General features: G+C 43.4%; 104 protein-coding genes, 1 other RNA gene and 1 pseudogene (1 of these 106 running past the window's edge). 56 read left to right on the plus strand and 50 right to left on the minus strand.

Translation table 11 applies throughout. The features are described from left to right. Positions 1-563 precede the first annotated feature (563 nt). Entirely contained in the window at positions 564-1,040 is a 477-nt protein-coding gene (locus tag BSHG_RS04860) for a hypothetical protein (RefSeq protein ID WP_008660752.1), read from the plus strand. Positions 1,041-2,098: 1,058 nt separating this feature from the next. Here the strand turns inward: BSHG_RS04860 and nagA are convergent. Further along, positions 2,099-3,250: an N-acetylglucosamine-6-phosphate deacetylase gene (nagA, locus tag BSHG_RS04855; protein WP_005788533.1), complete on the minus strand. Its 1,152-nt coding sequence runs from the start codon at positions 3,248-3,250 to the stop codon at positions 2,099-2,101. 156 nt (positions 3,251-3,406) lie between these two features. On the opposite strand from nagA, the gene BSHG_RS04850 reads away from it, so the two are divergent. The 4 genes from BSHG_RS04850 to BSHG_RS04835 all read left to right on the plus strand — a co-directional run bounded on the left by BSHG_RS04850 (position 3,407) and on the right by BSHG_RS04835 (position 7,011). Continuing rightward, positions 3,407-4,084, plus strand: coding sequence for a response regulator transcription factor (locus tag BSHG_RS04850; RefSeq protein ID WP_005788535.1), 678 nt, complete (start codon positions 3,407-3,409; stop codon positions 4,082-4,084). 17 nt (positions 4,085-4,101) lie between these two features. Then, the gene (locus tag BSHG_RS04845) at positions 4,102-5,400 is read left to right on the plus strand and encodes a sensor histidine kinase (RefSeq protein ID WP_005788537.1); all 1,299 of its coding nucleotides are present in this window, start codon (positions 4,102-4,104) and stop codon (positions 5,398-5,400) included. A gap of 318 nt (positions 5,401-5,718) precedes the next feature. After that, the gene (locus tag BSHG_RS04840) at positions 5,719-6,156 is read left to right on the plus strand and encodes a PepSY-like domain-containing protein (RefSeq protein WP_005788539.1); all 438 of its coding nucleotides are present in this window, start codon (positions 5,719-5,721) and stop codon (positions 6,154-6,156) included. Positions 6,157-6,171: 15 nt separating this feature from the next. Further along, the gene (locus tag BSHG_RS04835; RefSeq protein ID WP_008660760.1) at positions 6,172-7,011 is read left to right on the plus strand and encodes a PepSY-like domain-containing protein; all 840 of its coding nucleotides are present in this window, start codon (positions 6,172-6,174) and stop codon (positions 7,009-7,011) included. 54 nt (positions 7,012-7,065) lie between these two features. Here the strand turns inward: BSHG_RS04835 and BSHG_RS04830 are convergent, their stop codons facing one another. The 7 genes from BSHG_RS04830 to BSHG_RS04800 form a co-directional block, all read right to left on the minus strand. Continuing rightward, a complete protein-coding gene (locus tag BSHG_RS04830) occupies positions 7,066-8,247 on the minus strand; it encodes a fragipain (RefSeq protein ID WP_008660762.1) in 1,182 nt (393 codons plus the stop codon). Between the two features lie 90 nt (positions 8,248-8,337). Then, positions 8,338-8,739, minus strand: coding sequence for a hypothetical protein (locus tag BSHG_RS04825; RefSeq protein ID WP_005788549.1), 402 nt, complete (start codon positions 8,737-8,739; stop codon positions 8,338-8,340). A 100-nt stretch (positions 8,740-8,839) separates the two neighbouring features. Then, the gene (locus tag BSHG_RS04820; RefSeq protein ID WP_005779810.1) at positions 8,840-9,700 is read right to left on the minus strand and encodes an RNA polymerase sigma factor RpoD/SigA; all 861 of its coding nucleotides are present in this window, start codon (positions 9,698-9,700) and stop codon (positions 8,840-8,842) included. Between the two features lie 331 nt (positions 9,701-10,031). Then, entirely contained in the window at positions 10,032-11,579 is a 1,548-nt protein-coding gene (locus tag BSHG_RS04815; RefSeq protein WP_005788554.1) for a trypsin-like peptidase domain-containing protein, read from the minus strand. 305 nt (positions 11,580-11,884) lie between these two features. Then, on the minus strand, positions 11,885-13,219 hold the full coding sequence (locus tag BSHG_RS04810; protein ID WP_008660765.1) for a transglutaminase-like domain-containing protein: 1,335 nt from the start codon (positions 13,217-13,219) through the stop codon (positions 11,885-11,887). A gap of 31 nt (positions 13,220-13,250) precedes the next feature. Continuing rightward, positions 13,251-14,402: a dipeptide epimerase gene (locus tag BSHG_RS04805; RefSeq protein WP_008660766.1), complete on the minus strand. Its 1,152-nt coding sequence runs from the start codon at positions 14,400-14,402 to the stop codon at positions 13,251-13,253. Positions 14,403-14,415: 13 nt separating this feature from the next. Beyond that, the gene (locus BSHG_RS04800) at positions 14,416-15,618 is read right to left on the minus strand and encodes an NlpC/P60 family protein (protein ID WP_005798508.1); all 1,203 of its coding nucleotides are present in this window, start codon (positions 15,616-15,618) and stop codon (positions 14,416-14,418) included. Positions 15,619-15,975: 357 nt separating this feature from the next. On the opposite strand from BSHG_RS04800, the gene rnpB reads away from it, so the two are divergent. Both rnpB and BSHG_RS04795 read left to right on the plus strand, forming a co-directional pair. Next, an RNA gene (gene rnpB, locus BSHG_RS20920) (RNase P RNA component class A) lies at positions 15,976-16,338 on the plus strand. A gap of 28 nt (positions 16,339-16,366) precedes the next feature. After that, a complete protein-coding gene (locus BSHG_RS04795) occupies positions 16,367-17,686 on the plus strand; it encodes a YihY/virulence factor BrkB family protein (protein ID WP_005798509.1) in 1,320 nt (439 codons plus the stop codon). 244 nt (positions 17,687-17,930) lie between these two features. Here BSHG_RS04795 and BSHG_RS04790 read toward each other — a convergent pair whose 3' ends face one another. The 6 genes from BSHG_RS04790 to pstC all read right to left on the minus strand — a co-directional run bounded on the left by BSHG_RS04790 (position 17,931) and on the right by pstC (position 23,136). Further along, positions 17,931-18,470 carry a nitroreductase family protein gene (locus BSHG_RS04790; protein ID WP_005803247.1) on the minus strand — a complete coding sequence of 180 codons (540 nt, stop codon included), beginning with the start codon at positions 18,468-18,470 and terminating at the stop codon, positions 17,931-17,933. 30 nt (positions 18,471-18,500) lie between these two features. After that, the gene (locus BSHG_RS04785; protein ID WP_005788568.1) at positions 18,501-19,103 is read right to left on the minus strand and encodes a riboflavin synthase; all 603 of its coding nucleotides are present in this window, start codon (positions 19,101-19,103) and stop codon (positions 18,501-18,503) included. A 397-nt stretch (positions 19,104-19,500) separates the two neighbouring features. After that, positions 19,501-20,190 (minus strand): phosphate signaling complex protein PhoU, encoded by a 690-nt coding sequence (gene phoU, locus BSHG_RS04780; RefSeq protein ID WP_005788573.1) that lies wholly within the window; start codon positions 20,188-20,190, stop codon positions 19,501-19,503. A 75-nt stretch (positions 20,191-20,265) separates the two neighbouring features. After that, positions 20,266-21,027, minus strand: coding sequence for a phosphate ABC transporter ATP-binding protein PstB (gene pstB / locus BSHG_RS04775; RefSeq protein WP_005788575.1), 762 nt, complete (start codon positions 21,025-21,027; stop codon positions 20,266-20,268). 35 nt (positions 21,028-21,062) lie between these two features. Beyond that, the gene (pstA, locus tag BSHG_RS04770; protein ID WP_005788578.1) at positions 21,063-21,938 is read right to left on the minus strand and encodes a phosphate ABC transporter permease PstA; all 876 of its coding nucleotides are present in this window, start codon (positions 21,936-21,938) and stop codon (positions 21,063-21,065) included. A gap of 1 nt (position 21,939) precedes the next feature. Continuing rightward, positions 21,940-23,136, minus strand: coding sequence for a phosphate ABC transporter permease subunit PstC (gene pstC / locus BSHG_RS04765; protein ID WP_005788582.1), 1,197 nt, complete (start codon positions 23,134-23,136; stop codon positions 21,940-21,942). 304 nt (positions 23,137-23,440) lie between these two features. Between pstC and BSHG_RS04760 the strand changes: the two genes are divergently transcribed. The 5 genes from BSHG_RS04760 to BSHG_RS04740 all read left to right on the plus strand — a co-directional run bounded on the left by BSHG_RS04760 (position 23,441) and on the right by BSHG_RS04740 (position 29,352). Then, complete coding sequence (locus BSHG_RS04760) at positions 23,441-24,253, plus strand: PstS family phosphate ABC transporter substrate-binding protein (RefSeq protein ID WP_032497486.1); 813 nt, start codon at positions 23,441-23,443, stop codon at positions 24,251-24,253. 70 nt (positions 24,254-24,323) lie between these two features. Then, positions 24,324-26,063 carry a glutamine--tRNA ligase/YqeY domain fusion protein gene (locus BSHG_RS04755; protein ID WP_005798520.1) on the plus strand — a complete coding sequence of 580 codons (1,740 nt, stop codon included), beginning with the start codon at positions 24,324-24,326 and terminating at the stop codon, positions 26,061-26,063. 98 nt (positions 26,064-26,161) lie between these two features. Beyond that, positions 26,162-27,598: a tetratricopeptide repeat protein gene (locus tag BSHG_RS04750; RefSeq protein ID WP_005788591.1), complete on the plus strand. Its 1,437-nt coding sequence runs from the start codon at positions 26,162-26,164 to the stop codon at positions 27,596-27,598. Between the two features lie 132 nt (positions 27,599-27,730). Next, positions 27,731-28,372 carry a DedA family protein gene (locus BSHG_RS04745; protein ID WP_005788593.1) on the plus strand — a complete coding sequence of 214 codons (642 nt, stop codon included), beginning with the start codon at positions 27,731-27,733 and terminating at the stop codon, positions 28,370-28,372. A gap of 362 nt (positions 28,373-28,734) precedes the next feature. Continuing rightward, on the plus strand, positions 28,735-29,352 hold the full coding sequence (locus BSHG_RS04740; RefSeq protein ID WP_008660772.1) for a DUF4840 domain-containing protein: 618 nt from the start codon (positions 28,735-28,737) through the stop codon (positions 29,350-29,352). A 147-nt stretch (positions 29,353-29,499) separates the two neighbouring features. On the opposite strand, the gene tpx is transcribed toward BSHG_RS04740, so the two are convergent. Next, positions 29,500-30,000 carry a thiol peroxidase gene (gene tpx / locus BSHG_RS04735; RefSeq protein ID WP_005788597.1) on the minus strand — a complete coding sequence of 167 codons (501 nt, stop codon included), beginning with the start codon at positions 29,998-30,000 and terminating at the stop codon, positions 29,500-29,502. Between the two features lie 93 nt (positions 30,001-30,093). Here tpx and BSHG_RS04730 point away from each other — a divergent pair, with 93 nt between their 5' ends. Next, the gene (locus tag BSHG_RS04730; RefSeq protein WP_005788598.1) at positions 30,094-30,675 is read left to right on the plus strand and encodes an HdeD family acid-resistance protein; all 582 of its coding nucleotides are present in this window, start codon (positions 30,094-30,096) and stop codon (positions 30,673-30,675) included. A gap of 138 nt (positions 30,676-30,813) precedes the next feature. On the opposite strand, the gene mpi is transcribed toward BSHG_RS04730, so the two are convergent. Then, a complete protein-coding gene (mpi, locus tag BSHG_RS04725) occupies positions 30,814-31,407 on the minus strand; it encodes a serine-type multi-promoter DNA invertase Mpi (protein ID WP_005803229.1) in 594 nt (197 codons plus the stop codon). A gap of 234 nt (positions 31,408-31,641) precedes the next feature. Between mpi and BSHG_RS04720 the strand changes: the two genes are divergently transcribed. The 4 genes from BSHG_RS04720 to BSHG_RS04705 all read left to right on the plus strand — a co-directional run bounded on the left by BSHG_RS04720 (position 31,642) and on the right by BSHG_RS04705 (position 37,786). Beyond that, positions 31,642-32,562 (plus strand): Tsr19 family tyrosine-type DNA invertase, encoded by a 921-nt coding sequence (locus BSHG_RS04720; RefSeq protein WP_009293248.1) that lies wholly within the window; start codon positions 31,642-31,644, stop codon positions 32,560-32,562. A gap of 457 nt (positions 32,563-33,019) precedes the next feature. Then, positions 33,020-34,423 (plus strand): undecaprenyl-phosphate glucose phosphotransferase, encoded by a 1,404-nt coding sequence (locus BSHG_RS04715; protein WP_005788605.1) that lies wholly within the window; start codon positions 33,020-33,022, stop codon positions 34,421-34,423. A 155-nt stretch (positions 34,424-34,578) separates the two neighbouring features. Beyond that, positions 34,579-35,367: a polysaccharide biosynthesis/export family protein gene (locus BSHG_RS04710; protein WP_008660780.1), complete on the plus strand. Its 789-nt coding sequence runs from the start codon at positions 34,579-34,581 to the stop codon at positions 35,365-35,367. Between the two features lie 13 nt (positions 35,368-35,380). After that, a complete protein-coding gene (locus BSHG_RS04705) occupies positions 35,381-37,786 on the plus strand; it encodes a GumC family protein (RefSeq protein WP_008660782.1) in 2,406 nt (801 codons plus the stop codon). 129 nt (positions 37,787-37,915) lie between these two features. On the opposite strand, the gene BSHG_RS04700 is transcribed toward BSHG_RS04705, so the two are convergent. Together BSHG_RS04700 and BSHG_RS04695 are read right to left on the minus strand one after the other, a co-directional pair. Then, positions 37,916-38,365 carry an N-acetylmuramoyl-L-alanine amidase gene (locus tag BSHG_RS04700; RefSeq protein ID WP_005788614.1) on the minus strand — a complete coding sequence of 150 codons (450 nt, stop codon included), beginning with the start codon at positions 38,363-38,365 and terminating at the stop codon, positions 37,916-37,918. Between the two features lie 280 nt (positions 38,366-38,645). Then, positions 38,646-39,098 (minus strand): HU family DNA-binding protein, encoded by a 453-nt coding sequence (locus BSHG_RS04695; protein WP_005788616.1) that lies wholly within the window; start codon positions 39,096-39,098, stop codon positions 38,646-38,648. 191 nt (positions 39,099-39,289) lie between these two features. Here BSHG_RS04695 and BSHG_RS04690 point away from each other — a divergent pair, with 191 nt between their 5' ends. Continuing rightward, positions 39,290-39,538, plus strand: coding sequence for a DUF4248 domain-containing protein (locus BSHG_RS04690; protein WP_005788618.1), 249 nt, complete (start codon positions 39,290-39,292; stop codon positions 39,536-39,538). A 269-nt stretch (positions 39,539-39,807) separates the two neighbouring features. Here BSHG_RS04690 and BSHG_RS04685 read toward each other — a convergent pair whose 3' ends face one another. Then, a complete protein-coding gene (locus BSHG_RS04685) occupies positions 39,808-42,183 on the minus strand; it encodes a DUF3987 domain-containing protein (RefSeq protein WP_008660783.1) in 2,376 nt (791 codons plus the stop codon). A gap of 224 nt (positions 42,184-42,407) precedes the next feature. Further along, positions 42,408-42,560 (minus strand): hypothetical protein, encoded by a 153-nt coding sequence (locus BSHG_RS23350; protein WP_162837783.1) that lies wholly within the window; start codon positions 42,558-42,560, stop codon positions 42,408-42,410. 283 nt (positions 42,561-42,843) lie between these two features. On the opposite strand from BSHG_RS23350, the gene BSHG_RS04680 reads away from it, so the two are divergent. From BSHG_RS04680 to BSHG_RS04545, 28 genes are all read left to right on the plus strand, one after another. Continuing rightward, positions 42,844-43,362 (plus strand): UpxY family transcription antiterminator, encoded by a 519-nt coding sequence (locus tag BSHG_RS04680; RefSeq protein WP_005788621.1) that lies wholly within the window; start codon positions 42,844-42,846, stop codon positions 43,360-43,362. A 172-nt stretch (positions 43,363-43,534) separates the two neighbouring features. Next, positions 43,535-45,079: an MATE family efflux transporter gene (locus BSHG_RS04675; RefSeq protein ID WP_008660784.1), complete on the plus strand. Its 1,545-nt coding sequence runs from the start codon at positions 43,535-43,537 to the stop codon at positions 45,077-45,079. A gap of 1 nt (position 45,080) precedes the next feature. Then, on the plus strand, positions 45,081-46,118 hold the full coding sequence (locus BSHG_RS04670) for an acyltransferase family protein (RefSeq protein WP_008660785.1): 1,038 nt from the start codon (positions 45,081-45,083) through the stop codon (positions 46,116-46,118). 1 nt (position 46,119) lies between these two features. After that, a complete protein-coding gene (locus BSHG_RS04665) occupies positions 46,120-47,283 on the plus strand; it encodes a Coenzyme F420 hydrogenase/dehydrogenase, beta subunit C-terminal domain (protein ID WP_008660786.1) in 1,164 nt (387 codons plus the stop codon). Positions 47,284-47,327: 44 nt separating this feature from the next. Beyond that, the gene (locus BSHG_RS04660) at positions 47,328-48,374 is read left to right on the plus strand and encodes a polysaccharide pyruvyl transferase family protein (protein ID WP_229035257.1); all 1,047 of its coding nucleotides are present in this window, start codon (positions 47,328-47,330) and stop codon (positions 48,372-48,374) included. Between the two features lie 33 nt (positions 48,375-48,407). Further along, positions 48,408-49,490 carry a glycosyltransferase family 2 protein gene (locus BSHG_RS04655; RefSeq protein ID WP_008660789.1) on the plus strand — a complete coding sequence of 361 codons (1,083 nt, stop codon included), beginning with the start codon at positions 48,408-48,410 and terminating at the stop codon, positions 49,488-49,490. A gap of 5 nt (positions 49,491-49,495) precedes the next feature. Next, complete coding sequence (locus BSHG_RS04650; protein ID WP_005815316.1) at positions 49,496-50,485, plus strand: glycosyltransferase family 2 protein; 990 nt, start codon at positions 49,496-49,498, stop codon at positions 50,483-50,485. 9 nt (positions 50,486-50,494) lie between these two features. Further along, complete coding sequence (locus tag BSHG_RS04645) at positions 50,495-51,484, plus strand: glycosyltransferase family 2 protein (RefSeq protein ID WP_005815314.1); 990 nt, start codon at positions 50,495-50,497, stop codon at positions 51,482-51,484. Between the two features lie 13 nt (positions 51,485-51,497). After that, the gene (locus BSHG_RS04640) at positions 51,498-52,049 is read left to right on the plus strand and encodes a serine acetyltransferase (protein ID WP_005815310.1); all 552 of its coding nucleotides are present in this window, start codon (positions 51,498-51,500) and stop codon (positions 52,047-52,049) included. 263 nt (positions 52,050-52,312) lie between these two features. Further along, complete coding sequence (locus tag BSHG_RS04635) at positions 52,313-53,092, plus strand: glycosyltransferase (RefSeq protein ID WP_225550796.1); 780 nt, start codon at positions 52,313-52,315, stop codon at positions 53,090-53,092. Positions 53,093-53,175: 83 nt separating this feature from the next. Next, entirely contained in the window at positions 53,176-54,258 is a 1,083-nt protein-coding gene (locus BSHG_RS04630) for an EpsG family protein (protein ID WP_008769765.1), read from the plus strand. Positions 54,259-54,299: 41 nt separating this feature from the next. After that, positions 54,300-55,328, plus strand: coding sequence for a glycosyltransferase (locus tag BSHG_RS04625; RefSeq protein ID WP_008660793.1), 1,029 nt, complete (start codon positions 54,300-54,302; stop codon positions 55,326-55,328). A 4-nt stretch (positions 55,329-55,332) separates the two neighbouring features. After that, on the plus strand, positions 55,333-56,355 hold the full coding sequence (locus tag BSHG_RS04620; protein ID WP_008660795.1) for an acyltransferase family protein: 1,023 nt from the start codon (positions 55,333-55,335) through the stop codon (positions 56,353-56,355). Between the two features lie 12 nt (positions 56,356-56,367). Continuing rightward, positions 56,368-56,931, plus strand: a complete 564-nt coding sequence (locus tag BSHG_RS04615) for a serine acetyltransferase (protein WP_005815296.1) — start codon at positions 56,368-56,370, stop codon at positions 56,929-56,931. Between the two features lie 14 nt (positions 56,932-56,945). Further along, complete coding sequence (locus BSHG_RS04610; RefSeq protein ID WP_008660796.1) at positions 56,946-57,977, plus strand: glycosyltransferase family 4 protein; 1,032 nt, start codon at positions 56,946-56,948, stop codon at positions 57,975-57,977. Next, the gene (locus tag BSHG_RS04605; RefSeq protein ID WP_008660797.1) at positions 57,964-59,226 is read left to right on the plus strand and encodes a Coenzyme F420 hydrogenase/dehydrogenase, beta subunit C-terminal domain; all 1,263 of its coding nucleotides are present in this window, start codon (positions 57,964-57,966) and stop codon (positions 59,224-59,226) included. The genes BSHG_RS04610 and BSHG_RS04605 overlap by 14 nt, the downstream gene beginning before the upstream one ends. A 30-nt stretch (positions 59,227-59,256) precedes the next feature. Continuing rightward, on the plus strand, positions 59,257-60,420 hold the full coding sequence (locus tag BSHG_RS04600; RefSeq protein ID WP_008660799.1) for a polysaccharide pyruvyl transferase family protein: 1,164 nt from the start codon (positions 59,257-59,259) through the stop codon (positions 60,418-60,420). Beyond that, entirely contained in the window at positions 60,414-61,634 is a 1,221-nt protein-coding gene (locus tag BSHG_RS04595) for a glycosyltransferase family 4 protein (RefSeq protein ID WP_008660801.1), read from the plus strand. Before BSHG_RS04600 ends, BSHG_RS04595 begins: the two co-directional genes overlap by 7 nt. A gap of 177 nt (positions 61,635-61,811) precedes the next feature. After that, the gene (locus BSHG_RS04590) at positions 61,812-62,531 is read left to right on the plus strand and encodes a WecB/TagA/CpsF family glycosyltransferase (protein ID WP_008660803.1); all 720 of its coding nucleotides are present in this window, start codon (positions 61,812-61,814) and stop codon (positions 62,529-62,531) included. 45 nt (positions 62,532-62,576) lie between these two features. Beyond that, positions 62,577-63,245 (plus strand): YjbH domain-containing protein, encoded by a 669-nt coding sequence (locus BSHG_RS04585; RefSeq protein ID WP_005788653.1) that lies wholly within the window; start codon positions 62,577-62,579, stop codon positions 63,243-63,245. A gap of 5 nt (positions 63,246-63,250) precedes the next feature. Continuing rightward, positions 63,251-64,492 (plus strand): hypothetical protein, encoded by a 1,242-nt coding sequence (locus BSHG_RS04580; protein ID WP_008660804.1) that lies wholly within the window; start codon positions 63,251-63,253, stop codon positions 64,490-64,492. A 25-nt stretch (positions 64,493-64,517) separates the two neighbouring features. Further along, entirely contained in the window at positions 64,518-65,804 is a 1,287-nt protein-coding gene (locus BSHG_RS04575; protein WP_008660805.1) for a carboxypeptidase regulatory-like domain-containing protein, read from the plus strand. Between the two features lie 39 nt (positions 65,805-65,843). Further along, positions 65,844-66,419, plus strand: coding sequence for a hypothetical protein (locus tag BSHG_RS04570; protein ID WP_005803172.1), 576 nt, complete (start codon positions 65,844-65,846; stop codon positions 66,417-66,419). A gap of 106 nt (positions 66,420-66,525) precedes the next feature. After that, positions 66,526-67,038: a gliding motility protein GldL gene (gene gldL / locus BSHG_RS04565; protein ID WP_005788660.1), complete on the plus strand. Its 513-nt coding sequence runs from the start codon at positions 66,526-66,528 to the stop codon at positions 67,036-67,038. 11 nt (positions 67,039-67,049) lie between these two features. After that, positions 67,050-68,366, plus strand: a complete 1,317-nt coding sequence (locus tag BSHG_RS04560; RefSeq protein WP_008660807.1) for a GldM family protein — start codon at positions 67,050-67,052, stop codon at positions 68,364-68,366. A 7-nt stretch (positions 68,367-68,373) separates the two neighbouring features. After that, on the plus strand, positions 68,374-69,471 hold the full coding sequence (locus BSHG_RS04555; RefSeq protein WP_008660808.1) for an OmpA family protein: 1,098 nt from the start codon (positions 68,374-68,376) through the stop codon (positions 69,469-69,471). 27 nt (positions 69,472-69,498) lie between these two features. Then, entirely contained in the window at positions 69,499-69,927 is a 429-nt protein-coding gene (locus BSHG_RS04550; protein WP_005788667.1) for a BT0820 family HAD-type phosphatase, read from the plus strand. Positions 69,928-69,942: 15 nt separating this feature from the next. Next, positions 69,943-70,992 (plus strand): mannose-1-phosphate guanylyltransferase, encoded by a 1,050-nt coding sequence (locus tag BSHG_RS04545; protein WP_005798572.1) that lies wholly within the window; start codon positions 69,943-69,945, stop codon positions 70,990-70,992. Positions 70,993-71,419: 427 nt separating this feature from the next. Here the strand turns inward: BSHG_RS04545 and BSHG_RS04540 are convergent, their stop codons facing one another. The 5 genes from BSHG_RS04540 to BSHG_RS04520 all read right to left on the minus strand — a co-directional run bounded on the left by BSHG_RS04540 (position 71,420) and on the right by BSHG_RS04520 (position 78,152). Then, complete coding sequence (locus tag BSHG_RS04540) at positions 71,420-72,655, minus strand: sodium ion-translocating decarboxylase subunit beta (protein WP_005788673.1); 1,236 nt, start codon at positions 72,653-72,655, stop codon at positions 71,420-71,422. After that, a complete protein-coding gene (locus BSHG_RS04535) occupies positions 72,655-74,490 on the minus strand; it encodes a pyruvate carboxylase subunit B (RefSeq protein ID WP_005788675.1) in 1,836 nt (611 codons plus the stop codon). Before BSHG_RS04535 ends, BSHG_RS04540 begins: the two co-directional genes overlap by 1 nt. Before the next feature lie 34 nt (positions 74,491-74,524). Continuing rightward, a complete protein-coding gene (locus BSHG_RS04530) occupies positions 74,525-74,782 on the minus strand; it encodes an OadG family protein (RefSeq protein ID WP_005798575.1) in 258 nt (85 codons plus the stop codon). Positions 74,783-74,955: 173 nt separating this feature from the next. Then, positions 74,956-76,593, minus strand: coding sequence for a bifunctional metallophosphatase/5'-nucleotidase (locus tag BSHG_RS04525; RefSeq protein WP_008660811.1), 1,638 nt, complete (start codon positions 76,591-76,593; stop codon positions 74,956-74,958). Positions 76,594-77,501: 908 nt separating this feature from the next. Beyond that, entirely contained in the window at positions 77,502-78,152 is a 651-nt protein-coding gene (locus BSHG_RS04520; RefSeq protein ID WP_008660813.1) for a DUF4858 domain-containing protein, read from the minus strand. Positions 78,153-78,755: 603 nt separating this feature from the next. On the opposite strand from BSHG_RS04520, the gene BSHG_RS04515 reads away from it, so the two are divergent. From BSHG_RS04515 to BSHG_RS04510, 3 genes are all read left to right on the plus strand, one after another. Next, the gene (locus BSHG_RS04515; protein ID WP_008660817.1) at positions 78,756-81,668 is read left to right on the plus strand and encodes a TOTE conflict system archaeo-eukaryotic primase domain-containing protein; all 2,913 of its coding nucleotides are present in this window, start codon (positions 78,756-78,758) and stop codon (positions 81,666-81,668) included. 199 nt (positions 81,669-81,867) lie between these two features. Continuing rightward, a complete protein-coding gene (locus BSHG_RS0220650; protein WP_225550797.1) occupies positions 81,868-82,254 on the plus strand; it encodes a type II toxin-antitoxin system RelE/ParE family toxin in 387 nt (128 codons plus the stop codon). A gap of 5 nt (positions 82,255-82,259) precedes the next feature. Next, the gene (locus tag BSHG_RS04510; protein ID WP_005820814.1) at positions 82,260-82,574 is read left to right on the plus strand and encodes a helix-turn-helix domain-containing protein; all 315 of its coding nucleotides are present in this window, start codon (positions 82,260-82,262) and stop codon (positions 82,572-82,574) included. Between the two features lie 334 nt (positions 82,575-82,908). Here BSHG_RS04510 and BSHG_RS23355 read toward each other — a convergent pair. After that, a pseudogene (locus BSHG_RS23355) lies at positions 82,909-83,123 on the minus strand (hypothetical protein). Between the two features lie 337 nt (positions 83,124-83,460). Here BSHG_RS23355 and BSHG_RS04500 point away from each other — a divergent pair. The 3 genes from BSHG_RS04500 to BSHG_RS04490 all read left to right on the plus strand — a co-directional run bounded on the left by BSHG_RS04500 (position 83,461) and on the right by BSHG_RS04490 (position 85,770). Continuing rightward, positions 83,461-83,925: a DUF4494 domain-containing protein gene (locus BSHG_RS04500; RefSeq protein ID WP_005788684.1), complete on the plus strand. Its 465-nt coding sequence runs from the start codon at positions 83,461-83,463 to the stop codon at positions 83,923-83,925. Positions 83,926-84,071: 146 nt separating this feature from the next. Next, positions 84,072-84,740 carry a YggS family pyridoxal phosphate-dependent enzyme gene (locus tag BSHG_RS04495; protein WP_005788686.1) on the plus strand — a complete coding sequence of 223 codons (669 nt, stop codon included), beginning with the start codon at positions 84,072-84,074 and terminating at the stop codon, positions 84,738-84,740. 55 nt (positions 84,741-84,795) lie between these two features. After that, positions 84,796-85,770, plus strand: a complete 975-nt coding sequence (locus BSHG_RS04490) for a dihydroorotate dehydrogenase-like protein (RefSeq protein WP_005798580.1) — start codon at positions 84,796-84,798, stop codon at positions 85,768-85,770. A gap of 113 nt (positions 85,771-85,883) precedes the next feature. Here the strand turns inward: BSHG_RS04490 and BSHG_RS04485 are convergent, their stop codons facing one another. From BSHG_RS04485 to BSHG_RS04400, 18 genes are all read right to left on the minus strand, one after another. After that, the gene (locus BSHG_RS04485; RefSeq protein WP_008660828.1) at positions 85,884-86,678 is read right to left on the minus strand and encodes an N-acetylmuramidase domain-containing protein; all 795 of its coding nucleotides are present in this window, start codon (positions 86,676-86,678) and stop codon (positions 85,884-85,886) included. 21 nt (positions 86,679-86,699) lie between these two features. Next, positions 86,700-87,038, minus strand: a complete 339-nt coding sequence (locus BSHG_RS04480; protein WP_005788693.1) for a hypothetical protein — start codon at positions 87,036-87,038, stop codon at positions 86,700-86,702. 6 nt (positions 87,039-87,044) lie between these two features. Then, positions 87,045-87,551, minus strand: coding sequence for a hypothetical protein (locus BSHG_RS04475; RefSeq protein WP_005798581.1), 507 nt, complete (start codon positions 87,549-87,551; stop codon positions 87,045-87,047). Between the two features lie 11 nt (positions 87,552-87,562). Further along, positions 87,563-87,799, minus strand: a complete 237-nt coding sequence (locus tag BSHG_RS04470; RefSeq protein WP_005788695.1) for a hypothetical protein — start codon at positions 87,797-87,799, stop codon at positions 87,563-87,565. Then, positions 87,796-88,410, minus strand: coding sequence for a DUF2589 domain-containing protein (locus BSHG_RS04465; protein WP_005788696.1), 615 nt, complete (start codon positions 88,408-88,410; stop codon positions 87,796-87,798). The genes BSHG_RS04470 and BSHG_RS04465 overlap by 4 nt, the downstream gene beginning before the upstream one ends. 16 nt (positions 88,411-88,426) lie before the next feature. Next, on the minus strand, positions 88,427-89,239 hold the full coding sequence (locus BSHG_RS04460; RefSeq protein WP_005788697.1) for a hypothetical protein: 813 nt from the start codon (positions 89,237-89,239) through the stop codon (positions 88,427-88,429). Positions 89,240-89,267: 28 nt separating this feature from the next. Next, a complete protein-coding gene (locus BSHG_RS04455; RefSeq protein ID WP_005788700.1) occupies positions 89,268-90,140 on the minus strand; it encodes a DUF2589 domain-containing protein in 873 nt (290 codons plus the stop codon). Between the two features lie 133 nt (positions 90,141-90,273). Then, a complete protein-coding gene (locus BSHG_RS04450) occupies positions 90,274-90,675 on the minus strand; it encodes a LytR/AlgR family response regulator transcription factor (RefSeq protein WP_005788701.1) in 402 nt (133 codons plus the stop codon). Between the two features lie 40 nt (positions 90,676-90,715). Beyond that, positions 90,716-91,060, minus strand: a complete 345-nt coding sequence (locus BSHG_RS04445) for a DUF3876 domain-containing protein (RefSeq protein ID WP_005788703.1) — start codon at positions 91,058-91,060, stop codon at positions 90,716-90,718. Positions 91,061-91,290: 230 nt separating this feature from the next. After that, positions 91,291-92,184, minus strand: a complete 894-nt coding sequence (locus tag BSHG_RS04440; protein ID WP_008660835.1) for a hypothetical protein — start codon at positions 92,182-92,184, stop codon at positions 91,291-91,293. 4 nt (positions 92,185-92,188) lie between these two features. After that, positions 92,189-94,618, minus strand: coding sequence for an amino acid adenylation domain-containing protein (locus tag BSHG_RS04435; protein WP_008660837.1), 2,430 nt, complete (start codon positions 94,616-94,618; stop codon positions 92,189-92,191). A 12-nt stretch (positions 94,619-94,630) separates the two neighbouring features. Next, a complete protein-coding gene (locus BSHG_RS04430; protein WP_008660839.1) occupies positions 94,631-96,997 on the minus strand; it encodes a TonB-dependent receptor plug domain-containing protein in 2,367 nt (788 codons plus the stop codon). Further along, positions 96,994-97,830 carry a sensor histidine kinase gene (locus BSHG_RS04425; RefSeq protein WP_005798589.1) on the minus strand — a complete coding sequence of 279 codons (837 nt, stop codon included), beginning with the start codon at positions 97,828-97,830 and terminating at the stop codon, positions 96,994-96,996. Before BSHG_RS04425 ends, BSHG_RS04430 begins: the two co-directional genes overlap by 4 nt. 22 nt (positions 97,831-97,852) lie before the next feature. Further along, entirely contained in the window at positions 97,853-100,690 is a 2,838-nt protein-coding gene (locus BSHG_RS04420; RefSeq protein ID WP_008660842.1) for an ATP-binding protein, read from the minus strand. Further along, complete coding sequence (locus BSHG_RS04415) at positions 100,687-102,288, minus strand: hypothetical protein (protein ID WP_008660845.1); 1,602 nt, start codon at positions 102,286-102,288, stop codon at positions 100,687-100,689. The genes BSHG_RS04420 and BSHG_RS04415 overlap by 4 nt, the downstream gene beginning before the upstream one ends. Then, entirely contained in the window at positions 102,285-102,713 is a 429-nt protein-coding gene (locus tag BSHG_RS04410; protein WP_005788717.1) for an ATP-binding protein, read from the minus strand. Before BSHG_RS04410 ends, BSHG_RS04415 begins: the two co-directional genes overlap by 4 nt. 14 nt (positions 102,714-102,727) lie before the next feature. Next, positions 102,728-103,033, minus strand: a complete 306-nt coding sequence (locus BSHG_RS04405; RefSeq protein ID WP_005788720.1) for an STAS domain-containing protein — start codon at positions 103,031-103,033, stop codon at positions 102,728-102,730. A gap of 18 nt (positions 103,034-103,051) precedes the next feature. Next, positions 103,052-104,221: a PP2C family protein-serine/threonine phosphatase gene (locus BSHG_RS04400; RefSeq protein ID WP_005788722.1), complete on the minus strand. Its 1,170-nt coding sequence runs from the start codon at positions 104,219-104,221 to the stop codon at positions 103,052-103,054. Between the two features lie 347 nt (positions 104,222-104,568). On the opposite strand from BSHG_RS04400, the gene BSHG_RS04395 reads away from it, so the two are divergent. Genes BSHG_RS04395 through BSHG_RS04385 form a run of 3 tightly spaced genes read left to right on the plus strand, consistent with a single transcriptional unit; the run spans position 104,569 to position 106,078 of the window. Then, complete coding sequence (locus tag BSHG_RS04395) at positions 104,569-105,192, plus strand: hypothetical protein (RefSeq protein ID WP_005815252.1); 624 nt, start codon at positions 104,569-104,571, stop codon at positions 105,190-105,192. 35 nt (positions 105,193-105,227) lie between these two features. Next, positions 105,228-105,563 carry a hypothetical protein gene (locus BSHG_RS04390; protein ID WP_008660849.1) on the plus strand — a complete coding sequence of 112 codons (336 nt, stop codon included), beginning with the start codon at positions 105,228-105,230 and terminating at the stop codon, positions 105,561-105,563. Beyond that, entirely contained in the window at positions 105,545-106,078 is a 534-nt protein-coding gene (locus tag BSHG_RS04385) for a fascin domain-containing protein (protein WP_008660851.1), read from the plus strand. The genes BSHG_RS04390 and BSHG_RS04385 overlap by 19 nt, the downstream gene beginning before the upstream one ends. A gap of 90 nt (positions 106,079-106,168) precedes the next feature. Here BSHG_RS04385 and BSHG_RS04380 read toward each other — a convergent pair whose 3' ends face one another. Together BSHG_RS04380 and BSHG_RS04375 are read right to left on the minus strand one after the other, a co-directional pair. Next, positions 106,169-108,073 carry a polysaccharide biosynthesis protein gene (locus BSHG_RS04380; RefSeq protein ID WP_005788730.1) on the minus strand — a complete coding sequence of 635 codons (1,905 nt, stop codon included), beginning with the start codon at positions 108,071-108,073 and terminating at the stop codon, positions 106,169-106,171. 161 nt (positions 108,074-108,234) lie between these two features. Next, positions 108,235-109,560: a PhoH family protein gene (locus BSHG_RS04375; protein ID WP_005788731.1), complete on the minus strand. Its 1,326-nt coding sequence runs from the start codon at positions 109,558-109,560 to the stop codon at positions 108,235-108,237. A 129-nt stretch (positions 109,561-109,689) separates the two neighbouring features. Here BSHG_RS04375 and BSHG_RS04370 point away from each other — a divergent pair, with 129 nt between their 5' ends. Further along, positions 109,690-111,066 carry a bifunctional folylpolyglutamate synthase/dihydrofolate synthase gene (locus BSHG_RS04370; protein ID WP_008660856.1) on the plus strand — a complete coding sequence of 459 codons (1,377 nt, stop codon included), beginning with the start codon at positions 109,690-109,692 and terminating at the stop codon, positions 111,064-111,066. Here BSHG_RS04370 and BSHG_RS04365 read toward each other — a convergent pair. The 4 genes from BSHG_RS04365 to recN all read right to left on the minus strand — a co-directional run. Continuing rightward, positions 111,034-111,408, minus strand: coding sequence for a RidA family protein (locus BSHG_RS04365; RefSeq protein WP_005788735.1), 375 nt, complete (start codon positions 111,406-111,408; stop codon positions 111,034-111,036). The two genes, BSHG_RS04370 and BSHG_RS04365, sit on opposite strands and share 33 nt — an antisense overlap. Positions 111,409-111,705: 297 nt before the next feature. Further along, positions 111,706-113,412, minus strand: coding sequence for a tetratricopeptide repeat-containing serine protease family protein (locus BSHG_RS04360; protein ID WP_005788738.1), 1,707 nt, complete (start codon positions 113,410-113,412; stop codon positions 111,706-111,708). Between the two features lie 20 nt (positions 113,413-113,432). Next, positions 113,433-114,173 (minus strand): 23S rRNA (guanosine(2251)-2'-O)-methyltransferase RlmB, encoded by a 741-nt coding sequence (gene rlmB, locus BSHG_RS04355; protein WP_005788741.1) that lies wholly within the window; start codon positions 114,171-114,173, stop codon positions 113,433-113,435. A 60-nt stretch (positions 114,174-114,233) separates the two neighbouring features. Continuing rightward, positions 114,234-115,343 carry the 3' portion of a DNA repair protein RecN gene (gene recN / locus BSHG_RS04350; protein WP_008660862.1) on the minus strand. The gene runs 576 nt beyond the window's last position, so 1,110 of the gene's 1,686 nt are visible here — the last part of the coding sequence; the start codon falls outside the window, past its right edge — the gene reads right to left on this strand; the stop codon is at positions 114,234-114,236.

Below are 115,343 nucleotides of genomic sequence, written 5' to 3' on the forward strand. Positions count from 1 at the left end.
GTTATATATCCCATAAGGGATGATATTAGCTCTGTTCAGGATGTCGAAAATTTATTGACGGTCATTTTTATATACCTATATAATAAGTATTGACGGTTCTAAATTTGACTTGTACTACTTGTATTGTTTATCAATGTTTCAAAGAACTCTTCTTTTTTAAACTCTGCTTCGTTTCAAAAGCGGGTGCAAAGGTAAGGGGTTTATTTTAAACTGCCAAATGTTTTGGGAAGTTTTTTTTCAATGCCCGTCTTTTATTTCCAAGCCTCTCTGTGCGAAAGGGAAAGAAGTGTCGGACAAAGGCCCTCGCTCTGCGAATCGGACTGCAAAGATAACGACTTTTATAATAATGATCCAAATAAAAAGGAAATTATTTTTGTTATTCTTTAAGGCAAATCCTACGCCGTTGCAACATGTCAAAATCTAAAGACTTTCCGTCTCTTGGAAAGCGGATGCAAAAGTACGGGATTATATGATACGAGACAAATATAAAAGGGGATTTTTTTGAATAAATTTTGCATGGAAGCGTAAAGGGCTGAGGGAGAGGACGGTTCTGATAATTGATTATGGAAAAGGAAAAGGCCGGGGAAGAAAAGGTACACATTATTATATTATATAGGGGGAATTTATCGGGGAGAGGGAAAAGGGGGATTGTTGCGAAAGGGAGGGAAAGGAGATGCAGAAGGGAGGGGAATTTACCGAGAAAGGGAGGAAAAGGGGCATTTCGGGGAAGAGAAAGGGATGTTTCGGGGAAGGGAAAGAGGCGTTTCGGGGAGGAAAATCGCGGAGGGAATTGGGATCGGGAGAGAGATAAACTAAAAAGCAGGCGGAGAATTGAGGGAAGATGGACGGGAATTGAACGGAAATTGAGCAGGGATCAGACAGGAATCAAACGCAAATCAAACAAGAATGGAACGGAATCTTGCGTTAACATTGTTAATGCGATTGGAGAGACCTTTATTTCAGAGATGGAAAGGACAAAGCTTTTGCTTCTAAAAGACTTGTTCTTTGAAGACAAAAGACTTGTTTTAACAGTGCGTTAAATCAGGTAATGGGAAGAGAGGAAACAAGAGGTATAAAAGCATTGAGGATGAAGACGATAGAAAAGGAAGGAAGTGTTTGCCGAGAAAAAGGATAAGCGACGGGCCGAAAGGGATAGTTGCGATTATAGCAAGTATAATGCAATTAGAGTAAGTATAAATACGATGAAAGATAAGTATAAGATGCGATGAAAGCAAGTATAAATGCGATGAAAGCAAGCGCCGGGGCAATCCGGAAGAACACATTTACGATCCGGGAAGTTTCGTTGTACAGGATTTTCACAAGTGAAATTTGGGGCGAAAACGGGCGGATCCTACCTTTTAAACCAAAGAGGCTTACCTTTTAAACCAAGGAGGGCTAGCTTTTAAACCAAGCCCCCTTACCTTTTAAACCAAAGGGATGCTGGTTTAAAAGGTAAAAAGAGGGCCACACAGAGGGTTATGGGGCCGTTTTTCGAAAAAAAGAGAAATGGTCAGAGGAAAAGAAGAAATAAGGAAATGTACGAATTTGAGAAGAGATAAAGATGTGTCAACATTCGTATTCGACACAGAGATTACATAGGATTACACAGGTTTACACCCACGCATAGTATGGGCTGTCAGTGGATGACTCGTACTCAGGCGATGATACTTATCAGTATCCTCTTTTTTACAAATATACGTCTGTTCCCTTGAAAGACAAACGCTATACCCCAAAATCTTTGAGCTGAAGTGCAAGCTGAACCGAGCGGCTATTACTTGTATTACATGAAACGAAAATAGTGAAACTCCCATCGCCTTCGCAGTGTGCCCCTAGCGGGGCTAAACGATAACTTGGAATTTCACTATCTTGTTTGCGAACATCCGATTAATTATTCAAAAACCAATCGTTATGACGTTTATATTTCCTTTTCCAATGCATCTCTTGAATAGCTTCCGACATGGCCATAGCATATTCCCGTGAATGGATAAAGACCGCCAAATCGGTGCGACCGGAAGGTGCAAGGCGTCACGAAGATATGAATGAATTCGATGTGTACGAATATGATATATGGGTGCAGCCTCAATCCGCAGTGCACTATTTACGACTCTTTCACCAACTGCCCCATAGCCCATACCGCCTTGACGTTCAGATCACGATCCAGAATCAGAATATCCGCATCTTTATCCTTCTGGAGAGATCCTTTACGGTCATAAACTCCCATAATACGGGCAGGAGTCTCAGAAGCCATACGTATGGCATCTGCCAGGGGAATATCAGCCTTCACCATCGTACGTACCAACTGATCCATGGTAGCAATACTACCTGCCAAGGCCGAACGGTCGGCAAGCTTGCACACACCGTCTTCTATAATAATACGGGGATCGTCGATCGCCTTACCTTCAGCAGCCGCATATGAAAGCGCGTCGGTCACCAGACAAGTATGCTCCACACCCTTCAGCTTATAAGCCAGTTTCAAAATAGTGGAAGGCAAATGAATGCCGTCAGCAATCAGCTCGATAGTCATGCCATCGGTCAGGTAGACGCTCTCAACCGTTCCCTCGTATTTATATTCGCGACGCTTATGAAAGCCCGGCATTGCATTGTAGAAGTGCGCAGCATGTGTAAATCCCGCCTCGTATGCTTCCTTTATGCCATCATATTCGGCTTCCGTATGCGAAACAGCTCCTACAATTCCCTTCGACTTCAGATAACGTGCAAAGTCAAGTGCTCCGGGCAGTTCGGGAGAGGCATCCCAACGCTTGATGCAATCGGTGCTTTCAAGCAAAGAGGTGTATTCTGCCACATCGACTTCTTTCACTTGGTTTGCAAACTGTTCTCCCGCCATCTTACGGTTCAGGTAAGGGCCTTCCACATGTAAGCCGAGTATCGGGCTATCGGGTTCGGCCATCAGTTTTTCGCATATATCTACAGCTTTGCGTATTTCGGAGAACGGAGAAGAAGAAAGTGTCGGGAAAAAGCTGGTGGCACCGTGCTTCATGTGTGCAGCTATCGCCGTACGGAAAGCCTCTTCGGTACATTCTGTAAAATCGTGTCCTCCCCCACCATGGGCATGCATACAAACAAAGCCGGGAACAATATACATTCCTCTGGCATCCACCAGATTGGCACCGATCAGCGCCAGGTCGCAATTAGTTACTTCCAGAATTTTTCCATCTCTCATCAACACAGAACCTTCGTTCAACCAACCTTGCGGAGTAAATATGCGTCCATTGATAATTTGAGTCAACATGATAAATTATAGTATTAGAGATTCATACTCGTGTTATTTTTGTTTATTGGAAACAAAATTAGACACTTCTGTTGAGATAGAAAAATAAAATAGCTTTTCTTTTCAGTTTTATTTCAGAAATAAGCCTTTTCTTTGCAGGTAGAAATAAAAAGCCCTATGAAAATATTAATTATCGAAGACGAACCCTCACTGAGGGAACTTATCCAGCGTTCGCTCGAAAAAGAACGCTATGTAGTGGAAGCTGCCGCAGACTTCCAGTCGGGATTACGCAAGATAGAGGACTACGATTACGACTGTGTCTTGCTGGACATTATGTTGCCTGACGGCAATGGGCTGAACCTGCTGGAGCAACTGAAAAAGATGCGTAAACGGGAAAACGTAATTATCATATCGGCCAAAGACTCCCTGGACGATAAAGTACTGGGACTGGAACTGGGTGCCGACGACTATCTGCCCAAACCCTTTCACCTGGCCGAATTAAATGCCCGCATCAAAAGTGTGATCCGACGCCAGCGACGCGACGGAGAAATGGACATACGCCTGGCCAACATACGTATTGTTCCCGATACATTCCAGGTATTCGTAGATGACAAGGAAATAGAATTAAACCGCAAAGAGTATGATATCCTTCTCTACTTTGCCAACCGTCCCGGACGACTGGTAAACAAAAACACGCTTGCCGAATCGGTGTGGGGAGATCATATCGACCAGGTAGACAATTTTGATTTCATCTATGCGCAAATCAAGAACCTGAGAAAGAAACTCAAAGATGCCGGTGCCTTGGCAGAACTGAAGGCTGTATATGGATTCGGCTACAAAATGACTGTTGAATAAAAAAAGACCCTACCTCCATGAAGTTGATATACCGCATTATCATCCGCATCGCACTCATGCTGACAGTTGTTCTCGGGGCATGGGCTGTATTTTTCTATATAGCCGTAATAGATGAAGTGAACGACGAAGTAGACGACTCTCTGGAGGATTACTCGGAAACCATCATTATCCGTGCCCTGGCCGGAGAAGAACTGCCCTCGAAAAACAATGGGTCGAACAATCAATACTATCTTAGAAAAGTAAGCAAAGAGTATGCCGACGAACGCGAAGATATCTGCTACAAAGACTCCATGGTCTATATTGTGGAGAAGGAAGAGACTGAACCGGCACGCATACTGACCACCTTATTCAAAGATGACGAAGGACAATATTACGAGCTTACCGTATCGACACCGACGATCGAGAAGGACGACCTGAAAGACGCCATGCTGGGATGGATTATTTTTCTGTACATCGTCCTGCTGCTCACCATCCTGATTGTCTGCATCTGGATATTTCACCGCAGCATGAAGCCACTTTACAACCTGCTGCGCTGGCTGGATGCCTACAGGATAGGTCGTCCCAATCGCCCTTTGAAGAATGAAACGCAAATTACGGAGTTCAGGAAGCTGAACGAGGCAGCCATCCGCAACGCGGAACGAAGCGAGCACATCTTTGAACAGCAAAAGCAATTCATCGGCAATGCTTCACACGAAATGCAAACACCGTTGGCCATCTGTCGGAATCGCCTGGAAATGCTGATGGAAGACGACTCCTTGTCTGAAGCACAGTTGGAAGAGCTGATAAAAACGCACCAGACCCTGGAGCATATCACTAAGCTCAATAAATCGCTGCTGTTACTGTCCAAAATAGATAACGGACAATTCTCCGATACCCGAACGGTAGAGTTCAACAGCATGCTCAAGCGATATATAGAAGATTATAAAGAAGTATACGGCTATCGGGAAATTGAGCTGACGCTGGATGAACAGGGAATATTCCGGGCGGAGATGAATGAATCGCTGGCAGTAGCCCTGATAACGAACCTGCTCAAAAATGCGTTTGTACACAACGTAGACGGTGGGCATATCCGGATTGAAATAACCGGTCATAGCATGACCTTCAGGAATAGCGGCGCAGGCCGCCCCCTGGATGCGACCCATATCTTTGAACGATTCTATCAGGGAAGCAAAAAGGAAGGTTCGACCGGACTGGGACTTGCCATAGCCGACTCCATCTGCAAATTACAGCATCTCACACTCAGGTATTATTTTGAGAAAGATGAACACTGTTTCGAATTGCGGAAGAACAATTTCACCACAGATTACGCAGATTAACACAGAACGAATTTAATCCACTGAGAACCGGCGACATTCATCTGCGCAAACACGTGTAATCTGTGGTGGATACGACTCCCCGGCACACCTGCCTGTACAAATCATTTTCATACCTGTTGCGAGAAGGACTTCCCGCTCTGCGTTAAATATTGTGTAAATATACAGTATAAGTCCAACCGGATGAACAAGAGTAATCAAACTTTTATTTAGAAAAAAGTATCAAAATGGAGAGAATTCCCAATTCTTTTCAGAATCGACCTTCATCTTTGCATTATAAATTAATTGCTAAAAATAAAAACCAATAAAAAAAAGACGATTATGAAAAAGTTACTTCTTTTATTCGTATGCCTGTTCACTCTGCAAACCATCGCAAGAGCGGACGATGATAAACCGATTCAAGTAAGCCAGATGCCGCAGAAGGCACAGCAGTTCATCAAACAACACTTTGCCGGCAGCAACATTGCCATGGCCAAAGTTGAAAGCGATTTCTTACAGAAAAGCTACGATGTCATCTTCACCGACGGCAACAAAGTAGAGTTCGACAAGAAAGGAAACTGGACTGAAGTAAATTGCAAATTCAGTGTAGTGCCACAGGGCATCATCCCCTCTCCTATCCAAAAATATACAGCCACTAATTATCCGGACGCTAAAGTTCTGAAAATAGAACGCGATAAAACGGATTATGAAGTGAAACTATCCAATGGTTGGGAACTAAAATTTGACTCTAAATTTAATTTAATCGATATTGATAACTAAAAAAGTATAGTAGATATGAAATTGAAAATGTATTTTCTTCTTCTAGCACTGGGTGCCCTGGGATTACAAAGCTGTAATGACGATGACGATCATCTGTCTTCCGTGCCCACGGAACTGAAAAACGCATTTACCGAAAAGTATCCGTCTGTCAACAACGAAAAGTGGGAAACAAAAGGCAACTATTACATAGCGGAATTCCGTCAACAGAACTACGAAACCTCAGCCTGGTTTACTCCGAACGGAGTATGGCAAATGACAGAGACCGACCTCCCTTATCAGGCTCTGCCGGCAGCTGTGAAGAGTGCATTCGAAAGCAGTGAATACGCCAAGTGGAAAGTAGACGATGTGGACATGTTGGAACGTCCGGACATGGAGAAGGTATACGTCATCGAGGTAGAGTCCGGAAAGCAGGAATTCGACCTGTATTACTCGGAAGAGGGCATCCTGGTGAAAAGCGTTGCGGATACGGACAACGATTCAGAGAACTATCTGCCTGCCGAGATTCCGGCAGCCATTGAGACCTTTATCAAAAAGCAATATCCAAACGCACACCTGGTCGAGATCGAAGTGGAGCACGGGATGACTGAGGTAGACATCATCGACGGTAATATCAGTAAAGAAATTGTATTCAACAGCTCTAACGAATGGATATCTACTTCTTGGGACGTACGCCGCAACGAACTACCGGAAACAGTGACCCATGCGATCGCTTCTTCAGAGAAATATGCGGGATATCAAATCGATGACGCAGACTTTGTTGAAACACCCGACGAAGGAGAATATTATCTGGTTGAACTGGAAAAAGGAGAATTGGAAGTGAAAGTAAAGGTGAACGCTGAAGGAGAGTTTATCTGATAAACAAAGAGGTGTGTCATCATTCACCACAGATGACACACCTCTTTGCTTTTTCTAATTCTTATACCAACCGGTATCCGCCCAACCGGATACCTTATACCATTCAGTCTGCTGGTAAGAAGTATTCAACGACGGAGCGGACATACGGGGAATATAGGTAGAAAGCCCTTTCGCATCCTGATTCATCGTGAACATCCCGGCGTAGGCAGAATAGTTGCGGGGAGTGGATTTCCAGTAAACCATTACCTTATCGAACGCCTCCCGCCAACTATCATAATCGCCGTTCCCTGCAGTTATCTGATAGATGAACCGGTCTAAATCATAATAATATTGCTTATCAGTGCGGCGATCATAACACATCACTCCGGAAAGATCAAAATTCTGTTTCCCGGTGATATACCTGGGCAGCACTTTGGACGTTGCAACAGCCAGATTCTCGAGTTCACTCATCTTGGCAACCCCAACAGAAACACCACCGGTCCAATCTTCATTGGACATACCGATTCCGTCATTATATCTGCTTTGATAGTAATCATAATAGCAGGAAGCGATCTTCAAAACTGCATTTTCGGCAGAAAACATCGCGGGAACCACTGTCTGATAAGGAGCGCCCGGCCCCGGAATCTCGGTAGGCGAACTGATCAGGTAACTTCCGCAGTCGCGCAACGCATACGCCACCTCTACAGCTTCCATAAAACATGCATCGAAAAACAAGAAGTCGAGGTCGGGCGCCACCTGTAAGGCTGCGTGCAAATCAGCTATATCCATATAGTTATTGCCATCCTGACCAAACCAACGTGTCTTTGCCGGAGAAGGTATCCATCCCTCACCGTGCGACCAGAAGACCATGCCATACTTCTCCGCTTTATATTGATTGAAGGCAGTGGATATAACCTTTTTCATCACATTTGCATCGGCTGAATTTTGCTCCGGGTAATTTTCAATGGTCTCTTCCACCACTTTTCCTTTTTTGTCTTTTCCCAGACGAATCAGCCGGGGAGCCGAATAATCGTCTATATACACCAGCAGATTACCGGATGTGGCATCAACCTGCCGCATTCCCTCTTTCATCTCTTCAATATCGGCCGAGGCCAACGGTGCCAAAGAGTTCTGGGCTATCATATACACTAACACGGTACGCGAACCTACACTCGGTTCAGGTGTCGGCCCATCCTGCTGACAGGCAGCAAGCAGCATAAGCAGACATACGGAATACAAGGTTATTTTCAGTTTCATGAATTAATATTATCCAGAGATATTATAATAAAGAAAAAAAGAGATGCAAACAAACGGCATCTCTTTGCTATATTTTATATAACGTATAAGTTACTCTTCTGGTTTACTGAACCGGAAATTCTGAGGATCGATTTTCTCGACAGCCACCGTTTTATTCTTCTTGAATTTCCCCACAACCTTGGCGGCCTCTTTTCCTAATTTCTTTTTATTTTCCGAGAAATAGATCATACAAGTACGGTTAGGAAGTCCTTTATCGAATTCCAAATAATTCTTCAACTGATAACTGTACAGTTCTCTATGCGGCAGGAATCCGTTTTTATCCAGCGCCACGCTGTCAAGCATCTGAATTTCGGTGTAGTATATCACCGTATCGGTAAATGAAGCCGATACCCCAAAGGCATAAACGGGTTTATGTCCCCCTTTTTTCAACGAAAACGCCGAGCACAATGTAAACACCAATGCCACAGCAAACAGTATTTTTACGTATTTCATATTCTGTTATATTTTTAACTTCGCAAAGATAACAAAAAAAAACGCCCACCAAAAGATGAAGCGTTTTTTAAATACTTTTTCGGAAACTGATATACCTTGCTTATCCCAAGTAAGATTTGAGCAATTTACTACGATTACTTTGTCTTAATCTTCTGATTGCTTTTTCTTTAATCTGACGAACACGCTCACGTGTGAGACCAAATTTGTCGCCGATTTCCTCTAATGTCATTTCCTGCTGTCCGATACCGAAAAACATCTGAATGATTTCTTTTTCCCTATCGGTTAACGTAGAAAGAGCTCTATCAATTTCCCTCGCAAGAGACTCATTAACCAGAGAACGGTCTGCCATGGGCGAATCATCGTTCACCAACACATCGAGCAGGCTGTTGTCTTCTCCTTCAACGAAAGGAGCGTCCACCGAGATATGGCGGCCGGATACTTTCAGCGTATCGGAGATCTTGTCGACCGGAATATCCAGTTCACCTGCCAACTCTTCGGGCGACGGACGACGCTCGTTTTCCTGTTCAAACTTAGAGAAGGCTTTGCTGATCTTATTCAACGAACCGACCTGGTTCAACGGAAGGCGAACGATACGGGACTGCTCTGCCAATGCCTGCAAAATAGATTGGCGAATCCACCATACAGCATAACTGATAAACTTGAAGCCACGTGTTTCATCAAACTTCTCAGCAGCTTTGATCAGTCCTAAATTGCCTTCATTAATCAAGTCGGGCAAACTCAAGCCTTGGTTCTGGTACTGCTTAGCTACGGATACGACGAAACGAAGATTGGCGCGTGTCAGTTTCTCTAATGCCACACGGTCACCCTTACGAATGCGTTGAGCGAGTTCTACTTCCTCCTCTACAGTAATGAGGTCCTCGCGACCGATTTCCTGCAAATACTTGTCAAGAGAAGCGCTCTCTCTGTTAGTGATACTTTTGGTAATCTTTAGTTGTCTCATTCTTATAAAACAGATTTGGAGTGCAAAGTTACGACTATTTATTTGTTAACGTATAAATTTTCACAACTTTTTCACCATTATTATCTACTAATATAAACAAAAAGAGTACCGACTGGTTGATTGCCGGTACCCTCTTTTCGATTTCCTTAGCTATTATTAAGCTACCGAATACTTTTTCGGCAGGCGATTCGCTGGTATGGCCATACGCACCACAAAGCACACAGAGTAACACAGAGACGATTTTAAGTTGTTGATTCGTAGTAAAAAACTCTGTGATACTCTGCTCTGTGCTGCTCTGTGGTGAGTTCTGGCACAGCACCTTTCAGCTAAATCACTCCTGAGTCAAGTCTACAGCGTAATAGCCGCGTTTTCCTGAAGGGAATACTCCTGTGAGGAAGAGTACCTGGTTCGGTGACTTCACAGCAGCTTTCATCACTTCTTCAAGGTCGCTGACTTTGCGCATAGGCTGATCGTTGGCTTTCAGGATGATGAAGCCCTTCCGCACACCGGCATCCGCCATCTTGCCCGAAGTGACTCCGGTAACCTGCAAGCCGTATCCGAGATTGAGTTGTTTCTTCAAGTCGTCCGGCAACTCCTTGAAGGCAGCGCCCAGAATCTCCATACCCGCATCCTTCACAATCTTTGTTGTACCTTGTTCGTTTTTCAATGTTATATTGATATTCTTTTCTTTCTTGTCACGCATCACCTTCACGGTCACTTTATCGCCCGGACGATGCTGTGCAATGGCTTCCTGCAGGTCGGCAAAGTTCTGCACTTTCTTGCCATCGATACCGATGATGACATCATCTACCTTGATATCGGAACCGGCAGCAGAACCTCCATCTACGATTTCGCGTACCCAAACGCCATCCACTACGCCGAACTCTTTGCGCTTATCGGACAGTGTGGCTCCCGATTTGTCGATCGGCTGATCGGACATCATATCACCGTCACCCGCAAGCGAAGTACCCTTGATACCCAGCAACGCACGTTGTACGGTTCCGTATTGTTTCAGGTCGCTGACCACTTTGGTCATCACACTGGTCGGAATGGCAAAACCGTATCCGGCATAAGCGCCTGTGGGCGAAGAAAGCACGGCATTGATACCTACCAATTCACCTTTTGCATTCACCAAAGCTCCACCGCTGTTTCCCTGATTGATGGCGGCATCTGTCTGGATGAACGATTCTACTCCCCCGATGCCGTACACACCGAGCGTACGTGCCTTGGCACTGACGATACCGGCAGTTACAGTCGAGGTAAGATTGAACGGGTTACCTACCGCCAATACCCACTCTCCTACTTTCAAGGCATCAGAATCGCCCACGGGGATGGTCGGGAAATCGTCTCCCTCGATCTTGACCAGAGCCAAATCCGAATTCGGGTCGGTACCGATCATGCGACCTTTGAACTCGCGGTTGTCATTCAACTTAACGATAATTTCGTCCGCACCGTCGATCACGTGATTATTGGTGACGATGTAACCGTCTTTGGAAATGATGACACCGGAACCGAAGCCGACACGCGGCTGGGTCTGTACACGGCGCTGCTGTCTGCCACCATTACCGAAGATATCCCCGAATATCTCTGCAAACGGGTCGCGTACGGTCACAGTTTGTTCTTTAGCCTGTTGAGTCGATTTTATATGTACTACAGCATGAAGCGAATTTTCCGCCGCCTGCGTCAGATCTACAGGCTGGGCATTAATGGCGTCATAAGCAGCCAAGCGAGCACCGGGATTCTGACGGAACTGTTCATTAAACGACAGGCTGTCTCTGTTCTCCGGCTTCAACATCGTATAGGTTGTCACTCCGGCAACTCCTGCACTGAGAAGAACTACTGCTCCTATCCCGAGAATGTTTTTTGTTGTCTGTTTCATACTATTCTTTTTATTCATTTAATTGTTAATATTCTACTTTCATTTAACATTTACGACGTTAAAATAACGACAAAAATCATTCTGTTATTCTCCTTGTCACTCTTTTTTGTTCTCTTTTAACAGTGAGTCTGCGGAGCTTAACAGCGGTTAACGGCAGAGACTGACAAATTAGCATTCGTTGCATGACACACAAGGATTTAGAAGACAGAAAAAAGACTTAAACGTTTCCCTCGAAAGACTAAAGTCTTTTTGAGAAACGCTTAAGTCTTTCCGGAAAACGCTTAAGTCTTTTATGGAAAACGAACTTAATAATTCAGATAGTCTATATCCATGTGATAACTCCACTGCGGGAAGTACAGGTTGCCCCCTTCCCACTCCACCTCGCCACGCTGGAAATCAACGGTTTCACTACGCGGATATTTCTTCTCCGGCACCAGCGGCATGGAATAATCGCTGTTGACTATCATGCGCCAGGAGTCGATACCTCCCATAAAGAACATCTTTTCTTCGGGATTGTCGGCAAATGTGGAAATACCGAACGATTGGTCTACCGGCACCCAGCCTGCGCCTTCGAAATAGACTTCCGCCCAGTCGTGCAGGTTCCAGGCACGCGGATGCATCATAAATCCGCTCTGGAAACGGGCGGGAATGCCACTGCAACGGCAGAGGGTGATAAACAGCAGGCTCACCTGACCGCAATCGCCGTGACGATTGTCGAGCACATATTCCGGAATATTCTCAATAGTGGAATATTCGCGGGCCGAAGCCCAGGGGAAATGATCGTTTATCCAACGGAAAATGCGCTGTGCCTTCAACAAAGGATTGGTTTCACCGACTGTCAGATTGGCAGCCAGCTCCTTGATGCGGGGGGTGAAGCGGATATGGGTTTCCCGTTCGGCAGTATATTCCTTATAAAGAGCGCCGGCAGTGTCATAAGGCAGAATATTCCCGGGCTTCAACGGATGCCATTCGGCACACGAGGTGTACTCAAAGGTTTCCGAAAAGACCGTCGGCTCACCGGGGATGGCTTGTTTCTCCATATAGAGGGTGCTGTGCCGGCATGAAGGCGGGGACAATGTGTAACGGGGTTCGCTGACATGGAGCAATTTTACATTTTGCTGGCGGGGCTGGTCTGTCCGGGGATAAGGCAACCAGCAACGAATCATTTTTCCGGCAGGTACGGCATTGCTGTCCACCGTCAGCGTGTAAGTGACCCGCATGCGTTTGGGCTGCACCACAGGAGTTTTTTCTTTCCTGACAGCAGCCATCACTTCGGGCAGATGTTCTTTATTGACCTGTTCGCTCGTGCTCAGTGAAGTACCCTCTTTCTCTATTTTGACGGCACAGCAGGCAGAGTCTATCCGGAACAGGTTGGGACCGGCATTGCGGAAATAACGTTTCTCTCCGTCGATCACCCGGCACTCAAGCGCCTTGCTCTCTTCCCATTGGCGCATCTGTTCGTCCGTCACGTCGGGAATGTATTTGCGGATATAGTCTTTCACCTGAGATTCGGTCAGGCAGAAATCCGCCAGCAATCGTTGATGCAGGTCGTCGTCCCAATCATAAGGCTTGGACTCCTGCCGGGAGGTGCAGGCGGAGACGCCGATGAATATCATCACAATATAAAGCAATTTTCTCATATCCAAATAAGTTTCAAAAGTTTACCTGTGTTCATATTTTAGCCACCCCGATCCCCGGAAGGTCGTTGAGGGTGATCTTACCTTTTACAACTTCCATCCCTTTGAAGCGGTCGTTCGCTATCAGCAGGTTTCCGTCCAGATCGGCAAAGTCGACGGCCGGAGAGAATTGTGCGGCGGCAGAGACCGCACACGAAGTTTCCGTCATACAGCCTACCATCACTTTCATTCCCAATGCACGCGCCAACGTCACCATCTTCCAGGCTTCCCGCATACCGGTGCACTTCATCAGTTTGATATTTATTCCGGTAAAAGCCCCCTTCAGCCCGGCCACATCGCTCAACCGCTGCAAAGATTCATCGGCAAAAACCGGCAACGGACTATGCTGGGTCACCCACGCAATATCGTCCAACTGTGTTTTGGGCATGGGCTGTTCAATCATCACGATCCCTTTCTCCTTCAGCCACTGAATCATGTCCAATGCATATTTCTTATCCGTCCATCCCTGATTGGCATCGACCGCGATAGGCAGATCGCTCACCGAACGGATCGTTTCAATCATCTGTTTGTCATTCTCACGCCCCAGCTTCACTTTGAGGATATTGAACTGCCCGGCCACTTCAAGCGTCTTTTCACGTACCACTTCCGGTGTATCGATGCCTATCGTGAAGGTGGTCGAAGGTGCTTTCGCCTTATCCAGCCCCCAGATCCTGTACCAGGGTGCTCCCAAAAGTTTACCCACCAGGTCGTGCAATGCAATGTCGATGGCAGCTTTGGCAGCCGTATCTCCCGGAGTGAGACCATCTACATAAGCCAGTATATCTTCCAGCCGGAACGGATCGTCGAACTGTTCCAGATCGACTTTCTTCAGAAACCCCATCACCGAGTCTACCGTCTGTCCCAGATAAGGAGGCATCGAAGCCTCACCGTAGCCGATGACTCCGTCATATTCTATCTCTACCTGCACATCGGGAGTGGTGGTGCGCGAATAAGTGGCCACGGTAAATACATGCTTCAACTTCAGTTCGTAAGGGAAAAAACGCAATTTCATCTTTGCCCCCAGGCCGAGTTGATTGATCGCGAACGAAACAGGGGCTTTCTCTCCGGCAAAAGCTCCTTGCAATGACAGTCCCGAACCGATAGCGGCAAAGGCAGCCGTCTTGAGAAAATCTCTTCGGTTTTGCATACCTATTTTGAGTTTAGTTATAATACGGATTCGTAACGGTGGTATTTAAAGTTTCCTCCTTATCTATAGATGGCAACACACGGACCGCATACAGCAGGCGGTTCAGATTGTACTCATCAAAATCGGCATCTGCCGGATCGAAACTGCTGACATGCACATCGCCTTGCGAATGGATAAACTTCTTATCACCCAGATAAATGGCTACATGAACCACACGCTCCCTCTTTTCGGCAGTAGCCTTCCGCCCGAAGAAAATCAAATCTCCCGGCTGAACATTGCCGAAGTCCGGAGCAATGTCGATATGCTCGCCCACATAAGCCTGTTGAGAGGCGTCACGGGGAATGATGATATCGTGCATGAATAAGACGGTACGTACAAAGCCGCTGCAATCGACTCCCTTCGAAGAAGTACCCGCCCAGAGATAAGGAATCCCCATCATGGTATAAGCGGTTCGGATAATGCTTGAAGCGTCTTGCTTCAAAGAGGCACGCCACTCCTTTTCGGGCATCGATATCGATTGTGAGATATAAGCCTGCCGACCGTCCGGATAAGAGACTTTATAGAATCCTCCTTGCTTACCTTCGTACTTCAGACGGTTTCCGGCTACCACGTCCGACACGGATTGAGACTTTGCATCCGGCTGCTGATAAGTGAACCCGTAATGCGACGTCACTACAATTTTATCTGCCTTGTTCCAGGCATCCAACCCGGCTTTGGTGACCGGATGGATTCCTACCCGGTGTACCCATGCGATATAATTATCGGGCGTCTGGATGCGATACCAGTTACGATGTTGCAACACTTTAACGGGCATTCCCATCAATGCCTGAGTGGTCATTTCCGAAGAAAAATCATCCTCTACACGCATATTACATACGGAGAGATTGACAATGCCGTACATCTTTCCTTCCAGAGCCGCACTGTCCGGAACCAGTTGCAGGCTGTCCTTTACTTCATAAGCCTTCTCTTCCAGCCCCGATAACAAAGCCGCCTTAGCTTCCGGCGAAGTAGTTGCCCCCTTTACGGTAATCGTCTTTCCGGATACATCGTAATCCACATCCCAAAGGATGACACGCTTATCGGGAATGAAGCGGTCGCGGACTTCACCGGACAATCGTTCTACATCTTGAGGGAGGGCATTTTTCTTGTTTTCAGGAATACCCGTACAGGCGGACACTGCCAAAAGCAGCGATACAAAAGGAATCATATTCTTCATGAAAGAAAGATTTGGGGGTTACATTTTTAGCAAAGATAGAAACTCTTTCCATTTTAGATATATATTTTCAGAAACATTAAGAATAAGAACTGAAACCGAGTCATACGATGTTCACCACAGAGTAACACAGAGTTCCGCAGAGTTTTGAGTTCACCACAGATTACACGGATTAACACAGATATTTTAATTTAACTCTCAGTAAAATAAATTATTAATCTGTGATAATCTGCGTAATCTGTGGTGAATTTATGTCATTCGTGAAACTCTGTGGAACTCTGTGCTACTCTGTGGTGAACCGAACTAATCCTCCCTTCCGTTTGCTCAAACAAAATAATTCTTGTACTTTTGCTGACCAAAGCAGTTGGCCGGTCTGTCGCGTGTACTTCGGTGCAGGAGGAAAGTCCGGGCAACACAGAGCATCCTACTTCCTAACAGAAAGCTGTCCGTGAGGGTAGAGTAACGTAGAAGAAAAGAACCGCCCCTCCTTCCGGGGAGAGGTAAGGGTGAGAAGGTGGAGTAAGAGCCCACCAGCCGTATGGTGACATATCGGGCTGTACGTCTTAGGAGTTGTAAGGTCATGTAAACCGGCGCTATGAGAGCTGCTCGCTCCATGTCGGAGGGTAGACCGCTAAAGTGGTGTGGTGACACCCCACTCAGATAAATGACAGGCACCTTGATTTATTCAGGGTACAGAACTCGGCTTATAGGCTGACTGCTTTTCTTTTTTTTAATTTCAAATACCAGACCTATGAATCAGCGTCTCTCCGATATATGGAAATTCATTACCTATGATATCTGGCGGATCACGGAAAGCGAAGTCACCCGCACCAAGTTCTCGATATACAATATCATCAAAACGATCTATCTCTGCGTCAACCGCTTCAACAAAGACCGCATTGTCAATAAAGCCTCAGCGCTGACCTACAGCACCCTGCTCGCCATTGTGCCCATACTCGCCATCGTCTTTGCCATCGCGCGCGGATTCGGGGTCTCCACTTTGATGGAAAGCCAGTTTCGTGATGGCTTCGGAGGCTCCACCGAGGCGACGGATATTATCCTGCAATTCGTAGACTCGTATCTGTCACAAACCAAAAACGGTATTTTTATCGGAGTCGGCCTGGTCATGTTGCTGTGGACCGTACTCAACCTGGTCAGTAACATTGAAATCACCTTCAACCGCATCTGGCAGGTAAAGAAAGGGCGCAGCATGTACCGCAAAATCACCGATTACTTTTCAATGTTCCTATTGATGCCGATCCTGATCGTAGTATCGGGCGGTCTTTCCATCTTTGTAGGCACAATGCTGAAGAGTATGGCGGATTTTGTTTTACTTGCCCCTATCCTGAAATTCCTGATCCGTCTGATTCCGTTCGTGCTGACCTGGCTGATGTTTACGGGACTCTATATCTTCATGCCCAATACCAAGGTGAAATTCAAGCATGCACTGATCTCCGGCATCCTGGCCGGTTCGGCTTATCAGGCATTTCAGTTCCTGTACATCAGCAGTCAGTTGTGGGTGTCCAAATACAATGCCATTTACGGTAGTTTCGCCGCTCTCCCGATGTTCTTGTTATGGTTGCAGATATCATGGACCATCTGCCTGTTCGGTGCCGAGCTGACGTATGCCGGCCAGAACATCCGCAACTTCAGTTTCGACAGAGATACGCAGAACATCAGTCGCCGTTACCGCGATTTCATATCTATCTTAATCATGTCTCTTATAGCCAAACGTTTCGAAAACAACGAAACGCCTTACACCGCCGAAGAGATATCCGAAGAACATCGCATCCCGATTCGGCTGACCAATCAGATACTTTACCAACTGCAGGAGATACACCTGATTCACGAAGTAGTCACCGATCAAAAAAGCGAGGATATCGCATACCAGCCTTCCATCGACATCAATCAGCTGAATGTAGCGCTATTGCTCGACCGGCTGGACACATACGGCTCAGAAGATTTTAAAGTCGATAAAGACGAGGAATTCAGCGAGCAATGGAAGGTTTTACTTGACTCCAGGGAAGAATATTATAAAAAGGCAAGCAAAGTATTGCTGAAGGACTTGTAGTTCAGCACGGGAAACGGTATCCAAACTCTTTCCACCACAGAGCGACACGGAGTCTCACGGAGGGTTTTCACCACAGATTACACCGATTTTCACGGATTATATCATCCGGTTCTCGGTGGAAGAAATTATTAATCTGTGTCAATCTGCGTAATCTGTGGTGAAATAAATTCCGTTTCCGATAAGAGCGATATGGGTTTTCTTTATGTCTCCTACCCGCAGAACCCATTCTGTATCACTCAGATCATTAATAGCTGTTATAAGAAATAATTTTCCCGCTTTCTTTCCGGATCTTCTTTCGTTTCTCTTTCACCGGATATCCGATCAGGATATCCAGCAATACACGTTTGGAAGAGGGAATACCGGTCAGGCTCTTTATCTCTTTTTCATCGAACCAGCCGAGTATACATGATCCCAGCCCTTCGCTTTCGGCAGCCAGCACAATGTGTGCAGCCACAATACCGATATCGATCAACGGAAAATGTTTTCCCTTCAGTTTTCCGCCCAGCCGCGAAGTAATGTTGGCAGACTCTTCTACAACGAGGATATGCACCGGAGCATCCTTGGCAAATTTATTCATTCCCAAGCCCGCAGCAGCCTTACCGACCTTCTCCGCCAATGACGGATCGGTCACTACCACGAACCTCCAAGGCTGGGCATTGCAGGCAGAAGGTGCCAGCCGTCCCGCTTCAAGGATGCGTTCCAGCTTATCCGCCTCCACAAGACGCGATTTATCGTAAGCCCTGTCACTTTGCCGGGCATTTACCAATTGCAGAAAGTCGTTCATACTTTTTTCACCTCTACTCCCCGGTCCACCTTATTTGTACTGGATCATCCGGCTGATATACTTGCCGATAATATCAAATTCCAGGTTGACAACACTGCCCTTCCCGAAAGTATGGAAATTGGTATGCTCGTAGGTATATGGGATAATCGCCACCTGAAAAGTATCGTCAGTCGGGTTGCATACCGTCAGGCTGACACCGTTGACCGTAACCGAACCCTTATCGACCGTAATATAGCCGCGCTTGGCCATCTCCTTGTCGAAAGCATATTTAAACGTAAAATACCAGCTTCCGTCTGCATCTTTGATATCGATACATTCGGCGGTCTGATCCACATGTCCCTGCACAATATGGCCGTCCAGACGTCCGTTCATCATCATGCTGCGTTCCACGTTCACCTTGTCCCCCACTTTCAGCAGACGAAGGTTCGACCGGTCCAGTGTCTCTTTCATGGCAGTCACAGTGTAGGTATCTTCAGTCATGCTGACCACGGTCAGGCAGACCCCATTGTGAGAGATACTCTGATCTATCTTCAATTCATTTACAAACGAACACTTCAGTGTGAAATGTATATTCTCCTGGTCTTTCACCAGTGCCACAACGGTAGCATACTCTTCTACGATTCCGGAAAACATAGTTCTATTTTTAATTTAGGATTCACAATTAAAACGGAGGTGTGACGCGACTCGCATTCGCCCACCCCCTCACAGGGGTCAAAGATACAAAGAAAATGGGATTGGATAAAGAATCAACATAAAAAAGCGGGGCTTTTCACAAAGCCCCGCTTTTCAGTTTTCAATAGGTATTAGTTTTTTTTTAAGGTAAAAAGATTGTTTTCAGGATAACGATGCAAATATAGGTGCTTTTCTCGTTATGAACCAAATATAAAAACATGTCATATAACATCTTTTTGATTTTTCTTTGGATTTATTATCATTTCAAAAAAAACTCCTGTAACCGAACCGTTACAGGAGACAAATATATGACATTTTTTTAAGTAGCACTAATTTTTGTTTAAAAATTTGCGATTTATTATTTAGCAGGATAATGCTCTTCTACCTTGCCACTATGCTTCAAGACTTTAGCATCGATGAAAAAGACTATCTCTTCTGCAATATTCGTTATATGGTCGCCGGAACGTTCCAATTTACGGAATACTCCCACCAGATTGAGGCACGAGAGAGTGCTTTCCGGATGCTCTTTGATATACTCTGCCAAAACAGCCGTAGCCTCCGCATTGATCTCGTCCAATAAATTATCTTTAGCGAATACGGAGGTTGCCAGCTCCAGGCTCTCTTCGTTCAATGCGCGTTTTGCCACTTCAAGCATCGAAAGCACCTGTTTCTGCATCTCTTCCAGACGGAGTCGTTTCAGTAACTCTTCATCCAGAACCGGCTCTTCACTCTTCACTACAAAACGTGCGATTCCTTCTGCAAAGTCGCCCAGGCGCTCCAGGTTGGTGTTGATTTTCAACATGGCCAACACAAAGCGAAGGTCGATAGCTACCGGATTATATAAAGCGATCACGTCTTCCACGTCACTGTCTATCTTCAATTCGAAAGCATTCACCCTGCGTTCACGGACAATCACCTGCTGGGCCAGTTCCTTATCCAGGGTCAACACTGCCTCCCCTGCCCTGTCCAACTGGTTGTAAACCAATGTCCACATCTCGTCTATTTCCTTTTTCAGCAGAACAAGTTCTGATTCTATAAACTTCACCATATTCTATTAAATTTATTATTAAGCAAATATACAATATTAAATGATACATCGAGCTGCATGCCGATCAATCGTATGTCATCCGAAACGTCCGGTTATATAGTTTTGTGTCGCTTCCTTCTCCGGGTTCGTAAAGATCTTCTTCGTGTCGCCAAACTCCACCATCTGCCCCATATAGAAAAACGCCGTCTTATCACTGACACGTGCAGCCTGCTGCATATTGTGCGTCACAATCACAATGGTATACCGTTCTTTCAACTCGTGTATCAACTCTTCCACCTTTGCCGTCGAAATAGGGTCGAGCGCCGAAGCAGGTTCGTCCATCAACAACACCGAAGGCGATACAGCCATTGCGCGTGCGATACAAAGACGCTGCTGCTGTCCGCCAGACAAGGCAAAAGCCGATTCTTTCAGTTTGTCCTTCACTTCATCCCAAAGCGCGGCACCCTTCAGGGTCTCCTCCACCCGCTGACGGATAAAGGCATTATCTTTCACTCCGTTCACTCTCAACCCGTAAGCCACGTTTTCAAAAATGCTTTTCGGAAAAGGATTGGGACGCTGGAACACCATGCCTACATTTTTACGCAGCTCGTCCACCTGCACTCCCTTGTCATAGATGTTTTCGCCGTCTATGCGGATCTCTCCCGTCAGGCGGGTTGCAGGAATCAAGTCGTTCATCCGATTAAAAAGGCGTAGAAAAGTAGATTTCCCACATCCGGAAGGACCTATAAACGCGACTACCGATTTTTCTTCAATCTCCATACTGATCCCCTTCAGTGCATGGAAGTCACCATACCAGAAGTTCACGTCACGCGCATCAATTTTTACTGTTGTATCCATATCTTTTGTTGTACTCCGTCACTAAGAAACAGTTTCTAATTCATTTTTACTTTCTTCTCAAAATACTTTCGCAAGGCATTGGCCAGCAGGTTCACCAGGAGTATGATTACAATCAGTACCAAGGCCGTTCCATAAGCCAGAGGCAACTGCGCCTCCATATCCGTTCCGCTGGTCGATATCACATACAAGTGATAGGGCAATGCCATACATTGATCTAAGATGCTTGTGGGCAATTGCGGGAGGAAATACGCCGCACAAGTGAACAGGATCGGAGCCGTTTCTCCCGACACACGTCCCAAGGCCAGAATCAATCCGGTGATGATATTCGGCATTCCCATAGGCAGAATCACGTGCCAGATGGTCTGAAGCTTGGTAGCTCCCAGTGCACGGCTTCCCTCGCGCATGCTGTCCGGTATTGCCTTCAATGCCTCTTCCGTAGTACGGATCACCAAAGGTACGCAAAGCAGCCCCAACGTCAGCGAACCCGCCAGAATACTATCGCCGAAATCCATATAGTTAACAAACAGCGCCATACCGAAGAGACCGAAAACAATCGACGGAATACCGCTCAGGTTATTGGTCATCACCCGGATAAAGCGTACCAGTTTGCCCTTCGGCGCATACTCGTTCATGTAAATACCACTCATCACACCCACCGGAAAGGCAAACAGCGCACTGCCCACCATCAGGTAGAATGTACCCACGATAGCCGGCCAGATGCCTCCTCCCGTCATCCCGTCAGTAGGAGCGGTGGTCAGAAAATCCCAGCTGATCACGCCGATACCCTTATAGATGATGAATCCCAGAATCGCGAACAAAATCAGCACAATGCATAAACTCAGCAGCCGGAATATGCCGAAAGCGATCCCCTGCGAACGTCTTTTAGCTTTTGTATTATTCAGTATTTCCATATTACTTACTACGTTTTACGCCCTTAGATGAAATGTACTCCACACTAAAGTTGATGATTAATGTAATGAAGAACAGCACTACCCCCAGCAGGAACAGAGCCTGATAGTGTGGTCCCCCTGCCGGTGCTTCTCCGAGTTCGGCCGCAATGGTTGCCGGGATTGTGCGCAAAGGTTCGAGAATGGTAGTGGGAATCACGGCGGCATTTCCGGTCACCATCAAAACCGCCATCGTCTCGCCGATAGCGCGTCCGATACCCAACACCACCCCCGAGGTAATGCCCGAGATCGAATAAGGGATCACTACTTTATAAATGGTCTGCCACTGCGAAGCTCCGAGTGCCAGGCTGGCTTCACGCATGGCACGGGGACAGTTGCGCATGGCGTCTTCAGTCACCGTTATGATGGTGGGCAATGCCATGATGGCAAGCACAATGCTTCCCGCAAGTCCGCTCTCCCCCACCGGCAAATCAAATACTTTCTGAATCAAAGGTACAATCACGATCAAGCCGAAAAAGCCATATACCACCGAAGGAATACCGCTCAGCAACTCTATCACCGGCTTCAGCCAACTACGTACTTTCGAATCGGCCACCTCTGACATATAGATCGATACCGAAAGTCCGAACGGCAAAGCAATCAATATGGCAAACAGGCTCACCCAAAGCGTACCGGTTATCAGCGGCAGAAAGCCGAACAAAGGTGCGGGAGTAGCCGTCGGAAACCATTCCGCTCCGGCAAAGACCTCCTTCACAGAAATGGTGTTATCCTTTATGAAATGTACCGCATCCGGCCGTACCACAAACTTCTGAGGAATAAAAGCAACGATACCGGGTGTTTTCTGAATCAGCTCCATAATCTTTTCCCCTGCATTCTCGTAGGCTTCTCCCAGTTCTTCTTCCGAGTAGTAGTGCGTGATGTCTTCCAGACGGAACACCCGGATCGGGAGATCTTCACCCCCCAACTCTTTCCAGTTGGTGATCTCTTCATCAAAGACATCTTTAATTTGCATCGGTGTCAGTTCGCTTACCTTATTATCTTTGTTCAGCGCCAGCACATATCCCTCTTCAATAACCTTGCTGCTGAACAGGCCGAATGCCTCGGTAAAAAGGAAAAGCACAATCAGCAGAATCGTAATACTCGTTACAAAACCGCTACAGGTCAATATTCCTTCTATAATTCTTTCAAAAACCTTCTTCATACCTTTTGATTTTCATGATGCAAAGAAACGGAGTAAGTATTAAGGAGGTGTGAATACGGTTTGAAGGAACTGTTTCAAACCTGTTACGTTTCTGTTACAAGACAAGATGCGACACGTTTTGAAACAGGAATGTAACACGCTATTGCTTTATTTGCACATAAAATAGAATCCACCACAGGATTCACCACAGAGAACACAGACTCTCGCAAAGAAATTCGTTTTCTCTAAAATACTGTAACAAGAGATTAAAGACCTGTGAAACTCTGTGTTACTCTGTGGTGAATCAAACTCAAAACTTAATCATATGAAAGTTAGAACTATCTTATTCGCCGCCCTCTCACTCGTAGCATTGCATGCCAACGCTCAGCGCATCAAAGGCAGTGACACCGTACTGCCCGTAGCCCAGCAAACCGCCGAACGCTTCATGAACCGTGAACCCGACGCCCGTGTCACAGTCACCGGAGGCGGTACAGGGGTAGGCATCTCCGCCCTGATGGACAACACCACTGACATCGCCATGGCTTCACGCCCCATCAAATTCAGCGAAAAGATGAAAGCCAAAGCCGCCAAACGGGATATAGACGAAGTGATCGTCGCTTACGATGCGCTGGCTGTCGTTGTACACCCGTCCAATCCGGTGAAAAAACTCACCCGCCGGCAACTGGAAGACATCTTCCGCGGAAAAATAACCAACTGGAAACAAGTGGGAGGCGACGACCGCAAGATCGTGGTTTACTCTCGCGAGACCTCTTCCGGCACCTACGAGTTCTTCAAAGAGAGCGTCCTCAAGAACAAGAATTATATGAGCAGCAGTCTCTCCATGCCCGCCACCGGAGCTATTATCCAATCTGTCAGCCAGACCAAAGGGGCAATCGGCTATGTAGGGCTCGCTTATGTGTCGCCGCGCATCAAGACTCTGTCCATCTCGTATGATGGCGAGCACTATGCCACCCCGACCGTAGAGAACGCCACCAACAAGACTTATCCCATCGTCCGCCCCCTCTACTACTATTATGATGCAAAGAACAAAACACAAATCGCTCCCCTGCTCGAGTTTATTCTCTCTCCCGAAGGACAGGATATTATAAAAAAGAGTGGATATATACCCGTGAAATAAGGATATACAAAAAAAATATCCTACTTTTGCAGCAACTTATTAGCTACGAGCTTTTATAATAATGACAGATATGACAGATATAAAAAACGAAGAAGCAGGCGAAAAGAAAAGCCTCAATTTCATTGAACAGGCAGTAGAAAATGATTTGAAAGCTGGAAAGAACGGGGGAAAAGTACAAACACGCTTCCCGCCGGAACCAAACGGTTACCTGCACATCGGGCACGCTAAAGCCATTTGTCTCGACTTCGGCATCGCTGCCGCACACGGCGGTGTGTGCAACCTTCGTTTCGACGACACTAACCCGACGAAAGAGGATATGGAATATGTAGAAGCCATCCAGGAAGATATCCGGTGGCTGGGATTCCAATGGGGCAACGTATATTATGCCTCAGATTATTTCCAACAATTATGGGACTTTGCCGTCACTCTGATTAAGGAAGGCAAGGCCTACGTAGACGAGCAGACTTCAGAACAGATAGCGCAACAGAAAGGCACTCCCACCCAACCCGGTGTCGAGAGTCCGTACCGCAACCGTCCGATCGAAGAGAGCCTTGCCCTGTTCGAAAAGATGAATAGCGACGAAGCCAAGGAAGGTTCCATGGTGCTTCGTGCCAAAATAGACATGGCAAGCCCCAACATGCACTTCCGCGACCCGATCATGTACCGCATCCTGCATGTGGCACACCACCGCACCGGAACCCAATGGAAAGCCTACCCGATGTATGACTTTGCACACGGTCAGAGCGACTATTTCGAAGGAGTCACCCACTCACTCTGTACACTCGAGTTCGTGCCTCACCGCCCTCTTTACGACCTGTTCATCGACTGGCTGAAAGAAGGCAAGGACCTGGACGACAACCGTCCCCGTCAGACGGAGTTCAACAAACTGAACCTGAACTACACGCTGATGAGTAAACGCAACCTGCTGATCTTGGTGAAGGAAGGACTGGTGAACGACTGGGACGATCCCCGTATGCCGACTCTCTGCGGATTCCGCCGTCGCGGCTATTCTCCCGAATCCATCCGTAAGTTCATCGATAAAATAGGTTACACCACTTACGATGCACTCAACGACTTCGCCCTGCTCGAAAGCGCCGTACGCGAAGACCTGAATGCCCGTGCCACCCGTGTATCTGCCGTACTGAACCCGGTGAAACTGATCATCACCAACTATCCCGAAGGACAAGTTGAGGAACTGGAAGCCATCAACAACCCCGAAGATCCGACAGCCGGAAGCCATACCATCGAATTCAGCCGCGAACTGTGGATGGAACGCGATGACTTCATGGAAGATGCCCCGAAGAAATATTTCCGCATGACTCCGGGACAGGAAGTGCGTCTGAAGAACGCCTACATCGTGAAATGTACAGGCTGCAAGAAAGACGAGAACGGCACCGTGACCGAGGTATACTGCGAATACGATCCCAACACCAGAAGCGGCATGCCCGACGCCAACCGCAAAGTGAAAGGCACCCTCCATTGGCTCAGCTGCAACCATTGCCTGCCGGCAGAGGTGCGTCTGTACGACCGTCTCTGGAAAGTGGAAAACCCGCGCGACGAAATGGCAGCCATCCGTGAAGCCAAAGGTTGCGACGCCCTCGAAGCCATGAAGGAAATGATCAATCCGGATTCACTGACCGTACTGCCCCATTGCTATATAGAGAAGTACGTGGCCGACATGCCCGCGCTCTCTTATCTGCAATTCCAGCGTATCGGTTATTTCAATATCGACAAAGATTCCACCCCCGGACATCTGGTATTCAACCGCACCGTAGGACTGAAAGATACCTGGGGAAAGATCAATAAATAATTTTTGGGCAAGGGAGCGTGTGTCGGAACTCACCACAGGGGACACACCTCCCCCTCCGTCGAATCGAATGATTATTAACTGTATAATTGCTAATTAAATTGGGCAGAAAAAACTCCCCGTCCGAAAGAGAGCGGGAATTACAGAACCTTATCGCACAATACGAAGCGGTAAAAGCCAAAAACGAATCGCTATACCTGGACGGTGACCAATTGGCTGATATTGCCGATCTATATGCCTCCGAACGTAAGTTTAAGGAAGCCCAGGAGGTCATAACATACGGACTCGGACTCCATCCGGGACACACCGACCTCATGGTCGAACAGGCTTACCTGTTCCTGGATCTCAATCAACCCCAAAAGGCCAAAGAGGTGGCCGAACTCATCACCGACACTTACTCCTCCAACGTAAAACTACTCCTGGCCGAACTGCTGCTGAACGAAGGTAAACTGGATGCCGCCGACCAAATGCTCGACAGCATAGAAGAAGAAGAGAAAAACGACCTGGGCATCCTGGTCGATATTGTCTACCTGTACACCGACTTAGGTTATCCGGAGAAAGGCGTACAATGGCTCAAACGGGGTGCGGAGATGTACAAAGATGACGAAGACTTCCTGGCAGCCACCGCCGATTGCTACGGTGCGGCCGGAGCAGAATACATAGAGCAAGCCATCGTTGTCTTCAACAAGCTGATCGACAAGAATCCCTATAACCCGGCTTATTGGGTAGGCCTGGCCAAATGCCAGTTTGCCACCAAAGATTTCGATAAAGCCATCGAGTCCTGTGACTTTGCCATCGCAGCCGACGAAGAATTCGGCGAAGCCCACATCATCAAGGCACACAGCCTCTTTCATCTTGAGAACATCGAGGGAGCCATCGTTGAATACCGGAAAGCCCTGAAGTATAAAACGCTCTCCCCCGAATTTACATATATGTTCATCGGACTGGCCTACACCCAGCAGGAAAATTGGGCTGAAGCCAACGAAAGTTACAGCATGGCTCTCCGGGCGATCGAAGAAAACGGTAACGGTTCTTCCCCGCTATTGTCCGATATCTATTCAAACAAAGCACTCTGCGCTTCCCGCCAAGGCGACTCGGAAGAAGCCCATCGGCTTTGCCGACTGGCAAAAGAGCTCGCCCCCCAAGATGCAGAGCCCTACCTGCTCGAGGGACGCATCTATATGGAAGAGGATAATTTCGACCTGGCCCGTGCAGAGTGGGCATTGGCTCTCCGCTATGCCCCCGAAGCAGATACCTGGATGGAAATAGGCAACTACAGCCTCGAGTTCCGCATGCTCGAGAACGCACGCTTCTGCTTCGAGCAGGTGCTGGAAGAAGATCCCGAGTACCCCAAGATCTGCGAACAACTGGCCGCCGTATGCCTCGTCCTTCAGGATCATGAAGGATTCAAGAAATACAACGCGATGTCCGGCGATTCCATCAATCTCGACTCCCTCCGGGATACGATACTGGAAATGGGTGTCGACGGAGAACAGATGCTTCGCGAACTGGACGATTTTTTAAAAGACGAAAAATAATCAAGTTCACCACAGAGTTCCACAGAGATTATTTTCTCTTCATATCTTATCAACAAGAGATTAAAAAACTCTGTGGTACTCTGTGGTAAATCAAAAAAACAAAACTATATCAATTCAATCTAAATTAAACAAATGGAATCTGTAGCCTTCATTCAGTGGTGCTTAGACCACCTCAATTACTGGACCATTACTTTATTAATGACCATTGAAAGTTCTTTCATTCCTTTTCCATCCGAAGTAGTCGTTCCTCCGGCAGCTTACAAAGCGGCAGTCAACGAAGAGCTGAACATCTATCTGGTAGTGCTCTTCGCCACCCTGGGAGCCAACCTCGGTGCTATTATCAATTACTATCTGGCCCGCTGGCTGGGACGTCCCATCGTCTACAAGTTCGCCAACAGCCGCTTCGGACACATGTGCCTGATCGATGAAGCCAAAGTGCAGCATGCCGAAGAATATTTCGACAAGCACGGAGCACTCTCCACTTTTATCGGTCGCCTGATTCCCGCTGTCCGCCAGTTGATCTCCATCCCTGCAGGACTTGCCCGCATGAAGCTGCACACGTTCCTGATCTACACCACTCTGGGTGCCGGATTATGGAACACTATCCTCGCTGCCATCGGTTATTATCTTTCCACCGTACCCGGCATCGAAAGCGAAGAGCAACTGCTTGCCAAAGTAACAGAATACAGCCATGAACTGGGCTACTGCTTCATCGTCATCGGAGTCTTCATCGTAGGTTTCCTTGTCTACAAAGGAATGAAGAAAAAGAAATAGTGCCTCCACAGCAAGAATCAGCATTCACCACAGAGTAACACAGAGCAACACAGAGTGAACTTAATCTATCGATAACGAATGGTAGTGAACTCTAAGAACTTTGTATTACTCTGTATTACTCTCTACTCTCTATTACTCCGTGAGACTCTGTGGTACTCCGTGGTAAAACTCCGCCTTCATCCCTCCCTCAAAAAAAATCTTTCTTTTTTTTCGTCCTCCATGCAGTACCTTTATATTTTCTGCATTTACTTATTGTACGTACACCAAACCAGTTATTGACAATTCATCAAAAAAACAAATCCTAGGCCTTACAGTTGTTTGATGAAAAAGCAATTTATGTAACAAATTTAATGTTTAAAAAAATGAAAAAAGATTTCAACTTAACCAAGCTTTTTTATTCTTTTGCGATTGCTTTCTCAGTGGTAACCTTGTCTTCTTGCAACAACGATGACAATTCTCCGCTTCCTCCTCCATCCACCAACGATGTGGCAGGCACCTATAACGGAAAAGTACTGATAACTCCGGTGACTCCCGCCACTGTAAAAGAAAATGCCGGAGAAGCTCCCCAGGGACAAGACGTAAACGCTACGGTGAAAAATGACACGGTGTTCTTCGACAAATTGCCGGTAACCGAACTTATTACCTCCATTGTAGGCGATAAAGACAAAGCGGAAGCCATTGTCAAAGCCATCGGTGACGTAAAATACAAAGTAGGCTACAAGCCGGCTCTCAATACAGAGAAGGACAGCATCTACCTTGCTTTCGATCCGAAACCGTTGACCCTTCAACTGCCTGCAGCCGTAGAAGGCCAGGAAGGACAGACTGTTACCGTAACCATTTCGTCTCCGGACAAAGGCAGCTTTGCTTACAAGAAAAATCAGTTGAAGTTGAAGCTCAGCGCCGATAAAGTGGAACTGGCAGGCGTAGCGGTACCTGTTCCTCAGACCCTGTTCAACTTCGATATGACCAAAAAGAAGTAATTGCCTGTTCAACACACGTAACAAGCAGTAGTCATAGGGGGTAAAGCCTGTAAAGACAGGCTTTATACCCGCATGAAAAAGTCCGTGCTCTCACCCCCCGGAGTGAACACGGACTTTCTGTTCCTTGAAACCATTCAAAAAAAAAGATTATTTCACAGCAGCCAATGCCTTTTCATAATCCGGCTCCTGAGTAATCTCCGGCACAAGCTCTGTATAAGCTACTTTCCCGTCTTTCCCAATCACCACTACCGCACGCGCCAGCAGTCCGGCCAGCGGTCCGTCAGCCATCCTCACGCCATAGCTCTCGTCGAAGTCCGAAAAGCGAAAATCCGACAACGGAATCACGTTTTCGATACCCTCTGTCGTGCAGAAGCGTCCCTGGGCAAACGGCAAGTCTTTCGAAATGGCCAATACCACGGTATCCTTCATTCCGGCTGCCATTTTATTGAATTTACGCACCGAAGTGGCGCACACACCGGTATCCAGACTCGGGAAAATATTCAGAACAATATTCTTACCTTTCAGATCTTTTAGTGCGAAAGAAGATAAATCACTTTTCACCAGCTCGAAATCGGGAGCCACCTTTCCAACCTGTATAAATTCGCCAATCAGCTTTACCGGTTGTCCTTTGAAATTTGTTGTTGCCATAATTGATAACTCTAAGTTTTATTTACTATATTCTAAACAATCGGTGCAAGAACTTTGTTCACGATGGACAATAATCTAAAAAATAAAATTGATATGAAAACTTTATTCGACGAGATGGAACACGCAGTCAAAAACTGGTGGTTATCTCTTATTCTGGGTATTCTGTACATCATCGTGGCTCTCTGTCTGCTATTCGCACCGGGAAGCAGTTACATTGCCCTCAGCGTCATCTTCAGCATTTCGATGCTGATAAGTGGTATCATCGAAATCATCTTCTCCATCAGCAACCGGCGAGGCATCTCGTCCTGGGGATGGTACCTCGCAGGCGGTATCATCGATCTGATCTTAGGCATCTACCTGGTAGCCTATCCGCTGCTCAGCATGGAAGTCATACCGTTCATAGTCGCCTTCTGGATGATGTTCCGCGGTTTCTCCGCCACAGGCTATTCTATGGACCTGAAGCGTTATGGCACCCGTGAGTGGGGATGGTACATGGGATTCGGCATCCTCGCCATCATTTGTTCGCTGATCATCCTGTGGCAGCCGGCCGTAGGTGCCCTCTACGTTATATATATGCTGGCATTCACTTTCCTGATCATCGGATTCTTCCGTGTCATGTTGTCCTTCGAACTGAAAAGCCTTCATAAACGATCAACGGTGATGAACGGTAAATGATAAACATTGAATGAACCCCTATTCACCACAGATTACACAGATTAACACAGATATTTTAATTAAACTCTCAGTAAAATAAATTATTAATCTGTGAGAATCTGTGTAATCTGTGGTGAATTATGACTCCCCTAACCGTTACTAATACATCGTTTTCATAAACCGGAACAGGGTTGTTCTGGATACCCCCATCTTCTCCGCCAATTCCGAGTAAGTAGTTCCTTTGTCAAGTTCTTTGGTAAGTACGCGCTTATTGGCACGCAGCAATTTTATTTTAGGCGTATCCCCTTTCTTTCGGCCTAAAGTCATTCCTTCCTGCTTTCTGCGTGCGAGAGCTTCTTTGGTACGCATCGAAATCAGGTTCCTTTCTATTTCCGCCATCAGTCCGAACGCGAATCCCAGCACCTTGCTGTTGATGTCGTCCTGAAACACATAGCCCTCTTTGGTGCTATAGAGCACTACCTGCTTCTTAATACAAAAATTCAGGATAGTCATAATCTCGAGCAGTGTACGGCTCAATCTCGAAATCTCCGTTACAATCAGTGTATCCCCGGGATGCATTCTCTTCAATAACTCTGATAACTTTCTGTCTTTTGTGCTCACGCTTCCGCTTACGGTCTCTGTGTACCACTTGTCAATCGACAACCCATTCTTCTCTGCAAATCGCATAATCTCTTCCTTCTGATTAGCCAAAAACTGTTTTTCCGTACTTACTCTCAAATAAGCTATTACCATAATTCATGTTTTTAAATGATTAATACACCACGAAAAAACGGCTATTCATTCAAATACGGGACACTTTTTTACGTTCCTTTTTTCTCATGCCACTTGGGTATTTCTGAAACTTTCATTCGTCTATACATTTATGCTATTGATTTTTTACTAATTTCCAGCATATTTTCCAATCTGTCACTCAAAATCTTTTTTATTATAAACCGTGTTCTTGAACACACTAAAAAGAACAAGAAAATGGAAATAGAAAAATTCATTAAATCTTTAGCAAGAAAAGCGAAGTTAGGCGGGCGTTACAGCACAGCCAATACCTACCTCTACACTTTGCACAGTTTTCAGAAGTTTGCGGGAAAAGCCTCACTGACTTTTGAAGAGATCACTCCCGAGAGTATCAAGGAGTACGAGCAATACTTAATCCTCAACGGGAAACGGTACAACACGATCTCGCTCTACATGCGCATGTTGCGTTCCATCTGCAATCAGGCATCGGAGCAGAACATAGCTTCGCTCAACACCCGCGAGCTGTTTGAGAATGTTTTTATCGGCAACGAGCCCACTGCCAAGCGGGCCATCTCACCCGTCCTCATTTCCCGCCTGCTCGAAGCAGATTTCAGCAAGAACAGCCGGCTCGATTTTGCCCGCGACCTCTTCTTGCTAAGCTTCTACCTGAGGGGAATCCCGTTTGTCGACCTGGTACATCTCCGCAAGACCGATGTGCAGGGAAACATGCTCGTTTATTTCCGCCAGAAAACGGGACAGCAACTTACGGTAATCATAGAAAACTGCGCCAAAGTGATCTTGCGTAAGTATGCCTCGCTTTGCAAAGAATCCGTCTATCTGCTGCCCGTCATCAGCGCAGCCGGAGAGGAGGGGCACAAGCAGTACCGAAGTGCATTGAGGGTATACAACAAACGCCTCAACCAGATATCCGGAATACTGAAATTGAAGACTCCGCTGACCTCTTATGTGGCACGCCACAGTTGGGCGACCACGGCCCTGCAGAAAGGGGTTCCGGTTTCAGTGATCAGTGCGGGAATGGGGCATGCTTCAGAGAAGGTGACATACATTTATCTGGCATCTTTTGATAACAAAACGCTCAGTAACGCAAATAAAAAAGTGATTGCCGCCGTGAGATTTAAGAAAGAGGAGGAGGAGTGATAATAGCTGTTCTCTTACTTATTAGGTAATAGAACAGATTCATTTGTTTTATCGCTGCAAAAATAGAGATAATAATTGAAACTCCACAAACAAAATGATAATTTCTTTTCTATAAAAGTGGATTATAACCAGTTGAAGTATCAGTTTGAAATAATTTATTCACTTAATAGAAATATTAGTCATAATTCCTGTTTGATGTAATTACTCAAACAGGAGTTTACAATTTGCAATAATTTGACATCAGAATTATATAATCCAGCCCCTGTTTTATGTTTAGTTAACCTCTAAAAGTTATATTTCATATCTTTTCGCTATTCCGCATTCTATTACCTAATAAGTAAGGGATCACTTTGTTCTATTACCTAATAAGTAAGGGAACAAATTGCAATGCACACAGCAAGATGGTAGTTATTCAAACATTAACGACAACTATCGCAAACATTTCTAAAAGTACAGTATGAAACAGGTATTGCGGTTCAATAAAGTCATTAAAAGGATTGTATTCACCGGAGATCTAATTCTCTTGAATGGCACCTTTCTGTCCTTGTACACCCTATTGGGGAGCAAATTTTTTGCAGATCCATTCATTCACTCACTTCCCCAAGTACTGGTATTGCTCAACTTATGCTACCTGGTTAGCAACATGTCTTCAGGTATCATATTGCACCGCCGTGTAGTACGTCCCGAGCAAATCGTATGGCGTGCCTTACGCAACAGTGCGGGACACGCCTTGTTTTTTTCCTGCGCGCTCACCTTTGGAAACTTCGGCATCCTTTCCGCCCGCTTTTTCTTACTGTTCTACATTGCGTTCACTCTGCTGTTGGTTTGTTACCGGTTATTGTTCCGCAAGATCCTGAAGTCCTATCGTAAGCATGGAGGCAACTCCCGCAGCATCATTCTGGTGGGAAGCAATAGCAATATAATCGAACTCTACCATCAAATGACGGACGACGTCACTTCCGGATTCCGTGTCATCGGCTACTTTGACGACCAGCCCGGCAGCCGCTTCCCCGAAAAGGTGAACTATCTGGGAAAACCCGGTAAGATTGTGGACCGCCTGAAGCAGGGAGGAGTCGAGCAGGTTTATTGTTGCCTGCCTTCGGCCCGCAGCGAAGAGATTCTCCCCATCATCGACTATTGCGAAAATCACCTGATACGCTTTTTCAGTGTCCCCAACGTGCGCAGCTATCTGAAGCGGCGCATGTACTTCGAGCTCCTGGGCAACGTGCCCGTACTCTGCATCCGCCAGGAGCCGCTCAGTTTTGCCGAAAACCGATTCAGGAAGCGTGTGTTCGACATCGCTTTCTCGCTCTTGTTTCTTTGCACCCTCTTCCCCATTATCTATGTCATTGTCGGGCTGACCATCAAAATCACCTCGCCGGGTCCCATCTTCTTCAAGCAAAAGCGCAGTGGAGAAGACGGACGGGAATTCTGGTGCTACAAGTTCCGCTCCATGAAGGTGAACACGCAGAGCGACACCCTGCAGGCCACCTTGCACGATCCCCGCAAAACGCGCTTCGGCAACTTCCTGCGTAAAAGCAGCATCGACGAACTCCCGCAGTTCATCAACGTACTGATGGGCGACATGTCGGTAGTAGGCCCTCGCCCCCACATGCTGAAACACACGGAACAATACTCACAACTGATCAACAAATACATGGTCCGCCATTTCGTGAAACCGGGTGTCACCGGCTGGGCGCAAGTCACCGGCTTCCGCGGAGAGACTCACGAACTATGGCAAATGGAAGGACGTGTGCAACGCGACATCTGGTACATCGAGCACTGGACCTTCATGCTCGATCTATATATTATATATAAAACCGTAAGAAATGCGCTGGAAGGAGAAAAAGAAGCTTATTAAAATAAAGAAAATGAATAAAAGAGATTACACCACAGAGGAACACAGAGTTTCACAGAGAATTTTTTTTCCCCCATCACACAAAAGATGAAAACCCTGTGAAACTCTGTGTACTCTGTGGTGAGCCACCCCATAGTAATATTCTAAAATTAAGATAAATGACAAAAAGACTACTTTTTTTCACGTTAACCTGTATTTTGCTGGCTTCCTGCCAGTCCTACAAGAAAGTACCCTACTTGCAAGACCCGGGAGAGGCGCAACGTGCCGTTGCAGAGGCCAAGCTCTATGATGCCCGCATCCTGCCGAAGGATCTGCTCACCATCGTTGTATCGTGCAGCGATCCGGAATTGGCAGAACCGTTCAACCTGACCGTATCCCCCCCTGTCAGCAATACACAAAAAAGCCTGACCAGCCAACCGGCCCTTCAGCAATATCTGGTCGACAACCGGGGCAACATCGACTTCCCCGTGTTGGGCACCCTCCATATCGGCGGACTGACCAAAGGCGAAGCGGAAAGTCTGATCAGGGAAAAGCTGAAAGGATACATCAAAGAAAACACCATTGTGACGGTTCGCATGGCCAATTATAAAATTTCCGTCATCGGCGAAGTGAACAGGCCGGGCACGTTTACCATCAGCAACGAAAAGGTCAACCTCTTCGAAGCCCTTGCCATGGCAGGCGACATGACCGTGTACGGACTGCGCGACAATGTCCGCCTGATCCGCGAGGACGCCGACGGACACCAGCACATCATCACGCTGAACATGAACCGGGCAGACATCATCCAATCGCCCTACTACTATCTGCAACAGAACGACATCCTCTATGTCACCCCCAATAAGACCAAGGCAAAGACAGCCGACATCAGCGCCAGCACCACCATCTGGTTCTCCGTGGTAAGCACGCTCGTGTCGCTTGCCAGTTTAATTATCACCATCGCCAAATAAAGAAACCCCGACAATGAAAGAAGACTTATACGACGATCTATACGAAGAGAAAGAAGAAAAAATAGACTTCCATGCCCTCCTGTTCCGCTACGTCATCCGGTGGCCCTGGTTTGTAGCCTCGGTCATCATCTGCCTGGCAGGAGCATGGCTACACCTCCGGCAGACCACTCCGGTCTACAACATCTCGGCCTCGGTCATCATCAAGGACGATAAGAAAGGGGGCAACAGTGGCGGAAATCTCGCCGCGCTCGAGGGCCTGGGGCTGGTCAACTCGGTATCGAACATCGACAACGAGATTGAAATACTACGTTCCAAAACGCTGGTCAAGCATGTGGTCAGCGAGCTGAACCTCTACACCACCTACTCCGTCAAAGGCAGTTTCAACGAAGTAGAGCTTTATAAAAGTTCGCCGGTACTGGTGGGGCTCACCCCGCAAGAAGCAGACAGGCTGCCGGGTCCGGCCGTATTCGAACTCACCCTGTCGCCCGGCAACCGGCTCGACGTGAAAGCCACCGTCGGGGAAACCTCCTACAACAAAAAATTCTCCAAACTGCCGGGCCTGCTCGTCACTCCGGCCGGAACGTTCACCTTCACCCTTGCCGGCGACTCCGCCGGAGTAAGTGAACCGCAGACGCTCACCGCCGTTGTAAGCAACCCCATGCAGACGGCAAAGAGGTATGCGGCGGCGCTCAGCGTAGAGCCTACCTCCAAAACCACCTCCATCGTCATCGTCTCGCTCAAAAACACCAACAAGCGTCGGGGCGAGGACTTCATCAACCGGCTGATCGAAGTCTACAACCGGAACACCAACAACGACAAAAACGAAGTGGCGGAGAAAACGGAAGAGTTCATCGCCGGACGTATCCGCATCATCAACGACGAATTGTTCAGTACCGAGAAGGAGCTGGAAACCTTCAAACGGGATGCCGGACTGACGGACCTTGCCAGCGACGCCCAACTGGCTGTGAGCGAAAATTCCGCCTACGAGAAACAACGGGTCGAGAACGGCACCCAGCTCAACCTCGTACGCTACCTCGCCGAATATATCTCCGCCCCGGACAAGATCAACGCCGTGCTGCCCGTCAACGTCGGCCTGCCCGACCAGTCACTCTCCTCCCTGATCGGGCAATACAACGAAATGGTGCTTCAGCGCAACCGCCTGCTACGCAACTCCTCGGAAAGCAACCCGGTGATCGTGAATCTGGATAGCGGCATCCGTGCCATGCGCGAAAACATCCTGACCACCATCCACAGCGTTCAGAAAGGATTGCTGATCACCAAGGCCGACCTCGACCGTCAGGCCAGCAAGTTCAACCGCCGCATCAGCAATGCGCCCGCGCAGGAACGCCAGTTCGTCAGCATCTCCCGGCAGCAGGAGATCAAAGCCGGACTCTACCTGATGCTGTTGCAGAAACGGGAAGAAAACTCCATCGCACTGGCCGCCACTGCCAACAACGCCAAGATCGTAGACGAGGCCATGGCGGACAACGGTCCCGTTTCTCCCAAGACCAAAACGATCTATATGATAGCCCTCGTCATGGGGATGGGCATCCCCGTAGCCATCATCTACGTCATGGGGCTGCTCCAGTTCCGGATAGAAGGACGGGCCGATGTGGAAAAGCTGACCTCCGCCCCCATCATCGGAGACATCCCCCTGGCCGAAGAGGGTAACGGGAAAGCGGGAGGCATCGCTGTCCGCGAAAACGAAAACAGCCTGATGGCGGAAACCTTCCGGGGCATCCGCACCAACCTGCAGTTTATGCTGGGCGAAGAGAATAAAGTCATCCTGGTCACCTCTACCATCAGCGGCGAAGGAAAAACATTTGTAGCCACCAACCTCGCCATCAGCCTCTCGCTGCTGGGCAAAAGAGTAGTCATCGTAGGGCTCGACATCCGCAAGCCGGGACTCAACAAGGTCTTCAACCTCTCGCAGAAAGAAAAAGGAATCACCCAGTTCCTGGCCGGCCCGCAGACCACCGACCTGATGTCTATGGTGCAGCCCTCCGGGATATCCCGCACCCTGAGCATCCTCCCCGGCGGAACCGTACCGCCCAACCCGACCGAACTGCTGGCACGCCAGGCATTGGTGGAAGCCATCGATATCCTCAAAAAGCACTTCGACTATATCGTGCTCGACACCGCTCCCATCGGAATGGTGACCGACACACAGATCATCGCACGGGTGGCCGACCTATCGGTTTATGTCTGCCGCGCCGACTATACCCACAAAGCCGACTATACCCTGCTCGAAGATCTCCGCCTGGGCAACAAGCTCCCCAACCTGTGTACCGTAATCAACGGCTTGGACATGAAAAAGCGGAAATACGGCTATTACTATGGATACGGAAAATACGGCCGCTATTACGGATACGGAAAGAAGTACGGTTATGGCTACGGCTACGGACAAAAGCATAATTAGAAAAGCATCTCTATGATTTTATAAAATATAATGAATTAATTATTTGTTACACTTATTCCATGAAAAGCAAACCGCCAAAAGAGTTAATTTAATTAACCCTTTTGGCGATTCATAATCAATTCTAAAACATCAATGTAATTTTTTATCTTCAATCACATTAAAACACGGACACTGCTTTATCCATTCCTCGGGCTCGATCTCCCCATTGGCGTTCAGGTCCGGACTCAGATCCCGGTGGCCACACACACGGCTGCCGGGATACTGTTTCAATAACGTTTTCACCAACACCCGCATCGAATGTACCTGCCACTCCGTCCGGGTATCCTTGGGACGGCCCCTCGCGTCCAGCCCGCCTTCATAACAGATACCGATACTCGTCGCATTGTGCCCCTTGGCATGCGCCCCGATCTTCTCCACCGGACGGGTAGACACAATCCGCCCGTCCTTCCGGATATAGAAGTGGTATCCCGGCCCGTTGAATCCCCGCCTGCGATGGCAGACATCCAGATCGAACTCCGTAAAACACCGGTCTTCTCTCGTTGCCGAGCAATGAATCACAATCAAATCGATTTTCCTCATACTTCCCCCTTCATTTTTCGACATTCCTCCCACTGAGAAACATCAGGAATGCAATCACCCATTCCAAGATTCTTTGTAACTTCTTCATCGTTGTTTTGCTATATTAAGTTGTTTTACGTTTACACCACAGAGGACACAGAGCAACACAGAGTCTTTATTTTCAAGCTGATATAGAATCTTAATCCCCGGGACTATAGTATAGAGAATTTTAATTTCCGGATTTACAGAAAGGTCGTTGAAATTCCTCCTCTGTGAGACTCTGTGTCACTCTGTGGTCGGGTCATGCTGTCGGGTCATCCACAATATCCCCGTCCCCGCCTCCATCGCCTTTCTGCGCCGCCCGCGTACTCACCTTACTGAAATTGAGCGTCTTCATCGCATCCGCCAGCACAGGCCCCGGACGGAAGTTCACTCTCGCCTTGCTGATATTCGCCGCTTTGAAATCCTCCGCCTTCTCCGCTCCCCTGCTTCGCAGGCCCACCTGGAAGGTGCCGATATTCCCCAGCCTGACAATCTCTCCCCTCGACAGACCATCCACCATTTCATCCTCCAGCGCCTTCAGCACTGCCACGACATCCGCCGAATGTACCGTACAGGCCTTTTCCACCCGGGTCGAGATCTCGTCCAGCCCCACATCGCCGCTGGCCTGTGCCTGGGCATAATACTTGGCGGGATCATCCTTCTTCAGCATGTTCTTGCGCGCCACTACCGAATACGTAACTTCTTTACTCATAATCGTACTTTCTTTTTAGAGTTAAACATCTGTTTTTCAATCACATTTCAAAGATACGACACCCCCGATGCTCCAATGACAAAGAAAGAGGACCGATGACAAAGTTTGAGGAAAAAAGAATATAAAAACACACTGCATTCCGGATATTTTTCCGTACATTTACAGTATGTAACAATCAGATAATCAAAGCCATGAACCAAAGAAAAGAAGAAGACACAACCGAAGCCGATTTCATCATCCGCTCGTACACCAAAGCCGAACTTGCACAGCTTTACTGCCCGGGACTCGCCCCCGTGCTCGCCCTGCAGAAACTCTACCGCTGGATGCGTAAAAACACCGCCCTGACACAGGCACTGTCCGATGTCAATTACAACAAATACCGCCACAGCTTCCTTAAACGGGAAGTCCGGCTGATCGTGTATTACCTGGGAGAACCCTGAATTCACCACAGAGGGGAATTCACCACAGAGGACACAGAGTCTCACAGAGAATCTATATTTTCATTGGATATGCTTTTAGAAAAAAAACTCTGTGAGACTCTGTGTCCCTCTGTGGTGAAAAACACGAAAAAGACTTAGACGTTTCCCTCGAAACATCCAAGTCTTTTCCTCTAAACTCTTAAGTCTTTTCGGAAAAGGCTTAAGAGTTTTTTCATACATTCATTCGTTTGCTCCGGTGTTTTCCGAGGGCCAAAAGTCCAAGGGCCACTCTATGCGTCAGTCTCCCGCCAGCCCCGCCGCGTTCTGATATACATATCTCCCTCTTTATCAATAATTTTAAGCTCTATCGTCTTCCTGAATAGCCGTTTAAAAGTGGTTACCGGAATCCCCATCTCTACCGCCCGATCCATCGCATCCTTATAAGTAAAAGTTCCTGAAAAAGTCTGTAACACCGGACGCAACCTGAAATAAGGCTTCAGGGGCCCGGACTTACTCTCGCTCTTCCGCACACTGGTGGACAGCAGCAAGCTATGCTCCAACAACACATCCGTCATCAACATAGCGGTATGGAAATCCTCGTCCGAACATACATACTGCGGCATCGCCCAGGCGCACTCTCCCTTGCGAAGGGCAGTGAGCACCCCTGCTATCCGGCTCGCCATCAGCCCGTGACGAAGCACGATCGCTCCCGGCGAATCATCCCGCTCGTTCACCACCTCGGACAAGTGTGAGGAGAAACGAGACGTATGTTCCTCCCATTGTGCAGCCGTAAACGTAACCTCCGTGGGGGACTGAAGCAAGAACTGGTGCAACTCCAACAACCGGCCGCTCAGGCGGGCAAACATCGCCCGATGATCTTCACCTCCCTCCCGCGGGGCAGCCGAACGCCAACACCAATCGCTCTGGCCCGTATACACCAGGAAACGGCTGTACAAACCGTTCTCCAACGAAGGAATGAAACGCACCAGCTGGTTGGGAGTGCCGGCAAGGCACAACGCCAAATGCGGATTATGGGCCACCACCTGACGGCCGTTCACCTTGAAATCGGCCGAAACCACTTCGTGTTGAAAAGCCGCCCGAAACACATCATCGTGCTTTCCGTAATCATTCCGGATAGCTCCCGACACCATGTCCAGCTCCGTAGCATTGATGCAGCACCCCAGCTTGCCGCTCTCCTCCAATGCACTGATCAGCATACTCTTCGACACATTGGGCGAAAGCGTCAACAGCTTACGGACAGGCTCTTTGGGACGCAGCGAAAAGTCCGGCGAACGCTTTTCCGCCTGCGCCTTTTTCAACTCCAGCTCCCACTCAAAAAAGGCCTTATCATACACCAGGCGCATCTCCTCGTTCTGCTTCTCATAATAGCGGTGAATCTCTCCGGGCAACAAGCCGGCCAGAGACACCACCCCCTTTCCGCCTCCCGCATGGGCTATCACCATGTAATACAGATGCGGCGAGTAATACACCTGATCGTACAATACACGCACCTCGGGCAGGCAGGCGCTGATATTGGTGATCATCGCCATCAGCAACATATCGCGTTCCCGATAATTGCCGGCCGCCTTCACCCCCTGCGCAAGCAGATCAGGCAAATGCTCAAACACCTCTTCGGGAAAGTAAGGAGCCACCCGACGAAATTCTTCACTTTTTCCGAACAACACATCCTCCATATCCTCTTCACTCTCCCCCTCCTCTGGCGCATAGAGTGGCCCTTGGACTTTTGGCCCCTGACTCGCCATGACAGCGTCCGCCCTCCTGGCAGAAACATACTGATAACCAGACGATAATGTTTTCTCTATTTCTCCGCTCCCGAAATCAGCCTGCGCGTATTTCTCAACCACTGCTTTTTGCAACAGCCGCATTTCTTCCGGCGAAAAACCTTTATACCGGGCAACACGTCCCAGCTTCAGCACAAACGCATGGCGCCCTCCCGCCACAAACGGATTCCGGGCATCAAAATCATTCAGGAAAACCTGCATAAAGCCATCCCCCGCTTCGGAAGCAACGCCCGCCGGGCAAGCCTTGCCCACCGACTGCTCGGAACACTCCCCTTCCGCCTGCAACAGCCCGTCCACCTGCTCCCGCCACGGAAACACCCCGGCACCGGGATTATAGTACGCCTCCGGATCATACGAAGCGTAGCACGCCCGTCCCAGATCGCGGCACGACATATCGCAAGGATGCCCCAGCACCCGTTCCAACTCACGGGCAACGACAGGATAAGCCACCGCATATTGCCCGGCATTCTCGGCATCGATGCGCACAATCAGCTTCAGCCCTTCACCCGAGATACTGACAAAAGCCCCCACCACATAAGGCAGCGCCCCAGCCTTCTCCTTCATCCCGGCCAGCATCTCGAGGCAATGATCAAAGTCGAACAGCGCCAGTCCGTTCAGCTCGGTCACCTGGTTCGCCGCATGTCCGCCCCGGCACTTGCCGGCCACTACCACCGCATTCAGAGCCCCTTTCAGCCTTTTGCCCTCCTCGGTCATGCCCGTCCGCATCCACCGCCGGTACGACTCGGCAAGCACCTTCCAGCGTGCTCCCCTGAGGTCATTATGAAACTCTTCCAGCGAAATCTCTTCCGCTTTCTTTTCCCACACATGGAGGAAAAAGGAAATTTTAAACTCTCTCTTTTTCATTGAGTATTAAATTTTAATGTTTTTAATCCCGATCCGCCGCCAAGCGCACAAAGCAAAACCCTTGCCACTGCGCATCCTCTGCAATGAACCATGATGCAAAAGAACAACAAACTTTTTACACTTCCGAATGTTAAAACCGCCGTAAAAGTCTCTTCGGAAAGCCTCCACACCCACCCGCACCCCACTTTCGCCATCCGTCTCCCGGTTCTTTTTAACACCCGGATTTATTTTCTCACCTCCTGTTTCCGCTCCTGATCCTTCACCGTATTGTTCAGGAAGCGGCACAACCGTTTCAACTCCCGCATCTCTTCTCTCGAAAGCGGTTTGGGAAGCTCACGCACCAGGGCAAACACCTGTCCGGACAACTCTTTAAGCAATTCGTTCGGACTCTTAAACTTGTTCGTTTTTTTTCCATAATTATTAAAATTAAAAGATATGTTAATTATTAAAACTTACAAAAGTAACACCTAAAGATTAAAATTCATTATTTTTTCTATTTTCATAAACAATTTGTTGTATTTAGTAAAATTATATCTATCTTTGCAGCAAAATCAAACGTAAGATTCGGTTTACCCCAGCAGGCAACTGTGACAGGTAACCGCGTAGCGTATCCGGGAGCGACCCTCCCTCCCCTTTCTCAAACCATACTCCCAATCAGACATGAAATCCTGGCTTGCCGCCTATGTCCGTCTCTATCACGAAAAGAAAACCCGTGACCGCCTGACGGCAATGGGCATCGAAAGTTTCCTCCCCGTGCAGGAAGAAATCCATCAATGGAGCGACCGCCGCAAAAAGATCGAGCGCGTAGTCATCCCGATGATGATCTTCGTACACGTCGACCCGGCAGAACGTGCCGAAGTGTTGACCCTTTCGTCCGTCAGCCGCTACATGGTGTTGCGCGGACAAAGCACCCCCGCCGTCATCCCCGACGAGCAGATGGAGCGCTTCCGCTTCATGCTCGACTACTCCGAAGAAGCCATCGAAGTGTGCTCCTCCCCCCTCGCCCCCGGCGAACAGGTGCGAGTCATCAAAGGCCCCCTCGCCGGACTGGAAGGCGAGCTGGTGACCATCGACGGCAAAAGCAAGGTGGCGGTAAGGCTGGATATGCTGGGCTGCGCCCATGTGGATATGCCGGTGGGGTTCGTGGAGAGAGTGGGAAAGATGGAGGCGGTGAGATGAACATGTTCCACCCACTGAAATACAATATTGAAATTTTGAATAGATCAGTAGCCTCCTCAATAAAAGCCTTCCCCCTATTAATACAGCTAGGCAACCCCTATTTTATGGGAAAACTATCCCCAATGGAGGCTGCCTAAATTTTACTCAGCTACGTAAAGAGCACTAATATCATATGCCAAGCGATTCTCAAAATAACAAACGCATAGCCCAAAATACACTGTTATTGTATTTTCGAATGCTCTTTTTAATGCTGGTTAGCTTATATACCAGCCGTGTCAACCTAAATGCATTAGGTATAGAGGATTTTGGTATATACAACGTAGTAGGCGGCCTTGTCGCTATGTTCTCCATTATATCGGGCTCTCTAGTGTCATCCATCAGCAGATTTATCACCTTTGAACTTGGAACAGAAAATAAAGAAAAACTAAAAAAAGTATTTTCAACAGCTGTTTCTATACAGTTTTTTCTGGTTATCATCGTGGTTATTCTTGCCGAAACCATTGGACTTTGGTTTCTAAATAACAAAATGGTAATACCCGAAGAACGTATACTTGCCGCCAATATCATTTATCAGTTCTCTATTATATCTTTTGCACTTTCGTTAATGAGTATTCCCTATACCGGAACAATAGTAGCACACGAAAAAATGTCAGCTTTTGCCTATATCAGTATTTTTGATGTCATAGGGAAACTGGCTGTCGCTCTAACCATTTCTATAGCTCCGATAGATAAACTAATTTGGTTCGCAGGCTTCATTGTATTCAATTCTACCATCATACAAAGTATATATATTTTTTATTGTAAACACCATTTTGAGGAATGTACTTACCATTTCATTTTTGATAAGTCTTTACTCAAAAATATGTTCGGTTTCGCCGGTTGGAATTTTATCGGCTCTATAGCAGCTATTCTCCGTGACCAAGGCGGAAACATTGTCATCAATATGTTTTGTGGACCAGCCGTAAATGCAGCTCGTGGAGTTGCCATGCAAGTCAACAATGCAGTCAGTGGTTTTGTTTCCAACTTTCAGACAGCACTCAATCCACAAATTACAAAAAGTTATGCTTCTGGCAACTATGATTACATGATGCAACTCATCTTTCAAGGTGCACGACTTTCTTATTACATTTTACTTATCCTTGCCTTACCTATCATCAGTAATACCCATTTTATTCTTCAATTATGGTTGGGGCAAGTACCAAAACATACTGTACTATTCGTACAGCTTGTCCTATTCTTCACTATGAGTGAATCTTTAGCCAATCCTCTAATAAACGCTATGCTGGCTACTGGGAAGATCAAAAAATTTCAAATCATAGTCGGTGGACTTAATCTGGTCAATTTACCTTTATCTTATATCTGCCTTCGTTTAGGATGTATTCCAGAATCAGTTGTGATAATAGCTATTATCATATCTATGATATGCGAAATGGCCCGTGTTATTATGTTACGTAATATGATACACTTTCCTGCTCGCTCCTTCCTTAAAAAGGTATATTTCAATGTAATATTTGTCACCATCACAGCCTCTATACTCCCTCTGTACCTACACTTTATACTTGAAGAAAATATTTATACTTTTACTCTCATAAGTGTAGTTTCATTTTCATGTACACTTCTCTCTATTTTATATATTGGTTGCAATAGTGAAGAGCGTGTCATGGTATTTAGTAAAGTTAAGGTAATAGTGAACAAAGTATCAAAACGCTATAAATAATATGTCCTTAGTCAATAACTTCACAGTTAAAAAAGTTCGTTCTTCCAATCTGGAGTCGTTACGTTTGCTTTCAATGTTTTTCGTTTTGGTAGTACATGCCGATTTTCAGGCTCTTGGTATGCCTGACAGGACAGAAATGACAATTCTTCCTTTATTTTCTGTATTTCGAATTATTATAGAAGCATTTGCTATCGTCTGTGTCAACTCTTTCGTCTTATTATCAGGCTGGTTTGGCATAAACTTCCACATTAAAAGTCTATGCAATCTGCTTTTTCAGTGTGCATTCTTTTTAATTGGTATCTATACTTTTACAATATTGATTGGCATTGAACCATTATCGATAAGTGGTATTAAAAGATGTTTGATGCTCACTAATAATGTTTGGTTTGTGAAGTGTTATTTAGGTATGTTTATTATGGCTCCCATCCTCAATGCCTTCGTTGAAAAAACTGACAAAAGAACATTTAGTACAGTGCTGCTCTCTTTTTTTATCTTCCAGACAATATATGGCTGGTTTTCCAATGGGGCCCCCTATTTTGAAAAAGGATATTCTGCCTTCTCTTTTATGGGGCTGTATCTTTTAGCGCGCTACGTTCGTATCTATCAACCATCTTATACACAGTGGTCAAAAAGCAAGAATCTCCTTATGTACATAAGTTTGTCTACTTTTACAGCCCTAATGCTAATCATTACATGCTACTTTGACAAAGTTGGATATTTTTGTATGTTTTGGACTTATACGAGCCCATTAGTGATAGCAGGTGCACTTTATCTGCTCCTTTTCTTTAATAGGTTCGCTTTTCAAAACAAAGGAATCAATTGGATTGCGGCGTCCTGTTTTGCTGTTTATCTATTCCATTTCTTCATATGGGAATACTTTATGAAACCACACATCCAACAACTAGCAGTTACCTACAATGGTATATCATGCCTGTTGGTAATCACGGGTCTATTATTAACATTCTTTACAGCAGCTATTTTAATAGATAAGATACGTCTCTATATATGGAACCATTTTGTATCTAAATATATCAGTTAACGTGATAACACTTACTTCCAAATACGACTGTTGCGGGTGTACAGCCTGTACCTCCGCTTGTAATAGGGGTGCTATTATCATGCAGGAGGATGAACAAGGATTCCTTTATCCACATATCAACACTACACAATGCATCGATTGTGGCCTTTGTAATAAAGTTTGTCCTGTGTTCCGATACGATGTTATAAGCAATAAAAAAAATGTAAATCCCCATATTCTCGCTCTTCATCATCATAATGAAAAAACTTGGATATCCTCCTCTAGTGGTGGTGTATTTGCCTCCCTTACAGACTATGCCCTTCGGCAAGCCGGTGTAATATTCGGAGCTATATATGATGACAATTTTGTAGTAGTTCATCGCAGAGCAGAAACCCAAGAAGACACACTGAAATTCAGAGGTTCCAAATATGTGCAAAGTAATTTAACTGGTATTTATCAACAAGTTAAGTTTTATCTCCAAGAGCAACGTTTCGTTCTCTTCAGTGGTACTCCTTGCCAAGTGGAAGGGCTCAAAGGATACTTACAGAGATCCTACGACAACCTACTCACAGTAGATATCCTCTGTCATGGAGTACCCTCACCCCGAGTGTTTCATGACTACCTCAATTTTATTCGTCAAAACTCAGATTTTCACTTCACAGGTATTTTTATGAAAGACAAGACTTTTGGTTGGAGATATCAGAATTCTCGCCTTTTCTTTGGCAAGAATGCCAGCCAGTTCAATACAGTACTTTCTCGTCTTTGGAATGACATCTTTTATAGCCATCTCACAACACGTCCTTCATGCCATGCCTGCCGTTTTACCAACTATCTGCGCCCTGGCGATATCACTATAGGTGATTTTTGGGGAATCGAGAAACATCATCCTCAGTTCACTGATAATAGAGGGATCTCACTTATTATGCTTAATAATACTAAAGCTGAAATCGTATGGAATCATATAAAAGATGACTTCAATTATCTAGAAAGCAACATCAAAGAATGCATACAACCTAATCTAAAGTATCCTGTACCCGAACCAGTCAACAAAGCTACATTCTGGCAGGATTATGCTTCAATGCCTTTCTTTCAAATAATGAACAAATACTATAGGATCACACATCAAGATCTCTTGAAAAATCGCTTTTATATGATTTTACTAACTCTCAAAAAACGGTTTACATGAAAATAGGAATACTTACTTTTCATGATGCTCATAACTATGGTGCCATGCTACAATGCTACGCTCTCCAACAGTTCCTCTTTAAAAAAGGATACAACGTAGAAGTGATTGACTACAGACCGGCATTCTATCAAAAGCAATACCATCGTCACAGTCTATGCCCGTGGATAGGGAAAAATCCAGTACGCACAATGAAGAGTATCTATTATAATTATTATCTTTTCAACAAACGTTGTGCCGCATTCTCTGATTTTCACAATCGCCACCTCTACATGTCTATACCGGCTACTCGTACTAATATACCACAAAGCTATGATGCTTATATTGTAGGCAGTGATCAGATTTGGAATCCCCAACTCACTAATGGCTTTCATGATGTCTATTTCTGCGATTTTTGTTTTCCTAAAGGAAAGAGTCGGTTCATTGCGTATGCCCCCAGTATGGAAATCAGCAGATTATCTACACAAGAAGCAGAATACCTAACTCGTGTTCTTAACTGTTTCGATGCTCTCTCTGTACGTGAATCATCACTTATTCCCATACTACAGCCTCTCGTCAGCCAGCCCATCCAACAAGTACTTGACCCGACACTTTTATTAGATGCGACAGCTTGGAATCCATTAATAGGCAAATGCCCTGAAAATCGTCCTTACGTTGTATTATATCAAGTTCGTGAAAACCCAGCAGTCCGGATGAAAGCTTTCGAAATAGCCCAATCTATTGGAGGCATAGTAGTAGAACTGACAGCACGTATCGACTGTCATTATTCCACTAAGTATCAAACAGCCTCACCTGCAGATTTTGTCACTTACATCCGATATGCAACCTATGTAGTCACCACCTCATTCCATGGAACCGCTTTCTCACTTATTTTCAATCGTCCATTTTACACATTTTCTCTTGGAGATAATTTTGACTCCCGTTCAGCTTCCCTCCTTGAGTCAGTAAATCTCACCGAGCGTTTAGTATGCCCCGACGAACAGTTTGAAATAAGTCTAATTGATTTCAAACAAGCGAATAAAAGACTGAAGCATTTGAGAAAACAGTCATGTGATTTTTTAAGACAGTCATTACACGAAAGACAAGAACAATAAGCATCAATATTTCCAAAAGACATTTTTTTAGTCATGAAAGTTTCCATTATAGTTCCTTGTTACTCAGTTGCATCAAAACTACCCCGATGTGTGCATAATCTATTGGCTCAAACTTTCACAGACTGGGAACTTATTTTAATAGATGATGGGAGTACAGACAACACATGGGATATTTGCAATAGCTTTACAAAGAACAATGCTCATATTCATGCCGTACACAAAGAAAACGGTGGTGTCAGTTCAGCCAGAAATACAGGAATTGAGATAGCTAAGGGAGAGTTCATAACTTTTATCGATTCAGATGACTATGTAAAGCCGGACTACCTTCAGAAATTGGTAGAAGGCCAGGAAGCAGACTTAGTATTATGTGGCTTTCGTAGTTCCACGGGAATAGACTTCACACCAGAACCTCAATACCTCATTGGAGATGACCTTAGTAAAAATATACAAGCCATCGTAGAGAATGACTATTTACTTTATTCCCCTTGGTGCAAACTCTTTCGTCGTGATATTATCCAAAAACACCAACACCGCTTTGATCCCGAAATTCGTTTAGGTGAGGACACTATTTTTTGTTATAAGTACCTGCTCTATTGCTCTTCCATAAAGGTAGTGGCATCAAACAGCTACTTTTATGACGGCGTGTGGGGTGGCTATAAAAAGTATGTACTAACACGACAGGAAGTAGAATATCTAGATAAAGCAGAAATTACGACGCTGCATAATATAAATCAACACTTTAACTGTCGGATAGACCTGACATATCGTGGCTATCATGTAGCCATGCTAAAAGGATTATATGAAAAATTCAGAGATTACGACACCTTCGAGATGTATACCCGCACACACGATGTATTACCACCGGAGCATTTTTTTGCCAACCATAAACTTAGTTATATTTTTTGGGGTATCGTGGAACTGGAAACGCTCTATGTTGACAAAGAATATTGTGCAGGTAAACTCTTCATGCAACGTCTACATCATTTTTTTACTATACCAACCAATCAGTTACTCTCGTATTCCTACAAGATGCGTTTGATACATTACTTGGTAAAAAGCAAACATTACACGATGGCCCATGTGCTCTTAATATTCCTTTCAATCTTAAAGCATTAATCTTTATGAGTTCGCCTAAAATATCTATTATCATACCAGTTTATATGGCAGAATCCTATCTACACCGATGTGTAGATAGTATCATTACCCAGACATTTACTGATTGGGAACTCCTTTTGGTGGATGACGGAAGTCCCGATCATAGCGGTGAGTTATGTGAAAAATATGCTTCCGCCTACAAGTCCCGAATAAAAGCTTTCCACAAACCAAACGGAGGCGTTGCTTCCGCACGTGAATTTGGTATGCAACAGGCGCGAGGCGAATACTCTATTCATGTAGATCCAGATGATTGGATTGACAGTAATACACTAGAAGAACTCTACCAACAAGCTGTTAAAGAACAAGCTGACATGGTCATATGCGACTTTATGATGGAATACCCTAACCGTCAGATACACAATTGTCAAAAGCCACAATTATTAGATTCCAGCAGTTTCATGCACCAACTCCTTCAGCAGGAACGCCATGGCAGTTTATGTAACAAGCTTATACGTACCGAACTTTACCATAAATACCAACTACATTTCCCGGAAAAAATGATATGTTGGGAAGATCTTTATATCTGCTGTTCCATTCTGCTACATGGATGTAAATTAGCTTATGTACCCCACGCATTATATCACTACGACTTTTATACAAACGATAATAGTATGGTACGCCACACTGATATGCGTGGTCTTCAGGCACAGATAGACTTCTGCAGACTTATGCAGGCCAAAATATCACCAGAGTATCTGCCTGAACTCAATGAACTAAAAGGTATAACCCTTATCACGGCCTTTCGTAACCAATTGCTTAATGAACAAGCAATTCGTTCTCTTTTTCCAGAAATCAATGATTGGTATGTAACTAGATATGGACATGATTATGAAAAATCCAACTACTATGGCCTAACATTAGTTCTTCGTGGCTATAATTTCAAAACTGCAAGAAGAAGAATGTTTGTAGCCAAATTCCTAGTACAAATAAAAAATAAAATTACAAGAATGCTATAACCCCCAAAGATGAACAACACCAATCCTTTAGTATCAATCATAGTACCGGTTTATAAAGTAGAACGCTACATACACCGTTCAATAGACAGCTTATTACGTCAGACTTATAATAATTTAGAAATTATCCTTGTGGATGACGGAAGTCCAGATAATTGTCCTTTCATTTGCGATAAATATGCAATGCAAGATAATCGTATCCGTGTCATCCATAAATCCAATGGCGGCCTCTCTGATGCCCGTAATGCTGCACTAAATGTAATGACAGGACAATATGTCACTTTCGTAGATAGCGATGACTATATCGCAGACAACATGATCGAGAAATTCATCGAAACAGTAAAACTGTATCAATGTAATATGGTAGTTGCTGGAATGAATATAATTGATAAAAATAATCAAATTTATGATTATCGCAGAACTCTAACATCTACACTTTCTACAGGCATCGATATAACCCGAAAACTATTAAAAGATGTTTTTCCTTTTAACTTCGTTTGTGCTAAAATCTTTGAATCATCCCTTTTTGAAGAAATTCGTTTTCCTGTAGGTCGCCATTACGAAGACACTGCTACCACATACAAGCTTACGCACAAATGTGAAAGAATCTATTGTATCGCTGATTGCCTCTATTTTTATGAATTGGAACGTGAAGGTAACATTACCTCTGAACTAAATACCTCCAAAGCCATTAAGAGTTACATAGATGGATGTTTAAACAGCCGGGAACAAATCTTTTTTTGTCAAAAGCATAAAGACTTTTCCGATTTACTTCCAGTGCTAACCAAGCGTTTACAATTATGGGCTCTACTTGCAATACAATCTGCTATTAGTTTAGGATATAAAGAATATATGTTTTATTATCATCAGATAAGAATATATATCCGCTCACTCTCTTATACGCAACGAATGACGCACCTTCAAATTGCACTAACATTTCCTATAATTTATTACTCACTCTATCCACTATTGTCGAGATTGAAGAAGATGTATAAGAATTAAGAGAATAACTAATATGAAGAAAATAAAAACAGCATTTGCTCTCCCGCTTTTTTGGCTACTCTTCAAAGTAAGCAAAGATATGCACAAGATTCAAGTTGATGGACAAGCTTGGTGTCAGTGGCAACATAAGAACTTCACATTATGGAACATGTGTAGTTTATTTATAGGTTTCAAGGAGTTTCGCAACCTATTCTATTACCGCATAGGATATCTCCACCATCTGATAGAGTGGATTTTTCCCCGCATGACAAATTTATATATTACCACTCCTCGCTCCGATGTGGATAGCGGACTTATCATACAGCATGGTTTTGCCACTATTATATCAGCTAAACAAATAGGAAAGAATTGCAAAATATATCAGCAAGTTACCATTGGGTATGACCATACTTTGCAGGCTCCTATAATAGGTGACAACGTAGAAATTTGTTGTGGAGCCAAAGTTATAGGTGGTGTCACTATTGGCAATAATGTCATCATCGGAGCCAATGCTGTTGTAATAAAAGACGTACCAAACAACTGTATAGTAGCGGGTGTACCTGCAAAAATTATAAAGAAAATATGATATATCTCATTTGCCAGGACTGGTCAAATACCAGCAATAATCATGCAGGTATAAAATACTTATGCAACCAAATTCAGGAGATGTATCCTGAAAGCTATAAAACCTTCGTTATTCCTGCCTTTTGGAATGACAGGTCAAAATCCCCCATTCGAATCATAGCAAGTTTACAATATCACTTTGCTCGATACAAGCACAGACTATACACGAAAAAGTTGTACAATCACATAATATCAAAGCTACGAAAAGGAGATAAAATAATTCTTATGGAATACATGGAGAAATTTTTTCCCATGCTCCATTTTGCACAAAAAGTGAAAAGATATAAATTCAACATACCTCTCTACGCAATGGTTCACCTTGTTCCAAGCCGGTTGGAAAAAGGATTCTCAGACAAGAAAACATTTGATGAATGGACAATCTGCATCGATAAATTTCTTACCCTTGGCCATTCATTAACCCAATTCCTTATTACCAAAGGGCTACCTGAAGATAAAGTTGTTACCACCTTTCATTATGTGGATGAATATTACCATAACAAAAGACCTGTACGTTTGCATAAGAATATCCGTGTAATAGCCATGGGTAATCAGATGAGAAACCTCAAACTACTAAAAACAATCGTTGATAATAACCCTAATGTCAATTTTACCATTTGCCAAGGGGTAAATGATTTGTCATCCTATTTCCTGAAAAATACAAATGTCGAACTCATCCCATTTGTTGAGGAATCCGAGTTACGACAGCACATGGCTAATGCCGATATATCGCTAAATGTCATGGAAGATACCGTAGGTAGTAATGTAATTGTCACATCATTAGCTATGGGATTAGCTATGATTTGTAGCAATGTTGGTTCCATCAAAGACTATTGTGATGATAGTAACACTATATTTTGTAATAACTCTAATGTAGAAGAGTTCTCTCAGGCTATAACCGCATTACAAACAGATAGAATACGATTGAATACAATGCAACAATCGGCAGCCAATATGGGATTACAATTTACTATTGAGAAGTTTGTGAGACAAATAAGCGCATTATAATGAATTTGGACCTTGACTTCATATTACTAAATTTACTGTTATTATATACATTCTGGAAAGCCGGTAGAAATATCTCGCAAAGCATGGATTACTGGCATAATGCCGGATTGTGCGTAATCCTATTCTCTATTGTACAAGGCTGCCGATTTGCCAGAGGAAATGATTACTTTGCGTACTCCAGAATTTTCCGTGAAGGTAGCCTGCATGTCGAAAATCCATTTTTCTCAGTCATTAATGAATTACTCAGAATAGTTGGTATTAATGAGTATAGTTGTTTTATGGTGTATGCGTTCACATTTGCATTGTGCGCCATGATTTTTATGAAAGACTATCGCACGTATGCCAGATATATGTTCCCACTATTCTTGATAGGCTTCATGAACTTCGAAGAAAGCATGATACGCCAGGCATTCAGCTACTCTTTTTTCTTCCTATATTTGAAATATCTCTTTAAGTTGAAATTTAACAAGCCAAAGGATATATTGCATAACCATAAAAAATTAATATACTGCATAATATTTGCCATACTAACATTAGCCATACACACTGGCAATATTATAAGCTTATTTGTAATCACCACCCTCTATATATTTTGGCGTAAACCTTTCCAGCCACAGTTTGCCATACCGATATATGTTGCGTGTGTCTACATATTACCACATATATTTAATTTCAATTGGCTGGAACCCATTTTAAGCTTTGCAGCAGACACAAACGAACGTGCAGCAGAATATGTGAAGAATGCTGACTATTGGTTTTCAGAAAAGGGTGAGAACGATCAGTATGATAAAAATTTTATCGTGGAAATTATTCAAGTGATAGGCTCTTCTGCATTGATGTATTTCGGATATAGACTAATCATAGAAAAGTTACCCAAACATTATGCTCTGATAACAATGCTTAATACCTTTATTATTGGTTTGTGTATAGAGTCTATATTCGTAAAACTAGAAATTTTGCATCGTATAGGACAAACTCTAGATATTGTAGGTTACTTTGCTTTAGCAATAGTAGTATCCTATAAAACAATTAAACTAAAACCTATCCAAAAAGTAGCCTATGTCTGTCTCCTTTGGTTTGTTTATTACTACGTAAAATACTTATTCTTCAGTGGGCGTACTATGTTCATCTGGGATACCCATTATCCTTTTTTCAAATTTATATAAGTCACTGAAAATACCACGTACCCCCAAAAATAACATAATCTATGATACCTAAAGTTTCAGTTATAGTACCAATATATAATGTAGAAAAATATCTAGACCAATGTGTACAGGCACTTCTTGCACAAACACTATCAGATATAGAAATTATTCTAATTGATGATGAGTCTCCTGACAATTGTCCAAAGATATGTGATGATTATGCCGCTCAATACCCTAACATAAAGGTTATTCATAAAAAAAATGCAGGGCTGGGTATGGCTTGTAACAGTGGCTTAGATGTAGCTACGGGAGAGTATGTGGCATTTTGCGACTCTGATGATTATGTAGATTCTGACATGTATATGACCATGTATAATGTAGCCCAAAAATATACCTGTGATGCTGTTTTTACAGGCTTAAAACGAATAACAATGGCTGGCATCCCTACAGGAACAGTGACTCATCAAAAAGAATTTAAACTATACAAAAGTAAAAATGAAATTCATACGCTTCTAAAAGATTTAATAGCTTCAGATCCTTATGCACGCGAGGAGCGCGCTATTCAAGTATCCGCTAAGGTAGTCCTCTACCGTCGTAATTTGATAGAAAAAAAACATCTACGATTCGTATCAGAACGTATATTACCTTCCGAAGACTTGATATTCAATGTAGATGTATTGGCTAATAGTAATATTGTATGTGTACTACCACAAACCTTCTATAACTATCGGACAAATCCGATCTCAATTTCGCACACAATAAAAAAAGATAAATTCAGCCTTTTTAAACAATTATATATAGAGATAACCGACCGTTGCCATCGATTAGGAGTGGAAGACAATGTACAACTACGGATACAAAGAATGTTCCTCGGTTACACACGCAACTATATATGCAACATACTCAATTCTAGCATAACAAACATTGAGAAGAAACAAATTACTTCTTCAATATGTAAAGACGGTATTTGGAAACCCATTTGGAAAACATATCCTCTGTCAGTAATGCCTTTACCACATAGAATATTTACATTCGCTATGCGTCATAATTTCTATTCATTACTGTTAGTATTAGCAAAAATCAAGAAATAATCATATGTACAAGGCTCCCCCAAGAGACATCAGCATTGACATTCTAAAATGTATCGCAGCTATTATGATAACCAACTCACATATGGATATTCTATATGGAGACTATTCCTATCTAGCCACTGGTGGGGCGATAGGTGATGCACTGTTCTTTTTTTGCTCTGGTTACACCTTATTTTTAGGTCGGGATATGGATTTCTTTAACTGGTATAAACGAAGAATAAACCGTATCTATCCGACAGTGTTTACATGGGCGCTAATTGCAGCGGTATTTTTCGATCAGCGTTATGATATGCCAGAAATACTAATCAAAGGCGGTGGTTGGTTTGTAAGCTGCATCATGATTTATTATGTAGTACTGTGGTTTATACGTAAATTTCTTAAGAAACATCTTAAATGGGTGTTTTTCATGGCAGCAACTATAACGCTTCTGTGGTACTTTGTACTAGGCTTTGGTGAAAAAAGCGGTAATAATATGTATGGATGGAATTACTTTAAATGGTGCTATTATTTCTTATTTATGCTTTTAGGATCTATGATGGGATTAAAAAGAAACCTGAATAAAAAAACATATCCGTTTTTCGAAGGATTATATGACAAACACATCCATATTATCCCAATCTTTCTAAAACTATTGATATGTATAGTTCTATTTTTTGGATTATGTTGGTTTAAGCGCCAAACAGGTATAGGATGGGAACTATTGCAAATATCATCACTAATTCCTCTATTGGGCACTACATATTATTTTTGGAGATTGTCCAACACAAAATTATTAACCCAAGCATATCATCATCATCTGACAGGTCCTATCATTCGTTTCATCAGTGGGCTCTGCTTGGAGATATATTTAGTACAATACAACTTGTTCACTGACAAACTTAATAATATTTTCCCATTAAATCTATTAGTAATATTTTCCACTATTCTTGTTACAGCTTACCTTCTCCGCTGTCTTTCCCGAATATGGAGTCAGACTTTTAAAGATGGGGATTATGACTGGCGGGATGTAACCAAACTTTACAGTTAACATAAGAATATTATGATACAATCAAAAAAAGACTTAAAATATTATTTATCCGAGGACCTGAAGCGTTTCAATAATCATAAGCCTAATATAAAAGACTGGTTATTACACAATGAAATATGGTATATCTTCCACTATATTCGTCATTTGCGTTATGTGGAATATTATAAAAACACCAACAAAAATAAAATTCTATTTTTCTACCATTTTTTCCGTTATAAACGACTAGGTTTCAAACTAAAAATAACTATTTATCCTAATACTATTGGAGCAGGTTTAAGGATCTATCATGTGGGAGATTTTATTCATATTGGGGCACAGTGTCATATAGGACATAATTGCACACTACTTCCTGGAGTAGTATTTGGTAACAAGTATGAGAAAGCAACTGACACACAAATAATTGCAGGCAACAATTGCTACTTTGGACTCGGAGCCAAAATTTTCGGTTCCATTATAATAGGAAACAACGTTACCATAGGAGCAAATGCAGTGGTCACAAAGGATATTCCAGATAACGCCATAGTTGGTGGGATACCAGCAAAAGTATTAAGATTCAAAGAAATAAATATACTATAAAACCATTATTATCTATGCCTAAAGTTTTAGTAGTGGCCACCTCTCGTAAAACCAAAGGAGGAATCACTTCTGTAGTAAAAGCACATGAAACAGGAGAACAATGGAAAAAGTTTCATTGTAAATGGATTGAAACACATCGGGATGGAAATAGCGTAAGAAAATTATGGTATTTAGCTACAGCCTTAATAGAATATATTTGTCTTCTACCTTTCTATGATATTGTACATATACATGTAGGATTAAGAACATCAGTCAATAGAAAACTTATATTTGCACGGATTGCTCTTCTGTTTAGAAAGAAAATTATTGTTCACTTTCATCCAGCAACGGAAAAGCATCTATTCGATCCTATGTTTAGTGGCAATATAAAGCATTTATTCGAACTATCTAATAAACTTCTTGTACTATCTCCCAAATGGATAGAATGGATAAACGAAGCATACCGAGGGAATAAATATAATATACAAGTGCTTTATAATCCATGCCCGAGTGTGAAACGAAGCATTCAAAGAGAGAATTATATTCTATATGCAGGGATTCTATCAGACAGAAAAGGCTACAACCGACTTATTGAAGCATTCAGTAAAATTGCTGCAAAATATCCAGATTGGAAAATAAAATTCGCAGGAAATGGAGAAATTGAAAAAGGTAAATCCTTGGCTGTTAAATTTGGTATAGAACAACAAACTGAATTCCTGGGTTGGATAGCCGGCAATACAAAAGAGAGTATATTTCAACATGCTTCCATTTATTGTTTGCCCAGTTGGGGAGAAGGATTTCCCATGGGAGTAATAGATGCAATTGCTTATGGAATTCCTGTCATTACAACTCCTGTAGGAGGATTAGAAAAAGTTTTTCACGACGGTATTGATGCTATGATTTATGAAACTTACGATTTAAAGATGTTGGCTGACAAATTAGAACAATTAATAAAATCGGAGACTTATAGGAATAGTATAGTAAACGAAGCAGATAAATTGGTATGTAACGACTTTAATATCATCACTATTTGCAATAAAATTGAAAAAATATATGAGAACATGTAGTCCTCGCCTAGCAAAAGAAAAATACTGCACCGGATGTATGGCTTGCAGTGATGCATGTACACATGATGCTATCAAGATTGTGGAAAAGAACTGTATGCCATTTGTGAAAGTAGATACCCATAAATGCATGAATTGTCATTTGTGTGAAAAAGCATGTCCGATAATAACTCCTGTAAAAAAGAACAGAGCTGAAGAAATGAATGTATATGGAGGTTGGGCCAATGATGAACAGACCCGCATTGATGCAGCCTCCGGAGGTGGTTTTTCTGGTTTAGCACAAAGCTTTTTCCACCTGCATAAAGAAGATAAAGTTGCCGTCATTGGAGCTACACTCGCAAACAATAGAGTATATCATCAATTAATAGAGCAGGAAAAGGATATTGTGTTATTAACTAATAGCAAATATATACAAAGCGATACTCAAGGAATATATAAAGAAGTTATAGAGAGACTAAAAACCGGATATTGGATATTATTTTCAGGGTGTCCATGTCAAATAGCAGGATTATATGGCTTTTTAGGTAAAAAGAGGGATAGTGAACGGCTTATAACAATTGAGGTTGTATGTCACGGTATTGCCAGTTATGAAGCTCTTGATCTTCATTTAAAATACTATAACTCCTCACGTATATATCGTTTTCGAGATAAACGACACGGCACACAAGATTGGGAACAGTCGCAATGTACTACTATTGAACAGAATGGAGAAGAAATAAAATTGAAACGGAAGGATGACATGTTTTACGCTATTTATGCAGGATGGATGCTCGACCGAAAGAGTTGTAGCAATTGCCAGTTTGCGGAAATAAATAGGGTAGCGGATATTACAATAGCAGATTTTTGGGGATTACAGGTACCAGACTATTATAAACAGGGTGTATCACTTATCATAGCCAACAATAACAAAGCAGATACCATGATAAAAGCAGCGGATGCGATTTATACTTTCAAAGAATCACTACGTACAGCAATTAATGGAAATCCGCATTTATTTACAGGGTACAAACTAATTCAATTCCATCCAATAGTGATGTGGCCTGACTTCTTCCGAAAGATTCTTCCTAAACGAATACGGTTCAAGATATTAACCAACAGAATGCCATACAAACTATTTTGGGCACTCTATAAATTGGGAACAATATATCTGGTTAAGTACCAAAAGAAACAATTAATCAGTAAATTTCAGAAAGATGATAACCTACTTAAATTGTTAAATAATGCAAATAGGGGGGGGGGTAAAATGGCCTAAGCCCAATTACAATAACAAAAAAATATACAAATGAAAATTGGAATAATCACTATTTGCAAAGTAAACAACTATGGAGCAGAGCTACAAGCTTTTGCAACGCAGAAGAAATTGGAACAAATGGGACATAATGCAGAGATAATAAATTACCTTTATTATAAAGACTGGCATTTTAAAGACACTCCCCTATCACAACCATTTGTACCTTTAGACATGAAAGGTAAACTAAGCTACTGGATAAAATACAGACTAATGAGTTGGGTAGTAAATAAGGTATTACCTATATTCAATGGGAACATGAGACGAAGGTTACACAACTATCAATCATTTATAGATAGTGAGCGCTTTTCAGCTCAATACAAATCAATGGATGAGTTGTACAAGACTTACCCTAAGTATGACATTTATATGGTAGGAAGCGATCAAGTATGGAATCCTTCAGCTTCTTCTTCTATTGAACCTTACTTTCTAACTTTTGCTCCGAAAAATGCTCCTAAAGTGACTTATGCTTCTTCATTTGGTGTAGCATCAATAGCACCTAATCTAAGCAAACGCTATGCAAAGCTGTTGAACAATCTAGACACAATTGCAGTAAGGGAACAGAGCGGAGTTGAACTCGTAAAACAACTGACTGGACGTGAGGCAAAATTAGTTGTTGATCCCACTCTACTATTGAGTAAAGCAGATTGGGAACCTTATATGAAACCTTTAGCAAAAATATCTACCCAGTACATATTGATTTACCAATTATTTCCATCACAAACAGTAATAGATGTAGCATTAAAAATAGGCAAAGAGAAAAATCTCCCAGTATATAATATTTGTAAACGGGCTTACGGAATGAAAAAAATTGTCGGAATCAACAATATCCTGGATGCCGGTCCTTCAGAATTCCTTTGGCTGATAGCTAACGCTACTTGTATGGTGACCAATTCTTTTCATGGTACTGCATTCTCTGTGAATTTTGCAACACCTTTTTGTTGCGTACTAAACCGTAAAAGGAAAAACAATGGACGGATGATTTCATTTCTGGACAAAGTAGATATGAGTAATCGCATACTATACGAAGATTCCATAGCAGAATTAAATGTAATGACTGCATGTAGTGAAGTGACCAACAATCACTTGAGATTATTGGTCAACAACTCAATAGATTACCTCAAAAGTATAATAGAGAATAAAGAACAAAAATGCTAAGTATCCTTATCAACGCTTACGCCTGTTCTCCCAACATGGGCAGTGAACCGGGTATGGCCTGGAACTGGTGCATAAACCTAGCCAGGCATTGTGAACTATACATTATCACTGAAGGTGAATTCAGAGACAAAATAGAGGCAGTGCTCCCTACCCTGCCTCAAGGGAAACACATGCACTTTTACTATAATCCGGTTTCGGAAGAAATACGGAAGATGTGTTGGAATCAAGGAGATTGGCGTTTCTATAAACACTATAAGAAATGGCAATGGAAGACTTACGAGATGGCACAGGAAATAATAGTCAAACAACATATAGATATTGTACACCAATTAAATATGATTGGCTTTAGAGAACCCGGATACCTTTGGAAACTAGATAAGCCATTTGTTTGGGGACCGGTAGATGCTAAAGAAAAATTTCCGACAGCATATCTAAGAGATGCAGGGATAAAAGCAAACTTATTCATCAGATTAAAAAATCACATAACCGGTTTACAGTTACGATATTCACTACGAGTAAAAAAAGCTGTAAAAAAAGCCTCTGTAGTAACATCCGCATCTTCTGAATCTCAGAAGAGTTTCAAGAAATATTTTCATATTGACGCTCCCTTATTAAATGAAACAGGGTGTTATCCTAAAACAACAATAATAAACAGTACAAAAGAAAAAGGTGATTTAAATTTGCTTTGGGTAGGTAAATTAGATTTCAGAAAACAATTGCCTTTAGCGATAAAGGCCATAGCACGACTGGCTAATCCACATATAAAACTCCATATCGTAGGTGGTAACAATAACTCCTATCAAAAGTTAGCGATGGAATTGAACATATCACATCAATGTATCTGGCATGGGGTTATCTCACATAATGAAGTTCAGGAACTCATGCAGAAAGCAGATATTTTCTTTTTTACCAGCATAGCTGAAGGAACTCCACATGTTGTTTTAGAAGCCATCAACAATAACCTTCCTGTTATCTGTTTCGACATATGTGGACATGGTGACTCAATTAATGAACAAGTAGGGATAAAAATTCCCCTATCTACTCCGCAACAATCCATCAACGATTTTGCGGAGAAGATAACATATCTGTTTAACCATAGAGACGTACTTAAGCAAATGTCTGAAAATTGCAGAGTCCGTCAAGAGGAACTATCGTGGGACAATAAAGCCAAACAGATGGTCAGTCTATATAAAAAAGTATTGTCACAAGAATGAGTAAAAGATACAAGCTATAAAAATAATATGTATGATATCTTTTTTAATAAATACTTTCCTCTTTATCGGAAAAAGCATACCTTTGCAAAGAAATTCTTACCCCATAATTCCAAAGCCTGCTCTTCGTGACAGGTAGCAGCGTAGCGTACTTATAACTACCCATTCCATCTCAGAAACATGTTGAAGCTCAAAACAGTTTCACTCCTGAAGCACAGGAGCGACTTATCTATATTGCCCGAAGGTAAATTATTGATAAACACAATTAACGCCCATTCATATAATACAGCCTTGAAAGATGCCGGGTTTGCAGAAGCCTTACTCAAAGGCGGAGCACTGATTCCTGACGGAGCAAGCATGGTATTGGCGTTTAGATGGCTCCGAAAAGAGAGCATAGAACGTACTGCCGGATGGGATCTCTTTGAATATGAAATGGAACGGCTGAACCGGAAAGGAGGTATTTGCTACTTTCTGGGAAGCAGCAAAAATACACTTAAATTGATCAAAGAAAAAGCTAAAACCGTATATCCGAATATTCGAATAGAGACTTACTCCCCACCCTACAAACCGGAATTTACAGAAGAAGAAAATCAAATGATGATAGATGCCATAAATGCGGTAAAGCCGGACTTATTGTGGATAGGCATGACGGCTCCCAAACAAGAGAAATGGGCGTATACGCATCTGGATGCACTGGAGGTGAACGGACATATAGGAACTATCGGAGCGGTATTCGACTTCTTTGCGGGTACGGTGGAACGTGCTCCGGTCCGGTGGCAAGAGCATGGACTGGAATGGCTGTATCGCTTGATCAAAGAGCCTAGGCGCATGTGGCGCCGGTATATCATCGGGAATGCCTTGTTCCTGTGGAACATCACCAAAGAAAAATTCTCTATATAACATCAATCAATGAGGCTAAAAAAAGCAGTATTAACGGTCTGTGTAATGATGATAACATCAGGAATCAAGGCACAGTATACCATGGGGACAACAGGAATGATGAACATTCCGACCGCCGAGATGCAACAGACAGGTACCTTCATGATCGGCGGTAACTATTTGCCTGAAGAACTGAATCCTTTTAAATACAACTCCGGAAACTATTTCGTGAACATCACCTTCTTTTCATTCCTGGAATTGAATTACCGTTGCATCTTGCTGAAAAGTGACTACATGGCTAAAAAGCCTAAATTCAATCAGCAAGACAGATCGTTATCTGTAAGGCTCCGCCCGCTGAAGGAGGGTAAATACTGGCCGGCAATTGTCATTGGCAGTAACGATCCGTTCAAAGATAAAGGATACAATTATTTCGCATCCGTATATGGAGTGGCCACAAAAAGTTTCATGATAGGCGAACACCGGCTGGCAGCAACCGCAGGATATTACTATCCATTAAGTAAAGACAAGTATACCTTGCAGGACGGCATATTCGGCGGCCTCAGCTATACTCCCTCTTTTTGCAAGCCACTGTCCATCATGGCCGAATATGACTCCGACGGATTCAACGTAGGAGCAGCAGCCAAATTGTGGAAACATCTCTCACTGAATGTATTTACCCGGGAGTTTAAATGTATTTCCGGAGGGATACGATATGAATGTGTCTTAATCCATTAAGCTGTATGAAGAAACAATTGACAATAATAATCGGCCTGCTCCTCTCCTCCTCTATCACTGTCCATGCACAGGTCGCCCAAAAGCTCAGGGAGCTGGGTATGGAAAATATCCGGACCATTGAAACGGGAGGAACGACTGTTGCCGCCTTTGAGGACAATGTATACAGAGGAACCTACCGCGGAGTGGGAAAAGCAATCATCGCAGGAATGGAAGGGATGGGCAACGGCAACCTGGAACTGGTGGCACTGGACGGAAACGGTATTCCGCAACTCAGCATCAGCCTGCCGGATACGTTGATAGCGGGCTATAAATCCGGTGGGATTTCATTGAAAGAGGTGTACGAACGGATGGAGATGAGTTATGATACCGACCGCCCTATGGGACTATTGAAAGGAAGCGCAGGGGTGATCAACCGCTCGGCATGGAAAGCGGACATCGTCCTGTATCCGGAAGTGTCACTGGAAAACTCCACTTTCGATAAACTGTATTCATACAGAGTCAATCTGTCGCCGGCTGTAGAAATGGACTTGTGGAAAGGAGCGAAAGCAACGGCACAGGTGGTCTTCCCCATCGCAACCAATATGAAGGGTGAATACAAAAAGATACGTCCGGGGGTAATGACGATTTCACAGGAAATAAGGTTCCGGAATAATTTTCTGGCCCGCATCGTGGCAGGCAACTTCACCGATCATCGGATCGGAGCACAGGCTGAAGTGAAATATCGTACCGGCAACGGACGGGTGGAGCTGGGAGCGCAGATAGGCACAACCGGATACTCGGCCATCACGGACGATGGATGGTATATCGGTACCCGTCAACGAATCAATGCAGCCGTGAAAGGTTCGCTCTATGTACCGCAATTCAATACTCAACTCGACCTACAGGCCGGAAGATATTTGTATGGAGACTATGGGCTGAGAGGAGACTGCACACGCCACTTCGGAGAGTATGCCGTAGGAGTGTATGCCATGTATGTGGAAGGAGAAGTTAACGGAGGATTTCATTTTGCCATCCCCCTGCCCGGAAAGAAATGGAACCGGAATCATGCTGTCAGGATGAAGCCGGCTGAGTTTTTTGCCGCCGAATATAGCATGGTGTCGTGGGGCGAGTATGCCGATAGGAAAATGGGATATACCTATCAGACACGACCGGCAGAAAACCAGAGCAGCGGATTCTTTCAGCCGGAATATATACGGCATTTCCTGATAAAAAGTATCGAAAAAGAGAGAAACAAAAAACAGTTTTAATATTTTCTTAATGACAAAAATGATTATGAAAAAGAGTGACTTATTTAAGATAGGTGTGTTGCTGATGGCAACGACCTTGGGAACAACCGGATGCTCTTTCGGAGAAGACGAGAAGAAACCGGAAATTGTAGTGGATCCTGCCGAAAAAACAATAGAATACTACATTGCAGGTAAAGTAACGGAAGGAACGACCGCGCTGTCCGGTGTAGAAGTGAAAGCCGGTGAAGTAACGGCTACGACGGATGCGGAAGGGGCTTATAAACTGACAGTGGACAGCAAGAAGGTGTACACCGTGACATTCAGCAAAGAAGGGTATATGAGCATAGACAATGCAACGGCAACCATCGCAGACAATGCGGCAAACCGCAGTATGGTGAGTCTGAGTGTGAAATTAAGCAAGAAAGCTCCGGAAAAAGAAGTGAAGGCCGATGCGGAAGAAGAAGTGGTGGTAACCGATAAAGGAGACAGCAATATCTCTCAGGCAGAAGCAGCTGTAATTATTCCTCCCAAAGCCATAGAAACAACTACAACCGTAAGCGTGACTCCGTATGAAGAACCGGCTGCCGTGACAACAACCGTGACACCGGGAAATAATGTGGAGACTCCGGTAGCGATCGCAAACATCGAAGTGGAAACAGCCAAAGAGGTCACTCTGGCCAAACCGGTAACACTGGCAATCATAAACAAAGCTTCGGAACATACAACGTTCGAAAATGTGGAAGTGTACAATCAGAAAACAACCACAAGGGCCGGAGAAAACTGGAACAAAGTGGCAGATGCCATTTATGACTCGGAAACGAACAGCTATAAGTTCACATTGCCCGCAGGTGCATCACTGTCCGGAAAATATTCGATGCGTGTCAAGAGTAGCAAGACCACAGGAAAAGAACTGGTAGGCGAGACAAACAAGGAAGAGAAAAAAAGCAATGAAGGCAATATGACTGCCATTCCGGAATACAAAATCAACTTTGAGGCTACGGCCGGATGGGAATATACTGTCAGTCCGGAAAAGGCGCTGATGAATGCAGGCGTAGACGCTGCGGATGCCCAAGGCATGGCCACGACGATCAACAGTGCCATTGAAGCGCAGGAAGGAACGACGGGAACTTATAAAGTGGCTCACGAACTGATAGCGGGTATCAGCGGTAACCATATCCTTTATTACCTGAATCAGGCTAAATATTGCGAAAAGACATATACATTCAAAATCAGTGGCGGAAGAACAGTGACCATCACCCTGAAATTCTATACAGGAATGCAGATTACTTACACCAACGTGGAAGCAAGCCAGCACTCGGGAGGTAAGATTTAAAAGTTGTCCGATAAACACTAACTAAAAAACAAATAAATCATGAAGCTGAATAATATAAAAACAGGATTGCTGTTGGCCGGATTGCTGCTGCTATTCGGAAATGTAAAGGCACAGGATAATCCATTCAAACCGGAATGGTTTGTATCGGGAGGTATTAACGGGGTCACAGCTTTAAATGGTTCGGCAAACAACATATTGGGAGGGAAAGTCTCCGGCGGCGTGTGGTTAAACAAGATCATCGGTCTGCGCGTCGATGCAGAAGCCGGCAACGTATGGCTGAAAGGCGGATACAATGCCGTGACAGTCGGTGCCGGAGCGGATATCCTGGTGAACCTGATGAAGAATTATACCGACGAAAACAGAAAATTCCGGTTGAACGCCATTTTCGGATTAGGGTACAACTACTATTCGTTTGGTGATGATTATCCCAGACTGTCAAAGACGAATACCATGAGCGGTAACTTCTCTCTGCAAGCTGCTTTCAGGCTGAATTCGCATCTGAGCATCTTTGCTGAACCGGGAATCAAAATCAGTACCAAGTTCTATGACATCGAAAACAAAGATGATGTGTTTGCCGGCGGAATGATGACCGTAGGTGTGATATACAAATTCTAATAGCATAAAATTGACCACAGATTAGCACAGATCATTCCACGAGATTAATCCGTGAAACGATCTGTGTAAACTCCGTGGGGAAATCAAAAAAAACGGATTGACTACAATGAAATTAAGTAAATTCTTATCGAGCAGAACAGGAAAACGTTTCTATAACCTCTGTTATTGCTGGGGAGCCTGTCTGGTTATTTTGGGAGCCGTATTCAAAATCGCTCACATGCCTTATGATAATCTGTTTTTAATGATCGGATTATTTACGGAGGTATTCATCTTCTTCATCTCCGGATTTGACGAACCGGCTAGAGAGTACAAATGGGAAAGGGTGTTTCCGCTATTGAATGATAAAAACGCAAACATAAATCCCCATACAGGAGTATCGGATACACTGATGACAGAAAAGTACATACAGCAGCTGAAAAGACTGGAAAACAACGTGTGTAAACTCAATGAAACGTACGAAGCGCAAATAAAGGGAATGACGGAACATGCTAAGTCGTTGAACGAGATGAATTCGGAGGAACTGAAAAAGGAGACAGAAAAAATGGCAGCATACATAGAATTACTGAACAAGCAATATAGTCAGATGCTGAATGCCATGAATGTAAAAACCGGGAAATAAGACGAAGAGACATGGCTAAATATACATTGCCGCCAAGGCAAAAGATGATTAACCTGCTGTACGTGGTATTGATTGCTATGCTGGCCATCAATATATCGTCGGATGTCTTAGAGGGGTATGGACGAATGAACAACGACTACCTTCCACAAATAAAAAAGCTGGAAGAATATAACCGGACTTTACTGGAAAGAATTAACAGCCGAAATGATAAAGCGGCTTTATCTGCACAGAACATAGATGCGGCGGCAGGAAAACTAATGGATACACTGGAGGAACTGAAAGAAGATATCGCCCGGAAAGCGGACAAAGAGAAATATGAAGCCGGCAAGCTAAAAGCAAAAGATGACTTGAACGCTGTGCCGGAGGTATTTCTGTCGGTCACCGGGGGGAAAGGGAAAGCACTCAGGCTCTCACTGGATACATTCAAAGAAGACGCTTTATCGCTGATCAAGAATGATGCACACAGACAACTGGTAGGCACTTACCTCAATACGGAAAGTCCGGGTACCGGAATATCCTGGGAAAAGGAAACCTTCTCTTATCTTCCTGCCATCGGTGGAGTGACATTTATCAATAAAATGCAGGAAGAGGTGTTGATGTGCGTGAATGAAGTATATCGGTCACTGCTGTACGAAGAGGCAGAAGATGGAAAAGGCGGAGCTTTTGTATTCATCAATGAAGACCAGATGATAGTAAATAAAGATGGAACGGTGGACCTGCCTGTAGTACAGATCACACCCGCCTTAACAAGTATCTTGTATACCGACTATGAAAACCCGCTAAATATACTGACTGCGGGAATACCGTTCAACGAGGTGACATTCCGGATGACGAACGGAAAGATACTCAAAAGAGGAAACCATTGCATAGCCGTTCCCGACGAAAAAGCACAGACAGCGACAGTTACCGCCACACAGATAAAAAACGGGGTGGCAAGGCAACTGGCCGAATACCGGTATACCGTAAAGGCACTGCCCGATCCGACACCTTATATACTCTGCACGGATGAAAACGGGAGAACGGTGCAATACCGGGGAAATGTGCCCATTAACAAACGGCTGGTATCCAACATGACACAGCTGGGAGCTTCAATCAGCGATGGTCCGAAAGCCAACTACGAGATCAGCAGCTTTGAAATGGTATTGATCAAAGGAAGCAGTAAAGCGGTAACTTCAATACCCAACACCGGGAACAAATTCTCGGCCAGGCAAATGGAACTGATCAGACAATTGGAGAAAGGAGATAAATTCTATATCACTTCGATTGTTGTGACCGGTCCGGGAAACAAAAAGAAACAGATTGCATCAATCAATGTCGTATTAATATAACACAACCATGACAAATATATTGGGATTGAAACAAAACAGATGGATCGTTGGGGCAGTACTGCTGCTGACAACCTGTAACTTACAGGCACAGGAACAGCCAAACGCCAGGGAAAAGTTTGAAAGAGGAAATTGGTTTGTATCCGGTGCCCTGAATGGAGAATGGCTGACCAAGACAATCGGTAACGTATATGCAGGCGGCAAAATCTCCGGAGGTGTATATCTGACGCCTCTTTCGGGATTCAGAGCCACTGCAGAGATCGGTAAGAACCGGATAGGGAATGACACAGAAGCCACGCAACTCAGCGCAAACCTGGATTATATGTTGACTCTGATAGGAAACAATGGATTCAAAAGATTTAATCTGGCGGCTATTCTGGGTGCCGGTTTCAACTATTATGACTTTGGGGACAATGATCCGAAATATACAAGGGTCAACACTATTTCGGGTAACTTCTCGATTCAGGCTTCGTACAATGTAAACAGAAAATTCAGCATATTTATAGAACCGGGATTAAAGGTTTTACCCAAATACTACAGCAAAGAACTGAACAACAAAATTTATATGCAAAGCAACCTCACAATAGGACTTGCATATACTTTCAGAGATAAATATCGGAAGAGCGTGGACAACAGCATCCATCCCCTCTATCTACCGGAAGTGGATCTGCTGGAGATAAAGGAGAAAATAGGGATGCTCTGTGAAGAGGTAATGCAAATGAAGCAGGAATTAAAGGAACGCCGGAAAATAACAGACGGGCAAAACCTGATGATTGTTCCGCAAAAGGATGCACTCTCCATCGATATTATGTTCGACGAATTCAGCTCGTTCGTTAGCGAAGAGCAGGGACAGAAAATAGACGGAATTGGCGAATGGATGAAGAATAATAACGCAAGTATCCGGATCATTGCTTTCAGTGATAACCTGACCGACAAAAAAGCGGATCAGGAGCTGCGTAAACGTCGTTCGGAAGCCATCCGGAAGATATTGATAGAGAAATATCACATCTCTCCCGAACGCATTTCGGAATCGACACCGGAAGCGATGGGATATGAAAACAAAACGGGATGTAATGCAATGATTGTATACATTCCTGAAAACAAATAATAATCACAATTCACACACACTAATCACATGACGATTGCTGTTGATTTTGATGGTACCATCGTAGAACACCGCTATCCGAAGATCGGAGAAGAAATTCCATTCGCAACAGAAACCCTGAAAATATTGGCTCAGGAGCGACATAAGCTTATCTTATGGACCGTACGCGAAGGAGAATTGCTTGAAGAAGCGATTGAATGGTGCCGCCAACGGGGAGTCTTTTTCTATTCTGTCAACAAGGACTATCCGGAAGAAGAAAAGAGTCATAACGGATTCTCCCGTAAACTGAAAGCAGACCTGTTTATTGATGACCGGAACCTGGGAGGTTTGCCTGACTGGGGAACCATCTACCAGATGATCCATGAACAAAAGCCATACGAACCTGTTCTATGTGACAGGCAGAAACCGACCGGCGATTTAAGCTGGATAGAGAAACTGCTCGGCAAACGTAACAAATAAAGAAAGAGGTTGACAATGAACAATCATGTAGTAATTATGGCCGGTGGCATAGGAAGTCGATTTTGGCCCATGAGTACACCGGAATGTCCCAAACAATTCATAGATATATTGGGATGTGGAAAAACACTGATTCAGCTAACTGTAGAGAGATTCGGTAATGTTTGTCCACAGGAGAACATGTGGGTGGTCACTTCGGAAAAGTATATAGATACTATTCGGGAGCAACTGCCGGGTATCCCGGAAAGTAATATACTGGCAGAACCCTGTCCCAGAAATACAGCTCCCTGCATTGCGTATGCCTGCTGGAAAATAAAAAAGAAATATCCGGAAGCCAACATTGTCGTGACTCCTTCCGATCAAGTGGTAATCGATACCACTGAATTTCGCAGGGTGATTGAGAAAGCGCTTTTGTTCACTGATAAAAGCAGTGCCATCATCACATTGGGAATAAAACCTGCCCGTCCGGAAACCGGATATGGATATATCGCCGCAGGTGAACCGATAACGAGAGACAAAGAAATATTCCACGTAGAAGCATTCAAAGAAAAGCCTGATAAAGAAACTGCTGAAAAATATCTGGCAGCAGGCAACTACTTCTGGAATGCAGGAATATTCGTTTGGAATGTGAGAACGATCACAGCCGTAATGCGGGTATATGCACCGGGGATAGCTCAGATTTTTGACCGGATATATCCCGACTTTTATACAGAACGCGAGGAAGAAAGCGTGAAGAAGCTATTCCCCACTGCCGAAAGTATCTCGATAGATTATGCAGTGATGGAAAAAGCGGAAGAGATTTATGTATTACCTGCCCAAATGGGGTGGTCGGACTTAGGTACCTGGGGAGCATTACACACCTTGTTGCCAAAAGATAAAGAAGGAAATGCAACAGTAGGACCGGATATCCGGATGTATGAAAGTCGAAACTGCATGGTGCATGCCTCACAGGAAAAACGAGTAGTCATACAAGGGCTGAACGATTACATCATAGCCGAAAAAGACAATATATTATTAATATGCCAGTTATCAGAAGAGCAACGAATTAAAGATTTCTCAAAAGAATAAATGTTGATCCCTTTCAATATTTATAAATCCCGGTTATAATACCGGGTGTAGGGGCGTCCCGATGCGAATCGTGACTGCTTTTATTTGTTTTGTTTGTGTGTGTTCCTCCGGCCAGGCGTGGTCGGAGGAACATTTTTTTATGCCCGTATTCTACAACTTGTGATTCAAGATCCAATCCGAAAATTTCTTTAAAGACTATCTCGTCCAAGTCACCAATCTCAACCTTAAAATGAAAGATTCATACCAAATGTTTCAACGATAAAGTATAAAAAAAGCTTCCGGTCCTTCTTTTAAAAAAAGGAACCGGAAGCTTTTATACAAATTAATTATGCAGATTCCTATTTAAGATTCAGCCTGATCTGTTATGGTCCAGGAAATAAAGGCCAACAGAATATAGCCAAACAAAATAGCAACCGGTCAGCCCGGATTAAGACAGAAAAGAGATCAGCACCCCTGCCGCTACGGCAGACCCGATCACTCCCGAGATATTGCTGGCCATGCAATATTGCAATACATGATTTTTAGGATCATATTTCAAAGCAATGTCATTGGCTACACGGCTGGCCATAGGAACCGCACTAAGTCCCGTAGCACCAATCAGCGGATTAATCTTTTTCTTCGTAAACAGATTCACCAGTTTCACAAAGAAGATACCTCCTGCTATCGACAAAGCAAAAGCCAGGAATCCTCCTACCACAATACCGATAGTCGTCCAGTTCAGGAAAGCTTCACTTGTCATCGTGGCTCCTACCGACAAACCCAGGAAAATGGTTGCCGCATTCATGATACTATTCGAAGCTGCGTCAAACAGACGGAAAGTATTGGCACCGATCTCTTTCACCAGGTTACCGAACATCAGCATACCGATCAAAGGCACTGCACTCGGTACAAACAGAGCCACGACCGTAGTCACCACAATCGGGAAAATAATTTTCAATACACGGAGGTTTTTAATTTCCGTTTTCGATGGATATTTCTTCTCCTGCTCTTTCATATTGATACTCAGTTCCTTCTTGGTACACAAAAGACGAACGACCAGTGGAATGATAACCGGAACCAATGCCATATAAGAATAGGCGGCAATCGCGATCGGGCCCAATAGATGCGGAGCCAACTTGATGGTGGTAAAGATGGCCGTAGGTCCGTCCGCACCACCGATAATTCCCAAAGAAGCTGCTTCACTGGGTGTAAATCCCATCAGGATAGCTACCAACAACACAGTAAAGATACCCAATTGAGCGGCAGCCCCGAATATAGACAGACGCAGATTGCGAAGCATCGGTCCGAAGTCCGTCAAGGCCCCCACTCCCATAAAAATGATCGGGGGAAGGAACCCTGTCTTTATAAGCATATAATACACAAAGTTCATCAGTCCCAATTCATGAGCAATATCATGGAGAGGCATCTCCCAGATATTCTTCATTACTCCGTTCACCAGGATCATGCCATTCTCGTCAGCCTGTATCACTCCCATTCCTCCACCGGGGAAGTTAGCCAACAGCACTCCAAAGGCAATCGGCACCAATAAAAGAGGCTCGTATTGTTTCTTTATACCCAGATACAAGAGAACGAAGGCAATGACATACATCACCAGAAACTGCGGTTCGGCAACAATATTGCTGAAGGCAGTCATATCATATAATTTTTCAAATATTCCGTTCATCATCCTATCTTCATTAATACATCATCTTCAGAAACCGTATCACCGGGATTTGCAGAAATAGCTGTTACCGTTCCACCAAATTCGGCACGGATGGCATTATAGGTTTTCATTGCTTCCACGTAGCAAAGCACATCACCTTCTTTCACCGCATCGCCTACCTTGAGCGGAGTCTCTTGCGCATTCTTTACCAGGAAGAATTTTCCTTCGAGCGGAGAAAGTACCTCTTTCCCTTCACCTGCAGCAGCAGACGGTTGTGAAGCCGGTGCAACAGGCAGTTCCGTGTCTCCGTAAGCAACTGTCACCCGGTAAGCTTGCCCGTCTACCTGTACCGTAAGTGTTTTAGGTTTCGCTTCTTCCGTAGGCACCTGCTCTTTCTCAGCCCTGCGTTTTGCTACATCAGCCAAGAAATCCTCTTTCGCTTTTCCGCTCTTATAAGCTTCATATTGAGCCGGATGCATCGCATATTCAAAGAGTTCTTCATCGTCCTCGCCTGTCTCCCACTTCTTTTCTTTCATTAGTTTGCGATATTTCTCAAGATCATCCGGATAGTTATCCTGCGGATTTCCCTCAAAGAATTTCCGTCCTTCTCTCTCGGCTTTCTCTATAATTTCAGGAGCAAGCTTGCCCGGCAGACGTCCGGCTTTGCCCAGAATCATATCCCAAATATCATCAGCGATCATTCCCCAACGCTCTTTTCCTTTCTCCATCGCGATAACGTTCATCATCGAAAGATTTTTCACATACTGGCTGAAAGGAGTAACCAAAGGAGGATATCCGACGCGGGGCCATACATAAGCCACTTCATTGAACAACTTGATCAGAAGCTGATCTTGTGTCATAAAAGGAAGATTGTGTTTTGCCTTATACTTATTAATAGATTCCAGGTTCGTTTCCAAATCTGCCATCAGGCTTCCCATCATTCCGCCCGGAAGTCCCGGAGCTATCAACAATGAATTCATCAACCGGTTTTTCGGACTGATATACAGCCCCAGAAAGTCGTCCATGAATTCCTGAATCAGGGCACGCACCTTCATATAGGCCTCCATATTAATCTCAGGTACCTGAAATCCCGCATCTTTCAACATGGCCTGTACACTCAATAAATCGGCATGTCCTGTGCCCCACGACAACGGTTCCATTCCGACATCTACATAATCACACCCGGCTTCACATACTTCCAAAATGCTGGCCATGTTAAAGCCCGGTCCTGCATGGCTGTGATATTGAATAGGAATATCGGGATGCGCAGCTTTGATATTTGCCACAATCTTGCCCAAAGAAACGGGGCGTCCGATACCTGCCATGTCTTTAATGCAAATCTCGTCCGCCCCCAGTTTTATCAGTTCCAGTGCCATATTGGTGTAATATTCCACCGTATGGATTGGTGAATGGGTGATACAAAGCGAACATTGCGAAATCATTCCTGCATCTTTGGCATAAGTGATAGAAGGAGCGATATTGCGTACATCATTCAGCCCACAGAATGTACGGGTGATATCCGTCCCCTGTGCTTTCTTTACTTTATAAAACAACTTACGCACATCGGCCGGAACAGGACTCATACGAAGCCCGTTGAGAGCACGATCCAACATGTGTGTCTGTATCCCGGCTTCATGGAAAGGCTTTGTCCATGCACGCACCGATTTATTCGGATTTTCACCAAACAATAAATTTACCTGTTCAAAACCACCGCCGTTTGTTTCTACCCGGGCAAAACATCCCATTTCAACAATAGCAGGTGCTACCTTCACCAACTGGTCTACCCGAGGCACATATTTACCGGCAGACTGCCACATGTCTCTAAAAACCAGACTAAATTTTACTTCTCTTTTCATTTCCGTTTTCGGTATTATTCTATAAGATTAATTTTCAGATTTTCTCGATTTTAGCCACTTTCCCTTTTCCCTGAGTCACCACATTAACGGCCGCCGTAATGGCTGCAACAATATTTCCGGGAATAGGAACCGGTGATTGGGCACCTTGCTTTGCAGGAAGCTGTTCTTCAGGAGCATATTTATTAACCAACGAGATAAGTAACTTTCCTAAATAGATCACAATGAGGAGGATAGCAAAGACAGTTGCCATCCCGACTACCATCAGTAGAAGCGCTGTTTCCAAATTTTCCATATAATTAAATTATTAGTAAACAATGTCAATTTGCAAAAAATCGTTCGAATTTAGCAATAATTTATTAATAAGTGAAAGATAAAAAACTTAAAAAACACAAAAGCAACCAGGCGGCTTAAAATGTAATTATACATTTTGAGCCGCCTGATCGCTTTTGTCTTAGCTCTGATTTTTTACTTTTGTACTATGGGTATCGGCGCAGCCTCAGAGGAAACAAACCCTTTCAGACTCTTCAAATAATCGATAAAAGCCACAGTTGTTTCAAGATTCTGACTATTAAAATCTCCTATTTCATAACCTGAAAATAATTTGCTGTCATAACCGTCGCCACCCGAGGTGATGAAAGCATCCAATACAACGATACATTTATCGTTATCACGGATTATCTTATTGGTACGGCAGTCGGTTATCGTTTCAACATTTCCTTTCGAATTCAAATGTAGTTTTAAATAAGAAGTTTGCAGAAAACCGTTTTTATTCCTGCGTCCATCGTCCAATAATTGCTTCAACCGTTCACCCGTAAATTCATAAGCCACCACGTTACCACCGAATGGAAGCACATTGCCGGCACGCAACCTTGTGACCTCACCCGCCGGAATACTGGCACGTAAACCACCAAAATGATTTACCCCAATGACGGGCAACACTTTCAATTCGGCAGGCACTTTTTCATTCTCTAAGAAACTCCGGACGTAGGCAGCTGTCACATAAGCTCCCACCGGAGTGTACTCCCATTTATTAATGGTACGATCGTGGATCAGGGCATCTTTTGCCAAAATCAGCTTTTCCGACAGTCCGTATACCGCCAATACTTTATCGACCAACGAATCGATATGTGCATTAGACGGCCCCTCTGTCCGAATTGTATCACCTCCTATATAAGAGATGCGATTGCCGCCCTCTTCTTTCACTACTCTAAAATCCAACTTACCGATATGAGTACCGTTTACCCCTGCCTGGATAATGGGTACATCGTTCACCTTACTAAGAACAACTTCGTGAGAATGCCCGGAAATGATTGCGTCCACTCCTTTCAGGAAAGGCAGCAATTTAGCATTCTCCTCTTCTATAATATCTCTATTCTTCATGTTAGTGCCGATATGCATCAAGAGGACTACCATATCCACTTTGCCTTCTTTCTTCAACCGACAGGCAGTCTCGACACGGGCTGCATATACAGGATGCACAAAAGCCAGTCCCTTTATATTTTCCGGACTCGTTTTATGTGCCGTATCAGTCGTTGTCAACCCTACGAAAGCCACCCGCACCGTTCCTCCATTCTTCAAATTCAGAGTCACAATCCGGTAAGGTTTAGCCCACTCCAACGTATCTCCCCGATCCGTTATAATATTGGCTGCCACAAAATTCATATATACCTTCGCCGTATCCGTCAGATAGGGTAATCCCCAATCAAACTCGTGATTGCCTACAGCGGACATTTTTACATCCATTTCCTGAAACATTTCCGGTAACGGATTGCCTCTGGTTATTCTTGAGAAATAACTTCCGCTGAAATTATCTCCGACAGAAAGCACGATGGTATTTTTATTTTTCTCTTTCTGTGTCAACACTGTTTGTACCAGTTGGCCGGCTCCGGGAACACCCTTATCGCAGGCAAAGGCTCCATGAAAATCGTTAAATGATACAAGTGACAAGGTATCTGTCACATTTCCCTTGACAACAGGTATTACAGTATTCGATTTATGCTCTTTCCTTTTTTCCACTTTGACAGGTGTCTGTGCTCCTACCCCCGTAAAAAAGCAAAGCATCAACCCCAATGAAGCAATCTTCCGGATATGCAATTTTTCCATAAGTATATTCCTTTATTTATTTTCCACAAAGGTAAAAAAAATATATCCAAAAGCAACGCACCACAAATAAAAGTTATACGAGCAAACAACCGGAACAGTAAACTGAATACAAAAAATCGGCTGAAACATTTAGAACATTCCAGCCGATTCTCTTTGCAATGAATATTATAGTTTCACTACATCTTCCTGATCGTATCCACCACTCTCCTGATATCCTCATCTGTCAATGTAGGTCCCGAAGGCAGACACAGACCGATATTAAATAAACGTTCACTCGTACCATTCCCATAGAACGGAGCATCCGTAACTGCAGTTCCCCTCCCCCGAGGGGAAAGAGGATTCTGTTCCTCTACCGATACCAGGATACTCCTTTAATACAATGGCCCACAATTATCTGGGTTTGGCAGATATCCTGAAAAGATTAGGCATTAACGAAGTGAACGAAGTAAATGCCATTCTCAGACTGCCAGATTATGAAAGAAAGGGAACAGTACAGCCCCTCTTTTCATAGTTGACAAAAAAGCAAGTATATCGGTTTTAGTCTACAGAGATCTTCAGTAAGCTTAAGAAGTAAAGATCAGACTTAACAAGCTGAAATACAAACTATTCAAAATTCAAAACATCTGTCAGTAAAAGCTTTGTTTTAACACAGAGTTAAAGTTTATTCTTTGGATGCAAATAACAAGTGTTTTAAATGCAAAAGGCTTGTTATTTGCACACAAGAATAAAAATGGCTGAGAAAGGGAGTTAACAATGTTAATTATAAGGATAACAAACTGTATTTATAAAAATACTTTCTTGTATCAGAGAGACCACTCTATTTTAACGAAATCTTCCAATCTATATAGTAAAGCATATAAAGGTTTATTCCATGGCTCAACACAAGTAGAGAATCTAGCTTGAAATCATTAAAAGTTAAAACGGATACCGGAATTCCAAACCCATTCCCAACGCTTATAAACAACATTGTACTGATACTCTATCCCTGTTTTTAACTGTAATTTCTTATTGAGACTATAAGAAAAACCTGTGCCCACATAATATGGAGTAGCTGTAGTTGGCAATATTACTGTTCGGTTCTTATCAATAGTATAGCCACCATAAACACGATACGCCAAATGGTCTGTAAACTTAAACTGTATATCAGTTTTCCTCTTTATCAATACTCGGGGATCCCCTATATCCAACTGGGATTTTATAAATAACTGTTTATTGCCCAACATGTGGACATTCATGAAGAGCGAATCTTGCCGGATATTCAACTCATTAACTTTAAAAGTGGATATATGGTATTTACCTGTAAAGACGTTAGGTCTGTACAATAGGAAATCTTTGATTAGTAAAATGGCAGAATGAGATTGAGATTTAAATAAGCGTCGTGGAGAAGAAAAAACTCTGTCGAGTTCTCTTAATGCCTCCCGGTTAATTCGGATTTCAGCTTGTCCTGCCAATATTTTCTTTAACTTCAAAGAGTCATTTTGTGTCCACACATTTTGTCCTTGTCCTTGCATGACCAAAGGCAAACATAAAGAAAATATGATAAATAAAATGAATCTCATCAACACTTTGCCATTAATTAAGAATAATCAATCATGTATTGCATTTCCTTACTTTCATACAATAAATAAACAAGTAACCATATATTATAATTAAGAACATGAAACTTCGATTTGTCCCTACGCACCCCATAATATTTAACACCATTAAGTATTACTTTACAAGTGTATGGAATACAGAATTAAAAGCAACCATTTTTAGTCTTAACTATCATTTTCACATATAATAATACAGAATCACTGCATAGCCTATATAGTGCATATTTCCAAATTACAGCCTAAATCATCTATAAATTAACATTATAGCTTTTATAGGCTATTGTTCTTGACAGCGACAGATAAAATTATTATTTTTGCACTTGAAACAAAAAGCAAAAAATATGTATACAACCATTTCTGCAGATATAGTGTCTTCCACTTCATTATCAGCATCTAAAACCATTGAACTGAAGCAAAGAAACTATGCCACTTGCTTCAAGATAAATTTTGAAAATTATGAATAGTTGGTTGTTTCTAAGGATACCGCTAAAACCGAATATGTTCTTGCAGGGACCTTCTTAAATTTTGGAATAGTACTGTTTTACGAATTATTAGCTGCAAAATGAGATGGAAAATCTTCAGGAGAAATACGATGCTCTAATTAAGAGGTATAATACCCTATTGGATGAAAACGAAGAGTTGAAATCAATTCTTCTACAACACGGCATTATATATCCTGCCAGGAATATTACGAACGAGTCGGCATTCTCTTCCATCACATTTCCTCCCATCAAGCTCTCTCTTGACGAAAAAGTTGCCTTGTTTCGCAGTTTCTTCAAAGGTCGTGAAGATGTCTTTGCACGAAGATGGTTTAGCAAGACCACTGAAAAAGGTGGCTATCAACCGGTCTGTATCAACGAATGGTACAAAGGTGCCTGTGACAAAAAACGAAACAAGTGCACAGAATGCCCGAACCGAAACTTTGCTCCTTTGACAAACCAAAACATCTATCGCCATTTGGAGGGAAAAGATGAAAATGGATGTGACGTAATTGGGCTATACGCTATTACCCTCGACAATAAATGCTCTTTTCTATGTGCCGATTTTGACGACAAGAATTGCACTCACGGATACAAAGAGGATGTATTGGCTTTCATTGCAGTTTGCAGGGACTGGGAAATTCCATACAGCATAGAACGCTCACGCTCCGGTAACGGGGCGCACATATGGACTTTCTTTAAAGAGCCTATACCTTCCTACAAAGCAAGGAAATTAGGCAACACCATCCTGACAGAAGCCATGAAACTAAACGGGCGTATTACATTTGATTCATACGACCGCTTTTTCCCCAATCAAGACAGGCTACCAGAAGGTGGTTTCGGAAATCTGATAGCCTTGCCATTGCAAGGCAGAGCAAGAAAAGCAGGCAACAGTGTTTTTGTAGATGAAGAATTTCTACCTTTCAAAGACCAATGGGCTTATTTATACGGTATAAAGAAGATAGATGAAAGTGTTGTGGATGGATTACTGGCTCAATACCGGCAGGAAGATTTTGGAGCATTGGCAACATCTTCAGAGACAAAACCGTGGGAGTCCCCTGTTATTCAGAATATTACACGGAATGATTTCGATGGGAGGCTGAAAATTAACAAATCGGATAAGATATACATTCCACTGAACTCCATTTCCGATACGGTAGTCAATCATCTTAAACGTATCGCAGCATTCAAGAATCCTGAGTTCTACAGTAAACAGGCTATGCGAATCTCCACTTACAATGTTCCTCGCATTATTTGTCGTGCCGATTTCACAGATGAATATATTGTAATGCCTCGTGGTTGCGAAGACGCAATAACAGCAATGCTATCATCTCTTGGTGTCACTTATGAAATAGTAGATAGAACTAATCAAGGCAAACATATTGCCGTAGCATTTAAAGGCAAGGAACGTGAAGAGCAATTAAATGCCATCAATACCCTCATGGCTCACACCAATGGGGTATTATCAGCAACAACCGCTTTTGGAAAAACCGTAACGGCAGCAGCATTGATTGCCCGAAAAAAGATAAACACGCTCATACTGATTCACTCAAAAGCATTGCTTTTGCAATGGCATGAACGCCTTTCCGAATTTCTTGACATTGATTTCACAGAACCAGATATTCCCAAGAAGCGTGGTAGAAAGAATGTTTTCTCGCCCATCGGCTGTTTAGATTCAACCTCAAACACACTACATGGAGTTATCGATATTGCACTTATGCAATCATGCTTAGAAAATGGTGAAGTCAAGCCTTTCGTTCAAGAATACGGAATGGTCATTGTGGATGAATGTCATCACGTGTCTTCCGTAACATTCGAAAATGTACTTAAAAACATCACATCGCATTTTGTTTACGGGCTTACGGCTACGCCAATCCGTAAGGATGGTTTGCAACCCATCATCTTTATGCAATGCGGACCTATTCGATACTCGTCTGATGCTAAAGCGCAAATAGAAAAACAATCGTTTCGGCGTTATCTTGTGCCCAGATTCACATCTTATCGTCCAATAACTGATGACAAACAGTCGTTTACGGCATTATCGCAATCGCTTTCTGAGTCTGAAATCCGAAACACACTTATTGTAGAAGACGTGCTGCATAATGTAGCGGAAAGTCGCACTCCTATTATATTGACAAACAGAACATCTCATGTGAAATTGCTTGCCGAGATGCTGGAACCACATATCGCCAATGTAATCCAACTGACAGGAGAAGGGTCAACCAGGAACAAGCGAGAAGCCTTTCAAAGACTGTATGACATACCGCAAGATGCCCCTCTTGTGATAGTGGCTACAGGAAAATACATTGGCGAAGGATTTGATTATCCACGATTGGATACGCTATTTCTTGCTCTTCCTATATCATGGAAAGGGCTGGTTGCCCAATATGCTGGTCGCTTACATCGGGAGAGAGAAGGTAAAACAGATGTGCGTGTCTATGATTATGTTGATATACACGAACCTGTTTGCGAAAACATGTACCGAAAACGGCTCAAGGGATATGCTGCTATTGGTTATAGTGTATTGTCCAAAGACAACCTTACCTTATTTGACAATATCGATAGTTTACAATCATCTTCATATGAAGGACAGATTTTCAATGGAAGCACATTCCGTCAGTCATTTACAAAAGCATTGAAAAGTTCAAAACAATCCGTTGTAGTATCTTCTCCAAAACTCTATCACACAGAACGAAACGCATTTGTCAAAATTCTAAAAGAGCTTCAAACAAACGGCATTGAAGTAGCGATTATTACATCCGCTTCAAACGAACAAACAGAGTATCTAAAAAAACAAGGATTATTCGTAAGGGTTGTACCCAATTTGTCATTATGTTCATGTGTCATTGATAAATCTATAGTTTGGTATGGTAGCATTAATCTCCTTGGTTATCCGACAGAAGAAGATAGTATCATAAAATGTCCAGATTTTAAACTTGCAACCGAACTTTTGGATATCATTTTCTGTAGCGACAAACAACACGACATCACGACACAATGATTAAAATGTAATGGTTTTCTTCCATTTATTCCACCGATACTCCACTCGTTCTTCTTCTTTTGAACAACGGGAACATTTTTTACTCCTGAATGCCTTGTTTATTATTATCCAATTAAGAAACGGTACACAAAAAGCCCCATACCGGGAAGTTGTCTTTTATATTAATTTATTTTATTTCTTTGGAAAAATGTTTCTTTATATGGAACCATTTGCTTATATTTGCATCAAAATAAAAGTAATGGAAGTAAAAGCTAAATTCAAGGTTGTATATTCAAAGGAGGCAGACGATTTTCTGAATCACTTACCCTCAAAGATCAAAGACAAGATCATCTACAACATTGCCAAAGCGAAGTTTGTGATTGACCCCGAACTCTTTAAAAAATTAGATGATACGGACATTTGGGAGTTCAGGACATTCTATAAAAAAGTAAAATACAGGCTGCTGGCCTTTTGGGACAAAGATAACGGCGCAGACACGTTGGTGATTGCCACGCATGGATTTATCAAGAAGACTCAAAAGACACCGCCCAAAGAAACAACCAAAGCCGAAGAGATCAGAAAAGCATATTTTAACTCAAAAAAATAAAGCGTATGGAAACAATGAAGTTTTATACAGAAGAAGAAATATTAGATAGGCACATAGGAGAAAAAGACACTCCCAAGAGAGATAAGTTTGAAGCGGACTTGCATTCGTTTCTGATTGGCGAAGCGATCAAACAAGCCCGGCAATCAAAGAATCTGACCCAAGAGGAATTAGGCAACTTGATCGGGGTACAAAGAGCGCAGATCTCCCGGATCGAGAATGGGAAGAACCTGACTTTTTCTACTATTTCCAGAGTTTTCAAGGCTATGGGAATAAGCGCTAAACTTGAAATTGGCAATTTAGGAAAAGTCGCTTTGTGGTAACCCGGATATAAAAAGAATAGTCTATATAAACCGTATAGGCTATTTTTGTATAATCAGTTCCTTCTTGCTTGCTTCTAACGCCTCTTCTCTTTCCGGTCTCTCGCCATCAAATGATACCATTTCTCTAAATCCGGAACCCTGCAGTTCCTAATGAAACGCACCACGGAAACAGGTGTGTAATTTATCCGGAAACAGACAAATTTACCGCTGAATATTACCGGGAAACAGGCTTTTTATTAAAATCAAGGTAATATTGCCTCAATTTACCCTCCACTTGCGGACCACTCCTCAAGCAATCACTATTGCCATAAATTACGGCTACCCCGACATAAGGTCACTTCCTGCCACTACAGGCACGCAGAAGCCTTCTGACCTTTATAATAGCCCTGGACGTAGTATGACCGACGTCTCTTTCCACCGGACATTCCAGAGCGTATGGTAGCCGGCTCCGACCTGTTCCGCGCTCAGGTGGTCATAAATGGCGGCGATGCTGCCGAAAAAATAGTCTTTTTTCTCAAAGACGAGATATACGTAAACCACTTTATTCATTTTATCCATTATTTATTCCGCGCATATATGCAAGAAATGGTTTTGATCTTACAGGTGTCTGGATCTTTTCTCCAATGAGGCACTAAATCCCACATACTTGATATGTTGTAGAAATTGTATACCCAACGCCAACTTACGAATTCATCAACTAAAAATCCCTCAATAAGCCCCTATTCCGGGCTGTGAGGTGATAAATTACAATAAACTGGCAATAAATTCTTATCTTTATCACAGCATAAAGAGAGATTTTGAACTATCTTTGTAGTAGAATAGATTAGCATATAGGCAGATCTATATAGAAAATCATATATTAACTACTTAAAAATCAAAAGAGAATATGTCAATGCATACTTGGTTTGAGTGTAAGATCCGTTACGAGAAATTGATGGAAAACGGAATGAACAAGAAAGTTACTGAACCTTATCTCGTGGATGCACTCAGCTTTACAGAAGCAGAAGCACGCATTATTGAGGAGATGACCCCGTTCATTACAGGAGAATTTACCGTATCGGATATCAAACGAGCCAACTATAGTGAACTTTTCCCCAGCGAAGAAGAAGCTGCTGACCGCTGGTTTAAGTGTAAACTGATTTTTATCACACTAGACGAAAAAAGTGGTGCTGAGAAAAAAACGTCGACACAAGTTCTGGTACAGGCAGCTGACCTGCGCGATGCTGTAAAAAAGCTGGACGAAGGCATGAAAGGTACAATGGCTGATTATCAGATAGGTTCTGTTGCTGAAACAGCAATAATGGATGTATATCCATATAGTTCTGAGCCTAATGATAAACCGGAAGTATAATATTATATAAGGAAATGAACTAAGTTCACCACAGATTGACACAGATTAACACAGATGTTTTAATCTAATTTTCAATGAAATAAAAAATTATCAATCTGTGAAAATCCGTGTAATCTGTGGTGAAATGAACTCAAAACAGTATAAAAATGAATGTTACTGATAACTTAAAGCAGGTCCTGGCCGAATTGCCATCCGGCGTTCGACTGGTTGCAGTCTCGAAATTCCATCCGAACGAAGCCATTGAAGAAGCCTATCGCGCGGGACAGAGAATTTTCGGAGAAAGCAAAGTGCAGGAGATGACAGGCAAGTATGAAAGCCTGCCCAAAGACATTGAGTGGCATTTTATCGGGCACTTGCAGACAAACAAGATCAAGTATATGGCGCCTTATGTGTCCATGATACACGGAATCGACTCTTACAAACTGCTGGCAGAAGTGAACAAACAAGCCATAAAGGCAGAAAGAGTTATTCGCTGTTTACTGCAAATACACATCGCTCAAGAAGAAACCAAGTTTGGTTTCAGTTTTGACGAATGCAAAGAGATGTTGAATGCCGCCGAATGGAAAGCATTGGCAAACATACAGATATGCGGACTGATGGGAATGGCTACCAACACAGATTCGAAAGAACAAATCGAACGGGAATTCCGTTCTTTAAATTGTTTTTTCCATGAGGTGAAAAAACAATATTTTGCCAACGAACCGACTTTTTGCGAACTTTCAATGGGAATGTCCCATGACTATCATCTGGCCATTAAAGAGGGCAGTACATTGGTAAGAGTAGGAAGTAAAATCTTCGGGGAAAGAGTTTATTAATAATTGAATCAATGAAGTAACAGATTCATTGAAAAAACCATTAACAATAATTACCATGGCCGACTTAAAAACAACTTTTGCGGGATTGACTTTGAAAAATCCTGTAATTATCAGTAGTTCGGGACTTACTAACAGTGCCGCTAAAAACGCAAAGCTGGAAGCTGCCGGTGCAGGAGCCATTGTCCTGAAATCACTATTTGAAGAACAAATTATGATGGAAGCTGACCGTCTGAGGAATCCATCATACTATCCGGAAGGAAGTGATTATCTGGCTGAATATATCCGTAATCATAAATTGGCAGAATATCTGGAACTGATTAAAGAAAGCAAGAAGATATGCACCATTCCTGTTATTGCAAGTATAAACTGCTATACCGACGCTGAATGGGTAGACTTTGCAAAGCAAATAGAAGAAGCCGGTGCAGACGCACTGGAAATAAATATTCTTGCTCTACAATCGGACATCCAATATAAATACGGCTCATTTGAACAACGTCACATCGATATTCTGAGCCACATCAAGAAAACAATTCGCATCCCGGTTATTATGAAATTGGGCAGTAACTTTACCAATCCGGTAGCCTTGATCGATCAACTTTATGCCAACGGTGCAGCAGCTGTTGTCCTTTTCAACCGTTTCTACCAACCGGATATTGACGTAGAGAAGATGGAGCATACTTCAGGAGACGTGTTCAGCAACGCATCCGACCTTTCGACAACCCTGCGTTGGATAGGTATCTCTTCTTCACTGGTATCTAAAATTGATTATGCCGCTTCAGGAGGAATTCATAAACCGGACGGAATTGTAAAAGCTATTTTAGCAGGAGCATCGGCCATCGAAATATGTAGTGCCATCTACCAGAACACCAATCTGTTTGTAGGAGAAATGAACCGCTTCCTTAGCGCATGGATGGAGCGGAAAGGATTTAAGCACATTTCTCAATTCAAAGGTAAGCTGAACGCTAAAGATGTGGAAGGCATCAACATGTTTGAACGTACCCAGTTCTTAAAATACTTCTCTGAGAAGTAAGATGATAATAGCGAGTGGTGAACAAGCTTCACAGTTTGTTCACCACTCTTTTTTAATCCACAGTTCTCTTTTAATTCAAATTTTATTGAGATGGTTCAAAGGTTATAATTGTCCTACGAAAATTTCTGGTAAGCCGCTGCTAATTTTTTATCATATTGATTCTGCTCATAAGCAGGACCATTATAACGTTTGGCAAACTCTGCCCAGTCTTTGGCTTGCAAAGCGGAAAGCATTCCGGATTGTTTGATAAAGCGGGCGGACAGCACCAATTGTCGACATTCACTCATACACATAGCTTTTACAAAGCTGTCGACACTCTTCTCTCCACAGGCTGCATAGTTGAAACCCATAATCTGGAACATCCCCCAGCTGGCAGAAGCATCCGCTGCTTCATGATTGATCTTACGGGCTTGTTCCAAACGATCGTATTCACCCATACCGCCTTTATAATGTCCCTTCTCCCATTTGGGATAGAGAATGTTTTCATTCCCCTTCACATGCGATTCAGGATTGACATTCCGCTTTTTCAATTGATTCCAGAAAATATGACCTTCGAAAAGGATGGCGGGCTTACCGGGAGCAAAAAATCCTCCTCTCCCTCCTGTTTCTACTTGCTGTACCGCTTTTAAAGCAGCCACTTCCACATCGAGCAACCGGGCCACAAGAATAAAATCTTCTTCAGTCAAACGTTCAGTAGTGGGACGTCCTGTAAAAAACAGGGATTCCCAGGTACGGTATCCCACGATTCCATCAGCATCCAGTTGGCTTTTCTGTTGAAAATCAACAACCGATTCTTTCATTTCTTGTGTAAAAGTCCGGCTTTCCTTTACTGAATAACCATTGCGTTTCAACTCCCGACACAGCAAGAGAGCTTCTTCACCTTCATAACCTAATTTAATAGTCTTCATATTCCAATTATTTTTTATTTATCATCTCATTTGTGAAGCCTTTTCCAGTTCATAAAGCGCCTTGTAGGCACGATAAATAAACTGGAAAAATTCATAACCGGTAAAATAACCGTCTGTACCAATACCACTATTACCAGACGACGTGCCACAGAAAAATTTACCGTCCAACAAAATATCCGTCTGAACAAGTTTCGGAAAATAAACTTCCTTCCACAGCTTCATATCTTCTCCGGAGAATGAAGCACATCCCTTTTCTGCCGGAAATCTGTTCACATACTTTTCAAGCATTGACACACACTCCATCAAGAGTTTTTTCTGTTCATTGGCATTTGCGCCCATTTTATTCAATATAGGATTCATACTCTTTCATTTTTTAATATTTAATTCAAATCTAATTTCAGTGATTTTTGGCTTAAGGCCAACATAATCAATTTTCAGGACCGCAACAGTATTTTCCTTGTTACGGCAAGTCACTTTATTCGTGAAATACAAATTACCGCTTTCATCCGGAAAAACGGCTGTACAATGCAGATATTCTCCGGTCTGGCGATAGGTCAACAGACGCTGATCGCACATACGCAAGAAAAATAAAAAGGCATTTACAAAACTACCGACATGAACGATCCGTATCTCGGGATGATAATAACTGAAAGGTTTACCAACCGGCTTGTTATTTCTTAGTAAAAAATAACGTGCCTGTTCCCCACATTGATCTGCCGATCTTATGACAGAAGATTCTTCTGCCGTTGCTTCGGTTGCATTATCCGCTACCGGCTGAGGGGCAGTTTCTACAACGGGAATTGTTTTCGGAATTTCCTTTCGGAACGGATGGCGGATCTTCTCCCCCATCCGCTTGAAAAAAGTCAATTTCATGCCTCGTCCGTTTAACCGTTGAACTTGCTTTTTCTCTCCAAATTCTCCTGCGCATTCTGAACTTTCCGCAATGCGTCAAAAGCTGCTTTCGACTTCATGCGGTCTATGTTCAAACGCAAGTGACAGGATGGACACTGCAAGGCATTGGATGTCAATAATTCAAAGATCGATGTCTCAATAAATGCTCCGCATTGCGGGCACTTCATCCCGGCTTTCTGTTCACGGGCATGTTCGGCTACATTATTCATTTATTTCCTCCTTCCGTTATTTCTTCAGCTTCAGTTTCTTCTACTTGCATATTGCTCGCCGTCAGATGTAACAGATTAGACAACCCCGCAGGCATATCTGCCTGACGCATCTTCACTTTCACTTTCATATTTGCCGACAAGCTCTGCTGCACATTCGAAGTGCTGCTGCCTTCTCCCTGTTTGGGAGCCAGTGAAGCCCGGAGTTTAAATCCTCCTCCACTTTGCGGCTCATTCAGGCTTTTACCTTCTTCCAGTGAAAATTTCTCTTCAGCTGTTTCCGACAGTGCATCCAGAATTTTAATATCGAAATCGAAATCTGCTTCCTGTACTTGCAACAGTGGCAGAGGTACCAATGTCAGTATCGGTATACTTACACTTTGCGTTCTTCCCCCGCCGGCATCCTGACTCTGATAGTTGAACGTAAGCATACGTATCTTACCGGTCCGTCCTGTCACAGGATCATAGGATTCAAATGCGATTTTCATCAGATAATCCAGATATCTTTGTGAAGATAATGAATCCGCTTCAATAGTTGCAATCAAAGGACCGGCAATCAATTGCTGAAGTTCCATTACCTGGCTACTAGTGCTCCTAACTTTCTTATTATCCATATTATATCATTTGATTTTATCGCATCACAAAATCTTCCAGTAACGAATCATCATCCGTTTGACTGACTGAATAATTGCGAGGACTGAACTTGATCTTAAAACTGTGTATCGCTTCTTCAGGCATATTCATCAGTTCATCAGCCGTGATGGCCACATCCAGCTGTGGAAATGAATGAAGACTTTTAAAGTTGGCATCTACCGACAGTTTTTTTACAATAGCTTCCATCGCTTTTATAATATTCTTTTCAGCGGTATCACGAAGTTTTTCTCCATCTTCTCCGGCAAAAAGATCATCAAGATCTGTATCGTAAAGAAACTTTTTACGTACGACATCCGTCAGTCTGCTAATCACAACATCGTTATTCACAGAACCATTACTACTGTCTACGGCATCATAGAGATTATTTCGGAAAGAGTTTCTCATATTACGGCTCAGAAAAGTGCAGAATTCCTGATGAAGTTTGTTTTCTTTTTTAAGCCGTTCAAAGAAGTGTTTCTCTCCTTCATTTCTCTCTATATCCGAAGTCATCACTGTGGTGACAGCACTGCTAATGGCTACCCTGGCAACTTGTTCGCACAGTTCTTTAAGGAACTGACGGAACTTATCATACTTGATATTAAACTGTTGCTGACTTTCCGATGCACTTTTCACACCATATTTCAAATCCAGTTCCATATCGCTTACCATAACATTAGGCAATTGAAAATCTTTCGCCTTTCCGTCTTTTCCGTAAGAGTCGCCAAGCGACAACGAATAAAGATTTGCTTCGTGTTGTGCCGAAACGATATCACGCAATATAGAGCCGATTACTGAACTTAACTGAGCCATAATATGATTTTTTAAGTTTTAATTAACGTTATTCCGTTACCTCTTCCTGGGGAGTTGCCGTATCTTTTTTCACTTCGACAATCACTTCCTTCTTGCTTCCCTCTGCTTTGATAGTATATGTACCTTCCGGCAAGTCGATAATCTTACTGTCACCACTTACCTTAAAGTCGGCCGCATTGGCTCCGGTTCCTGTAATAGTCAGTTTGTCAGGAGCCAACAGACCGCTGCCATCCTTATAGGTGGCAATCAACCGTACTGTTTCTTTACCATTTTCAATAAGCAGCAAGTTGCTGTTCACTTCCAGTGTACCGGCAGGATCGGAAACATCCAGTGAGTTACCCAGCAATTCCAGAATTTTAGAAAGACCTGCGGGCATACTGTCTTGTCCGGCTTTTACAGCCACGTCCATGGTATACTCTACACTGTACTTAGAATCGGAAGTTGCTTTAGAATCCTTCTTCGATGAATAGCTTGCGTTCATATCCGCATTCATTTTGAAGCATCCGAATCTCATACTGGCCGAAGCCTTCAAAGCCGCATCCTTAGATACAGATTCATTCGTCTCTGCCGTTGTTGAAGAGGAAGCACTGATATTAGCCTTAAAATTAATATCCACTTCACGGATTGCAATATAAGGGATAGGAACAATGGTCAACAACGGAATATTCAACTGGACCAAACGTCCTCCTTGAATGAAAGAGAAAGAAACATTGACTGCTGTCTTCTCACCGGTTTCGGGATTAACATTTATACCTACATTCTGAATAAATTCCCAAGTTGTTTTTGCTGCCAAAGCCTGTGCTTCCACACATGCTTTCAACGGACCACCAATAATAGAACCGAACGGAATCGCCTGCAACGCACTGGTTGCAACCTGCGACGGTGTTTTGTCAACTGCCATAATAATTGTTTTTTAAAATTGTTACTTAATTGTTTTTCTGTTTTGTAAGCTTACGATGCAAAGGTAGTGCACATCCCTTGCGTAGTAAATTTTTAATTTTAAACGAAACTGGTTTTCTTTTTAGTTACCTCCATTATTTTCCCAATGCACGCTTTGAGTAAATTTTATGGAAACAAGCTAAAAAATTCTTTTTGTGAGATTCACTGACCGGCAACATCTTCTTTCCTATATGTACATAGTTACCTGCAAATCCGGTCACCTTGAACACATTGATAGCGTAAGAACGATGAATTCTCTGAAACTTGCCGCGAGGAAGGTCATTATTGAAGATCCGATCCAAAGGATAGCTGACTGTTATCTCTGCACCGTTCTCCATACAGAGTACACAATAACTGCCGGATGCTTCCAGCCATAAGATTTCATCCAGAAGTACTCTTCTGTATTCATCACCAAAATAAACAAAAATAGCATTATCGACCAATGAGCTTTCTGACTCACCACAATAACAATACGGTTTGATTGAATTCTCTTTCATAAATTATTTATTGTTAGTTAACTGAAGTGTTTGCATGTAATTATTGTGTATAATCACCTCCGGGAGAGAAGTATAAAACACATTTCAAACTGTCATAATAAAACAGGATGCAACCTTCTGCACGGATATACCCTTTAGTAGGTGAATTAAGATGAAGCGGATAACGGACAGGACAAATTTTTCCGTCATAAATACGGTGGTGAACTATAGCGAAGCTCCCTATGCTGTCTGTCCCTAATGTAATATCCGGACGGCCTGCAGAAGATTTCCATCTTCCATACATTCCGTCCGGCATCTGTACCCGGACAGGTCGACAACCCAAAAGCACAAATATGATAAAGACAAAATACAAAAAAAAGCTGTAATGATTCCTATTTTTACCCATATATAAAACTTTTAAATTTCATTTAGTGCAAAAATAGGATTTTATTAATCTATGGAAATTTTACATTCTGACTAGATCTCTTTTTTTTCCGAATACCGGATTATTTTTTCTAAAACTATTCCTATATAAAAGATAAATCAAGTTTAAAGTAACTTTTCATCCAAATAAAAACAAATATAAATTCATTTTTAATACTGAAATAAAAAAATACCATATTATATTAATATATGTCAATTCATTTCTCTCTCAGGTTTATGCAGAATAGAGTTTATACGGTTCTCTTCATAAATAATTAATTGATGCGTAGCCTCTGCAAGATCTGACTTCAGGTGATACAAATAGGTACGCCCGGTTAATCTTTCTTCCATTATCCGTTCTAGTTCTTTCCGTATATCATCAGATGGATCGATTTCCATAACACGCGGTATGATGGCTCCCGAAGCTGTAGACTCCCCTTCCTGACCTTGCAAATAATCATATTGGGACAAAGTATAGTCCATCAGCTGATCATAGTTTAGTTTTTTCCTGGAAGATATCGTTTCTGCCAAAGGAATATAGTAAAGAATATCCTTGATAAAAGAGCTATATTCAGTCTGTACGCGGCGTACCAGATTCATATACTTTTTTTCTTCGGATGATAAATGCGTAGAAGTGAAAGAAAAGGATGCGGCAACCATCTGATATTCAAGCCCTTTATTGATTTCTGTCAACACCTCTTTGGCATATGCATAGTTTTTCATGGATATAGACGAAACAACCATATTCAACACATACAAATCAATAGATTTGAGATTCTCTGCCAGTTCTTGTTTGAAACCGGTAAACCAATCTTGTTGCTGAGTATAAATTATGGTATCTAACTGCAGGAGTTTCAAATCGTAATGAAGTACACCTGTCTGCTGAAGTGTCTTGTTCAGAATCATAATTGAGATGACCCCTCCGATGATTCCTCCAATATAACTGCCGCCGAAACCTATCCAGGTGGGCACATCGTCTGCACCCGCCATCAGAGTCAACGGATTCAGTTCGATTAATGCCCAATTGATTGGAAAAGGCAGTACAAGAGTCAAGCCAAGTAAAATAAGAAGCTCTTTCTTACCTAAAGTGAAGTTTTCAGTCTGCATAAATCTACTTCAAAAACACAGTTATTAATTGTTCCAATGATTCCCCTTCTAAAAAGTGCCAATGATCTGCCGGCAATCGCAAAACAGGAGCGTTCGGATAATATTTATTCCATAATCTTTCGCAATTGTCATATTCTGTCCGGAATATACGATAGTTTTCCTCCGTCCACGACTCTTCAGGAGACAATCCCGCCTGTTGATGGAACAATCCGGACAGCAAAACAATAACCTCTCCCTGATAAATCAGATTAGGAGTGGTTCGAAAATAAATATTTATGATTTCGTTCCGTTCACGTACCATTTCATCTGTATCTCCGGGAAATACCAACAAAGGATAATTTTGACAGAGAGCCGGATTTTGCCAAGCCTGTCCATCCAGAGCAAAAACTTTTGGCATTATCCCCATGGAGCGATGTAACATTTCGGCCAGGCCGACAGCCAGTTCAGCTCCCATACAGAAGCCGGTAAGCGCATAGACGGTACGCTCCCGGATCATTGGCTGAACCGTCCGGACATAATATTCCAACAGTTCCGGAATATCCGTAGCAACTTTATTAAAATGATCGTAGATAGCATCTACAACTAGAAAGTCATATTTGGGATAAAGGCGGTCGGCCAAATTAAAGTACAAATGATTAAAATAGGCAGATCCACAAACCAGAATGATTACGGGTTTCTTCAGGTTTTGCTGCCTGTACCAATAGATAGGTTCTTGCCGCGGAACGAGCAATAATCGGCGCAGATTACGGGCAGTATAAACTGCAGATACGTTGATGGGACATCCTTTTTTATTGGCCTCGGTAACAAGCCTCAACATATCCAGCGAAGTTAATCCCAGATCATCAATCAAATCGGCCTCAACACTGACTTGAGGCAAACCTAACATTTCCTTCAAAATTCCACATAAGATAACCTCGCCCGGATGAACAGGAGGAACATACTTCAACTCCAATGAAGTAAAAGCCGGGAGCGCCCGGACATCAATCTTATCATTTATAGTACGCTGAAAATGATCTACCACCTGCCATAAATTGGGTATCATGTAGTAAGGAAGTTCTGCACGCAAACGCTCTTTGACCTCTTCCGGATGAAAGTTACCGGAGACTGAGGGTTGCAAATAAGCTCCCAATAATTGACGCCCATTCCGCTCAACAACTACTACGTGGGCTCTCTCCACGTCCGGATCTCTATTCAATCGTTCTGCTATTTCAGTCAATTCGATACGAAAACCACGTATCTTGACCTGAGTATCTTTTCGCCCGATAAACCGTATTGAACCGTCCGGTTGCTGCTGTACCAAGTCACCTGTCCTGTACAACCGTTCTCCATCGTACGAGATGAATGATTTTTCATTCAGCTGAACACTCCCAATATATCCCAGCGAAACCTGAGGTCCTCCCAAGCAAAGTTCTCCTGTAGCCCCAAGAGTTATCTGTTGGAGGTTTTCAGACAAAACATAACAGACAGTTCCCTTGAGCGGATAGCCAATATCGTCATACGATGTATCTTTGCCTACAATCCGTATGGTACTGAGTACGGTATTCTCTGTCGGTCCATATACATTCATCAACCGGTAAGGCTGCTGTTTCAGCCTGTTAAATAACTTTTCACCAATAGCCTCCGCACCAAAGAGCAGAGTCTTAAAGGATGGAAAGTCAAGATCGGCAAACATGCCCAGCAACGAAGGAGGGAAAAAAGCAATATTCACCTTCTCGCGCCTGATCAGTTCGTCTAGTAAAGAAATATCTCTGCGTTCGTCCTCACCGGCCAGGATCAATGTTCCTCCGACCGGAATACACATCATCAGTTCTAATATGGAAGCATCAAAACTGATACTCGCAAACGCCAGATACCTGTTTGCCGGATCAGACAAATGATACAATTTCTTATCTACCAGATTCCTCGTAAATGTATCCAGATTCCGATAACTAATACGTACACCTTTGGGATTGCCTGTTGTTCCGGAAGTATATATAATATAGGCGCAATCATTGGGAAGAACTTCAGTATAGTCACCAACAACCGGTTCGGATAGTTGCTCCCCATTCAGGTAAAGTTGGCGGACGGACGGGATTCCACCTACTTCATTCGATGAATCGGTCAACAACAAAACCATATCCGCATTTTCAGCCATATACCGTTTACGATTATCCGGCAGCGAGGGATCTATCGGTAAATAAGTTGCCCCTAACCGGAAAATAGCCAGAATGGCAGGTACTAAAATTTTGTTTCGTTCCATACAAACTCCGATACAGATATTCCGAAGTCCGGACGGATCAGTTACCGATAAACGTTGACGGATAGATTGTGCTATATTGGCAGAGTAACGTTCCAGCATTTGATAAGAGACGGTACCGTCTTTTGCAACGACCGCCGGTTTGTCACCCCAGGTAGAGAGTGATCGAGAAAGATTTTCTTGAATGTTTGTTTTCATTATTAGTTTGATTTAGAAATTATACAATATACTGGCGGAAATCCACCTTCCTTTCTGGCGGATAGGAACAGTCGCTCCTCCGCATTCATATCGGTTATTGAAAAGATTCTCAATGCCCAGACTGCCTTCTACCCTTTTATACTTATATCTGGTAGTGAAAGAAAAGACAGCATAACCGGGCAAACGGATTGTGTAATTCGTCGCATCTCCATTGAGTCCATCTTCCAATACACTTACCTGAGTGTAGCAGTGGCTACTGCAATTCAATTTTAAATGGGCAGACCAGCTCTGTACTTTCTTTTTAAGTAAAAAGTAGTTTGCTACAAGATTCATAGAAAAGCCGGGTACGTTATTCACAGATCCATCGGTAACAAAAAAATTGGTATAATTCAATACTTTCTGAAAACACAGGTTTCCATCCAGGCTCAGTCGGTCTGCCTTATAACGGGCAACGACCTCGACACCTCCCATATTCAGAGAACCGGCATTTTCATAAACACGTGTTTCCGGCTGTGTGAACAGGAAATGGGACGCCCGATTATAAAATAAATTACACTCTACATCTATATGTGAAGGTGAATGATGATAAGCACAAGTCACCTGATATGAACTTAGATATTCAGCTTGCAGATTTTCGCCACCCGAATAGGTATCCATTTCATTGTTTCTGTAATAATAGGGCGCATCGACAAATGCTCTGGAATAACTGGCTTTGATATTTAATCCGTTCCTGAGATAAATCAGTGACAGACGGGGAGAAAAAGCCTGTAATGTCCGCTTATTACTTCGCCGTTTATAGTCATACCTGATGCCGGCATTGACAATCCAATTTTGATGCAGGTTGTGTTTAATCTGAAGAAAGGCATCCGTGTTCATCTCGTGTCCCGTGTAAAGTCGTTTTTCGATCCACGTCCTGACGATCTCTTTAAAATTCATACCTTCCAAATACTCGGAATCATAAAGCGTATACCGATTCCATTCCACACCGCCAAGCATATTGCCTTTCCCCAGCTTCCCCCAATCATAGGCATAGTTTACACGCCCATTAAAGCCTACGTTAAAATCCATCCAACGGATGTATTGAAATGTTCCGCGAGTCGGATAAATAATAGGCTGATAATCATAGTTAGGAAAAATAGGATAGTCTTGTAAAGTATCTCCCGAGGTTTCATAATGTACGTTTTTATTCCAATCGGTATAAAATGCGGTATTGAAAGTGATCCGCTGCCACGTGCGGCTATAAACAGCCTGTTCTCTTGCCGACCATCTGGAATATCCCGGGCCGGAACCGTCAAAAGTACGAAACCGCTCATAAGAATATGGAGAAGAAAAGAGCCACATGCTATAAGGTTGCCTTTTCTTCGCGTAATTCATACTGAAACTAAAAAGCAAATTTCCACGTTGCAATTTAATTCCTCCATCCATGGCAGGAAATCCCGAATAATTGTCCAGACGGATGAATCCGTCCCTAGGGTAAAGAGCATATTGTTTTTCGGCCGGGACAAAAACCGATTCTCCCGTTGCACGGTACAAGGAGAACCATGCCATAAAGTCCATGTTCATGTCGTGCTTTCCCAATAGCAGGTCAGCAGCCAACTGGCCCCGATTACCGGCACTGACAGATACGGAACCATTACGAACATCCACCCCGTCTTTAGTAACTATATTAATCACGGCTGTCAAAGCCACACTGCCATAAAGCGAAGAAGCCGGTCCGCGCAGCACCTCTATTTGTTTGACTTTTGCCAGACTAATACCATAATCCGGCGAAACAGCATTAGTAATATAACTGTTCAGACGTTGTCCATCCTGCATAATCAATATGTTCTCCTGTTCGGGAGAATATACCCCGCGCATAGCCAGATTCATCTCTTCATTGGAAGACAAACCGGATATACCGGGCACATAAGCTATCAGTACATCCCGCAGGCACCGGGCATGGATAACCCGTATCATCTCCTCCGTAATTAAAGTAACAGGCACCGGAGCTTCTTCCGGGGTCTCTACCTGTTGTGAGGCTGTGACCAGAGTTACTTTAGTCTCCCTGTGTTTCCTTACCATATCCGCAAAGCGTTCCGGATCTTGAAGCGAGATATAATAATAAGGTTCGTCTTTCAATAACAGCGAAACATACTTTTCCGCTTCCGGGAAGCGGTCTAAAGCTAAACAGCATAATGCAGCCAAACGGCACGCCTCGGTATGCATCGTACCTTGAAAAGACGACAGATTCTCCTCCAAGATACGACAAGCTTCATCGATATCTCCGCTCTCATAAAATGTTTCCGCCTTTACAAACGAATTACGGATGTTATCCGCCGGCTGAGCTGACAGTTGCACAACCCCAAAACAGCAAAGGATATATAGCAGACAGCGTTTCATGCGATAGGAATGATAAACCGGAAACAAGTATATTCATGCAGGACCGAATCAAACAATACTTTTCCATGGTGTTTGTTTTCTATAATATCACGAACGATTGCCATACCAAGGCCTGTCCCCTGCCCCACCGGTTTTGTTGTGAAAAAAGAGTCAAATAGTTTTCGTTTGACCTCCGGACTCATGCCCTCTCCGTTATCACGAATAGAAAGTACAACTCTTTTATCCAACTTTTCTAAGGTCACCATTATCTCGGGGGAATATCCTTCGGGAGCATTCTGCCATTTTTTCCATACTGCATAGCAGGCATTATTCATCACATTCAAGACTGCCCGACTGAAATCCTGCGGGATCAGCCGGATCGAGGGGATATCTTTAGCATAATCTTCACGGATAGCAATATTGAAATTCTTATAATTGGCCCGCATGGCATGATAAGCCAGCCACACATATTCCTTAGTCAATTTTTGTATTTGTGTAGGCATGAATTCGTCTTCTTTCCCCCTGGAGTAAAGCAAAATACCACGAATAATGCTGATAGCCCGATCACCATGCTCTTTGATTTTGTCCACATTCTCTCTCAGCCCGGAAAGTATATCTTTGATATCTTCCAGTTCCGCTTCCGGAATACGAGCTTTTGCTTCATCCACCCTATCGGCCAGGTCGGCCAACAATTGACCGGACAGTTTACTGAAATTGATGACAAAATTCAAAGGATTCTGTATCTCGTGTGCAATGCCTGCACTCAACAAGCCCAATGATCCCAGCTTTTCCTGCTCTTTGAGCCGTGCTTCCAACTCTTCAATTCGTTTCTCTTGTGAAATGTTTTTTTCCATAATCAATCTGTTCTATGTTTATTTATACTGACTTTTCCTCCCACAATGGCAGAGTGATAGTGAATTCTGTCAATTCATCTTTTTCAGAACGTACTGCTATCTGCCCATGGTGATTTAATATGATTTCCTTACTCAGATACAAACCGATACCTGCTGCCTCTCCGGTTGTTTTGGTAGTAAAGAACGGATCGAAGATTTTATCCAGAATACTCTGCTCGATCCCCACTCCATTGTCATATAGGCGAATGACTGCCTGTCCGTCCTTACTTTCCAATGCCAGGCCAATCTCTGCCGGATAGGCTTTCTTACCGTATTTTTTGGCTATGGCATACATACCATTGTTAAGAAGACTCATAATGGTTTTTCCCAGTTGTTCGGCATTCCCGTCAATAAACAACGGATTATCGGGCAAGGAAGTACGAACCGCAATGTGCATAGCCGTAATCTCCTTCTGATAATAACTGCTCAATAGCTCCATGTCTTTCCGGCATAAACCGATTAATTCTGTTTTTTCCAGTTGCCTGTTACGGTCTCTCAGGATTTCTTCCATGGCCTTCAGTACACGAGTGGTGTTACTTCCATGTTCCTCAATCTTTTCCAGATTATCTCTCATCATGTTGATGACATCTACCGAATCCAAGTAGGTATCTTCATCCAAAAGTTCTTTTACACTCTCCAGATTCTGATATAGATCCTTCAGTAATCCTGAGGTCAGGTGGGAAAAATTATTAATGTAATTCAACGGATTCAGAATACGGTCAATCAACCCTTGAGTCAGTTTGCCTACAGTAGCCATTTTTTCTTGTCGAACCAATTCATCTTGTGCCTGGCCCAGCTCCTTCAATGCTTTTTCCAATTTTAAGGACTTTTCCTCAATTTCATTTTTTTGTTGTACCAACTGTTTGGTACGTTGGCCGACAAGGGCCTCTAACCTCTCCTTCTCTTTCAGCAAACTGCGCATTCTCCATTTAAACAATACGAACAACAGCATCCCAAAAGCAACGGTATATAGGATCAGACAATACCATTGCAAATAAAAAGGAGGCAATAACGAAAAGCGGAATTGTTTCATTTCACTCTCTGTACCGTAAATATCACGGGCCCGGACACAAAACGTATACGTACCCGACGAAAGGTTGGCATACTCTTTCACAGTCCCGGAATCCCACGAACTCCATTCCGGATCATAACCGACCAGGCGATATCTATACTCATTGGAACCGGTGAAACAGGGCGCATCGGTAGCAAATGAAAAACGAATGGAACGTACATCATTCCCCAAACGAGGTACTGTACTATTTATCTGCCAGTCCGCTCCCCCGGACTCTTCCGGCAAATCTCCTCCCCAATAGACAGAATCACGGTTCAGACAAACTTCACGAAGATAGATGCGGGGAACAACCGGAGTAAATGTCCGGGCCTTTTCAAGGTCCATCCGAATTAAACCAAAATCACCGCCAAACCATGCCGCCCTGTCTTCTTCAATATAAATCACCCTCACGACATAATTCCGAATGGCATACAGGCATTGGTTGAATTTCTCCGTATCAATTTGCGAATGATGTACCTGTACCTCTTTTCCTTTCAGATTTGTCTGCCAATGACAGCCATCGTTGTCCGTATACTCGGTCATTATTTCTTCACTCTCTCTGTCTTGAAGTACAAAAGAGCTTTTGCCCTCTTCCCGCAAATAGATTTCTCCGTACAACGTTTTAGCCCATACAGAACGATCTTTCTTCACTTCCAGACGAACGACTTTTTCGACATCGGAAATTTTCTTTATCCGTTCCTCATCTGCCGAATATTGATAAATCCCATCCATAGTGCCCATCAGAAGGTTCGTATGCCCAATGAATGTCAATGAATAAGCTGCCATATCTGTGAGTTTTTCCGAATGATTATAATCCCGGATCACATACACACCATCGCCGGACGCTGCATATAATTCTCCTTGTGGAGAAAGACACAGTTGCCAACATGCTTGCGAAATTCCCTGAACAGGAACAAAAGTGTTTTGCTTCAATACGTATAATCCCTGTAAGGTCCCGGTATATATCATTCCTTTGTAAGAGACAGCCGATATTACCTCTCCCTTCAGACCTTCACCAGAGGTATAACGGCTGAACAAAGAGGGAATAAAAACATGAAACACACCGTTATCCGTAGCTCCCCAGAGGTTGCCACGCCCATCGGCCGCAATACCCGAAACAGCGTTACTGCATAAGCCATTTCTCTCAGTTACGGAAAACCGTTCTTTTTTCCCACTGTCATCCATTATTAATCCATGGGCAGAGTTTATCGAGATTGTTTCTCCTCCGGGTAGAGAAAACGCCCGATTCATTGAGACTGAGGATTGATTTCTCCACTTTTCCTGCAATTGGGCCGGAAGTACCTGAACCGGTGCCAAAATGGAATCTGACTGAACCGTATAATATCTTCCTGATGTAGCTTTCAGATAAATGCGTTTATCTATTTCTGCCATATCTTCCAATTCGCCCAAAGAGTTTGTGTCCAGATCGGAAAGAAGGGTTCTCAACGTAATACATCCGCGTCCATCACGCTCTATCCGTCCGAACACGTTATATCCTCCCACCCATATCCTACCTTCCGAATCACGAAACAAACGGGTGACACGGGAAAAACCCGGTGTATAAATAGTTTCCCAACGGTTATAGTCATAATGAAGGATACCTTCGAAATTAGCAAAATAGACATTTCCACAACTGTCGCAAACGACATCGAAATTACGATTGTGCGCCTGATAAACCGAAGCCGGATAGTTTACAAAAAACGGGATACCTTCTTGTGAATTTGCATATACCGAGCAAAGACACATTATCAAAAAGACTATCTTTTTCATGGCTGATACGTTTTTAGGTAATAGGATTCAAATGGAATTTGCTTACCGATATAATACTCCCATTCTTCTCGAGTAAAATCACGCTGTAACCCCTGACGGACAACAGTAGCCATGTGATCGGGTGAAACAGGCACCCGATACAACCGCCCCTGTTCGTCTCCTATAAAGACAGATGTACCGTCCGGATGAAAGCAAAAAGTATGGATCCAACCGGGGCTTGTCACAATAACGGCCGACTCGGTCTTTCCTTTACGAAGATCCCACAGACGCAGCGTACAATCGTAACTACTCGAAAACAGTTTGTTCCCTTTCCGGGAAATAGCAGTAACCGCAGCCTGATGCCCTATCAACTTCTGCCGGATATTTCCATTCTTATCACAAATCAGGATGACTCCTTCACGACAGCCAATGGCATATCTTTCATTGGTAAGAGGACAGAATGCAGTAACCACACTATTCTCGGGCAAGCTGTCTATAAATCTGAGAAATGTACCATCCGACGAAAGTAAAGCTACTGTCCCATTCTTAAAAAAAACATAGAGATAGCCTTCCATTTGACCGACACAAGTTATCGAATGTTCCGGCTGAAAATAAGGTTGTATCTCATGGTTGATACAGTCAAAAGAATAAATACCGGTTGTGGAAACTGCCAATACCAAGTTAGAGGCAATCGAAATCAATTGCCGATATTCTCCTTTAGGCAAAAAGCGGGTAACGATACCGGCGGAATCCGTGGAGATAAGCTGCCCGCAGTATGACAAGGCATACATCTGTGAATCGGACCGCAACAGCACATCCCGAAAATCATAACAGGGATCATTCAACAGTAATTCGGAGGTATAGGTCTGCCCATTTTCCGATTTCCAACGTATCATCTCACCGTACTTGCCGACAGTGACCAATCCCGGCAGAGGATTCCGACCGGCTCTTGCTTTTTCCTCGCCTCCGGATAACAGTTTGATCCCGGTAACAGCTCCTTTATGCCCGAACCAAAGCTGATCTTGCCTACAAGACAAAGACAATGCATTGAAAACAGCCGGATGATATACATCGCCATCATATCGCTTGGTAAACCACCAGGCGGTATATGCCAACAGAGAAGCTAATTCCATGTTGCCCGACCGATATTGAGTAACAGAAAGTGTCCCCAATGAACGTCCCAAAGCCAGAAAAGCCAATGTATCGGCAACCCTCTTCGACTGTTCGGCCTGTAGTTGCCGTTCCATCGCCAGATTCTTTTGTTCATCTGCCATCCGATACGCTTTCTCAGCCTCCAATTGTGCAGCAAGCGCTCTTTCCCGTGCCAACTCTGCCTGCTGTTGCATTCGGTTGGCCTTTTGAGTTTGCGCAACGGCTTCCTGTCTTCTCTTTTCGGAAATATCCTTTTGTTGATAAGCAATCTCCTCCATTTGTTGACTGACCCGTTGTATAAGAACCGATTTCTTTTCTTTATCCCGGAATTCCTCCAGAGACAGAGCAAGACGCTCCCTGTCCGATGCCGAATGACGATATGCCCGGTATAGGACCAGACATACTGTCAAAAGTATACAAGGAACGGCAATGATCCAACGGATGATATTTTCGTTTAACTTGATCATGATACAGGTTCATCAGTGGGTTGCAGATATTTCTTTTTAATGGTCAACCGATTCTCCTTATTCACGTACGTATACGCTACGTCATCCATCATTTCACGTACCAGGAAAATGCCCAATCCTCCTATTTCACGTTGTTCTAACGGTAATGAAATATCAGGATCGGCTTTATCCAAAGGATTGAATGGAATACCACCATCTATAAACTCCAAAGTAATCTCTCCGTCTTCATCCCATAAGCACAGAGTCAGATAACCTTCTGCCTGCTGCGGATAAGCGTAATTGAGAATATTGACAATGATCTCCTCACTGACCAAACGGATGGCATAAGACAGGGAAGGATGTGAAGCAACTTCACGACTATGCATCAGCATACTAAGAATTTCATCTAACCTCCCATCGACAGGGCGAAACTGAAGTAACGTCATTGCTCAGGTAATTTTTAGGGTTGTGATAATTCATCGAGAGTCTGATAAAAACGAAAGAATTTATCGAATCCGGTCATGTGCATCACGTCTTTAACCTCTTGTGACACACCGACAAGGCAAACATCTCTACTTTTAGCTTTCGCCAGCTTAAAGGCATAAAGCATGACTCTCAATCCGGCACTGGATACATAAGAACAGCCGCTGAGATCTAATGCAACAGAATGTCCTTGCTCGATAAGAGCTACAATTTTTGCTTGTTCGTCACCGCTTGTATTTGAATCCAAGACGGAACCTACAAAATGAATTTCATACTTTTCCATCGTTCTTTTATTTTAATATTATTTGATTCGTTGAAGAGAAAGCAGGGTTATGTCATCGGACTGAGGATAGTCTCCGGAGAAAGTCTTAACAGACTGCAATACACTCGTAACAACCTCTTTTGCGGAACTACTTTCGTGCATAGACGCCAATATATCCTGTAAGTTACTTTCCGAGAATTGTTCCCGCTTGTCGTTAAAAGCCTCTGTGACACCATCCGTATACAGAAGTAAAGTGTCACCGATGCCGAACGTCAATGTATTACTCTCAAATTCAATATCATCGAACACGCCTACCACAAAATTAGAAGCGACAGGCAAGCATTCAACAGTCCGTCCGCCGCGAAGGAGATAAGGGGGATTATGCCCGGCATTGGTATAGTCCATCATGCCGGTTTTATAATGATAAATCCCATAAAAGACCGTAACAAACATAGAGTCCAGGCTCTCTTTACACAGTAACTTATTGGCATAAGTAAGGCATTCTGCCGACGAAACACCCCGAAGAGCAGTTGCACGGAGCAGGGTCCGACTAACCGCCATGAACAAGGATGCCGGCACCCCTTTCCCAGATACGTCAGCAATCACCAGCCCGATACGTTCATCGTCAATCTGGAAGAAATCATAAAAATCGCCACCTACATCTTTTGCCGGAGTCATGGAAGCATAAATATCAACCACTTCCGTCAGTTCCGGAAAAGGAGGAAAGGAACGGGGAAGAATCGTTTGCTGGATTTCTCCCGCAATGGCCAGGTCATTTTTGATAGATTCCAGTTGGTTGTGCTCCTGCTGTGACTCACGGATATAGCGAACCTGTTCGATCGCCTTTTCAATAGTCCGCGACAGATCATCCAAATCGATCGGTTTGGTTGCAAAATCAAACGCTCCCTTGTTCATAGCAGAACGTATGTTATCCATGTCTCCATAAGCAGAGACCATTATACACTTCATTGCCGGATTTTTCAGTTCATTGACCTTAGCCAATAGGGTCAACCCATCCATCTCCGGCATATTAATATCACTCAGGATGATATCGAAATCGGGAGTTTCCAGAAGTTTCTGTAAAGCTTCCAACCCGTTATGGGCAAAAGCGAACTCATATTCACCTTTTCGTATTTGTCGCCTGAAGTACTGGGTAAGTAATACTTCTAAATCGAGTTCATCATCTACACTCAATATTTTTACTGCCATATCTATTGTTATTTATGAATTTCAACCGTTTGTTCTGACGTTTATGATGGCAAAAATAGAGAGTGATCGACCCGGTTACAATTTTATATTTTAAACAGGAAGAATGTTTTTCCGAATGGACGATATTGTCTTATAAGCATACAGGTATATTGCTTTCGTGGCTTAGAAGACAGCACTTGAAAGATTGATTTACACTCCTGAAAGAAACTATTCCGTATTCAGAATTTATATTTTTAAGATGGAACTTTTCTTCTCACTTTTGTCACCGTAAGCTTACAAAGAATAAATAGAAACGGCGGATTCCGAAAAGCCGAAGAAAGAGTAGGAACTTTTTACAAATCACTATTATGCTTATTATTTTAAAACAAGATGATAGTTGTCAAGTTGCACAAACGACATGTACAACAAACTCTTTAGAAATCCGATACAAAGATTATAGTGTACTGAAAAAAACTCTGGATTTGAACACAAAATCTATTAATAGCAATAGCTGTATAGAGTTAATTATTTACGGAACACACGGAAATGAAAAGGAAATTTGCAAACTAACCAAACCAGACATAAAAGATCTGAGCTATTTCTTCAAAGGAAAAGTTTGTAGATTAGTTCTTGATGCTTGCCATAGCGCCTGCCATATTCCACATTTCAAAGAGATGTTAACAGATGATGGAATCATATTATGTCATGTAGGTATCTGCCAAGTAAACAGCATCGAAACTAAAACAGGTAAAGACACCTATGAACGGTGGATAAATGGCAATAAGGAAGGATTAAAAGTATGGTCGGATGGAATCGTTCCAGCTATCTATACTCGAAAGAATAACACTTTAACTTACTACGAATGTAGCAAATTCGAAGTAGATATTAATCACCCTTTTACCGGAACTGAATTTAAGACTTATTGTCTGAATTTAAAATCAAAAGGAATTAAAATGGTAATTAAAAATCATTCTGATTTCGATAAAATCTAACTATCTTATATAAATCATATAACAATTAATATATCATGTGGGAATTAGAAAAAGCAGGCGGTAAGTTTGATAACTTTAACAGTAAGCAACAAAAAGCAATTTATGAATTAATAGATGGTTTAACAGAGATTCCAACTAAACCTAACAAAGACCAATATCGTGTCGACAATCAAAGTCAATACACTAAAATCGTAGGACGTACATATTATAATGGAGAATATGCGCTATATGCAATACAAAAGGGAAAAACAATGTATGCATCAATTGCATGTCCAGCTATTGGTCCGGACATATCCATTGATAATATTAAAGAAGGATTTAAATTAAGTTTAAAAGAAGGGAAAAGAGCCGTATGGACAAAAGTAAAGTAAATTTCTCAAAACCGATGCTGATTCAATCAGTAGCTTTCAAAGATGTATTCCTTCGCATGGATGGGAAGGGAATTAGCACAGCCTGTGGTGCCGGTGCAGGTAAAGTAAACTGTCAGAGAAGCATGGCTCCCACCGGAGCCTTTAAAGTACAAAAACAGACCAATGGTACATTTACTATCGAATCTTCAAAGTATCCCGGAGTATTTCTCCGTATGGACGGAAATGGCATTCACGCATTCGCAGGATCGGGTAGCGGTCGTGTAAACTGTCAGTTCGGAGCAAGTGCCTGGGAACGTTTCAAGTTACACGAACAAAGTGATGGTTCATATACAATCGAATCAGCAGCTTTTCCGAATGTATTTCTCCGCATGGACGGAAATAATCCATCCCGTAAAGAAGAAGATTTCGGAACGGTTAACTGCCAATATGGAGCAGGAGCCTACGAAAAGTTTTATCTGCAAAATATGCCTGAAATACAAAATGTAAAGGACATGTTTAATAAGATTACGAAGTAACGAAAAGCATGAATACATAAAAAAATCCGAAGCTATAGTTGAATCTATAGTTTCGGATTATATAAATAAGATCAGGATATTCCTATACGATCAGTCTTTCTTATCCAACGCCTCAAAACAAGAGTTTTTGCTCACAAACTCAGGGACAATATCTTTCATGGCAGCCACGATCTTCATCTGATCATAGGTATAGCTTACATCAATTAATTTCTGGATTCTCTCTTTCACTTCGTCATAATCATACTCACGCACAGTGGCAATCATAATCTTTTCGTGATAAGTAGGTTTGGTCAGCTCCTTCACATTGAGCAACTCTTCGTACAGTTTCTCACCATGACGCAAACCGGTAAACTCAATTTTCACATCCGTACGTCCCGAAAGACTGATCATCCGTTTTGCCAGATCGACAATCTTAACCGGTTTACCCATATCGAAGATGTAGATTTCCCCACCATTACCCATACTTCCTGCTTCCAGTACCAGACGACAAGCCTCCGGAATGGTCATGAAATAACGGATTATTTCGGGATGGGTCACTGTGACAGGTCCTCCACGCTGAATCTGATCGCGGAAACGGGGAATAACCGAACCGTTAGATCCTAATACATTACCGAAACGAGTGGTGATGAACTGTACCGAACGTGTACCTTCCTTCTGTAATTTCTTGGCTAAGGACTGTACATAGATTTCACAAATACGCTTTGAACAACCCATAACATTTGTCGGATTAACGGCTTTATCCGTAGAAATCATTACGAATTTCTCTGAACCGAATTTAACAGCCAGATCGGCAAGCGTACGTGTACCCGATACATTAATCTGAATAGACTCCGAAACATTGTCTTCCATCATCGGCACATGCTTATAGGCAGCTGCATGGAATATATACTGAGGTTTGTATTCACGGAAAATGGCCTCCATACGAGTTGCGTTCGAAATATCAGCTACAATCGTTTCAGCATCAATGTCACGCCAACGATCCTGCAATTCCAGACGAATGTCATGCAACGGAGTTTCAGCCTGATCAATCAGGATCAACTTATATGGATTGAAAGAAGCAACCTGTCGCATGATTTCGCTACCAATAGAACCGGCGGCTCCTGTAATCATTACACGTTTACCTTCCAGGTGAGAAGCTATCTTATGGATGTCCACCTCAATCGGTTCGCGTTGCAAAAGGTCCTCAATCTGTATTTCCTTCAACTGAGTTTTATTCAGTGCCTGCCCACCCCATTCACTCAAAGGGGGAGCAGTAAGCAACTTCACGTTATTGGAAAGCAGAGTATCAATCATATCTGATTTCTTCAGCTTTTCCATCTTAGCCGGAGAAACAATGATGGTATGCACATCACGGTCATTCATGTTTTCAATCAATGCTTCATCATTCGGGAAAACTTTCGCCCCCATCATCACCTTACCAATCAGTTCGGGTTCATCGGCAATGAAACCACGAAGACGATAATGATTACGCAAATTGACACGCAGGGATTTGGCGATGTTTACTCCGGCTTCTTTAGCACCATAAATAAAGACGTTGGTCGTGTGGCTACCGTCAAAATTGAGTACCTCGAAGAACATTTTGACCACAATACGCGAACAGGCCATCATAGCAAAATTGATCACATATGCCATAAACAGTACACTGATGGCACCAATCCGAATGCCCAGGTAAGCATCCAGCAGAAGACTCAGAATCATCAATACCCCATAGGAGACCGTAAGCGACACAAATATGCGCATAATGTCTACAAACGAAGAAAAGCGAAGCACATTTGAATAGGTACGGAATACCCGGAAGAAGATTAAGTTAGCCACTACCGTCCAAAGAATGGTCTTATCTATTGTCGACGAATCCAAGAAAATGCTGCGAAAATCGTAACGAAGCGAGTAAGCGAGCAAGCAGGATGCGACGATAATAAATATATCAATCAATAGAATAGTCCAAATGGGCAGTACCTTCGCAGAAAGATACCGATGAAAAAAATTCTGTTTCATTTGTTTTACAGTTTTTGTTTTAGGCGGTGCAAAGATACACTATTTTCACTAACACGTGCGTTTTTATTTGACAAAATAAAGTTTTTAACACAATAAAAGTAGAATAACAGTGCAAAAAGGGGGTGGAATCCTTCTCTTCCACCCCCTTCAAGATATAGATATCACATCAGGTTACTTGCCAATTCGCTCAATTCACTACGTTCGCCTTTCACCAAGTTGACATGCGCAAAGAGGTTCTGATCTTTCATGCGATCGATCATGTACACCAAGCCATTGGACTGACTATCCAGATAAGGTTGGTCGATCTGCTGAATATCTCCGGTAAATACCATCTTGGTACCTTCTCCGGCACGGGTGATAATGGTTTTAATCTCGTGTGGAGTCAAATTTTGTGCCTCATCGATGATACAATAGGTCTCGCTCAGGCTTCGTCCGCGAATGAATGCCAATGCCTCGATAACCAGTTGCTCACTCTTCTGCATATCTTCCAGCCGCTTCACTTCGGTAGAGTTAGAAGCAAATTGGCGTTTGATCACATTCAGGTTGTCGAACAGAGGTTGCATATAAGGAGCTACCTTTTCTGTTGCATCTCCTGGAAGGAATCCTAAATCTTTATTGGAAAGAGCCACGATAGGACGGGCCAACAGGATTTGCTTGTATTCCGTGAGTTTACCCAAGGCTGCCGCCAGTGCAAGCAAGGTTTTACCTGTTCCGGCTTTACCTGTCAAGGCCACCAGCTTGATATCCGGATCGTTCAGAATTTCGAAAGCAAAACTCTGTTCCGCATTGCGAGGTTCGATACCGTAATTCTTGGTTTTATTCACCCGGCAGACCGTATGTGTAAAAGGATTGTAGCGGGCAAGCACACTGCTGCGATCGCTCTTCAGAATAAAACATTCGTTGGGACGGATGATGTCTTTAAAGTCAAATTCACTGATATCCAACCCCTCTCTGGACGAATAAATACGGTCGATCAGATCCGGTTCTATATTTTCGAACACCTCGTTCGACTTTTCAAAAATATCGACATTCACCACCTTATCGGTTATGTAGTCCTCACAAAGTATACCGATGGAACGGGCTTTCATCCTAAGGTTGACATCCTTGGTCACCAGAATATTTTTCATCTTCGGATATTTCCGGGCCAAATATTCGGCTACCGCCAATATCTGATGATCCGGTTTACGGGCCGGAAACGATTCATGTACCTTGGGAGCCTCCGAATCGCCAGTGACAATAAACAACTTACCCAACCCCTCACCTAAAGGAGCACCATGGGTAAACAGACTGTCGTCGGTTATCAAATCGAGTTCGCGTACAAACTCACGTGCATTGTAATTGATTTGTTCATTTCCCTTCTTGAACTTATCCAATTCTTCCAAAACAACAATCGGAAGATAAATATCATTCTCCTGAAAATTCTTCAGGCAATTGTAGTCGTGAAGAATAACATTCGTGTCGAGCACAAAATTTTTCTTTGTTCCCATGATTCTTAGATTTAAATGTTGATATTTGCAATCAAAAAGCCAATTGACCACCACTGTGATGAATTGTTGCAACTAAGATAACAAATAAAAAGGCAAACAAAGGAAGTTGCCCGTTAAATATTATAAAACATGAATTATCAGGAGACTTTAGACTACCTATACAACAGCGTTCCCATGTTTCAGCAGGTAGGAAGCAGCGCGTACAAAGAGGGACTGGAAAACACCTATGCATTAGATGAATATTTGGGACATCCCCACACAGCATTTCAAAGCATTCACATTGCAGGGACCAACGGAAAAGGTTCCTGCTCACATACATTGGCTGCCATTCTGCAATCGGCCGGATATAGGGTCGGGCTCTACACTTCGCCCCATTTAGTAGATTTCCGAGAGCGTATCCGCATCAATGGCGAGCCCATCCCGCAAGAATACATCATCCGCTTTGTGGAAGACCATCGTCTGTTTTTTGAACCTCTGCATCCTTCATTCTTTGAATTGACCACCTCAATGGCATTCCGATACTTTGCCGATCAACATATAGACGTGGCTGTCATTGAAGTCGGATTGGGAGGGCGACTGGACTGTACCAACATCATCCGTCCGGACTTAAGCATCATCACCAACATCAGTTTCGATCACATGCAGTTTTTAGGTAATACGCTGGCCAAAATTGCAACCGAGAAAGCGGGTATCATCAAAAGGGGCATACCGGTCGTTGTCGGTGAGACGACAGAAGAGACCAAGCCTGTATTTTATCGGAAAGCACAAGAGATGGAGGCACCTGTCACCTTTGCAGAAGAAGAACAACGACTAAAAGGAGCAACTAAATTCAAAACTCGCGCGGATCGAAAACCGGGACAGTATACAGATCATCAGCCGAATACCGCAGCAGAAAAAGATACAGAGTATATTACCGGCTGGATCTATGAAAATGATGCATATCCCGGGTTGGAAGGAGTATTGGGAGGCTCGTACCAACTAAAAAATACAAATACGCTACTGTCGGCTCTCCCTGTTCTGAAAAGCCTGGGTTATAAGATAGAAGATCATGACGTGAGAAACGGATTCCTGCAAGTAGATAAAATGACCGGTTTGCAAGGACGCTGGCAAAAATTGAGTGACTCTCCCACTGTCATTTGCGATACGGGACACAATGTAGCAGGGATTTCTTATATCGTGGAGCAACTGAAACAAATGAAATACAATCGCCTGCACATGGTCATCGGCATGGTGAACGACAAAGACGTAAGTGGAGTATTGTCCATACTTCCTGAAAACGCAGTGTACTATTTCACAAAAGCGAGCGTCAAAAGAGCATTACCGGAGGCTCAGTTACAACAGATCGGAGCTTCTGCCGGACTGCAAGGAAAGGCTTATCCCGATGTTCAGTCTGCCGTAAAGGCCGCACAAGAAAAAAGCCTCCCGGAAGACCTGATCTTCGTAGGAGGCAGTAGCTTTATTGTAGCCGACTTATTATCGTGCCGCGATGCACTCGATCTCGACTAAGGCATCTTTAGGCAAGGCTTTCACGGCAACAGCCGAACGAGCGGGAAATGCACCGTCAAAATAAGTTGCGTATACTCCGTTCATTCCGGCAAACAGAGACATATCCTGGAGGAAAACAGTTGTTTTTACAATGTCTGCCATTGTCAGACCGGCAGCCTCAAGGATATGTTTTATATTCTCGAGTGACTGGCGGGCTTGCGCCTCCACACCATCAGGCATCACACCCGTAGCCGCATCAATAGGAAGCTGACCAGAGACAAATACCATTCCATTAGCTTCAATAGCTTGACTGTAAGGCCCGATAGCTCCCGGTGCCTTCTCACTGCAAATTACTTTTTTCATCTTATTTAATTCATTAATAATTAATATTTATAGCAAAGTTAGTATCCTGAAGATGCTAAAAGCATCCATCAAAAATACTCTTAGGTGAACAAAGATAAGAAAAATATGGAAGAGCTATGCAGTATTTGGCAAACAAACGCATTTATATATATGAATACACAAAAGAACCAGATATAACTTTAACTCAATAAGACCTAAACTTTACAGAACGGAGGAAGTCGCAATGACGCTCTCCATAAAAAGAAAGAGGCTATCGCAATGGCGACAGCCTCTTCTTTTTTAGATTTCGGGGATAGTTTATTTACAATGTTTTTTAATCAGTTCGTCTACATTGGGGTCTCCAAGCTCTTTTGCCTTGGCAAAGCTTGCGCAAGCCGCTTTCTCTTGCTTTAACTGAATCTGGCAGATTCCCAGCAAACGATACCCTTCAGCATATTTCGGATCGATAGCTAATGCGTCTTTCAATACTTTCTCAGCCTCTTCGTAACGGCCTACACGGAGATTTACCACAGCCTGTTCTGCACGATAAGTGAGATCTTCCGGATTAAGTTCGATCGCCTTTGCTATATCATCCAACGCACGCTGGAACTGCTTAGCCTTGAAGGCAGCCTGCTCACGGTAATAATAGAACAGGTCATTGACACTACCTTTCACTGCATTGAAATAGGCATCATAATCTGCCAGTGCCAAACGATACTTCTCTACATTCATATACATCTGGGCACGTTCCAATAGGTAAGGAGCCAAATCGGAAGTTATAGGTGTCTGGCAACGGGCTATACAACTGTCCAACAAAGCAATTACTTCTTCAGGAGCAGCTTTACTCAACTCCTTCGCTTTGGCAGCACTGAAGAAAGAGGCAGGAGATGCCAGTTCGGTCTGATTCACTTTGTCATAGCTGGCAAATGCACCTGCATAATCCTGCTTGGCAAAAAGAATATCTCCTTCCAACTGCTGGTAGACGGGTAAACTCTGAATGGCAATCGCACTCCGTACATTCTCCAAAGCCTTATCATACGTCCAGTCTTTATAAACAGTTTCGGGTTTACTCAATTGATAATTGTATATCAGCTTGGCTATGTTATAATAGGTATCGTCTTTCTTCTGTGCAACCTTCAGCGCATGTTCCAGGTCGGCAGCCGCTTTATCCATGTGGTTTTCATCCTTGTCTGCAAAAACATAGTTTCCGGCACGGCGAAGATAACCGTCGGCACTGTTCGGGAAAGTCTTTATAAAATCGTCAAGGGCGATGGCATAAGCCTCAGGTGTGGATTGTGTTGAAGCAATAAAGAGATAGACCAGAGCCTGATCTTCATCTTCGGGCAACCCCTTCTTTATACCGATAGCATTCAAGGCAGGGTCGCTCAGCGCAAGTGCACTGATATTTTGAGACATGGCGAAAGCCGCACCGGCCGCATAGCTGATAGAGGCAGTATCTTGTCCCGAGGACTTCTGTGCCACTCCAAACACTTTACCGTCCGCCGTAGTGACCGGACAACTGACCATTTTATCTTTCAATACCATGTCCAGCGTATAGTAATGATATTTATCACCACCGATATTATCTACCTTTTTCACTTTACCACGGGTCACGTTACCGCCTTTCTGAGTGGAATAAGGCAATAAATAAACTTCAGCACCCACAGCCGGAGCAAGAGCAGCCACTTGTAAAGCCGGTACTTTCTTCACTGTAATGCCCACACGAAACTTAATGATATCATACATATCATTGGCTCCCAGAATACACTCAACAGGCATCTTTTCACCTTCTGAGTTAATGATAACAGCACGCTGGGCACCTTTAAACAGTGAATAGTCAGACAGAGCCACTCCGTCTTCGGTTACAAAGAATCCGTTACCGGTATTCTGAATTTTGTCGTCTTTATCATACGTAACGATGGAAAAAACCGATCGTTTCGCTTTCTCAACCCACTTAGGGGCTTGTGCTACACTCCATTGTGACAGGAGGCAAAGCACAAATGTGAATAGTATGCTCTTTTTCATGTATTTGAATGTTGTTTCTTTTAATTTGTACGTTGTTTCACGCCTTCATAAATCAGGATACCTGCGGCTACAGATACATTGAGTGATTCAATGCTGCCCAGCATCGGAATCTTGACCCATTCGTCGCATAGTGCAAGATTATCATAGGAAACACCGGTATCCTCAGCCCCCATAATGATACACATCGGGCCGGTATAATCTGCCTTCGTATAATCATAATCTCCTTTTTCGGTAGCAGCCACAATACGGAAGCCGCTATCTTTGAGATATTGCAAGGTTGTTTTCAGATTCTGTTCACGGCAAACCGGCAAAGTGTGCAATGCACCGGCCGAAGTCTTCATCGCATCCGCATTGACCGTAACGCTTCCTTTTGCAGGAATAATGACGGCATCTACTCCGGCACATTCGCAAGTACGGGCTATGGCACCAAAATTACGCACATCCGTAATTCCATCAAGCATGACAAAGAAAGGATTCTTACCTTCTTCGAAAAGGAAAGGCACCAAATCTTCCGTCTTCTGATACGTTACCGAAGAGATGAACGCAACCACCCCCTGATGATTCTTACGGGTGATACGGTTGATACGTTCCACCGGGACACGCTGGACAGGAATCAGCGTACCTTTCAGAGCAGTAAACAGCTCTTTTGACAAGTCACTCTGAATGTCTTTTTTCACCAAAATCTTGTCTATCTCTTTACCAGCCTGAATGGCTTCAATCACGGCACGAACGCCGAAAATCATTTCGCTTTTATCAATCATGTAATTGTCTGCATTTTAGGACATACAACTCGTTATCACTTATTGTACACCACCATATACTTATTTTATTATTTTTCTTTCTTTCAAAGATGGTTCCAGCAACGCCCTCGCATTACTCAGCGCCGCCTCCGTCAGGGTGGCACCACTCAACATGTGAGCCAGTTCCTCTACCCGTTCTTCATCGGTCAAACGACGGATATGACTGTTAGTCTCCGTATCATTATCCCGCTTATACACTTTATAATGGGCACGTCCACGGGCTGCAATCTGCGGCAAATGCGTAATACTGATTACCTGCCGGTTTTGTTCGCCCATCTCTTGCATAATATCCGCCATACGATCTGCTATCTCACCGGATACACCGGTGTCGATCTCGTCGAATACAATTGTGGGAAGTTTCACAGCTCCTGCAATCATAGCCTTAATAGATAACATAACACGAGCTATCTCACCACCCGACGCAACAGAAGACACGCTTTGCAGCGTTCCGTTTTTGTTGGCTGAGAACAAGAAATTAACAGTATCCGCGCCCTGTGGACCCGGTTCTTTTTTCAACCCCATCTCCACTTGAAAGCGGACATTGGGTATTCCCAAAGGAATCAAACGGGCAGCCATCTGTTGCTCCACTTCACGGGCAATCTCTGTACGGGCCTTTGTCAAGACAGCGGCTTGCTTCTTTACCTTATTATATTGTGCATCGCACCGTTCCGTCAGTTTAACGATCCGGTCGTCATACGAAGTAATGGCAGCAAGTCTTGTTGCATATTGCTCCGAAAGAGCAATCAACTCTTCGACGGTCTGCACACGATGTTTTTGTTCTAAAGAGTAGATCAAGTTCAACCGGTCATTTACTTCCTCCAGTCGTAATGGATTAAATTCAATGCCTTCGCCCTGATCTGATATCTCCTGAGCTATATCTTTCAACTCGATGTAAGTGCTCTCCATCCGTTCGGCCAACTCACCGGCAGGTTGATATACTTTCTGCAGACCACTCAAAGCGCCAAGACTTTCTTTCAATACAGGCAGCAGCCCTCCTTCATCTGAAGCAAGAGTTTGCCCCACCCGGTACAGTCCGGCCTTGATGTCTTCGGCGTGTGCCAATGTCTCGGCCTCTTGTTCCAACTCTTCCTGTTCTCCGGCCGTAAGATGCGCCTCCTCCAGTTGTTCCAA

This window comes from Bacteroides sp. 3_2_5 (genome assembly GCF_000159855.2).
Taxonomy (GTDB): domain Bacteria; phylum Bacteroidota; class Bacteroidia; order Bacteroidales; family Bacteroidaceae; genus Bacteroides; species Bacteroides fragilis.

Coding starts and splice junctions, on each gene's coding strand:
- BSHG_RS04585 (WP_005788653.1), top strand. CDS start 62,577: ATGATGATAACATCAGGAATCAAGGCACAGTATACCATGGGGACAACA.
- BSHG_RS04595 (WP_008660801.1), top strand. CDS start 60,414: ATGCTAAGTATCCTTATCAACGCTTACGCCTGTTCTCCCAACATGGGC.
- BSHG_RS04835 (WP_008660760.1), top strand. CDS start 6,172: ATGAAATTGAAAATGTATTTTCTTCTTCTAGCACTGGGTGCCCTGGGA.
- BSHG_RS04625 (WP_008660793.1), top strand. CDS start 54,300: ATGATACCTAAAGTTTCAGTTATAGTACCAATATATAATGTAGAAAAA.
- BSHG_RS04590 (WP_008660803.1), top strand. CDS start 61,812: ATGTTGAAGCTCAAAACAGTTTCACTCCTGAAGCACAGGAGCGACTTA.
- BSHG_RS04705 (WP_008660782.1), top strand. CDS start 35,381: ATGAAAGAAGACTTATACGACGATCTATACGAAGAGAAAGAAGAAAAA.
- BSHG_RS04845 (WP_005788537.1), top strand. CDS start 4,102: ATGAAGTTGATATACCGCATTATCATCCGCATCGCACTCATGCTGACA.
- pstA (WP_005788578.1), bottom strand. CDS start 21,938: ATGGAAATACTGAATAATACAAAAGCTAAAAGACGTTCGCAGGGGATC.
- BSHG_RS04830 (WP_008660762.1), bottom strand. CDS start 8,247: ATGAAACTGAAAATAACCTTGTATTCCGTATGTCTGCTTATGCTGCTT.
- BSHG_RS04810 (WP_008660765.1), bottom strand. CDS start 13,219: ATGAGAAAATTGCTTTATATTGTGATGATATTCATCGGCGTCTCCGCC.
- BSHG_RS04645 (WP_005815314.1), top strand. CDS start 50,495: ATGAACAACACCAATCCTTTAGTATCAATCATAGTACCGGTTTATAAA.
- BSHG_RS04435 (WP_008660837.1), bottom strand. CDS start 94,618: ATGAAAACAAACATTCAAGAAAATCTTTCTCGATCACTCTCTACCTGG.
- BSHG_RS04365 (WP_005788735.1), bottom strand. CDS start 111,408: ATGAAAAAAGTAATTTGCAGTGAGAAGGCACCGGGAGCTATCGGGCCT.
- BSHG_RS04490 (WP_005798580.1), top strand. CDS start 84,796: ATGGCCGACTTAAAAACAACTTTTGCGGGATTGACTTTGAAAAATCCT.
- BSHG_RS04495 (WP_005788686.1), top strand. CDS start 84,072: ATGAATGTTACTGATAACTTAAAGCAGGTCCTGGCCGAATTGCCATCC.
- BSHG_RS04425 (WP_005798589.1), bottom strand. CDS start 97,830: ATGGAAAAAAACATTTCACAAGAGAAACGAATTGAAGAGTTGGAAGCA.
- BSHG_RS04375 (WP_005788731.1), bottom strand. CDS start 109,560: ATGGGAACAAAGAAAAATTTTGTGCTCGACACGAATGTTATTCTTCAC.
- BSHG_RS04540 (WP_005788673.1), bottom strand. CDS start 72,655: ATGAACGGAATATTTGAAAAATTATATGATATGACTGCCTTCAGCAAT.
- BSHG_RS04440 (WP_008660835.1), bottom strand. CDS start 92,184: ATGCAGACTGAAAACTTCACTTTAGGTAAGAAAGAGCTTCTTATTTTA.
- BSHG_RS04610 (WP_008660796.1), top strand. CDS start 56,946: ATGCCTAAAGTTTTAGTAGTGGCCACCTCTCGTAAAACCAAAGGAGGA.
- BSHG_RS04670 (WP_008660785.1), top strand. CDS start 45,081: ATGTCCTTAGTCAATAACTTCACAGTTAAAAAAGTTCGTTCTTCCAAT.
- BSHG_RS04500 (WP_005788684.1), top strand. CDS start 83,461: ATGTCAATGCATACTTGGTTTGAGTGTAAGATCCGTTACGAGAAATTG.
- mpi (WP_005803229.1), bottom strand. CDS start 31,407: ATGGTAATAGCTTATTTGAGAGTAAGTACGGAAAAACAGTTTTTGGCT.
- BSHG_RS04480 (WP_005788693.1), bottom strand. CDS start 87,038: ATGAATCCTATATTGAATAAAATGGGCGCAAATGCCAATGAACAGAAA.
- BSHG_RS04550 (WP_005788667.1), top strand. CDS start 69,499: ATGACGATTGCTGTTGATTTTGATGGTACCATCGTAGAACACCGCTAT.
- BSHG_RS04710 (WP_008660780.1), top strand. CDS start 34,579: ATGACAAAAAGACTACTTTTTTTCACGTTAACCTGTATTTTGCTGGCT.
- phoU (WP_005788573.1), bottom strand. CDS start 20,190: ATGGTGAAGTTTATAGAATCAGAACTTGTTCTGCTGAAAAAGGAAATA.
- BSHG_RS04535 (WP_005788675.1), bottom strand. CDS start 74,490: ATGAAAAGAGAAGTAAAATTTAGTCTGGTTTTTAGAGACATGTGGCAG.
- BSHG_RS04815 (WP_005788554.1), bottom strand. CDS start 11,579: ATGAAACAGACAACAAAAAACATTCTCGGGATAGGAGCAGTAGTTCTT.
- BSHG_RS04450 (WP_005788701.1), bottom strand. CDS start 90,675: ATGAAAGAGAATTCAATCAAACCGTATTGTTATTGTGGTGAGTCAGAA.
- BSHG_RS04720 (WP_009293248.1), top strand. CDS start 31,642: ATGGAAATAGAAAAATTCATTAAATCTTTAGCAAGAAAAGCGAAGTTA.
- BSHG_RS04575 (WP_008660805.1), top strand. CDS start 64,518: ATGAAAAAGAGTGACTTATTTAAGATAGGTGTGTTGCTGATGGCAACG.
- BSHG_RS04800 (WP_005798508.1), bottom strand. CDS start 15,618: ATGAAGAATATGATTCCTTTTGTATCGCTGCTTTTGGCAGTGTCCGCC.
- BSHG_RS04660 (WP_229035257.1), top strand. CDS start 47,328: ATGCTACAATGCTACGCTCTCCAACAGTTCCTCTTTAAAAAAGGATAC.
- pstC (WP_005788582.1), bottom strand. CDS start 23,136: ATGAAGAAGGTTTTTGAAAGAATTATAGAAGGAATATTGACCTGTAGC.
- BSHG_RS04545 (WP_005798572.1), top strand. CDS start 69,943: ATGAACAATCATGTAGTAATTATGGCCGGTGGCATAGGAAGTCGATTT.
- nagA (WP_005788533.1), bottom strand. CDS start 3,250: ATGTTGACTCAAATTATCAATGGACGCATATTTACTCCGCAAGGTTGG.
- BSHG_RS04635 (WP_225550796.1), top strand. CDS start 52,313: ATGGAATACATGGAGAAATTTTTTCCCATGCTCCATTTTGCACAAAAA.
- BSHG_RS04715 (WP_005788605.1), top strand. CDS start 33,020: ATGAAACAGGTATTGCGGTTCAATAAAGTCATTAAAAGGATTGTATTC.
- BSHG_RS04795 (WP_005798509.1), top strand. CDS start 16,367: ATGAATCAGCGTCTCTCCGATATATGGAAATTCATTACCTATGATATC.
- BSHG_RS04805 (WP_008660766.1), bottom strand. CDS start 14,402: ATGCAAAACCGAAGAGATTTTCTCAAGACGGCTGCCTTTGCCGCTATC.
- BSHG_RS04400 (WP_005788722.1), bottom strand. CDS start 104,221: ATGGCAGTAAAAATATTGAGTGTAGATGATGAACTCGATTTAGAAGTA.
- BSHG_RS04485 (WP_008660828.1), bottom strand. CDS start 86,678: ATGAAGACTATTAAATTAGGTTATGAAGGTGAAGAAGCTCTCTTGCTG.
- pstB (WP_005788575.1), bottom strand. CDS start 21,027: ATGGATACAACAGTAAAAATTGATGCGCGTGACGTGAACTTCTGGTAT.
- BSHG_RS04630 (WP_008769765.1), top strand. CDS start 53,176: ATGGATTACTGGCATAATGCCGGATTGTGCGTAATCCTATTCTCTATT.
- BSHG_RS04655 (WP_008660789.1), top strand. CDS start 48,408: ATGAAAGTTTCCATTATAGTTCCTTGTTACTCAGTTGCATCAAAACTA.
- BSHG_RS04430 (WP_008660839.1), bottom strand. CDS start 96,997: ATGAAACGCTGTCTGCTATATATCCTTTGCTGTTTTGGGGTTGTGCAA.
- BSHG_RS04675 (WP_008660784.1), top strand. CDS start 43,535: ATGCCAAGCGATTCTCAAAATAACAAACGCATAGCCCAAAATACACTG.
- BSHG_RS04825 (WP_005788549.1), bottom strand. CDS start 8,739: ATGAAATACGTAAAAATACTGTTTGCTGTGGCATTGGTGTTTACATTG.
- BSHG_RS04405 (WP_005788720.1), bottom strand. CDS start 103,033: ATGGAAAAGTATGAAATTCATTTTGTAGGTTCCGTCTTGGATTCAAAT.
- BSHG_RS04420 (WP_008660842.1), bottom strand. CDS start 100,690: ATGAAAAAGATAGTCTTTTTGATAATGTGTCTTTGCTCGGTATATGCA.
- gldL (WP_005788660.1), top strand. CDS start 66,526: ATGAAATTAAGTAAATTCTTATCGAGCAGAACAGGAAAACGTTTCTAT.
- BSHG_RS04445 (WP_005788703.1), bottom strand. CDS start 91,060: ATGGGTAAAAATAGGAATCATTACAGCTTTTTTTTGTATTTTGTCTTT.
- BSHG_RS0220650 (WP_225550797.1), top strand. CDS start 81,868: ATGGAACCATTTGCTTATATTTGCATCAAAATAAAAGTAATGGAAGTA.
- BSHG_RS04475 (WP_005798581.1), bottom strand. CDS start 87,551: ATGAAATTGACTTTTTTCAAGCGGATGGGGGAGAAGATCCGCCATCCG.
- BSHG_RS04785 (WP_005788568.1), bottom strand. CDS start 19,103: ATGTTTTCCGGAATCGTAGAAGAGTATGCTACCGTTGTGGCACTGGTG.
- BSHG_RS04640 (WP_005815310.1), top strand. CDS start 51,498: ATGAAGAAAATAAAAACAGCATTTGCTCTCCCGCTTTTTTGGCTACTC.
- BSHG_RS04560 (WP_008660807.1), top strand. CDS start 67,050: ATGGCTAAATATACATTGCCGCCAAGGCAAAAGATGATTAACCTGCTG.
- BSHG_RS04605 (WP_008660797.1), top strand. CDS start 57,964: ATGAGAACATGTAGTCCTCGCCTAGCAAAAGAAAAATACTGCACCGGA.
- BSHG_RS04745 (WP_005788593.1), top strand. CDS start 27,731: ATGGAATCTGTAGCCTTCATTCAGTGGTGCTTAGACCACCTCAATTAC.
- BSHG_RS04520 (WP_008660813.1), bottom strand. CDS start 78,152: ATGAGATTCATTTTATTTATCATATTTTCTTTATGTTTGCCTTTGGTC.
- BSHG_RS04730 (WP_005788598.1), top strand. CDS start 30,094: ATGAAAACTTTATTCGACGAGATGGAACACGCAGTCAAAAACTGGTGG.
- BSHG_RS04860 (WP_008660752.1), top strand. CDS start 564: ATGGAAAAGGAAAAGGCCGGGGAAGAAAAGGTACACATTATTATATTA.
- BSHG_RS04510 (WP_005820814.1), top strand. CDS start 82,260: ATGGAAACAATGAAGTTTTATACAGAAGAAGAAATATTAGATAGGCAC.
- BSHG_RS04390 (WP_008660849.1), top strand. CDS start 105,228: ATGTGGGAATTAGAAAAAGCAGGCGGTAAGTTTGATAACTTTAACAGT.
- BSHG_RS04700 (WP_005788614.1), bottom strand. CDS start 38,365: ATGAGGAAAATCGATTTGATTGTGATTCATTGCTCGGCAACGAGAGAA.
- BSHG_RS04460 (WP_005788697.1), bottom strand. CDS start 89,239: ATGGCTCAGTTAAGTTCAGTAATCGGCTCTATATTGCGTGATATCGTT.
- BSHG_RS04840 (WP_005788539.1), top strand. CDS start 5,719: ATGAAAAAGTTACTTCTTTTATTCGTATGCCTGTTCACTCTGCAAACC.
- BSHG_RS04465 (WP_005788696.1), bottom strand. CDS start 88,410: ATGGATAATAAGAAAGTTAGGAGCACTAGTAGCCAGGTAATGGAACTT.
- BSHG_RS04555 (WP_008660808.1), top strand. CDS start 68,374: ATGACAAATATATTGGGATTGAAACAAAACAGATGGATCGTTGGGGCA.
- BSHG_RS04380 (WP_005788730.1), bottom strand. CDS start 108,073: ATGAAACAGAATTTTTTTCATCGGTATCTTTCTGCGAAGGTACTGCCC.
- BSHG_RS04680 (WP_005788621.1), top strand. CDS start 42,844: ATGAAATCCTGGCTTGCCGCCTATGTCCGTCTCTATCACGAAAAGAAA.
- BSHG_RS04395 (WP_005815252.1), top strand. CDS start 104,569: ATGCTTATTATTTTAAAACAAGATGATAGTTGTCAAGTTGCACAAACG.
- BSHG_RS04620 (WP_008660795.1), top strand. CDS start 55,333: ATGTACAAGGCTCCCCCAAGAGACATCAGCATTGACATTCTAAAATGT.
- BSHG_RS04650 (WP_005815316.1), top strand. CDS start 49,496: ATGAGTTCGCCTAAAATATCTATTATCATACCAGTTTATATGGCAGAA.
- BSHG_RS04850 (WP_005788535.1), top strand. CDS start 3,407: ATGAAAATATTAATTATCGAAGACGAACCCTCACTGAGGGAACTTATC.
- BSHG_RS04740 (WP_008660772.1), top strand. CDS start 28,735: ATGAAAAAAGATTTCAACTTAACCAAGCTTTTTTATTCTTTTGCGATT.
- BSHG_RS04470 (WP_005788695.1), bottom strand. CDS start 87,799: ATGAATAATGTAGCCGAACATGCCCGTGAACAGAAAGCCGGGATGAAG.
- BSHG_RS04410 (WP_005788717.1), bottom strand. CDS start 102,713: ATGACGTTACTTCAGTTTCGCCCTGTCGATGGGAGGTTAGATGAAATT.
- BSHG_RS04690 (WP_005788618.1), top strand. CDS start 39,290: ATGAACCAAAGAAAAGAAGAAGACACAACCGAAGCCGATTTCATCATC.
- BSHG_RS04695 (WP_005788616.1), bottom strand. CDS start 39,098: ATGAGTAAAGAAGTTACGTATTCGGTAGTGGCGCGCAAGAACATGCTG.
- BSHG_RS04615 (WP_005815296.1), top strand. CDS start 56,368: ATGATACAATCAAAAAAAGACTTAAAATATTATTTATCCGAGGACCTG.
- BSHG_RS04530 (WP_005798575.1), bottom strand. CDS start 74,782: ATGGAAAATTTGGAAACAGCGCTTCTACTGATGGTAGTCGGGATGGCA.
- BSHG_RS04760 (WP_032497486.1), top strand. CDS start 23,441: ATGAAAGTTAGAACTATCTTATTCGCCGCCCTCTCACTCGTAGCATTG.
- BSHG_RS04370 (WP_008660856.1), top strand. CDS start 109,690: ATGAATTATCAGGAGACTTTAGACTACCTATACAACAGCGTTCCCATG.
- BSHG_RS04515 (WP_008660817.1), top strand. CDS start 78,756: ATGGAAAATCTTCAGGAGAAATACGATGCTCTAATTAAGAGGTATAAT.
- BSHG_RS04580 (WP_008660804.1), top strand. CDS start 63,251: ATGAAGAAACAATTGACAATAATAATCGGCCTGCTCCTCTCCTCCTCT.
- BSHG_RS04755 (WP_005798520.1), top strand. CDS start 24,324: ATGACAGATATAAAAAACGAAGAAGCAGGCGAAAAGAAAAGCCTCAAT.
- BSHG_RS04385 (WP_008660851.1), top strand. CDS start 105,545: ATGGACAAAAGTAAAGTAAATTTCTCAAAACCGATGCTGATTCAATCA.
- BSHG_RS04415 (WP_008660845.1), bottom strand. CDS start 102,288: ATGATCAAGTTAAACGAAAATATCATCCGTTGGATCATTGCCGTTCCT.
- BSHG_RS04600 (WP_008660799.1), top strand. CDS start 59,257: ATGAAAATTGGAATAATCACTATTTGCAAAGTAAACAACTATGGAGCA.
- BSHG_RS04790 (WP_005803247.1), bottom strand. CDS start 18,470: ATGAACGACTTTCTGCAATTGGTAAATGCCCGGCAAAGTGACAGGGCT.
- BSHG_RS04570 (WP_005803172.1), top strand. CDS start 65,844: ATGAAGCTGAATAATATAAAAACAGGATTGCTGTTGGCCGGATTGCTG.
- BSHG_RS04525 (WP_008660811.1), bottom strand. CDS start 76,593: ATGGAAAAATTGCATATCCGGAAGATTGCTTCATTGGGGTTGATGCTT.
- BSHG_RS04685 (WP_008660783.1), bottom strand. CDS start 42,183: ATGAAAAAGAGAGAGTTTAAAATTTCCTTTTTCCTCCATGTGTGGGAA.
- rlmB (WP_005788741.1), bottom strand. CDS start 114,173: ATGATTGATAAAAGCGAAATGATTTTCGGCGTTCGTGCCGTGATTGAA.
- BSHG_RS04455 (WP_005788700.1), bottom strand. CDS start 90,140: ATGGCAGTTGACAAAACACCGTCGCAGGTTGCAACCAGTGCGTTGCAG.
- BSHG_RS04360 (WP_005788738.1), bottom strand. CDS start 113,412: ATGAAAAAGAGCATACTATTCACATTTGTGCTTTGCCTCCTGTCACAA.
- BSHG_RS04820 (WP_005779810.1), bottom strand. CDS start 9,700: ATGAGACAACTAAAGATTACCAAAAGTATCACTAACAGAGAGAGCGCT.
- tpx (WP_005788597.1), bottom strand. CDS start 30,000: ATGGCAACAACAAATTTCAAAGGACAACCGGTAAAGCTGATTGGCGAA.